Source organism: Labrys sp. KB_33_2, assembly GCF_052114505.1.
GTDB lineage: Bacteria > Pseudomonadota > Alphaproteobacteria > Rhizobiales > Labraceae > Labrys.
The window spans coordinates 1-111,799 of record NZ_JBFREW010000016.1 but is presented as its reverse complement, the minus strand read 5'-3'; the positions used below and the strand labels follow the sequence as shown (position 1 = coordinate 111,799).

Below are 111,799 nucleotides of genomic sequence, written 5' to 3'. Positions count from 1 at the left end.
AGGGGCTCGGCATCGCCCTGGCGCGGCCTCCCCTCTCAGCGGCCGCCCTGGAGGACGGGCGCCTGGTGCAGGTTTCAGACCGAACGATCGATTACCACGTGGCCTTTCATCTCATCCGGTCGGACGAGGCGCTCCGTGGCCCCGCGGCGGAACTGGCCCGGCGCTTTTTGCGTGAAGCCGGCCATGACGAGGCCGATATCGCCGCCTTTACCGCTCCGGGCCGGAAGGGCTGAGCAAGCCCTCCCGATCAATTTTCCTGTTCGCCGAAATGTCGCCGCCAGATCGGCGCAATGGCAGGCCGCTGCGCCACGGTCTCGGCGATCCGGGTCAGCTTCGGGCATTCCCTGGCGCGCCATTCATTGCCGATCGCCCAATTGCTGATGGCGGCGATGGCGAGGTCGATGGCCGAAAACCCCGACAACAGGAAGCTGCCTTCGGCACTGGCGGCCTGCTCCACAAATTGCCAGCGCTCCCGAATGCGCTGGCGCACGCGCGAACGCATCGCGGTCTCGTGCGTTTCGGGCGGAGCGAAACGCAGGGGATAATCGTAGAGTTCGATGAGAGGATAGATCTCGGCCGCCACATGAATCAGCCAACGCAGTGCATGGCGCCGGTCCGGGGCATCCCGAGCCGGCATCAACCGCGCTTCGGGGTGTTCTTCGCTCAGAGCCAGCAGAATGGCGGCCGATTGCACGATCGTGGTTCCGTCGTTGAAGCGTAGCGCCGGAATCTTCCCCAAGGGATTGATCGCCAGATATTGAGCGGTGTGCTGCTCGTCCTTGGTCAGATCGATATCGATCAGGTGAACATCCTGCCCTGCCTCGGCCAAGGCGGCCTCGACCATGAAAGAGCCGGAATCCGGTTCGCCCCAAAGCGTGTAACCCATACAGACCTCTTAGCATCGACCGGCTGCAGAGCCGGTCACCTCCCGACATTATACGGCGATGGGGGAAGACCGCCCCAATCTCTTACTTGTTGGTTTTGTGCAAACCCCTGCCGCTGTTCTTGCTTGTTTCGCCGGCTCGTCGGATCCGACCATAAGCGACTGAGCGGGCGTGTCGCATGATCTTTTTGCAATACGGCCATCCCGATTTGCGGGCCTTCCAGAGTGCACAGCCTGATCAACCAATAAAAAGGGCCGCCAAAATGGCGGCCCTTATAGAAGATCTCAGTTCGTTTCGCTTAGCGCGAATAGAATTCGACGACCAGATTCGGTTCCATCTGGACCGGATAGGGCACATCCTGCAGCGTGGGAACGCGGACATACTTCGCGGTCAGCTTGCCGTGATCGGCCTCGATGTAATCGGGAACGTCACGCTCGCCGGAAGCAACGGCCTCGAGCACCAGCACGAGCTGCTTGGAGGCTTCCTTGACCTCGACGACATCACCCGGCTTGACCTTGTAGGAGGGGATGTTGACGCGGCGGCCATTGACCTTGACGTGGCCATGGCTGACGAACTGACGGGAAGCGAACACCGTCGGCACGAACTTGGCGCGATACACCACCGCATCCAGGCGCTGCTCGAGCAGGCCGATCAGGTTGGCGGAGCTGTCGCCCTTCAAACGGCGGGCTTCTTCATAGATCTTGCGGAACTGCTTTTCCGAGATCGAGCCATAATAGCCCTTCAGCTTCTGCTTGGCGCGGAGCTGGGTGCCGAAATCGGACATCTTGCCCTTACGGCGCTGACCGTGCTGGCCAGGACCATATTCGCGGCGGTTGACGGGGCTCTTCGGGCGACCCCAGATATTTTCGCCAAGGCGGCGATCGATCTTGTACTTAGCGTTATGGCGCTTCGACATTCGCGTCCTCTATGGTTTGCGAAGTTTATGAGGAACGCGCCCTCCTCTCCCGGAAACCGGGCGACAGACAACCGGAGACCGGCCATCACGGGAGCGTAAAACATCACGCGGGACCAAAAGGCCCCGCGTGTGGCGTTCGCTTAGTCGAAAGATTGCTGCATGTCAATTCCAAGACAGGATCCAATAGCCTGTACCCTGGGCAACTCGACAGTAGCATGGCGGATGTCTAGGTTGGGCGCGCTCGGCCCATGTGAGTCTTCATTGATGAAAATCCTTTCCCTCTCCGTCGCCTTTCTGGCGGCCTCCGTAAGCTTTGCCAGTGCAGCGCCGCTTGAAACCTACACGGCCCGCCTCTCCAGCGCGGATCACTTCAACACGAACGGCGAAAGGCTCACCTCCGTCGCCGCGATCATCCGGCAGGATCGTGCCAACTTCTATCTGGGCTACCATCGCGATCGGGAAGACGAATCCGACCGTTTCTTCTCCAGCAAGGAGAACCGCGCCCGCCTGGAGAACATGCTCAATCGCGGCCGCATCAGTGCCTCCGCGGCGGATGCCGTCGTGAACGGGTCACCGCTGATCAATGTCGAGATCTACGAAGATTTCATCGTCGTGACGGTCGACTAGATCGAGCGTGGGCGGATGAGGCGTATCCCCATCCTTGCGCTCCTCATCGCCTGCATCGTGGGTCCGTCTGCCTTGGTACAGGCCGAGCCCGGCCGGCACTGGCAGACCATTCCCAACGAAAGCGGCTGGACCGCTGACACGGCCAAGGCCGTCACGGCCTATGCCGGCACCTACCGCCCGACAGCGCTTGCCGTAATCCGGGACGACCGTATCGTGGCCAGCGCCGGCCATCCCAGCCGGCGCGTCAACGTTGCCTCGGTCCGCAAGAGCCTGCTGAGTGCGCTCTACGGCATTGCCATCGGCGAGAACAGGATCGCTCTCGGCGACAGCCTGGAGAAGCTCGGCATCGATGATATCCCGCCCGCTTTGACCGCCGACGAAAAGCAGGCCGATGTCCGCGACCTCTTAATGGCCCGCTCCGGCGTCTATCATCCCGCCGCCTATGAAACCGCCGATATCCGCAACGAGCGTCCAGCGCGCGGAAGCCATCCCCACGGCACGTTCTGGTTCTACAACAATTGGGATTTCAACGTCCTCGGCACGATCTATCGCCAGGCGAGCGGAGAGGACATCTTCACAAGCTTCGAAAAGCGCATCGCCCATCCGATCGGCATGGAGGATTTCTCGGCAAGGGACGGGCGATACGTCTTGTCTCCCCTCTCGCGCCATCCGGCCTATCCCTTCCGCATGAGCGCGAGGGATCTTGCCCGCTTCGGGCTGCTCTTCCTCAATCAGGGGCGCTGGAACGGCCGCCAGATCGTCCCCGCCGCCTGGGTTCGCCAGTCCACCGCCGCCTATTCCCCCGTCCCCAAACGCAAAAGCGCCTATGGCTATCTATGGTGGTCTCTGCCGGCTGAGACTTGGGGTGAAGGCGCAGCCATGGCTGCAGGCTATGGCGGGCAATTCCTCGCCTATATTCCGACAAAACGCCTCGTCATGGTGCAGACCGTCGATCCGGCACAGAACCCGGCCGGCATCCATATGAGGGATTTCATGGCGCTGATGCAGCAGATCGCCACGGCCGCTCCCTGAGCGATGGCCGTCATCAGCCTTCCGCAAAATCGCGACATGTCCTTCGGCCTGCCGGCGGCGCTGCTTCTGCACGCCATTGCCTTGGCCGTGCTGTTCCTTGCTCCCCGCCCCGCACCGCTGATACCGCCCCCCGAAAACAGCATCGAGGTAGAGTTCGTCGAGGAAATCCCGAAACCGGCCCCGCCGGCGCCAGCGGCCCTCCCGCTGCCAGCCAAACCGCAGGCGCCGGCTCCCTCCCTTGATGTCACTCCGCCGGGAGGGGCGACAGCTCCCAGGCCAAGCGAGGCGCCGGTGCCGCCTCCGGCGATGATCCAGGCCAGGAGAATTCTTTCCGATCTTGCTTTGGCGGATCCACGCAGCCGGCAAGCCAGGAAGATGCTGCCTCTCCTGGGCCGCAACGAGCGCATGGAGCAATTGTGCAACATCGAGGCCATGGCCCAGTTGCGGGCCTGGAATCACGATCTCGAGCCCGATCTCACGATCGCCTATGCGCTGGCTGAAACAAGGATTGCAGATGCAAGCGTAACGGCCGATGGGGCGGCATTCCGGAGCCGGAAGCAGTGGTTCGTCCTGAAATATCGCTGCACCCTCACCGCCGGCCTCACCAGGGTTTCAGCTTTCGAATTCCAGGCCGGCACAACCATACCCAGGAAAGACTGGAGCCGTTTCAACCTGCCCGTGGGCGACAAGCCGCAGGATTGAGGCCGATACGAAACGGCCTGCGATAAACCTATGTCTCGCCACGCCGCAATTCATCGGCCAATTCATAGGTCTGCGCCGATATCGGCGCCAGTCCGGGTCCATCCAGCATCGCGTTGATGACCGCATGGGCATGATCGAGCGCACTGCCGGCGACATAGTCTCCATCGAGCCAGTCGGGCAATTCATTGAGCACATTGGTGAGGCAGGCCAGAAGCAGGGCCTCGCTGTCCGTCAGATTACTTCTGATGCGCTTGAATTCGGCGGCCACGATCGTCGGATGTTCATCGTGAGGCAGAGGCTGGAAGGTCATGGCGTTCTTTCCGAGATCGTCGACGTCCAGCCCACCCATGGGCATCCTGCCGCGACGGGTCTTAGCTGGAGATTAGACAGGAAGTGGCTCCGGAGCGGCGCGGCCTCAGGCCAGTATGTTGACCGCCCGGGCGGCGACCAAGGCAACCGTCAAAAGAGAGATCATTGCCTCGGCGAGCATCAAAAGCTTGGCCCTCGGGGTCAGCGGCATCGTATCCGTCGGCGAAAATGCCGTGGCATTGGTGAAAGCCACAAACAGATAGTCGACGAAGCCGGGCAGCCAGTCACGCAGATGCGGATCGCTCAGGGTCATCTGCGGAAATAGGAAGTCGGAGCGGGCTCGCTCGACCAGGCCGCAGGTCGGCGGGCCGCCGCGGTCCGTGCTCCAGAACCACAGGGCGAACACGATGATGTTGGTGACCCAGATGTTGAGCGCATCGATCAGCAGCGTGGTGCCGCTTCCGGCATGGCCTGCGATCAGCGTTTGAACCAGCAGGAACAACGCCCCGCAATTCATGATGCTGATGACCGCCGTCAAAATGAGAGCCGTCCGGCGGATCATGACGCGGAAACGATTGACCGCCTGCCAATGGTGATCGGCCACTGCGTTGCGGATACCGGCCTGCGTCCACGCCGTCGCGATAGACAGGGGGATCAGCAATATCAGTTCGACAGTCGGGGCCAGCCAGCGAGGCCCGAAGGAAAGCTGATTGATCACCAGCAATTGCAGGCACACGATGATCAGCACGGCGCCGCGCGCCAGCCAGAAATCGAGAGCCCTATGCCGGAAGACAATATGGCGTTCACGCATGGGAACCTCGGAAGGGGGAACGAGCCCGGATGGGGAAAGAACATCAGACATAGGCAAACACGGTGGCCACCATGCCCAACGCGCCAAGGGCCAGGGAGCAGAGCCAGGGCCAGCGCCGGCCGCGGGTGATGATCGACAGGGTCGCCACCGCGATGGAGACATGCAGCAGCGTGACCGCCAGGGTCAGGATATGGTGGCGATGGGCACGCCTGTCGCTGTCGCGCAGTCTTGCGTCGACATGTCCTTCGATTTCGACGGCCTGCGCCTGAATCGCCTTGGCATCGTCGTCATTGTGCTTGGCCTTGGCGAGAAAGTCGTCCTTGGTCGGCCCACCGCCCGCGGCCGCGATTTCATAGGCATTCTTCTTGATGCTCTTGGCTTGGTAGAAGGCCCATTGATCGCTCGCCTTGTTCTGCAGATAGGCCGCCTCGCTCTTGTCGTTGATGGCTTCGGCGGTCTCCAGCGACTCGAAACTGCCGATCGTGGCGGCCAGGACGGCGAGAACGGCAATCGTAACCGACACCGTGATCAGGAAGGGATTGCCGTCATGGGCCGCGCGCTCAGCATGCTCGGCGTGCTCGAGATGTTCCTGCGTTTCGTCTTCCATCGGCATATCCATCGCCATTCAACGGTCGCTCGAGCGTTTACTGGCAAGGAGCGTGCCATGCCCTTGATTGGCGACGGTGGCCGCGGCCTCAGGCCTCCGCGGGCAGACAATTCGAGTAGGAGGCCTGCACGCCGTGGAGGAAACTACAAAACGCGTAAGGCAGGCGTCTCCGCTGCGCCGGGCATATCGCCAGGGACAAGCGCCCTCACCGCAAGGAAAAGGGCATGCGACCCTTCGAGGATCGCATGCCCTTTCTACGGCGCCGTTCCCGGCACGATGTCCTTGGATCGGCGTCAGGCCCGCTTCAGCAGGCGCAGCACAAGAAGCAAGATGACCGCTCCGACGACCGCGAAGACGATCTCATTGACGATCGCGCTGCCAATATGGATGGGAATGTAGGGCTGCACGAAGCCGCCGATGAACGAGCCGACCACGCCGACGATGAGATCGCCGATGAGGCCGAAGCCGCCACCACTGACGAGCAGGCCGGCGAGCCAGCCGGCCACGATACCCACGATCAGGAAAGTGAGCAGATGCATGGCAAACCTCCAACGATGAGGTTAAGCCTCAACCGGCCTTGCCGCCGCTCTTGATGCAGGTTTGGCGGAACTTCTTGCGATCCTTGCCGTGAAGTCCCTTGGCATCGGCCTGGGCGGAGCAGGCCTGTGACGCCGCCGACTGCGGCGCCTTCGTCTTCGCCTTTGCAGGAGCTGTCGTGGCGGCGGGCGGCGTGGCAGGCGCCGGTGTTGCGGTCTGCGCGAAAGCGCCGGTCGTAACAAATCCAGCGACGACGACGGAGGCCAACAGCGTGCTGATCTTCATGATGAGCGTTTCCAGGTTGAGCCCCCAGCCCAACCGCAGGTTGCCACCGTTCCCGCACCAACACAATGACGCTGCGGTACATCCCAAAGTATAGGGTATGGCGGCAACAGACCGCATCAGTCCAGGAAACGCCTTACAGTATCGGCTCCGCCGAAAACCAGCGTCCCCTCTTCGGCTCTATGCTCTAATGCCAACCAGGCGGCAGGGTTTCCACCGCAACCGCAGGAAGGCCACGGGCCGCAAGAACGCTCCGAAGTTCATCGGTCAGGCCGGCGCCACCGGTGAACAGGGCCAGACCGTCCTCCACCACCGTGCGCGGAGGAATTGGGCCCGCGAGATCGGCGGCGCGGCGGGCGATGGCCGGGGCGGGATCGAGCCAGGTGACCGGCCAGGGGGCGACCCGCTTCATCGCGTCCAGCACCAGCGGATAATGCGTGCAGGCCAGCACCACCACATCGGTGCGCTTGCCGTCACGATCGACGAAACAGGGGGCGATTTCACGAGCAATCGCCGCATCCTCGACGGGCTGGCCGCGCAATACGGCCTCCGCCAGGCTGGCCAGCCCCACCGCGCCGACGAGTTCCACCTCGATGGCGGCGGCGAAGGAACGGATCAGCTCGCGCGTATAGTCACGCTTGACGGTACCAGGCGTCGCGAGAATCGCCACCCGCCCCGTCTTCGTCAGCGCGGCGGCCGGCTTGATCGCGGGCACGGTGCCGACGAAGGGCACGGAGAAGCGCCGGCGGAGAATGGGCAGGACGATTGTCGAGATCGTGTTGCAGGCAATGACGACCAAAGACGGCTGATAACGCGGGATCAGCCGCTCCATTACCTCGACGACGCGTTCGACCACGACGTCCTCGGCCAGGCGTCCATAAGGGAAAACGGCATCATCGGCGGCATAGACGAAGCGCGCGCCGGAAAGCGTCACTCGCAATTCGGAAAATACGGTGAGGCCACCGAGGCCGGAATCAAAGACAAGGACAGTTGGAGCGCGGTCAGACATGACCGCAGCTCCATAAACCGTGCCAGCCAGAAGGTCGACCCTCTCCAGAAGACTAACCTTCCTGGGACGCTCTTCGGAATGATCGATACCATCCGGAATCAATCGCTGCATGTCGTGTTGCCCGTACGCACTACCCAACCGGGCGCACGCCTATTCAAACCCAGATGAGTGAATGAAGCGTTTCAATCGTGATCTTTTTTTGATCCCAAAGCGGCACGTCCGGGAATTTCCTCAAAAGACATCGGCAGGCAGCGCCTCTTCACTCCAGCTCGTGAAGGGAAAACGCGCCAGATTCGAATTGCCGTAACGCCGATCCCCCGTCACTTCCTCGCCGACCCAGCCCGGCAATGAAACCGGCTGATCCTCATGCTCGAGCTCCACTTCGGCCAGCACCAAGCCGTCATTGGCTCCGGTGAACACGTCGACGGCCCAGCCCAATCCACCATGGTGGACATCGTGACGCGTCTTGGAAACGAGAGGCTCGATCGAGAAGCGCCTGATGATCTCGACGGCATCGGCCTGGGGGATCTCATACTCGAACTCGTGGCGGGTCCTCGTGCCCGGTTCGCTCTTGAGCGTGATGAAGCCCTTGTCGCCATAGATGCGGATGCGCGCCCGCAGCAGCGGCGTGCGGCAGAAATAACCCTGCCGGATGATGGCGGAACCCCGAACCTGCTGGCGCCAGTCGTCGTTGCGGACGAGAAATTTGCGTTCGATCTCGACAGCCATGAAACACCCATTCCGATGGAAATGGGCGCAGCCTAGCGCCCCCTTATGACAGGGGTTTCGCGTTCGGATTCGCTCAGTCGCGCTTGATACGCGTGCCCTGCCGGCCGCCGATGAGCGAGGTGACCGCTCCGCGCAAGGTCTGGACATCCTGTTCGGTCATCGCCAGCCGATGCCAGATGTTGCGGAAATTGCGCACCATGATTTCGCGCTTTTCAGGCGGATAGAAGAAGGAAACAGCGTCGAGTTCCTTCTCCAGATAGTCGAAGAAGGCGAGCATATGCTCGCGCGTTGCCGGCGGAGAGGTTCGGCTAGGCGCGATCGGCGCCTTGCCGCCAGAGACCAGCTTCCACCACTCATAGCCAACCAGCAGCACTGCCTGGGCGAGATTGATCGAGGTGAAGGCGGGACTGACGGGAAAGGAAATGATGGCATCGGCGAGCACCACGTCGTCGTTGGAAAGCCCCATGCGCTCCGGGCCGAACAGGATGCCACTGCGCGCGCCCTCCCCTGCCAAGGCCTGCATCTTCGTAGCCCCTTCGTCGGCAGCGAACACGTCCTTCATCTGGCCGCGCTCGCGCGCGGTGGTGGCGAAGACGTAATTGAGATCAGCGATCGCCTCTTCGGTGGTCTCGAACAGCCTGGCGTTGTCCAGCACGGCAGAAGCGCCGGATGACGCCTGGCGTGCGCCCTTTTTCGGCCAGCCGTCGCGCGGGGAAACCAGGCGCATCTCACTAAGGCCGAAATTCATCATGGCTCGCGCACACATGCCGATGTTCTCTGCAAGCTGGGGGCGAACCAGGATCACGGCGGGAGGCGTCACGGTATTGCTCGCATTCGACTGGGACATCACGACAGGGGCCTGGAAACAGGAAAAGTCCGGGCTGCATAGACCATTCGGCGGATAATGACAGCTTCTTTGCGCCGTCAGAACCAGGACGGTCCTTGTTCCCACGGATACAGGGCGGCAGCCGGCGTCCGGGTCAATGTGCCCGAACGCACCGCCGGGCCGGATCTGCGTCGCTAGGATGCCTTCATCAACAAGGGCACGAACCCGGCTTTAAAGGACCACGATTATGCGCAAGACCTTTCTCACCCTCGCCTTCGCCGCCACGGCCTTCACCGCCGCCACCGCCGCGTCCTTCGCCGATGACTGCGACAATGGCTATGCGAGCTCCTCCAATTACCCCACTTATTCCAATTCCTACCGCGTGACGCAGACCTATAGCCGCACCACCTATTACGACTGTCGGACGGTGAGCTATCGCGTCTGGGATGATTATGCGCAGAGCTACATCTATCGCACCCGCGAAGTGTGCAACTGACCTCGATAAGCCTGCCCCATCAGCCATAGACGTGTTGCCGACACTCCCGTGAGCCCCGCTCCGGGAGTGTTTTGCCGTGCCGGTTCCTCAGTACTCCCGCATCCATGACATGGCGGAAGCCTGCAGGCACAAATCAGTTGCCGAAGCCCGAAGCAGGTGGCAGTTTCGACCGACAGGTTCCTTTTAATCGTGACATCGGCATGATCGGGAGGAACCTGCAAAGTCTCAAACATTTGCGGCCGGTGCGATCCATCCGCGGGTCTTTCCGGGAAACGCTGCTGAGGTCATCGAGCGGCAAGTCATCGAGGTCATCCCGTTGCTGGAAAGACACGCCCCCTGACCACCCCATTCTGCAATTCACGGAGCACTCAGCGCCGATCCATGCGTCGGCGTGAGCGCTTTTTCTTGCCCTGACTCCGACCCGCCAAGGAAGCCAGCGTATGAGCGCCACACCTCCCACCATCATCTACACGCTGACCGATGAAGCCCCGGCCCTGGCAACGGCCGCTTTCCTGCCCATCGTCCGCACCTTTGCCGCGCCCGCCGGCATCGACGTCACCACCAGCGATATTTCGGTCGCCGGCCGCATCCTGGGCGAGTTCCCGGAATTCCTGACCGACGAGCAGCGTGTTCCCGACAATCTGGCGGAACTCGGCCGACTGACGCTGCTGCCCGACACCAACATCATCAAGCTGCCCAATATTAGCGCCTCAGTGGCGCAATTGGCGGCCGCCATTCGGGAATTGCAGGCCAAGGGCTACAAGATCCCCGACTATCCAGAGAACCCCAAATCGGACGAGGAAAAGGTGATCCGCGCCCGCTACGCCAAATGTATCGGCAGCGCGGTGAACCCGGTGCTGCGCGAGGGCAATTCGGATCGCCGCGCACCGCTGGCGGTGAAGAACTATGCGCGCAAGAACCCACACAGCATGGCTGACTGGAGCCAGGCCTCACGCACGCATGTCTCGCACATGCATGACGGGGACTTCTATCATGGTGAGAAGTCGCTGACGCTCAACAAGGCGCGCGAGGTCAAGATGGAGCTGATCACCAACAGCGGCGAGACCATCGTCCTCAAGCCCAAGATCTCGCTGCAGGATGGCGAGATCATCGATTCGATGTTCATGAGCAAGAAGGCGCTGCTGGATTTCTACGAACAACAGATCGAGGACGCGCACAAGACCGGCGTGATGTTCTCGCTCCACGTGAAGGCGACCATGATGAAGGTGTCGCACCCCATCGTGTTCGGTCACTGCGTGAAGATCTTCTACCGCGACGCCTTCGCCAAGCATGGCAAGCTGTTCGACGAGCTCGGTGTCAACGTCAACAACGGCATGGTCGACCTTTACAACAAGATCGCCACCCTGCCGCAAAGCAAGCAGGACGAGATCAAGCGCGATCTGCATGCCTGCCACGAGCATCGGCCCGAACTGGCGATGGTCGACTCGGCCAGGGGCATCACCAATTTCCACTCGCCCAACGACATCATCGTGGACGCCTCCATGCCAGCCATGATCCGCAATGGCGGCAAGATGTGGGGCGCGGACGGCCGCCTGAAGGACGTCAAGGCCGTGATGCCGGAAAGCACCTTCGCCCGCATCTATCAGGAGATGATCAACTTCTGTAAATGGCACGGCGCTTTCGATCCCCGCACCATGGGCACTGTGCCGAATGTCGGCCTGATGGCGCAGCAGGCCGAGGAATATGGCTCGCACGACAAGACTTTCGAAGTCCCGGAGGACGGTGTGGCCAACATCACCGACCTTGCGACCGGCGAGGTGCTGCTGAGCGAGACTGTCGAGCAAGGCGACATCTGGCGCATGTGCCAGGTCAAGGACATGGCCATTCGCGACTGGGTCAAGCTCGCGGTCACCCGCGCCCGCAATTCGGGCATGCCGGCTTTGTTCTGGCTGGACCCGTATCGCCCGCACGAGGCGCAGTTGATCGCCAAGGTGAAGACCTATTTGCGCGACCACGACACCACCGGTCTCGACATCCAGATCATGAGCCAGGTGCGCGCCATGCGCTACACGCTGGAGCGGGTGATCCGTGGCCTGGACACGATTTCGGTCACCGGCAACATCCTGCGCGATTACCTCACCGACCTGTTCCCCATCATGGAGCTCGGCACCTCGGCCAAGATGCTGTCGATCGTACCCTTGATGGCCGGCGGCGGCATGTATGAAACGGGCGCCGGCGGCTCGGCTCCCAAGCATGTGCAGCAATTGGTGGAGGAAAACCATCTGCGTTGGGATTCGCTGGGCGAATTCCTGGCGCTGGCCGTCTCGCTGGAGGATCTCGGCATCAAGACGGGCAATGCCAAGGCCAAGCTGCTCGCCAAGACGCTGGACGCTGCGACCGGCAGGCTTCTGGACAACAGGAAGTCCCCCTCGCCTCGCACCGGCGAGTTGGACAACCGGGGCAGCCAATTCTATCTGGCGCTGTATTGGGCGCAGGAGCTCGCCGGCCAGACGGACGACCCCGCGTTGCAGGCGCAGTTCAAGCCGCTGGCCGAGACGCTGGCGCGCGACGAAACCAAGATCCTGGCCGAACTCGCGGCCGTGCAAGGCAAGCCCGCGGATATTGGTGGCTATTATCTGCCCGACCGGCAGAAATGCGAAGCCGTGATGCGTCCGAGTGCCACCCTCAACGCCGCGCTGGCGCAGGTGAAACGCGCCTAGAGAGAGCAGAATCAATCGCGACCAGCCTTCTCCACAAGGCGGGGTAAGGCTGGTCGCGCCCTATCGTCCAAGAATGATGCGAAGGCGCGCCCCTGGCCAAATCCGGCCGCATGGCTATGCTCCCGCCACCACCTCCAGGAGGGCAATCCCATGAGCGATGAACTCGTCTTCTACACCAATCCAATGTCGCGCGGCCGCATTGCCCGCTGGATGCTCGAGGAAACCGGCCAGCCCTATCGCACCGAGATCCTCGACTTCGGCACCAGCATGAAGTCCGTCGACTATCTCGCCCTCAACCCGATGGGCAAGGTGCCGGCCATTTCGCATCGGGGCGTGGTCGTCACCGAGGGCGGCGCCGTCTGCGCCTATCTCGCCGATGCCTTTCCGCAGGCCGAACTGGCGCCTCCATCCGGCTCGCCGCAGCGGGGCCTTTATTATCGCTGGATGTTCTTCGCGGCCGGCCCGGTCGAGGCCGCCGTGACCAACAAGGCGCTCAATATCGAGATCCCCGACGAGCGCAAGCGCATGGTCGGCTATGGCTGCTATGCCGACGTGATCGATGCGCTCGACTATGCGGTCTCCCAGAACGAGTTCATCGCAGGAGACCGCTTTTCGGCGGCGGATGTCTATTTCGGTTCGCAGATCGGCTGGGGCCTGATGTTCAAGACGATCGAACCGCGCCCGGCTCTCGCCGCCTATTGGCAGCGAATCGCCAACCGTCCCGCCGCCATCCGGGCCCGCGAAATCGACGACAGGCTGGTCGCCGAGGCCAAGCAGGCCCAGGCCTCGCCATGAAGACCGGGTTTCGCCCGGCAAACAGCCATTGTCCCTGCCTCAAGCTTTTTTGATTTGAATGAGACGCCTCAAATCGCAAAGACGCGTTGAACCGGGGAGTTAGGCCAAAGTGCGTTTTCCCCCAAACGCACTTTGCTCCGGCGAACTTCCCCCGGCCGAAAGGCGGTGCTATAGCGCCGCCGATATTTCCCAATGAATGAGGCTTGTACGATGGCGAAGATCAAGGTGGCCAATCCGGTCGTCGATATGGATGGCGACGAGATGACCCGCATCATCTGGCAGCAGATCAAGGACAAGCTGATCTTCCCCTATCTCGACCTCCAGCTTGACTATTACGACCTCAGCATCGAGAACCGGGACAAGACCCGCGACAAGGTTACCGTCGAGGCGGCCGAGGCCACCAAGCGCCACGGCGTGGCAGTGAAATGCGCCACCATCACGCCGGACGAAGCCCGTGTGAAAGAGTTCAATCTCCAGGAAATGTGGAAGTCGCCCAACGGCACCATCCGCAACATCCTCGGCGGTGTGATCTTCCGCGAGCCCATCATCTGTCGCAACGTACCGCGCCTGGTACCGGGCTGGACTCAGCCGATCGTCGTCGGCCGCCATGCCTTCGGCGACCAGTATCGCGCCACCGATTTCCGCTTCCCCGGCAAGGGTACGCTGACGATCAAGTTCGTCGGCGAGGACGGCACGGTGATCGAGAAGGAAGTGTTCAAGTCGCCGGGCGATGGCGTGGCGCTGGCCATGTACAATCTCGACGAGTCCATCCGGGAGTTTGCGCGCGCCTCGTTCAATTACGGTCTGGCCCGCAATTTCCCGGTCTACCTGTCGACCAAGAACACCATCCTCAAGATCTATGACGGGCGCTTCAAGGACATCTTCGCCGAAGTCTTCGCGAGTGAATTCAAGGCCGAATTCGACAAGCGCAAGCTCACCTATGAGCATCGCCTGATCGACGACATGGTCGCTTCGGCGCTGAAATGGTCCGGCGGCTATGTCTGGGCCTGCAAGAACTATGATGGCGACGTGCAGTCCGACATCGTGGCCCAGGGCTTCGGCTCGCTCGGCCTGATGACCTCCGTGCTGCTCAGCCCCGACGGCAAGACGGTGGAAGCCGAAGCCGCCCACGGTACGGTGACGCGCCATTACCGTGAGCACCAGAAGGGCAAGGAGACCTCGACCAACTCCATCGCCTCGATCTTCGCCTGGACGCGCGGCCTTGCCCATCGCGCCAAGCTCGACGACAATGCCGAACTCGCCAAATTCGCCGCCACGCTGGAGAAGGTCTGCGTTTCCACGGTCGAGACCGGCTTCATGACCAAGGATCTGGCCCTGCTGGTCGGCCCCGATCAGAGTTGGCTGTCGACCACCGGCTTCCTCGACAAGATCGACGAGAACCTCAAGAAGGCCATGGCCTGATTTCTGGAGCGCGGGCTTCCAGCCCGCTCTTCCTTTCATAGTCGCACTGCGTCCAAGAGCGGACGAGATGTCCGCCCTTCCCAATGAGGTCCCTCTATGTCCGCCATCGACGCCCGCCTTGCCGAACTCGGCATCACCCTGCCCACCCCGGCCGCTCCTGTCGCCAACTATGTCGGCACGGTGCGCACCGGCAATCACCTCGTGATCTCGGGCCAACTCTGCTTCAACCATGAGGGTAAGCTGGCCGCGACCGGCAAGCTCGGCACCGGCACGGTCACGGTCGAGGACGCCCGCGTCGCGGCCCGTTACTGCGCCATCAACATTCTGGCGCAGATCAAGGCCGCCGTCGGCTCCCTCGACAATGTGGTGCGCGTGGTCCGCCTCGGCGGCTTCATCGCCGCTGCTCCGGAATTCACCACCCATCCGATGGTGATGAACGGTGCCTCCGACCTGATGGTCGAGGTGTTCGGCGACAAGGGACGCCATGCCCGCTCCACCGTGGGCGTGCCCTCGCTTCCTCTCGACGCCACTGTCGAGGTGGAAGCCCTGATCGAAGTCGCCTAGAGCAAAGCGCATTCAAGCCGAACGCTTCTTTGCTTTAGTTCTTTGTTTCGGCGCGTCCTTGCATTTCCTGGCGTCTCCGCCGAATCGCAAAACGCCCTGAGGTCGAGCTTTGGCAGGGGCATGAGTTTGAACCATGCCCCTTGCATCCGGGACGATTGTGCCCAAATTCCTCTGGCAGGCGTCAGTAGAGGGAATGCGAGCTTGAGCGAACACGGCTTTACGATCAAGGCAGCTTCCTCGATCGAAGCCATTGGACGCCAGGCCTGGGATCGCTGTGCCAATCCCCTCGCCGCAACGCCCCAGCCTTGTTCTTCTAGCCGACGGCTGGGCGCCGAGGACGAAGTGGCGGCTCCAGATCCCTCGGCCGAGCATTTCAATCCCTTCATTTCCTACGATTTCCTGCACGCGCTCGAAGCGAGCGGCTGTGTCGGCGGGCGCTCGGGCTGGACGCCTCTTCATCTCTTCGTCACCCATGAAGACGGTCGCGTCGCCGGCGTCATGCCCGCTTACGGCAAGAACCACAGCCAGGGCGAATATGTCTTCGACTGGGGCTGGGCCGATGCCTATGAGCGCGCCGGCGGGCAGTATTACCCCAAGCTCCAGGTCAGCATCCCCTTCACGCCGGCCACGGGCCGCCGCTTCCTCGTCGCCCCGGACGAGGATCCCGAGCTCGTCTCATCCGCCCTGGTGAGAGGCGCCAAGGCAGCCCTGTCTTCCATCGGCGGCTCCTCGATCCACGCCACCTTCATCGGCCATGGCGACTGGCAATGGCTTGGCGGCCAGGGGTTCCTGCAGCGCACCGACCAGCAGTTCCATTGGCTCAATGAGGGCTATGACGATTTCGAGGCCTTTCTGACCTCTCTTGCTTCACGCAAGCGCAAGACCATCAAGCGCGAGCGGCGCGATGCGCTCGTCAACGGCATCACCATCGAAAGGCTGACCGGAACGGCTATTACGAAGGAGGCCTGGGACGCCTTCTATGGCTTCTATATGGATACAGGCTCCCGCAAATGGGGGCGCCCCTATCTCAACCGCAAATTCTATGCCTTGATCGGCGAGACCATGGCCGAGCATGTCCTGCTGGTGATGGCCAGGCGCGAGGGACGTTACATCGCCGGAGCCATCAACTTCATCGGTTCCGACACGCTTTACGGCCGGAATTGGGGCTGTATCGAGGACCATCCCTTCCTGCATTTCGAGGTGTGCTACCATCAGGCCATCGAGTTCGCCATCGAACGCCGTCTGCGGCGCGTGGAAGCCGGGGCCCAGGGCGAGCACAAGCTCGCTCGTGGCTATCGGCCCGTGACAACCTATTCCGCCCATTATATTGCCGATCCCGGTTTCCGTCGGGCGGTCGACGACTATCTCGCGCATGAACGCGCTGAGATTGCCGCCCATCACGAAGCTCTCGACGAGGCAACGCCCTTCAGGAAAGGATAGCGGCATGACCGCTTATGATCCCGACAACATCTTCGCCAAGCTGCTGCGTGGGGAAATTCCTAACCACACGCTCTACGAGGATGATCGCACCCTCGCCTTTCTCGACATCATGCCTATCGTCGACGGCCACGCCCTGGTGATCCCCAAGAAGCCCGCCCGCAACATCTTCGATGTAGCGCCGGAGGAACTCGGCTATCTCGTTCAGGTCGCCCAGAAGGTCTCCCTGGCCGCTTGTAAAGCGTTCGGCGCGGACGGCCACACGCTGCGCCTGCATTCGGAAGTCTCGGGCGGGCAGGAAGTGCCGCATATCCATTTCCACATCTTGCCAATGAAGACGGGTGTTCCCGTCCGTCCCCGCGCCATGGCCGATCACGCCGTCCTCGCCCAGCATGCCGCGAAGATCCGAGCTTTGCTGTAGGCCTGGAGTGCGGACTTCCAGTCCGCTCCTGGAAACATCGCGCCAACAGAGGGAGAAGAGCGGACATCGCCCCGTGAATTCACGGGGCTGAGAAGTCCGCGCTCCCAGAAAACCCCCTTCACACCGCCTGACAAAACTTACCCCGGTAAAATTTCTTGCGTCTTGATTCGCCTTGGCAAGTTTTTCTTCACCATCCCGCGCAATAGTGATTCTCACTGAGGTCGCGTTGAGTTGGAGTTCGTCATGTTGGTCGCAAGTGCTGTCGATATCACTGTCGGCTGGCTTTGGCACACTGCCTATCGGGCCCGCCATCACTGGAAACTGAAACGAGAAGGTGCCTTGGTTGCCGCTGGTTTTGTGGCTTTCGTCGGCGCCATCGACGCCGCCCGCTCAATCCACGCAACACCGGCCGTATCAGCCGCCGCCGCGGCGGTGACTGTGCCAGCCCCTGTGACGGCACCGGTCATTGCCAACCTCGCTCCGGCGCCGGCTGCACCTCTGCCTGCGGCCAATGCCAATTCGATGCAGGCCGCTGCCGATCCCACCGTCGCGCCGCAATTTCCGATCATTCAGGATCAGACCGGTTCGATCGACCAAGCCGATCCGATCGAGACGATTCTGCCGATGGATCCGGAAGCCCAACGCGATGATCCCATCGCACGCAAGATCAACGAGCGTTTCGGCGACGCCACCGAAGCGCCTGTGGTCAAGAAGCCCAAGCCGCGCCCGGTGAAGACCGCCGAAGCCAAGCCGGCCAAGCCCCCGGTCAAACCCGCCAAGAAGAAGCCTGAAACCGCGGCTCAGTAAGGCCCATTCAACCCCATGCAGAAGAAGGCGGGCCAATGCCCGCCTTCTTGCTTTTGTACCCTTCACCAGCCTCGTTGCGACCAAAACTGACGTAACGGAAGGATCGTCATCCCGCCTGTTTGGGCGTGCCCCCTTGCCGCGTCATCATCGTGGCCATCGCCGAGCAAGCTGCAAATCTGCAGAAAAGGTCTGAGAAACAAGCGGAAATCGTGGCTTTAGCTGGCAAAACCATTGACATTTCCTGGCCTAACCCTATGGTCGCGCCGTCCGGGCCCACCCGATAGGGCCCTGTTCGTCCGTGCGGCGATGCGAGCCGCCCTCTGCCGTCCGATCGGGGCGGCCTCTGTAGGTTCGACATTTCCGCAATGAGCTTCGCTGAACTCGGTCTCTCGTCAAAGGTCCTCGCTGCTGTGGAAGCGGCCGGATACACTACCCCCACGCCCATCCAGGCACAGGCCATTCCGCACGTGCTGCAGCGCCGCGACGTACTCGGCATCGCCCAGACGGGCACCGGCAAGACGGCGGCCTTCACGCTGCCGATGCTGACGCTGCTGGAGAAGGGCCGCGCCCGCGCCCGCATGCCGCGCACGCTGATCCTGGAGCCGACCCGCGAATTGGCGGCACAGGTCCAGGAGAATTTCGACCGCTATGGCAACAAGAGCGGCCTGTCGGTCGCCCTCTTGATCGGCGGCGTTTCCTTCGGTGACCAGGACGCCAAGATCACCCGTGGCGTCGACGTGCTGATCGCCACGCCCGGCCGCCTGCTCGATCATGTCGAGCGTGGCAAGCTGCTGCTCACCGGCGTGGAGCTTCTCGTCATCGACGAAGCCGACCGCATGCTCGACATGGGCTTCATCCCCGACATCGAACGCATCTGCAAACTGGTGCCCTTCACCCGGCAGACCTTGTTCTTCACCGCGACGATGCCGGCCGAGATCAAGCGCATCACCGACCAGTTCCTGCACAATCCGGTACAGGTAGAGGTCGCCCGCCCCGCCACCGCTGCCGCCACGATCACCCAGGCGCTGGTGCACACCAAGTCGACGCCCGCCGAAAAGCGCGTGACCCTGCGTCGGCTGATCCGCTCGGCGGAGAACCTCCAGAACGCCATCGTCTTCTGCAACCGCAAGTCGGAAGTCGCCATCCTGCACCGGTCGCTGGTTCGCCACGGCTTCGGTGCCGTCGCGCTGCATGGCGACATGGATCAGCGCTCCCGGATGGCCGCGCTGGAAAGTTTCCGCAATGGCGAGATGCCGATCCTGGTGGCTTCGGACGTCGCCGCGCGCGGCCTCGATATTCCCGAAGTCAGCCATGTCTTCAATTTCGACGTGCCTGTCCATGCCGACGATTACATTCATCGCATCGGGCGCACCGGCCGCGCGGGCCGCTCCGGCTGGGCCTTCTCGCTGGTTTCCTCGGCTGACGGCAAGCATGTCGCGGCCATCGAGACGTTGACGGGCATCAAGATTCCCTTCACCGGCGATCCGCCTCCGATCGAGGGGGACGACGAGGAAGAGATCCACGCCAAGCCGCGGCGCGGACGTCGCGAGCGCGGCGGCAAAAGCGAGGAGCCTCGGCAGCAGGGCAAGTCTCGCGAGGCCAAATCCCGCGAGGTGGAGCCCCCGCGCGAACGCGAGGCGAAACCAGCGCGCGAACGCGACGAGACGCCCAAAGTGCCGCGCCACGAGCCGCAGCAAACGACTGAACAGCGCCGCCCGCAATCCTCCAGGCCCCATCGGCGCGACGAGGATGACGGTCCGGTTGTGATCGGCATGGGCGACCACGTGCCGTCCTTCCTGCTCACGCCGATCCGGCGCAAGAGCAACGGCTGAGTCGATACCTTTCACTCAAGACGAATGAAGCGCATTTGCTTTCTCCCGCAAGGGGAGAAGGTTGTCGCGCCTCAAACCTGTTCTAGCTCCACCAGCGTTCCCGAGAAATCCTTGGGATGCAGGAACAGGACCGGCTTGCCGTGCGCACCGATCTTCGGTTCGCCATCGCCGAGAACACGCGCTCCAGCCTGTTTCAACTGGTCCCGGGTGGTCAGGATGTCGTCGACCTCGTAGCAGATATGGTGCATACCGCCGTCGGGATTCTTGTCGAGGAAACGGGCGATCGGCGAGTTCTCGCCCAGTGGTTCCAGGAGCTCGATCTTGGTGTTGGGCAATTCGATGAAGACCACGGTGACGCCGTGCTCCGGCAGGGCCTGGGGCTGCGAAACATGCGCGCCGAGCGTATCGCGATAGACGGATGTCGCAGCATCGAGGTTGCGCACGGCTATGGCGACGTGATTGAGGCGACCGATCATGCGCCCACCCGCTTCTGGCCCGGCACAGCAAGAATGCCGCCGGTGAGCGCCTTGCCGACGCCGGTGCTGGATGGAAAGGTCAAGGGTAGCTCCTTCAGGGATCGAGCAGCCAGATAGGCAAAAGCCTGCGCTTCCATCATGGCAGCCGACCAGCCGAACTCGTCAGCCGTACGCACCGGCACGCCGGTCTCGGCGCGCAGGAAATTGAGAATTGCCGGATTGCGGGCACCGCCACCGCAGACGATCCATAATTTCGGCTCGGCAGGCAGCCATTGCCGCGCCGCCGCCGCGCTGCGAGCGGTGAAGGCGGCCAGGGTCGCCACCGCATCCGGCGTGGGCAGATCCGCAACCGCCTCGCGGGAAAAAGCGTTGCGGTCGAGCGATTTGGGTGGTGCCTCACCGAAATAGGGATGCGCCATCAATTGGCCGAGTATGTTCTCGTCGACCTTGCCGGCCAGGGCCTGCCGGCCGTCCTGGTCCAGGGCGACACCGGTGCGCTCCATCATCAGATCGTCGATCAGCGCATTGGCGGGTCCGGTGTCGAAGGCAATCGGATCGCGCCCCTTGGCGACGTAGCTGACATTGCCGACACCGCCGAGATTGAGTACGGCGACGGGACCGGCCAGTTTGGCGGCTTGCACCAGCGCCTGGTGATAGACAGGCACCAGTGGCGCGCCCTGCCCCCCTTCGGCGACATCGGCGGCCCGCATGTCATAGACGGTCCGGATACCGAGACTGTCGGCCAGCGCCTGACCATCGCCGAGTTGCACCGTCAGCCGTTCCTGCGGGCGATGCAGCACCGTCTGGCCATGAAAGCCAATGACATCGATATCGTCAGGACTGAGATCATGCGCCTTCAGGAAATCCGAAACGACGTCGGCATGTTTGCGGGTGATCAGCCGCTCGGCCGCGACCAGAGCGCCGGGGCGCTCGTTACGACTCTTCACCGCCACCGCATCGGCGAGAGCCCGCCGCAGTAAAGTGCGCTCTTCCTCACTATAGGCGAGTTCGACCGTCGGTCCCATCTCGACCGTATCAAGACCATCCGTCTCGATCAGGGCGGCGTCGATACCGTCCATCGAGGTCCCGGACATCAGCCCGAGTGCCGTCATCATCGTCTTCATGCGCAAATCACCCGATTTCTCGGCACCCCTGTACCAAAGCGCCGCCAAACCTGTTAGACGGCGCCTAGAGAAGTTATATGCCGTTTGAGAGCGTTTGCCATGACCGCGTTAAAATCCGATTTCCTGCGTACCCTGACCGAGCGCGGCTATATCCACCAGGTATCGGATCTCGAGGGCCTCGACGAAAAGGCGGCCGCCGGGCGCATCACCGCCTATGTCGGTGTCGATCTCACGGCAAGCTCGCTGCATATCGGCCATCTCGTACCAATCATGATGATGCACTGGCTGCAGCGGACCGGCCATCGCCCGATCACCCTGATGGGCGGCGGCACGACGCGCGTGGGCGATCCGTCGGGACGTGACGAGACCCGCCGTATCCTGCCGCTCGAACAGATCGAGGAAAACAAGCGCAGCATCCAGCGCGTCTTCTCCAAATTCATCAGCTACGAGAACGACAAGGCCATCATGGCCGACAATGCGGAGTGGCTGACCAAGCTCAATTATATCGAGATGCTGCGCGACATCGGTCGCCACTTCTCGGTCAACCGCATGATGTCCTTCGATTCGGTGAAGCTGCGGCTCGACCGCGAGCAGGAGCTCTCCTTCATCGAGTTCAATTACATGATCCTGCAAGCCTATGATTTTGTAGAACTTTCCAGGCGCCATGACTGCGTGTTGCAAATGGGTGGTTCGGATCAGTGGGGCAATATCATCAACGGCATTGATCTCGGCCGCCGCATGGGCACGCCGCAGCTCTACGCCCTTACCTGCCCGCTGCTGACCACCGCTTCGGGCGCCAAGATGGGCAAGACCGCCGCCGGCGCCGTCTGGCTCAACGACGACATGCTCTCGGCCTATGACTACTGGCAGTATTGGCGCAACACCGAGGACGCCGACGTCGAACGCTTCCTCAAGCTGTTCACCACTTTGCCGCTTGACGAGATTGCCCGCCTCGCCGCCCTTGGTGGTTCGGAAATCAACGAAGCCAAGAAGCGCCTGGCCACCGAGGCGACCGCGCTCGTCCATGGCCGCGACAAGGCCGAGGCTGCCGAGGAAACCGCCCGCAAGACCTTCGAGGAAGGCACGCTGGCCGGCGACCTGCCGAGCTTCGAGCTGCCGGGCCTCAGCGAGGGTGTCGGCCTCCTCAATGCCTTCGTGCAGGCAGGCCTGGTGCCGTCCACCAGCGAGGCCCGCCGCCAGGTCGCCAACGGCGGCCTCAGGGTCAACGACGTCGTGGTCAGCGATCCCAAGGCTATGCTGACCAAGGCCGACGTCACCGCCGACGGCGTGATCAAGCTGTCGATGGGCAAGAAGAAGCACGTGCTGGCCAAGCCGGTGTAATTCGGTGTGCCGGTCTTCGGACCGGCATTGATATGTCTTGCTCCCGGAGGGGAGCTGCCGGTCACGCTCCATCTCTTGGTGGAGCTGAGAAGACCGGCTCACCGGCTTACTCGCTCTTCTGCTCCGCCTGTAGCGAGGCCTGATGGGCCTGCGCCTGCTTGCGATAATAGATGACGCCGAATGGAATGGTCGCCAGATAGCCGACGGTTAGCGAAGTCAGCGACTCCCACGGATAGAGCGCCAGCAGCATCACCACCACCACGGCGACGACGAAGATCGGCAGCACCCATTCGCGCGGAATGCGGTTGCCCAGCTTCTTGCCCGAGAAGGTTGGGATGGTGGAGATCATCAGGAAGGCGATGAGCAGCACATAGGCGAGCTCATATTTGGCATGGCTCGGCTCATGCGTGAGGCCGAGGAAATCCAGATAGATCGGCAGCAGCACCGTGCAGGCCCCGGCCGGTGCGGGCATGCCGGTGAAGAAGTTCGCCTGGAAGGCCGGCCGGTTGGGATCGCTGCTCGTCACGTTGAAGCGGGCAAGGCGCAGCACCATGCAGATGGCGAAAACCAGCGAGCCGATCCACCCAATGGATCGCAGATCGTGCAATCCCCAAAAATAGAGGACGATGCCGGGAACCACGCCGAAATTCACGAAATCGGCAAGCGAATCGAGTTCCGCACCGAATTTCGAGGTGCCCTTGAGATAACGCGCCACACGCCCGTCGATACCGTCCAGCAGCGCCGCGACCACGATACAGCCGATGGCGAGGTCGAGCTTGTTCTCGATGGCCAGGCGAATGGCCGTCATGCCCGCACAGAGCGCGAGGAGCGTGATCATGTTGGGAATCAGCACGCGCAGCGGAATGGCACGCCGCTTCGTTCCCTCGGGATCCGGACTTCCAGGCTGAAAAGGCGGGAAGAGCGGGTCCATGATCAGCCGACGCGATGGGTCAAATTCGGCATCGCGGCATTGGCATCCGCCAGGATCGTCTCGCCGGCCACCATCTTCTGGCCGATACCGACCAGGGGGCGCACCCCTTCGGGCAGATAGACGTCGACGCGCGAGCCGAAGCGGATCATGCCCAGGCGCTGGCCGACGGCGACGTGCTCGTTCTCGTTGGTCCAGCAGACGATGCGCCGCGCCACCAGGCCGGCGATCTGCACCACACCGTAGCGGCTGGTTCCAGTGTCGATGATGAAGCTGTTGCGTTCATTGTCCTCGCTGGCCTTGTCGAGATCGGCGTTGAGGAACTTGCCGGGCTTGTAGGCGATCTTGGTGATCGTCCCCGTCACTGGGCTGCGATTCACGTGGCAGTCGAAGACGTTCATGAAAACCGAGACGCGCAACAGTGACTGGTTGGCCAGTCCCAGCTCCGGTGGCGGCAGCACATTGGCGATCTGGCTGACCACGCCATCGGCCGGCGAGACCACCAGGCCCTCGCGCACCGGCGTCACCCGCTGGGGGTCGCGGAAGAAATAGGCGACCCAGGCCGTGATGATCAGCAGCGGCCAGAACAGAACCTTGATCCATACCAGCGCAATCAGCGTGGCCACGCCGGCGATCCCGAGGAAGGGATAGCCCTCGCGATTGATCGGCACCAGGACTTTGCGAATGGAGGCGGCTAGCGACATAGGCAGGGTTCCAGTTTCGCGACCTGCCTATCTCATGCAGCGGATAAAGACCAGAGCATGTCGTTATCGACAAGAGTGGCTGCCCGCACCTTGTGCAAACTGAAATGGCTGATACAGTTCTGGGCAACCGAACGTCAGATGAGGTCGCTTTATGCCAGAGGACGCCCCACAAGCGGGAGCGAGCCGGACACCCGTTGTTCAACTCGACAATATTCACAAGAGTTTCGGCCTCCTGGAAGTCCTCAAAGGCGTTTCCCTTACGGCCCATGAAGGCGATGTCATCGCCCTGATCGGAGCGTCAGGCTCGGGCAAGAGCACGATGCTGCGCTGCACGAATCTGCTGGAGGTTCCCAATTCCGGCCGCATCCTGATCGGGAACGAAGAGATTCGCCTGAAGCCGGACGGCCATGGCGCCATGTCGGTGGCTGACCACAAGCAGCTCCAGCGCATCCGCAGCCGTTTGGGCATGGTGTTCCAGAGTTTCAATCTGTGGGCGCACCGCACCGTGCTCGAAAACGTCATCGAGGCGCCGGTGCATGTCCTTGGCGAAAGCAAGGCCGAGGCGATCGCCCATGCCGAGCAATTGCTGCACAAGGTCGGCCTCTACGCCAAGAAGGACGTCTATCCCGCCTTCCTCTCCGGCGGCCAGCAGCAGCGCGCGGCGATCGCACGCGCCCTTGCCATCCGCCCTAAGGTGATGCTGTTCGACGAGCCGACCTCGGCGCTCGATCCGGAACTGGTCGGCGAGGTGCTCAAGGTCATCCGCGATCTCGCCGCAGAGGGCCGCACCATGTTGCTGGTGACTCACGAAATGGCCTTCGCCCGCGATGTCGCCAACCATGTGATGTATCTCTACAACGGCAATGTCGAGGAGGAAGGCCCGCCACGGAAGGTGTTCGGCAATCCCAACAGCGAGCGTTGCCGTCAATTCGTCACGCCGCGCCAGCACTAACACGACCTGCATGGCAGTCAGGTTCGCTTGACGAAAAAGTTCGGGGGGCAGGAGGGCACCAGAACTCACGCATCAAGTACGAAAACCCAAGAAAACGTTGAAAAAACAGACATCCATCAGGGGACCAAAATGAAACACTTCAACGCCAAGTTCCTCGTGGCGAGCGCCTTCTTTTGTGGTGTGGCCTTCGCCTCAGCCCAGGCCGACACCATCAAGGTCAGCGTCGCGGCCGAACCCTATCCGCCCTTCGCTTCGAAGGACGCCTCCGGCCAGTGGGTCGGCTTCGAAGTCGATCTGGCCAAGGCTGTCTGCAAGGCCGCCAAGCTCGACTGCGAGGTCGTCGCCACCGCCTGGGATGGCATCATCCCCGCCCTGATCGCCAAGAAGATCGACGTGATCTGGGCCTCGATGACGATCACGCCGGAACGCTCGGCCCAGATCGGCTTCACCATCCGCTATTACAACACGCCGCCGGAATTCATCGGCAACAAGGCCGACAAGTTCGACTTCACGCCGGAGGGCATGAAAGGCAAGTCGATCGGCGTGCAGACCAGCACCATTCACGCCCAATATGTCCAGAAGACCTATCCCGATGCCGACATCAAGAGCTACGGTACCCAGGATCAGGCCAATGCCGATCTGGCGGCGGGCCGTCTCGACTTGGTGATGGCCGATGCCGCCGCGCTCGACGACTTCCTGGCCGGCAAGGACGGCCAATGCTGCGAGATGAAGCTTTTCCCCAAGGATCCGGTGTTCGAAGCCGGCGTCGGCGGAGGCCTGCGCAAAGAGGACACCGACCTGAAGGCAAAGCTCGATGCCGGCATCAAGGCCGTCTATGCCGATGGCGAGTTCGATGCGATCCAGAAGAAATACTTCAAGTACGACGTCGGTACGCCGCCGAAATGAGGCAGGCCGCTGGGTTCGCTCCTATTGAGCTGAACCGAGCTTTCTCCAGCCGGCCTGAGAGTTCAGGCCGGCTCCTCTTCTTTCTGCGGGGTCGGGCGTGGAAGCTTTCTGGAATCTGCTGATGACCGGCTGGGGCGTATCGCTGCTCCAGGGCCTGGTCATCACCATCGAAATCTCGGTCGGTGGCTATCTGACCGGCCTGTTGATCGGCGGCCTCGTCGCCTGGGCCAAATTGCGTGGGCCGCGCTGGCTGGTCGCGCTCGCCAATGGCTACTCCACCATCTGCCGCGCCGTGCCCGAGGTGCTGCTGATCCTGATCCTCTATTATGCCGGCCAGCAGGGCCTCAATGCCCTGATGGCCTGGCTGGGTTACGGCACGCTGGGAATCGGCGGTTTCTTCGCCGCCATCACTGTGCTCGGCGTGGTCAACGGTGCCTATACCTCGGAGATTCTGCGCGGTGCCGTGCTCGCCTTGCCGAAAGGCCAGGTCGAGGCGGCCCGCGCCTATGGCATGCATGGCTTCGGCCTGTTCCGGCGCGTCGTCCTGCCCTTGATGATTCCCTTCGCCTTTGCCGGCCTGACCAATCTCTGGATGACCATGCTGAAGGACTCGGCGCTGATTTTCGTGGTCGGCTATAACGAGCTCACCTTCACGGCCGTGCAGGCTGCCGCGTCGACGCGCATGTATTTTCCCTTCCTGCTGCTCTGCGGCGCGATCTATTACGCGCTGACGCAATTCTCCAACATCTTCATCAAAATGTTCGAGCGTCACATCCGGCGCTGGACTCCCAAGCTGGGGTGACCATGGCCGCGGATCTGGCAAGCTGGTTTTTCGACAATTTCGGCTGGATCGGCAAATATTGGCCGGCCATCCTCAGCGGCTTCTTCACCACATTGAAGCTGCTGTTCTTCTCACTGCTCTTCGGTTTTCCCCTGGCCGTTCTGGTCGGCTTCGGCCGGGTTTCCAAGAACAAGCTGGTCTACGCCATCGCCTCCAGCTTCGTGTCCGTCATTCGCGGCACGCCCTTGCTGGTGCAGATGTTCGTCTATTACCAGGGCCTGGGCTCGCTCTTTCCTTCCATCCCCGGCATCCGGCAATCCTTCATCTGGCCGATCCTGAAGGATGGCTATTACTACGTCATCTTCGCCCTGGTGCTGAGTGTCGGCGCCTATGTCGGCGAAGTCGTGCGCGGGGCCCTGCTGTCGGTGCCCCGTGGCGAGTTGGAAGCGGCTCGCGCCTACGGCTTTCGCGGCTTCGCGCTGGTGCGCCGCATCTGGCTGCCCCGCGCCATGCAGGCGATGATGCCGACCTTTGCCGGTGAGACGGTGCTCTGCCTGAAATCGACCGCTCTGGCCTATCTGGTCAGCGTCCAGGACCTTCTGGGCCAGATCAACATCATCCGCTCACGCGAGGCGATCACCTATACGCCACTCCTGGTGGTGGCGGTCGGCTATCTCATCACCACGCTGGTGATCGAAGCTGTCTACAGGCGCCTGGAGGCTGGTTTCGCCAAGACGATGAAACCGCACTGAGAAACGACCGAACCCGAGACGCCGGTCGAGAATCGGTTCCCCGGGCTCAGTCTTCACGAAAGTCTACGGATATTGGCGGCGGAACGCCGCCTCAGGCGTGCCAGCGCAGCGACATGCAGGACAGGCCTGCATCGATCTTGGCGATCTGAGATGTCGGCAGCCGGACGACACTATAGCCTTCAGCTTCGAGCAAGGTTGCCGTGCGGGGATAGTCGATGCCGACGAAAATCCGGTCGTTCACCCGCAACGCGTTGGCACCCGCCTCCTCGCCTTCCGGCGTCAGCAGTACCCGCATGCCCTCGAACACGCCCGAAGCGGCGAGTCGGTCCGTCGACAGCATGGTGGTATCGTCGAGCAACGAACAATCGGACTTGAAATGCAGCACACCCGGCGGCGTGGTGACGACGACGCCCTTGCGGCCGAGTTCAGCCAACAGGCGGATCAGTTCCTCCGCACCTTCCCGCGTGGTGCGGTCGGAGAGGCCGATCATCACCGCCTGGGGCGTCACCAGCACATCACCGCCATCGACAAAACCCGGCCCCTGCAACGCCAGGACCTTGTCGAAGCGGCCGCGCAGCACGGGCGCAATCTCGGCCGTCTCGCCGAAACGGCTCTTGGCGCCGACCCGCAGCAGGATCGCGCCTTCCGGGAACACCAGGGCCGGATCTTCCACGAACAGCGAATCCGGGAAAGTCTCCAGGGCAGGCAGTACCTCGACGGCAACCCCCGCAGCCTGCAAGGCCTCGATATAGAGGCGGTGCTCGGTCGAAACCCCTTCATGGGTCGGCGCACCCCGATCCTCGGCCCGCAGGCCCTGGATCACGCTCGCCGGCGGCAGGCGCACGATGGCATTGTCGAATGCATAGACGGGATAGGTGCTCATACCGGCTCCGTTCGAAGGGGATTGAAGCCCGCCAGCTTCACTCTTCCGGCGGACGATATTGAATGACCTGGGTCCACAGCCCATAGGCGGCGACAGCCGCGAACATCAGGCCCCAGAACTGGTTGCCATTGTAGAGTTCGACCCCGGCCCAGACCGCCGGCAGCACGCAAAGCAGCACGCGAACCCAGAGCGGCCTCATCCAGTCCGGCGTGTTGGGCTGGGCCATCGGCTCAGGCCTCTGCCAGCGCTGCGGCGATGGCGTCGAGGGCAATCTGGGCCTTGGCACCGTCGGGGCCACCGGCCTGGGCCATGTCGGGCCGTCCACCACCACCCTTGCCGCCGAGAGCTTCCGAGCCCTTGCGCACGAGATCGACGGCATTGAAGCTACCGGTGAGGTCCGCCGTCACACCGACGACAAGGCCGGCACGGCCATCCTCGGAGGTCGCCACGATGGCGACGACACCGGAACCGACCTGCTTCTTGCCTTCGTCCGCCAGCGCCTTGAGATCCTTCAACTCGATGCCGGTGACCGCCTTGGCCAGCAGCCGGGTCTTGCCGACCATGCGGATTTCGCTGTCGCCCCCGCCGCCGCCCATGGCGAGCTTCTTGCGCGCCTCGGTCAGTTCACGTTCGAGCTTGCGGTTCTCCTCAACCAGATTGGCAAGGCGGTCCCCGGCTTCGGGCACGGGCGTGCGCAGCACATCGGCCAATCCCTGGAGCAGACGGCTCTCATTGACCAGATGCTTACGGGCTCCCTCCGCCGTCATCGCCTCGATGCGCCGCACGCCGGCTGCGACCGCGCCGTTGGAGACGATCCGGATCAGGCCGATGTCGCCGGTACGCCGCACATGGGTGCCGCCGCACAATTCCACTGACCAGGCCTTGTTCGAGCCGGGCTGGCGCTGCCCCATCGAGACGACCCGGACCTCGTCGCCATATTTCTCGCCGAACAGCGCGCGCGCACCGGAAGCGATCGCATCGTCCACGCTCATGAGATGCGTGGTCACCTCGCTGTTGTCGAGCACGACGGCATTGGCGAGATCCTCGATCTCCTTGAGTTCCTCATCCGAAATGGGCTTGGGATGCGAGAAGTCGAAACGCAGACGGTCCGGCGCCACCAAGGAGCCCTTCTGGGCAACGTGATCGCCCAGCGTCAGGCGCAAGGCCTCATGCAGAAGATGCGTGGCCGAGTGATTGGCACGGATCGCGGAGCGGCGCGCATGATCGACCACGAGTTCGAGCGGCTCCTGCACCTTGAGCGTGCCCTCCTCGACGGTGACGGCATGCACGAAGAGATCGCCGAGCTTCTTCTGGGTATCGGTAACGGTGACCTTCAGGCCACCGGCCTGCACCGTGCCCGCATCGCCCTGCTGGCCGCCAGACTCGCCGTAGAACGGCGTCTGGTTGAGGATCAGGAAGCCCTTCTCGCCCTTGCCGAGGTGATCGACCGGCTTGCCGTCCTTGACCAGGGCCAGGGCAACGCCCTCGGCGGTCTCCGTCTCGTAGCCGAGGAATTCGGTGGCGCCGACCTGCTCGCGCAGGCCGAACCAGACTGTCTCGGTGGCCGCATCGCCGGATCCCGCCCAGGCGGCCCGCGCCTTGGCCTTTTGCTGCTGCATGGCAGCCTGGTAGCCTTCGAGATCGACCGAGATGTTGCGCGCGCGCAGCGCATCCTGTGTCAGGTCGAGCGGGAAGCCATAGGTGTCGTAGAGGGTGAAGGCGACATCACCCGAAAAGACCTGGCCGTCGCCGAGCTTCACGGTCTCGGCGTCGAGTAGGGCAAGGCCGCGCTCCAGCGTACGGCGGAAGCTGGTTTCTTCCAGGCGCAGGGTCTCGCTGATCAGGGCCTCGGCCCGCACGAGTTCGGGGTAGGCGGCGCCCATCTCGCGCACCAGCGCGGGCACCAGCTTCCACATGACGGGATCCTTGGCGCCGAGCAGGGAGATGTGACGCATGGCGCGGCGCATGATGCGGCGCAACACATAGCCCCTGCCCTCGTTCGACGGCAGCACGCCGTCGGCGACCAGGAAGGAGGAAGCCCGCAAATGGTCGGCGATGACGCGATGGCTGGCAAGCGCCGGCCCTTCGGCCGGCACGCCGATCGCCTCCACCGACGCGCGGATCAAGGCCTGGAAGAGGTCGATGTCGTAATTGTTGTGCTTGTGCTGCAGCACGGTGGCGATGCGCTCGAGGCCCATGCCGGTGTCGATCGAGGGGCGCGGCAGGTTGACGCGCTCGCCACCGACCAGTTCCTCGAACTGCATGAAGACGAGGTTCCAGATCTCGATGAAGCGGTCGCCATCCTCATCCGGCGAACCGGGCGGCCCACCCCAGATATGCTCGCCATGATCGTAGAAGATCTCCGAGCAGGGGCCGCAGGGCCCGGTATCGCCCATGCGCCAGAAATTGTCCGAGGTCGGAATGCGGATGATGCGATCGTCCGACAGGCCGGCGATCTTCTTCCACAGCCGATGCGCCTCATCGTCCTCGGAGTAGACGGTCACCAAGAGCTTGGAAGCCGGCAGGCCGAAATCCTTGGTGATCAGGTTCCAGGCGAGCTCGATCGCGCGATCCTTGAAATAATCGCCGAAAGAAAAGTTGCCGAGCATCTCGAAGAAGGTGTGATGCCGTGCCGTGTAGCCGACATTGTCGAGATCATTGTGCTTGCCGCCGGCGCGCACGCATTTCTGCGAGGTCGCGGCACGCGAATAGGAGCGCTTCTCGATGCCGGTGAAGACGTTCTTGAACTGCACCATGCCGGCATTGGTGAACATCAAGGTCGGATCGTTGCGTGGCACCAGCGGCGAAGACGCCACGGCTTCATGGCCGTTCCGCACGAAATAGTCGAGGAAGGTGGATCGGATCTCGTTGACGCCGCTCATGTCCAATTTGCCTATTTGGCCCAAATGCCTGTTTTGGCTGGTCCCTTCCTTTCGGCATGGCCAGCAACATGGTGGTGGGGCGTTGTAGCGGGGCTGTTTCGGCCTGTCGAGGCGCGCATACATGAAAAACCCGACTGCCGGGAGCGACAGACGGGTTATTCGGTGTGAATTGGCTCTGCTTAGGCCAGACGTGAGAAGCCGGTCGAGGCCGACCTCATTCGCCCTCGGCTTCGGACGGGTCGATATTGTCGAGGATACGCTCGGCAATCAGGCCGGCATTCTGGCGAATCTGGCCCTCGATCTTATCCGCCACATCCGGATTGTCCTTGAGGAACTGCTTGGCGTTCTCACGGCCCTGGCCGAGACGCTGGCTCTCATAGCTGAACCAGGCGCCTGATTTTTCGACCACGCCGGCCTTGACGCCGAGGTCGACCAATTCGCCCACCTTCGAGATGCCTTCGCCATACATGATGTCGAATTCGATCTGCTTGAAGGGCGGCGCCACCTTGTTCTTGACGACCTTCACGCGGGTCTGGTTGCCGACCACCTCTTCCCTGTCCTTGATCGCGCCGATACGGCGAATGTCGAGGCGGACCGAGGCATAGAATTTCAGGGCGTTGCCGCCCGTGGTGGTTTCCGGGCTGCCATACATCACGCCGATCTTCATGCGGATCTGGTTGATGAAGATGACCATCGAGTTGGAACGCCCGATCGAGGCCGTCAGCTTGCGCAGCGCCTGGCTCATCAGGCGGGCCTGCAGGCCGGGCTGCACATCGCCCATTTCGCCTTCGATTTCGGCCTTGGGCGTCAGCGCCGCCACGGAATCGATGACGATGACGTCGATCGCCCCCGAGCGCACCAGCGTGTCGCAGATTTCAAGGGCCTGTTCGCCGGTATCGGGCTGCGAGATCAGCAATTCGTCGAGATTGACGCCCAGCTTGCGGGCATAGACCGGATCGAGCGCGTGTTCGGCGTCGATGAAGGCGCAAACGCCGCCTCTCCTCTGGGCCTCGGCGACGCTGTGCAGCGCCAGCGTGGTCTTGCCGGAGGATTCCGGCCCGTAGATCTCGATGACGCGCCCCTTGGGCAGGCCGCCGACACCGAGCGCAATATCGAGACCAAGGGAGCCGGTGGAGATCGCCTCCACCTCCATCGTCTTGGAACCCTTGCCGAGCCGCATGATCGAGCCCTTGCCGAAAGCGCGTTCGATCTGTGATAGGGCGGCGTCGAGCGCCTTCGTCTTGTCCATGGAGCTTCCTTCGACCAAGCGCAGCTGCGTCTGACTCATATGCCCGTTTCCCTATCAAGCACGAACGGATTCGTCATCCGAACCAATCGTTTTCAACACTGGGCTTGCATCTTGTCGCAATTCAAAGCCCCGTGGCGGTATGTACCCATTTTGTTCTCATTCATGCAAGTTCTATTTTTGTTCTCATCGTTCTTATTTAACAGAAGCTGACTGCTCGGTGCAGGCCGACCTTCGATAAATCATCATACCATTGCACCATCGGGCTTGCGCCCGAAGCCCATCCCCGTCCACACTCACCGTCGGCAGGATGCGCCGGCAACCCGCGTCGGAAATGCGGGACAGGAAACGGGACGATTGCAATGACGAATGCGCAGGAAAGCGTCGGCTTCATCGGGGTCGGCTATATGGGCCATGGCATGGCCAAGAACATCGTGGAGAAGGGCTACGCCCTGACGGTGATGGGCCACCGCAACCGGGCGCCGGTGGAGGATCTCGTGGCCCGCGGCGCCAAGGAGGCCAAGACCCCGCGCGAGGTGGGCGCCGCTTCCAGCATCGTCTTCCTCTGCGTCACCGGTTCGCGACAGGTGGAAGCGCTGGTACACGGTCCCGATGGGCTGAAGGCCGGCCTGAAGCCGGGGGCCGTCGTCGTCGACTGCTCGACCTCCGATCCCAATTCCACCCTCGCCCTCGCGGCCGAACTCGCCGAAGCCGGCATCGATTACGCCGATGCGCCGCTCGGCCGCACGCCGAAGGAAGCCTGGGAAGGCACGCTCGATACCATGGTCGGCGCAAGCGACGCCCTGTTCGAGCGCCTCAAGCCGGTGATATCAACCTGGGCCGGACGCATCGTGCATATCGGCGGCACGGGCGACGGTCACCGCATGAAGCTGCTCAATAATTTCCTGTCGTTGGGCTATGCCGCCCTCTATGCCGAGGCCCTCGCTTTGTCGCAGAAGGTCGGCATCACACCCAAGCGCTTCGACAGCGTCATCCGCGGCGGCCGCATGGATTGCGGTTTCTACCAGACCTTTTCGCGCTGGGTCCTGGAGGGCGACAAGGATGCCCACAAATTCACCATCGCCAACGCCTACAAGGATCTAAGCTATCTGGAGGCGATGGCCAGTGCGGCAGGATTGGTCAATCCGATCGGCAATGCCGTGAAGAACTCGTTCGGCGTGGCGATGGCCGCCGGTGGCGCGCAGCGCTACGTGCCGATGCTAACCGACTATATCGGCAGCCTGAACGGCACCGATCTTACCCCGGCCAATCAGAACTGACCGGGCGCCGAATACAGGAACGCCGCGCCCAGGAGAGCGCAGCGTCCATGCTTCTTCCTCTATAGGCCGGATCAGAAGGTGCGGCGCAGACGCACACCTGCACCGACAGCGTCGACCGTCTTGGTGTTCGCGCCCTCCGCGTCCTTGTTCTGGTACCAGACTTCAGCGCCGGCAATGAAGCCCTTGACGATGGTGTAGTTCACCTGGCCGCCGATGACGTAATATTTGAAATTGTCGCTGACGTTGGTCGCCACGCGCGGCGCATCAAAGTCCAGGTAACCACCAAACAGCACGGCCTGCAGTTGCTTGGTAACGTTCAGGCCAGCCTCGGCCTGCACGGCAAAGCCCTTGGCGCTGTCGAGATCATATGGCGCGCCGTTGGTCGGATAGGCATCCCAGCCCCCGATACCCAGAAGCGAGGACCCATTCGGGTTGGAAGCAGCGCCGACACCGAGATAGCGCGTCGCACCATCGGCATAACTGGCTTCGACGGCCACATAGCCGCCTTCCAGAACCGGAATGTTCACATTGCCGCCGAAGCCGATCGAGTAGCCCCATTTGTCACCGTAATTCGACACGGCGGAGCGATTCTGGTGAAGAGCGCCCATGATCTGCAGGCGGCCCCAACCGTTCTTGTTGTCGTCATAGCCGATCACGCCGACGATGTCGGGCACCTGCGAACCGCCGAGGCCGCGAATGTTGGCATTGCCGGTATTGCCGAAGGTTGTGGTGTTGGCACGATGATCGCGGCCATCTTCGATCGACAGGGTGGCGTAGGCCTTGTCGAATTGAGCCGTATAGCTGATCAGGTTACGCCGGCCCTGCTCGCCGAAATAAGGGGCGAAAAACTCGGCCTGATAATTGGGATCGTAGAAGGCGTAAGGCGACCAGGCGTAACCGGCCGTCAATCCGCCAAACTGCAGATAGGCCTGACGCACCTGGAAGGTGTCGTGCGTGGCCGCACCCGCATTCGATTCAGCCTGGAGTTCGAAGAAGGAGCGCAGCATGCCCCAGTCGGTCTGGGTACGGGCATCGAAGCGGATGCGGGCATTGGTTCGAAACTGCGTCTGGCTGATGTTGCGCTTGCCCGTCGCATTGCTGGGCGCCTGCGCATACCAATAGTCGGCCCGGATCTGGCCACTGATCTTGAGGCAGGTATCGGTGCCCGGAATGTAGAAGAAGCCCGGACCGAATGCCGTACAGACCTTCACATATTCAACGGCTTCGCCCTTGCTCATGGGCAAGTCCGCAGCAGAAGCTGCGACGATGCTGAGAAATCCAGCGCCAGCGCCGAGTAAAATTGCACGAATAGACATGGAAATACCCCGATCTTATAAGATAGCCCTCAATCAGGGCCGCTCTCTTCGAAAAGCTGGCAAACCAATATTCAGCCAATCGAAGAGGCGCGGTCGTTGTGCACCGCGATATCGAAGCTTTCCTCCCAGGCGAGACATTACACAATGTTAAGGTAAGTCATCGTTCTGACACAAAAGGGCTTTGTCCATGACAGTTGCGATTTTGCAACAACACGCAGAACGTGCATGAAAAAGGCCCCTCCCTTTTCAGGAAGAGGCCTCGCCGAAAAGCAGGGTGAGCGAACTCAACCCAGATTGAGTTCCTTGAAGAAATCATTGCCCTTGTCGTCGATGACGATAAAGGCCGGGAAGTCCTCGACCTCGATGCGCCAGACCGCTTCCATGCCGAGCTCGGGATATTCGAGCACCTCGACCTTCTTGATGCAGTCCTGGGCGAGGCGCGCGGCGGGGCCACCGATCGAACCGAGATAGAAGCCGCCATGCTTGGCGCAGGCCTCGCGGACCTGGGCGGAACGGTTGCCCTTGGCCAGCATCACCATCGAGCCGCCGGCCGCTTGGAACTGGTCGACATAGGCGTCCATCCGGCCCGCCGTGGTGGGGCCGAAGGAGCCCGAGGCATAGCCGGCGGGTGTCTTGGCCGGGCCGGCATAGTAGACAGGATGGTTCTTGAGATAATCGGGCATCCCCCCACCCGCTTCCAGGCGCTCGCGCAGCTTGGCATGGGCAAGGTCGCGGGCCACGATGATGGTGCCGGTCAGCGACACGCGCGTCTTTACCGGATGGCGCGACAGGGTTTCCAGGATGTCAGACATCGGCTGGTTGAGGTCGATCTTCACCACCGCCCCGCCAAGCTTGCTCTCATCGATCTCCGGCAGGAAGCGCGCCGGATTGTGCTCGAGCTCCTCGAGGAAGACACCCTCGCGGGTGATCTTGCCCATGGCCTGGCGATCGGCCGAGCAGGAAACGCCAAGGCCGATCGGCAGGCTGGCGCCATGGCGCGGCAGGCGGATGACACGGACGTCGTGGCAGAAATACTTGCCGCCGAACTGGGCGCCGACCCCGAGCGACTGGGTGAGCTTGTGCACTTCTTTCTCGAGCTCGAGGTCGCGGAAGGCATGGCCGAGTTCGGAGCCCTCGGTGGGCAGGCTGTCGAGATAGCGCGCCGAAGCGAGTTTCACGGCCTTCAACGTGATTTCGGCAGAGGTACCGCCGATCACCACCGCCAGATGATAAGGCGGGCAGGCTGCCGTACCGAGCGTGAGGATCTTCTCCTTCAGGAAAGCGATCAGGCGGTCCTTGGACAGGATGGAGGGTGTGGCCTGATAAAGGAAGGTCTTGTTGGCCGAGCCGCCGCCCTTGGCAACGAAGAGGAACTTGTAGGCCTCCTCCCCTTCCGCGGAAATGTCGATCTGGGCCGGCAGATTGGTCTTGGTGTTCTTCTCCTCGAACATTGACAGCGGTGCGAGCTGCGAATAGCGCAGATTCTTCTTCTCATAGGCATCGCGGATGCCCTGGGCGATGGCGCCCTCGTCCTCACCTTCCGTCCAGACTTTGCGGCCCTTCTTGGCCATCACGATGGCCGTGCCGGTGTCCTGGCACATCGGCAGCACGCCACCGGCGGCGATGTTGGCGTTCTTGAGGAGGTCATAGGCGACGAAGCGGTCATTGTCCGTCGCCTCGGGATCTTCCAGAATGTTGCGCAATTGCTGGAGATGGCCGGGGCGCAAGAGATGATTGATGTCCATGAAGGCCTGCTCGGCCAGAAGCCGCAACGCCTCGCCATCCACCTGCAGAATCTCGCTGCCTCCGAGCTTTTCGACCCGCACGCCCTCGCTGGTCAGCTTGCGGTAGGGCGTCTCGTCCGCTCCCAGGGGGAACAGGGGAACGTGGGGATAGCGGGAATTGGCAGCGGAATCGGCAGGCATGGAGAGGATCTCCGAACAGAGCGTTTTGCGATTTGACGGCTTCGGCAAGAATCGCAAAGACGCGTCAAAACAAGGAGCTAGAGCAAACAAGCGTTTCCGTCTAAACGCGCTTTGCTCCAGGGCTGGCAGAGGTGGCGCAGGGGTGCCACCGGTTTGGCCCTGATTTAGTCGTTTTTCTCACCGCTGCCTATGATCAATTGGAATCGTTCCATGCTGAAGCCCCCTCGGCCTTTCGTGCACGGCCAGACGAGGCACTCAGGCAGGCGCCGCCATCGACACCGGGCTTGTGGTTGCGATTGAAGCCGAGCAAAGGCCGCCGCGAGGTCGCGATCCAAGGGCAACCTATGATCGCATGGCATGCCTATATAAACATGTCTTTATGTCGACCTTGACTTTCACGACGTCTTGTCGTTTGCTTGCCCAGTCGAGGTTCTTCCATTCTCGCAATGGAAGCTAAGAGGGAAGCCGGTGCGATGCCGGCGCTGCCCCCGCAACTGTAGACGGCGAGAACTTGCCTCATCATGCCACTGCCTGCCCTGCGCAGGTGGGAAGGCAGGCAAGCTCGGTGAGCCGTGAGCCAGGAGACCTGCCCCGACGAATGTAAACGTCCTCGGGCGGGGTGTCCCGGTGGTTGCTTGACCAAGTCAATGTCCTTGGCCGCGTCAGGCGCTCCCGTACGGCCTTTGCCCCCAGTTCTTCATGGGGTCTGCCGATGTTCAAGCTTCAAACTGCCATCATGCGTGAAGGTGCAGTCGATCCGACTGCTCGACGACGAATGCGTTGCGGCGTGCCCTAACGGTACGCCGCTCCCTCCTCGATCCGATCCATTCACCACGAACCGGGACCTATCGGTCACCGGCCGGAGACGCGCATGTCCATTCCCATTTCGACGCTCGGCACGCCACGCATCGGCCCACGTCGCGAACTCAAGACGGCCCTCGAAGCCCACTGGGCCGGAAGGCAGAACGAGACCGCCTTGCTCGCAACGGCAGCCCAGTTGCGCGCGAGCAACTGGGCTCGACAGAGCCTGCTCGGCGTTACCCATATCCCGTCCAATGACTTTTCGCTCTACGATCAGGTTCTCGATATGAGCGCCGTGGTCGGTGCCATCCCCTCTCAATATGGCTGGGAGGGTGGCTCCGTCCCGCTTTCGACCTATTTCGCCATGGCGCGCGGCAGGCGGGGCCATGACGATCGTGGCCATGAGGGCTGCTGCCATGGCGGCGGCGGTGTCCCCGCTCTCGAGATGACCAAATGGTTCGACACCAACTATCACTACATGGTTCCCGAATTTCGCCGCGGCCAGGCCTTCGAACTCGCTTCGGCCAAGCCCATTGACGAATTCAGGGAGGCCGTAGCGCTCGGCTTCCACACGCACCCCGTGCTCATCGGCCCGGTGACCTATCTGCTGCTCGGCAAGAGCAAGGACGAGGGCCTGGATCCGCTCACCCTGCTGCCAGGCCTCTTGCCCGTCTATGCCGAGATCCTGCACAGGTTGGCCGCGGCCGGCGCGGACTGGGTGCAGTTCGACGAACCCTGTCTCGTGCTCGATCTCGACGAGAACGCGCGGGCCGCCCTGCGCCATGCCTATGGCGTCCTTTCCAGCACGGTCTCCGATCTGAAGATCATGATCGCGACCTATTTCGGCGGCCTCGGCTACAATCTCGACCTGGCACTCGACCTGCCCAGCGCCGGCCTGCATCTCGACCTGGTGCGGGCGCCAAGCCAGCTCGGGCAGGCGGTCGCACGAGCCAGCGCCGACAAGGTGCTATCGCTGGGCGTGATCGACGGGCGCAATGTCTGGCGGAGCGACCTGACTGCCCTTCTTGATCGGATCGAGCCGGCGGTTGCAGCCCTCGGCCCCCACCGCGTCGTCCTCGCTCCGAGCTGTTCCCTGTTCCACGTTCCCTACGATGTCGAGGCCGAGAGCGCGTTCGATCCTGAACTCCGGAGCTGGCTGGCCTTTGCGATACAGAAAATCGGGGAACTGAAGACCCTGTCGGCAGCCCTGGTCGACGGGCGGCGGGCCGTCGCTGATGAACTCGCCCAATCGGACGCAGCAGCTGCGGCCCGCCGTGTATCCGCTCGTATACATGATGCCGGCGTCGCCGCCCGCATGGACGGGCTCACGCCGGCCATGAGCGAGCGCCGGCATCCCTACACGCTGCGCCGCCGGGCCCAGGAATGGCTCGGCCTGCCGCAATTTCCCACCACGACCATCGGTTCCTTCCCCCAGACCGACGCCGTGCGCAAAGCACGCGCTGACCACGCAAAGGGCTGGATCGACGACGCCGACTATCAGCGTTTTCTGCGACAGGAAACCACCCAGGCGATCACTTGGCAGGAAGAGATCGGCCTCGACGTTCTCGTGCATGGCGAATTCGAGCGCAACGACATGGTGCAGTATTTCGGCGAGCAACTGGCCGGCTATGCCTTTACCCAGCATGGCTGGGTCCAGAGCTACGGCTCGCGCTGCGTGCGCCCGCCGATCATCTATGGCGATGTCTCGCGTCCCCGGGCCATGACGGTGGAATGGGCACGCTTCGCACAATCCCTGACCAAGCGTCCTGTCAAGGGCATGCTGACCGGACCGGTCACCATGCTGCAATGGTCCTTCGTGCGGGACGACCTCGAGCGCGAGCAGGTCTGCCGGCAGATCGCCCTCGCCTTGCGCGACGAGGTCGGCGATCTGGAACGGGCCGGCATCCGCATCATCCAGATCGACGAGCCGGCCATTCGCGAAGGCCTGCCGCTCAGACACGCCGAAAAGGAGGCCTATCTGACCTGGGCGGTCGCCTGTTTCCGCCTCGCCGCCTCAGGCGTCGACGATGCCACGCAGATCCACACCCATATGTGCTACTCGGAGTTCAACGACATCATCCATGCCGTTGGAGGCCTGGATGCAGACGTGATCTCGATCGAGACTGCTCGGTCCAAAATGGAACTTCTCGATGCGTTCCGGGCCTATCGCTACCCCAACGAGATCGGGCCGGGCGTCTATGACATCCACTCTCCCCGCTGCCCCACCGTGGCGGAGATGCGCGACCTCCTTGCCAAGGCACGCGAGCGGATCGCCGGCGATCAGCTCTGGGTCAACCCCGATTGCGGCCTGAAAACCCGCAGCTGGGACGAGGTCCGCCCGGCCCTCGTCAACATGGTTGCCGCCGCCCGCAAACTTCGTGAAGAGACCGCTCCAGCGAGAGTGGCGGCGTCCGCGTGAAAAACCTGCCGGGGGACAAATTTCGTCCTCCGGCACGCCTTGTCCCCGTTGAAAAAAAGGGCATCATACACCATGTATTGACATAGAGACACCCAGGCATACTAGATGCTGTATCCACAGGTCCTCGGATTCGCTGTCCGAGGCTAAGAGGGAATCCGGTGAGCCCGAGAGCAAAGCGCGTTTGGTGAAAACGCACTTTTCCTCGAACTTTTTGTTCGACGCGTCTTTGCGATTTGAAGCGACGCTTTCAAAACACAAGACGCTCTAGGGCAAAGCCGGGGCTGCCCCCGCAACTGTAAGCGGAGAGCGGGCTGTCGCTGTGCCACTGGCCGGAAGGCGGGTTCAACCCGCCCTTCGCCGGGAAGGCAGACAGTTCGCAACGACCCGCGAGCCAGGAGACCTGCCTGTGGCTGGTTATCGTTTCCTCGGGCGGGGTGCCCCGACGGATCGCTTTGCTCGTGGCGCATATGCCTGCGCCGACGCGGAACGCGTTCCTTCGGCCCAAGCCTCCAACATTTTGGGGTTTGCCGAATGTCTTTCGATCTCGAAACTGCCACGACCACAAAGACGCCTTTTCCGGCTGCCGGCGCCGACAGGGCGAAGCCGGCCTCGGAACCGGGCTATCAGGTCATTCGCCGCAACGGCGCCGTCACGCCTTTCGATGCCTCCAAGATTTCGGTGGCCCTGACCAAGGCCTTTCTCGCCGTCGAGGGCAATTCGGCCGCTGCTTCGCGCCGGGTGCATGACATTGTCGCCGAACTCACGGCCCAGATCGTTGCCGGCCTGACCCGCCGTGCCGATGCGGGCCGAACCTTCCATATCGAGGACATCCAGGACCAGGTGGAACTCGCCTTGATGCGCGGCGAACACCACAAGGTGGCGCGTGCCTATGTGCTCTATCGCGAACAGCACGCCCAAGAGCGCGCCCTGGAACGAGCAACCGAGACAGAGGCACGGACCGCCATCGCCCCTGCCCTGCGGATGAAGACGGCGGAGGGCTCCTTGCTACCGCTCGACCACGCGCGCCTCACCGCCCTGGTGCGCGAAGCCTGCGCAGGTCTTGCCGACACCGATGCAGAGACCGTGCTGAACGAGACGCAACGCAATCTCTATGACGGCATCAGCCAGGACGAACTGGCGATCGCGCCGATCCTTGCCGCCCGCACCCTGATCGAGACCGAACCTGATTACGCCAAGGTCAGCGCCCGGCTGCTCAACGACAAGCTGCGCCGCGAGGCGCTCAGCTTCGTCGGAGGCCGTCCCGACCAGGCGACGCAGGCCGAGATGGCGACCCGCTACGCCGAGTATTTCCATGACTATATCCGCGTCGGCATCGCCAACGAACTGCTCGACCCGGAGCTCGGCCGCTTCGACCTCGCCCGCCTTGCCGCTGCCCTCAAGCCCGAACGCGATCTCAAGTTCGACTATCTCGGCCTGCAGACACTTTATGACCGCTATTTCCTGCATGTGCGCGGCACGCGTTTTGAGCTGTCGCAGGCCTTTTTCATGCGCGTGGCCATGGGCCTGGCCTTGCGCGAGATCGACCGGGAGGCGCGGGCGATCGAATTCTACAATCTTCTCTCCTCCTTCGACTTCATGGCCTCGACGCCGACTTTGTTCAATTCGGGAACGCTGCGCGCCCAGCTCTCCTCCTGCTTCCTGACCACCGTGTCCGACGACCTCGAAGGTATCTTCAAGGCGGTGAAGGACAATGCGCTGCTCGCCAAATATTCCGGTGGCCTCGGCAATGACTGGAGCAATGTGCGTGGGCTCGGCGCCCATATCAAAGGCACCAACGGCGAAAGCCAGGGCGTGGTGCCCTTCCTCAAGGTCGCCAACGATACCGCAATCGCCGTCAATCAGGGCGGCAAGCGCAAGGGCGCGGTCTGCGCCTATCTGGAGACCTGGCATGTCGACATCGAGGAATTCCTCGATCTTCGCAAGAACACCGGTGACGACCGCCGCCGCACCCATGACATGAACACCGCCAACTGGGTGCCGGATCTGTTCATGGAACGTGTGGAACAGGATGGCCCCTGGACCCTGTTCTCACCGGACGAAACGCCGGACCTGCACGACCTCTACGGTCCCGCCTTCAAGGTCGCCTATGAGGCGCATGAGGCACGCGCCGCGCGCGGCGAGCTCCGCGTCTTCAGGCAGATCCGGGCCATCGATCTCTGGCGCAAGATGCTGACCATGCTGTTCGAGACCGGGCATCCCTGGATCACCTTCAAGGACCCCTGCAACATCCGCTCGCCCCAGCGTCACGTCGGCGTGGTACATTCCTCGAACCTGTGCACCGAAATTACGCTGAACACCTCCCATGACGAGGTTGCCGTGTGCAATCTCGGCTCGGTCAACCTCGCTGCCCATGTCGACGCCGACGGCCTGATGTTCGACAAGCTCAAGGCGACGGTGACGACGGCGATGCGCATGCTCGACAACGTCATCGACATCAATTTCTACACCATTCCCGAGGCACGGCGTTCCAACATCAAGCACCGGCCCGTCGGTCTCGGCATCATGGGCTTCCAGGATGCCCTGCAGGCCCTGCGCCTGCCCTATGCCTCCGAAGCCGCCGTGTGCTTTGCCGACGAGAGCATGGAAGCCGTGTCCTTCCATGCCATCTCGGCCTCAACAGACCTGGCGGCCGAGCGCGGTCGCTACCCCAGTTTCGATGGCTCGCTGTGGTCGCAGGGCGTCCTGCCGATCGACTCGGTCGGCCTGCTGGCCGAGACGCGCGACAACGCGGCCTTCGACACCGGCACGACCCTGCCCTGGGACGCCCTGCGCGAGCGGGTGAAGACCGTCGGCATGCGCAATTCCAACACCATGGCGATCGCGCCGACGGCGACGATCTCCAACATCTGCGGCGTGTCCCAGTCAATCGAGCCGGCCTATCAGAACCTCTTCGTGAAATCGAACATGTCGGGCGATTTCACGGTGGTGACCTCGGCCCTGGTCCACGATCTCAAGGCACGGGGCTTGTGGGACGAGGTCATGATCTCCGATCTCAAATATTTCGACGGCTCTCTCGGCCAGATCGATCGCATCCCCGAAGAGCTGAAAGCGCTTTACGCCACCGCTTTCGAGATCGACACCGCCTGGCTGATCGAAGCCGCGGCGCGCCGGCAGAAGTGGATCGACCAGGCCCAGTCGCTCAACCTCTATATCGCCAATCCCTCCGGCAAGAAGCTCGATACGCTCTACCGCCTGGCCTGGAAGCGTGGCCTGAAGACGACCTATTACCTGCGCTCGCAGTCGGCCACCCATGTCGAGAAATCGACGCTGAAGGGCACCGACGGCAAGCTCAACGCCGTCTCTGCCACGGTGCCGCACGCGGCCGCGCCGATCCTGATCGAGACTCAGCCGGAAACACTGCAGTCGGAAGCGTGGGGCAAGGCCTGCTCCATCCACGACCCCGACTGCGAAGCGTGCCAGTGAGCCGAGAACGAGGTGCGATTTTTCCCTTTCGCGCCTTGCTCTCCAACTCTTTGTTTTGACGCGTTTTCTTAAGCGAAAAGTCTATCAACTTTTCTGGAAAACGCTCTGAGGATAAGAAAACGATGACGATGCTCGACTGGTCCGAACCCACCTCGCCCGCAGCCCAGCTTCCCCTGCCACAGAGCACGGCGGATGCGACCGGCCTCGGCGCGATCGACCGCGAGGGCGGCCGTGTCACGGTCGACGAGAAACGGATGATCAATGCCCGCGCCGACGTAAACCAGCTCCTGCCGCTCAAATACAAATGGGCCTGGGAGAAATATCTCGCCGGCTGCAACAACCATTGGATGCCGACCGAGGTATCGATGCAGGCGGACATCGCGCTGTGGAAGTCCAAGGACGGCCTGACGCAGGACGAGCGGCGCATGCTCAAGCGCAATCTCGGCTTCTTCGCCGCCTCCGAGAGCCTGGTCGCCAACAATATCGTCCTGGCGATCTACCGCCACCTCACCAACCCCGAATGCCGGCAATATCTGTTGCGCCAAGCTTTCGAGGAGGCCGTACACACTCACACCTTCCAATATATCGTCGAGAGCCTCGGGCTCGACGAGGGCGAACTCTTCAATATGTATCGCGAGATACCCTCGATCACCGACAAGGCGGCCTGGGCGCTCAAGCATACCCAGCATCTCGACGATCCCGATTTCAAGACCGGCACGCCGGACGCCGACCAGGCCTTCCTGCGCGATCTCGTCGCCTTCTACGTCATCTTCGAGGGCATGTGGTTCTATACCGGCTTTGCCCAGATCCTCTCGCTCGGCCGGCGCAACAAGATGGTGGGGATCGCCGAGCAGTATCAGTACATCCTGCGCGACGAGAGCATCCATCTGAACTTCGGCATCGACGTGATCAACCAGATCAAGATCGAGAACCCGCATCTGTGGACGCTGACCTTCCAAGCCGATCTCCAGCAGATGATCCGCGAAGCCGCTGAACTGGAGGCCGCCTATGGCCGGGACACCATGCCGCGCGGCTTCCTCGGCCTCAACGCGGTGTCCTGCGAACAATACATGCATTTCATCGCCAACAGGCGCTGCGCCCAGCTCGGGCTCATGCCGGTATTCCCGGACGTGGAGAACCCCTTCCCCTGGATGAGTGAGGCGATGGACCTGAAGAAGGAGAAGAACTTCTTCGAGACGCGTGTCATCGAATATCAGAACGGTGGCGCGCTGAGCTGGGATTGAAGGCACGCTTTCGAGGTCTTCGGAACAAATCGGAGGAAAGCTGGGATGGGGAATCATGGCCCCTCATCCAGATTTCAGATCCCAACATCTCGAAAGGAGTGGGACAGGTTGCTCCATCATCCCCCGCCATGCGGGGAATGATGGACATTCAATGTCTCCTTCCCGACCTTCCTTCCTCAAGCTCTCGATGACAATGTCCTGAACACACCATCATCCGTCGCATCGCCTCTAGTCGGTGCGCCGACTCGATGTATTCTAATCCTCATTCGAGGTGCCGGTTCGCCCCCAAGGCGGGCCGGAGAATTGGGAAGCCGGTCCAAATCCGGCGCTGCCCCCGCAACGGTAGAGGAGAAGATCGCGGCAAGTGCCACTGGGTCGGGAAGACCTGGGAAGGCGTCGCGATCGGGCCGGAAGGCCGCTCCTGAGCCCGGAAACCAGCCGCGAAGAAAACCGACGGACGCGGTGGGCGTTCCGGGAGGAGGTTTGGCTGCGCCTTTTCACCGGCGCAGATCGCCGAGCCGCTTTCCCATCCCGCTGCCAAGTCAACGCATTGGTTGTCACGCGGGATTTTGACATGACAGCGCATCAGGACATGTTGGGCCGCCTCCGGACCCATCAACCGGGCACCACGCTCGAGGGCAAATTCTACACAGACCCGGAGTACTTCCGGCTGGATATGGAGAATATCTGGTACCGTGAATGGCTGTTCGCGGGCCATGATTGCGAGCTCGGCAAGCCGGGCAGCTATTTCACTCTCCAGGTCGGCGACTATCCGGTGATCGTGCTGCGCTCCGGTGACGGCGCCATCCGCGCCTTTCACAATTCCTGCCGGCACCGGGGATCACGGCTCTGCGCGGCCGAGCGCGGCAGCGTCGCCAAGCTGGTCTGCCCCTATCATCAGTGGACCTACGAGCTCGACGGGCGCCTGCTGTTCGCCCGCGACATGGGCCCCGGCTTCGACGCCGCGCAATATGGGCTGAAGCCCGTGCATTGCGAGAGCGTGGCCGGCTATATCTGGATCTGCCTTGCCAAGGAGGCACCCGATTTCGAGACCTTCCGCGCCGGCGCCATGCCCTATCTGGCACCGCATGGCCTGAAAAACACCAAGGTGGCCTTCGAGAGCACCATCGTCGAAAAGGGCAATTGGAAGCTGGTGTGGGAGAACAACCGCGAGTGCTACCACTGCGCGGGTAATCATCCCGAGCTTTGCCGTACCTTCCCAGAAGCCCCGACGGTGACGGGTATCCAGGGTGCCGACAAGGATCCGCTCATCGGCCAGCATTGGCGGCGTTGCGAGGAAGCCGGCCTGCCCAGCACCTTCAGCATTTCCGGTGACGGCCAGTTCCGCATGGCCCGCATGCCGCTGCTGCGCAATGCCGCCAGCTATACGATGTCGGGCAAACCGGCGGTGCAACGCCCCCTCAGCCCGACGATCGAAGAAGGCAATATCGGCGCCCTCCTGCTCTTCCACTATCCCACCACCTGGAACCACGTGTTGGGCGACCATGCCGTGAGCTTCCGCGTGCTTCCGATCGGGCCGAAGGAAACCCAGGTCACCACCAAATGGCTGGTGCACAAGGATGCGGTCGAAGGGGTCGACTATAATCTCGATGAACTCACCCATGTCTGGCAGATGACCAACGACCAGGACCGCCAGATCGTCGAGGAAAACCAGCTCGGCGTCTCTTCGCCCGTCTACACGCCCGGACCCTACGCCCCCGAACACGAGGGCGGCGTTATGCAGTTCGTCGAGTGGTATCGCAACGCCATGGAAGCGGCGCTGGGTAACGACGGCGTCCGCCTGCGCAGCGTGGCCTAGCGCCTTTTCACCCTCCCCTGGAGGGGGAGGGTCGGACGAAGTACGGGGTGGGGTGAGAAACACAGCAGCCGGTGAAAATCACCCCACCCCGACGCTTCGCGTCGACCCTCCCCCTCCAGGGGAGGGTGTTAGCGAAACCGACATATACAAGGGCAGACATCATGCCGATCGCCACACAAAAATTCAGGCATATCGACGAAACGCCGCCGTGGAACGATCAGAGCCAGGCGCTCGAATGCGTTTCGATCATCCATGAGGGCCGCGACGTCGCGACCTTCACCTTCCGCGCCGCCGAACAGGGTTGGTTCCGCTACGAACCCGGCCAGTTCATCACGCTGGAGATCCCGGCCGAGGCCGGGCCGGTGCTGCGCACTTATACGCTGTCGTCGAGCCCTTCCCGCCCGCTTTCTATCAGCGTCACCGCCAAGGCGCAGGCCTCCAGCATCGGCACGCGCTGGATGCTGGACAACCTCAAACCCGGCACGCGGTTGAAGGCCTACGGCCCGCTCGGCCAGTTCAGCTTCTCTCGTCATCCGGCGGAAAAATACCTCTTCATCTCGGCCGGATCCGGCATCACGCCGATGATGTCGATGACCCGCTTTGCCGAAGATCACGGCGCCGCCACCGATATCGCTTTCGTCAACTGCGCACGCCGGCCGGGCGAGATCATCTTCCGCCAGGAGTTGGAGCGCATGGCCGGACGCATGCAGCGCCTGCGCCTCGCCTGGATCGTGGAAGAGACCGAGGCCCATGAAACCTGGACCGGCTTCCAGGGTCGGCTCAACGCTCCGGCCCTGCGCTTGATCGCACCGGATTTTCGCGAGCGCGAAGTGTTCTGCTGCGGCCCCGCGCCTTTCATGGCAGCGGTCAAGGACATGCTCGAAGCCAATGGCTACGACATGCGCCGCTATCATGAAGAGAGCTTCCAGCCGGCCGAAACTCCAATGGAGGACATCGGTGCGGACGAAGCCCTTGCCGGCGAAGCCAGCGTGGCCTTCACCAGATCCGGCATCGAGGTGCCGGCCTCCAGCCGCGAGACCATTCTCCAGCTCGCCCGCGGCGCCGGCCTCAACATTCCGACCGGTTGCACAATGGGCCTGTGCGGCACCTGCAAGGTACAATGCCTGTCGGGGGAGACCGCCATGACCCACCAGGGCGGCATCCGCGAGGAGGAAATCGCCGCCGGCCTGGTGCTGGCCTGCTGCACCCGGCCGCTCGGCCGTGTCGAGATCGAGGCTTGAGATGACGATTGCCGCGCAGAACACCGTCGACGTCGACGCCGCCATCGTGCACTCCATCCTGGAGGCTTCTCGGGACGAAGGTCCGACACTGCCAGAAGAGCGAGCCCGCACCTTGATGCTGGCCTGGATCCTCAGCCGCGAAGACGGTGCGGACCTGGCCAGGGAAGCCGTCGATCTGAAAGTCCTGCTGCTCAAGGCCTCGATCCCGGACAATCCGCTGCTGCCGCATCTGAGCAGCCTGCTCGACGAGGTGCGCGATCATGTCGGTCGGCGACCAGGCCGGCGGCGTTTGCGGGCAGATGCCTAAGCCAGCCAGATATAGCAGAAGTTGGAGGGCGGACGACACATCCATAGGCGCGGGATCAAGGCGAAAAGCGCAATAATACCCTCCCCCTCCAGGGGAGGGTAAAGAATTGAGGCCTCGTTGCCTTGACCCAGCGCCTATGGATGTTCCGTCCGCCTCTTCCCTTCTCCACCATCCCCCAGCAATCCCAGACAGAAAACCGGCGCTTCCGGGATAGTTCACCTTGACCTCTCTTTTCTCAGCGCTATCATATAAGGATATCTTGATATCGTAATTCCGTTATAGGAGCTTGTGATGAGCGCTCCGGTCGAAGCCCTGTTCGCCGCGCCTGCCCCAACCGATCGGGGCGCGGAGATCCTCGCCGCCCTTACCGCCGCCGCGCGCGAGCGCATCCTGATCCTGGACGGCGCGATGGGCACGCAGATCCAGGGGCTCGGCTTCGAGGAGGACCATTTCCGGGGTGAGCGCTTCGTCGGCTGCGACTGCCATCTCAAGGGCAACAACGACCTTCTCACCCTCACCCAGCCTGCCGCGATCGAGGCGATTCATTACGCCTATGCCATGGCCGGCGCCGACATATTGGAGACGAACACCTTCTCCTCCACCTCCATCGCCCAGGCCGATTACGGCATGCAGGAGGCGGTCTACGATCTCAATCGCGATGGTGCGCGCCTCGCCCGCCGAGCCGCAATCAAGGCAGAGCAGCAGGACGGGCGCCGGCGCTTCGTCGCCGGCGCGCTTGGCCCAACCAATCGCACCGCCTCCATCTCGCCGGACGTCAACAATCCCGGCTATCGCGCCGTCAGCTTCGATGATCTGCGGATTGCCTATGCCGAGCAGATCCGCGGCCTCATCGACGGCGGCGCCGACATCATCCTGATCGAGACCATTTTCGACACGCTCAACGCCAAGGCCGCCATCTTCGCCTGCGAGGAAGTGTTTGGCGAAAAGGAAGTGCGCCTGCCCGTGATGATCTCGGGCACCATCACGGATCTCTCAGGCCGCACCCTCAGCGGGCAGACGCCGACGGCGTTCTGGCACTCGGTGCGGCATGCCCGTCCCTTCACCATCGGCCTCAATTGCGCGCTCGGTGCCAATGCGATGCGGGCGCATCTCGACGAGATCTCCACGGTCGCGGATACCTTCGTCTGCGCCTATCCCAATGCCGGCCTGCCCAACGAGTTCGGCCAGTATGACGAGAGCCCAGAGGCGATGGCGGCGCAGATCGAGGGCTTTGCCCGCGACGGCCTGGTCAATATCGTCGGCGGCTGCTGCGGCTCGACGCCGGAGCATATCCGCGCCATCGCCGAAGCGGTCGGCCGGCACGCGCCGCGCCCGATTCCCGAGATCGAACCCAAGATGAAGCTGTCGGGGCTCGAGCCCTTCACGCTCGACGCGACCATCCCCTTCGTGAATGTGGGCGAGCGCACCAACGTCACCGGCTCTGCCAAGTTTCGTAAGCTCATCACCGCCGGCGACTATGCGACCGCACTCGACATCGCCCGCGACCAGGTCGCCAATGGCGCCCAGATCATCGACATCAACATGGACGAGGGCCTGATCGATTCCGAAAAGGCCATGGTCGAGTTCCTCAACCTGATCGCCGCCGAGCCGGACATCGCCCGCGTGCCGGTTATGATCGATTCCTCGAAATTCTCAATCATCGAGGCCGGCCTGAAATGCGTGCAGGGCAAACCGCTGGTCAATTCGATCTCCATGAAGGAAGGCGAGGAAGCCTTTCTTCACCATGCCCGCCTGGTGCGGGCCTACGGCGCGGCCGTGGTGGTGATGGCCTTCGACGAACAGGGACAGGCCGATACGCTGGAACGCAAGGTCGCCATTTGCAGCCGAGCCTATAAGCTCTTGACGGAGCAGGCGGGCTTCCCGCCCGAGGATATCGTCTTCGATCCCAACATCTTCGCCGTCGCCACCGGCATCGAGGAACATAACGGCTATGGCGTCGCCTTCATCGAGGCGACGCGGCAGATCAGGACCACCCTGCCCCACGCCCATATTTCGGGCGGGGTATCCAATCTCTCCTTCTCGTTCCGCGGCAATGAGCCGGTGCGAGAGGCCATGCACGCCGTGTTCCTCTACCATGCCATCCAGGCCGGCATGGACATGGGCATCGTCAATGCCGGGCAACTCGCCGTCTATGAATCCATCGATCCGGACTTGCGCGAAGCCTGCGAGGATGTCGTGCTCAACCGGCCCTCGCGCGGGGAGCTGAACCCGACCGAACGCCTGCTCGAACTGGCCGAGCGTTTCCGTGGCGCCGCCGGCAAGGAAGCCAAGGAAAAGGATCTCGCCTGGCGTGAGTGGCCGGTCGAGCAGCGCATATCCCATGCGCTCGTCAATGGCATTACCGAGTTCATCGATGCCGATACCGAGGAGGCGCGTCTTGCGGCCGCACGTCCCCTGCACGTCATTGAAGGGCCACTGATGGCCGGCATGAACGTGGTTGGCGATCTCTTCGGTGCCGGCAAGATGTTCCTGCCGCAAGTGGTGAAGTCGGCTCGTGTGATGAAGCAGGCCGTCGCCAGCCTCCTGCCCTATATGGAGGCCGAGAAGCTTGCCAATGGCGGCACTGGCGAACGCCAGAGCGCCGGCAAGATTTTGATGGCGACCGTGAAGGGCGACGTACACGACATCGGCAAGAACATCGTCGGCGTCGTGCTCGCCTGCAACAATTACGAGATCATCGATCTCGGCGTGATGGTGCCGTCGGCAAAAATCCTCGAGGTGGCGCGTCAGGAGAAGGTCGACATCATCGGGCTGTCCGGCCTGATCACACCCTCGCTCGACGAAATGGTGCATGTCGCCGCCGAGATGGAACGCGAGGGCTTCGACATCCCCTTGCTGATCGGCGGCGCCACTACCAGCCGCGTCCATACTGCCGTGAAGGTGCATCCGCGCTATGACCGTGGCCAGGCCGTCTATGTGACGGATGCGAGCCGCGCCGTCGGCGTCGTCTCCAGCCTGCTGTCCCCCGCGAACAAGGCGGGCTATGTCGAAACCGTCCAGGCCGAATACGCCAAGGTCGCGGCGGCGCATGCCCGCAGCGAGGCCGACAAGCTGCGCCTGCCGCTCGCCAAGGCCAGGGCCAACGCCCACAAGGTGGATTGGACAGGCTTCACGGCACCGAAACCATCCTTCCTGGGAACACGGGTCTTCGAGAACTACGATCTCGCCGAGCTTTCGCGCTACATCGACTGGACGCCGTTCTTCCAGACCTGGGAACTGAAGGGGCGTTATCCCGCCATCCTGTCCGACGAGAAGCAGGGAGCGGCTGCACGCCAGCTTTTCGACGATGCCCAGGCCATGTTGGCACGCATCATCGCGGAGAAATGGTTCCGGCCAAAAGCCATAATCGGCTTCTGGCCGGCGAACGCCGTCAGCGACGATATACATTTGTATACGGATGAGAACCGCAGCCGGAAGCTCGCAAGCCTGCACACCCTGCGCCAGCAGCTCACCAAGCGCGACGGGCGGCCCAATGTAGCCCTCTCCGACTTCGTTGCCCCTGAAACGAGTGGCCAGGGCGACTATCTCGGCGGCTTCGTGGTCACGGCCGGCATGGAAGAGGACGAGATCGCCAAGCGCTTCGAACGCGCCAATGACGACTATGGCTCGATCATGGTCAAGGCTCTGGCCGACCGTTTCGCCGAGGCTTTCGCCGAACGCATGCATGAGCGCGTCCGCAAGGAGTTCTGGGGCTATGCGATCGACGAGAACCTGGCCCCCGACCAACTCATCGGCGAACCCTATCGCGGTATCCGCCCTGCCCCCGGCTATCCCGCCCAGCCCGACCATACCGAGAAGGGCACACTGTTCCACCTGCTCGACGCCGAAGAACGCATCGGCGTACGCCTGACCGAGAGCTATGCGATGTGGCCGGGCGCCTCGGTGTCCGGGCTCTATTTCGCCCATCCCGATGCCTATTACTTCGGGGTGTCGAAGATCGAGCAGGACCAGGTCGAGGATTACGCCGCCCGCAAGGGCATGACGGTGAACGAAGTCGAACGCTGGCTTTCGCCAGTGCTGAACTATGTGCCGCGAACGGCGGAGGCGGCGGAGTAGATTCCCGGGATCGCCGGCTTCCGGTCCGCGGATATGCACGGGGAACATGGAGGGTCGATCTCCAGATCGACCATCTTCCCTCTCCCTCACGTGCGACGCTTCCAAGATGGTCGATCTGGAGATCGACCCTCCAATCCCGCAAGGTGAGAGCCCCTCTGCCCACCGCTCACGCTCCCAGGATTGCCATTGATTTCCATTCACCACAGGATTAACTCTCTCCTCGTGGTGATTTGGCCGGCCGGCTTGCAGCCACGTTAAACAACTCGCTAAAGGGCCGCTGGATGCATTCCATCCGTGGACCTGTCGCATTGCTTTCCGGCTGGCCCAACGTCGATCGAGTGCAACATGCCTATCAAGATTCCGGATACCCTGCCCGCCTTCTCCACCCTGGTCAGCGAAGGGGTGCGGGTGATGACGGAAACTGCCGCCATCCGGCAAGATATCCGTCCGCTGCAGATAGGCCTGCTCAATCTGATGCCCAACAAGATCCGCACCGAGCTGCAGATGGCGCGCCTGGTCGGCGCCACTCCGCTGCAGGTCGAACTCTCGCTGGTGCGCGTCGGCGGCCACCGTGCCAAGAATACCTCCGAGGACCACCTGCTTGCCTTCTACGAAACCTGGGAAGAGGTGCGTGAGCGCAAATTCGACGGCTTCATCATCACCGGCGCGCCGGTGGAGACCCTGCCCTTCGAAGACGTGACCTATTGGAAGGAACTCGAGCAGATCCTCGACTGGACCACGACCAACGTGCATTCCACGCTGAACGTGTGCTGGGGCGCGATGGCGGCCATCTGGCATTTCCACCGCATTCCCAAATATGACCTGACCGAGAAGGCCTTTGGTGTCTACCAGCACCACAACCGCAAGCCTTCCTCGATCTATCTCAACGGCTTTTCAGACGACTTCCACATACCCGTCTCGCGTTGGACGGAGGTCCGCAGCGAAGATGTGCGCAAGAATGCCGAGTTGGAGATCTTGATGGATTCGGACGAAACCGGCGTGTGTCTCATTCACGAGCAAAAGGGCAACCGGCTCTATCTGTTCAACCATGTCGAATATGAATCGACCTCGCTGGCCGATGAGTATTTCCGCGACGTCGACTCGGGCGTGCCGATCAAGCTGCCGAAGAACTACTTCCCCTATGACGATCCATCCTTCCCGCCGCGCAATTTCTGGCGCAGCCACGCCCATCTTCTGTTCGGCAACTGGATCAACGAGATATACCAGACGACATCCTATGACCTGAGCGAAGTCGGCAGGGGGCGCTGAGATTCTCTCGGGTGCACGGGCGCCTAGGCGCGGATTGGAGGGTCGATCTCCAGATCGACCATCTTGGAAGCACCGTCGCGCAGGAAAGGAAGAAGGTCGATCTGCAGATCGACCCTCCAATCCGCGCTTATCCTGCTAAAAAAGTGCCCGCGCCCCCTCGGAAGCCCCTCAATCCTTGGCGCGATCCATGCGCATCAGCAACTGCTCGGTCTTGGCGTCTTCGATGCGGTTGTGCAGCCGGCCGGCCTCCTGCTGGTCCGTGCAAGGTCTTGATCGGCGTCACGCAGGTCTGGATCAGCATCACCGTGCCCATGGCCAGACAGGCCTTGATCCAGGCCGAGGCGGGTGGCAGTCGGCGCACCATCGCCAATCGCACCTTGATCGCGCTCGCCAATGGCTATCTGGATTTCGCCGCCGAGCATGGGGGACGCTGGCACGCCCTCTTCGACTTCCGCCTTCCGGACGGCCAGGACCTGCCGGAAGACCATTTGTGCCAGCAGGATGCACTCTTCCAGCATCTGGAAGCCCCGCTCGCCGTACTCCAGCCGGGTCTGCCTCTTTCCGAAAGATCTCTTCTCGCCCGCTCTCTCTTCTCGGCCGCCCATGGCATGGTGCTGCTCGGACTGGAGGGCAAGCTGGTGCAGTTGCCCCTGCCCTATCTGCGCGAACAGGTCGCCCTGGTGGTCAGCGCCATGGGCCGAGGCCTCGAAACACCTTGATGTGTGTTCGTGGATGCCAGCGCCCCCGGGAACCTTTTAGGGTTCCGCCACCTGTGCCTTGCCGAGAGCCGAGGTAATGGCCCAGCCGAAACCCGCCGGAATGCTATTGCGATGGTTCTTGCCCGGCACCACCAGCGAGCGGATGCTCAGGCCCGGAAAGCCGCGTTCTCGCAGGCGCGCCTCGAACGCCTTCATGCCGCCGACCATATCCTTGGTATAGCCGCGCCGTCCCGCATCGTAGCGGGAGACTTCGTCGCCACCGACATACATCAGGACCTCGGCCTTCAAGTCGCTGTTGGCCTTGGCATAATCGGCTTCGATCGCCAGGATGGCCTGATCGCCGAACCAGAAAGAGGGGCTGCCGAGCATATAGGTCGCGAACAGGTCGGGCTCCGTCAGCAGGATGCGCGTACCGAGCAGGCGCCATAGGAATGGCCCCAGTAAAGGCGCCGGCCGGGATCGGCCCGATACTGCCGCTCGACATAGGGGATCACGGTCTGGCGCAGATAGAGCTGATAAGCGCTCGCCCCGCCATAGGCGGTGTCTCCGGGCTTGAGGGCAACCGGCGTGTAGTCGCGCTTGCGGCTCACCTCCAGATTTTCGCCCTTCGCATAGGAAAGACCGACGATGATGGGATCCTCCCGCAGGCTCCCTTCGCCGTAGAGTGCCCTCACCTCACAGGCCAGCGGCCTGACAGCACGGCCGCCATCGGCCAGATAGAGAACGGGATAGAGCTTGGCCGCGGCCGCGTCATAGCCGGAGGGCAGGCTGACCTCGATGTCATAGGATCGGGCCGAGACGGGATCGGGCACGGATTGGGTGAGGATGCCGCCGGGATCGCATGAGCGCCATTTTCCGGCCTTGCCTTCGGCGGCTTCGATGGGAGCGCTCAGGCAGGCGGCGATGAGGGCGGCCAAAGCGAGCACGAGAGCAAAACGTGATCTTCCTGAATCACATTTTCTCTGCAACCCTTTGTTTTGACGTCGTTTCTCAGCCAAGTCGCCCCTCCGCTCGCCCGCGACGCTCATCCGCCGGCGAGTGCGGCGGTGATGGCCCAGGCAAAGCCCGGGGGAATGGTGGTGCGGTGGTTCTTGCCCGGCACCACCAGAGAGCGGATCGTCAGGCTTCGAAAACCGCGAGATTTCAAGATCTTCTCGAACGTCCTGACATCGCCGACCATATCCTGGGTATCGCCGCGCCGGCCTGGATCGTAGCGGCTGATCTCGTCGCCGCCGACATAGATCAGGACATGGGCCTTCAGGTCGCGGTTCGCCCTGGCGTAGTCGGCCTCCATCGTCAGGATGGCGTGGTCGGCGAACCACAAGGACGGGCTGCCGAGAATATAGGAACGGAAGAGGCCGGGTTCAGTCAGCAGTATCCGGGCTCCGAGAAGCCCGCCATAGGAATGGCCCCAGAACAGGCGTCTTCTGGGGTCGGTCCGATAAAGGCCCTCGATCACGGGCATGACGGTCTTGCCGAGATAGGCCTGAAAGGCCCCGGCTCCGCCATAACCAGGCTTGTCGGCAACCGGCGTGTAGTCGCGAGCCCGGCTTACCGCAAAGCCCTCGCCCTTGGCATAGGACAGGCCGACGAGGATAGGTTCTTCCGCCAGCTTGCCGTCGCGATGGAGCTTTCTGACCAGCCGGAGCGCCTCCTGGCGCCGCGACTCCTTCGACAGGCAGGTTGCGGACGCGGCAAGGTGGCCGCCATCGGCATAATACAGCACCGGATAGCGCTTGGCGGGATTGGCCTGGTAATCCGACGGCAAGGTGACCTCGACATCATAGGATCGGCCCGAGACGGGATCGGCGATGGAACGGATCTGGGTGCCGCCGAGATCGCAGCCCGTCGGGATGCCGTCCCTAGCCTCGGCTGACATCGCGCCGAGCACCACCAGGGCGGCGGCCATCCAAATTCTTGCGTGAAAAAACAATGACGCAATATCCAAAATTACAGTTCAAGCAATTGCTTAAGTCGTCATGAGGAGCTGGCCAGCTCGAACGCCGCGCATCGCCCGAAAACCGTTCCAGCCGCCAATCTACGGCTTCATATTGGACTTCACGGCCTCGACCAACTGCTTCATCGAGAAGGGCTTGGGCAGGAAGGCGAATTCCTCGCCCTCAGGCATGTTCTTGGCGAACGCCTCTTCGGCATAGCCGGAGACGAAGATGATCCGCGTCGTCGAATTGCGCTTGCGCATTTCCTTGAGCAGGGTCGGCCCATCCATTTCGGGCATCACCACGTCGGATACGACGAGATCGATCTCGTTCTCGCCTTCGTCGATGATCTGCAGGGCCTCGATGCCCGAGCCGGCTTCGATGACCTCGAAGCCACGGGCCGTCAGGGTGCGGGCAGAGAGCGCCCGCAGGGCCTCCTCGTCCTCGACCAGCAGGATGCGGCCGCGCCCGGTGAGATCGGGCATGTCCTTGGTCTTGGCCGGTGTCGACCCAGCCTGGCCCGGCGGGGTGTCGGCTTCGACGCTGGCTGCCTTTGCCAACTCGATCATACGCGGCAGGAAGATCTGGAAGATCGTGCCCTTGCCCTCCACCGAGTGGACGAGGATGGAGCCGCCGGTCTGCTTGACGATGCCGTAGACGGTGGAAAGCCCGAGGCCGGTGCCCTTGCCGACATCCTTGGTGGTGAAAAAGGGCTCGAAGATCTTGTCCAGGACGGCCGGCGGAATGCCGCTGCCATTGTCCTCGACCTCGACGGTGACATAGTCGGCCGGCGGCAATTCGCTGCGATCGAGGGCGCTCGCCTCCGAGATCGGCACATTGCGCGTACGGATGATCACCTTGCCGCCATCGGCCATGGCATCGCGCGCATTGACGGTGAGGTTCATCACCACCTGTTCGAACTGGTTGACGTCCACTTTCACCGGCCAGAGATCGCGGCCATGCACGACCTCCAGCGCGACTTTCTCGCCGAGCAGGCGCCGCAGCAGCATCGACAGGTCCGACATCGCGTCATTGAGGTTCAGCACCTGCGGGCGCAGGGTCTGCCGGCGCGAGAACGCAAGCAACTGGCGCACCAGATTGGCGGCGCGGTTGGCGTTGCTCTTGATCGCCATGATGTCCTGGAAAGCGGGATCGCCGGGCTTGTGGCTGCCGAGCAGGGAATCGGCCGCCAGCATGATCACCCCGAGCACATTGTTGAAATCGTGCGCTACGCCGCCGGCAAGCTGGCCGACCGCATTCATCTTCTGGCTCTGGGTGAACTGCTCCTGCAGCGTGCGCTGCTCGGTGGTGTCGATCATGTAGACGATCGCTGCTTCCTTCTCGTTCTCGCCGCGATCGACGGGCGCGAACCAGAAGCGGGCGGAGCGGCTGCCCTGTCCGGCCAGGGAAGCCTCGGCCGGTTCGATGTCGCCGCGGCCGGCCATGGCGAGACGGGTCAGTTTGCTCAGGCCCTCGCGGTCGCGCTCGACCACGGCCTCGAGCAGGGAATGGCCCGGTGCGTCGCCATTGAGGGACTCCTTGAACAGGCGCATGAAGGCCGCGTTGGTACGCACGATCCTGGCGTTTTCGTCAATCGTCGCAATGGCCAAAGGCGAGTTGTTGAAGAAGCGTGCAAAACGAACTTCCGCCGCTCGCAAGCCTTCTGAAACGTCGCCGCCCGGCCCGCGATAGATCACCAGGGTCCGCGAGGGGCCGGGCTGGCCATCGGCGGCGAAGGCGATCTTGTGGAACAGGCGCACGGGCATGATGGTGCCGTTGCGGCGCCTGAGATCGATGTCGAAGATCTCGGTGCGCACGCTGCCCGGCTCGCTGGCCTGCGTCACCACCAAAGCGCCGGCATTGCCGGGCGCGATGTCGGCCAGAGTCAGGCCGCCTGTGCCGAACTGGGCGAGGTCATAGTCGAGCCAGCCGGCGAGCGTGGCGTTGAGATAAACGATCTCGCCCGAAGGATCGGCGGAGAAGAAGCCGGCCGGCGCGTGGTCAAGATAGTCTATGGCGTGCTGCAGTTCCTGGAAGACGTTTTCCTGGCGCTCGCGCTCGCGCGTGATGTCGGCAACGGTCCAGACCGTCTCCCCTGCACCGGAGGGGCGTGCGATCGGACGCACCCGCACGCGATACCAGGAGGCCGTTCCGGAAGGCGGCGCCGAGGCGATGCGAAATTCCTCGGCGAGGCGCTGCCCGGCCCGCGCAGCCTGCGCCAGGCGATACGTCGCCTCCGAAACGTCGGGGTCCCCCGTGAAAGCCCGCTCCACCGTGCGGATGTCCTGCTCGCCCATGGCGCCGGTCAGCGTCAGATACGCTTCGTTGGCATAGATGATACGGCCATCCTTGTTGGTGACGAGGATGCCTTCCGGAGAATCGTCGGCGATCAGCTTGGTGAGGTCGTTGCGGGCGATCGAGCTCTGGCCGAAATGGGCGATTCCCATCGCCCAGGCGAACATCGCAATCATGCCGACGATGGCAAAGACGGCCAGGATGCCGAAACTGGCGACCTTGCCCCAGTCATAGGGCAGCAGCGACACCCCCACGGCGATGAGGATGATCACCGCGGCAAGCGCCAGCACCCAGAAGATGCCGCTGGGCCGCTCGCTGCGATCGACTGCGGCGCCGCGTGCCGCCGCCTCCTCGCCTTCAGCCATGTTCAACCCCACCGCGCATCGTCAAAGGGCGATTCGCTCCGGCGAACCGCATAATGGTCAGTTTGGCTTAGCAGTTCACATTTCAAAATGTGTTAACCTCGTTGACCAAAAATATCGTGGTCCCTTGCAGCGTTTTAGCTCCGTCCAAACGCATGCTCGACCATGGTATATCCTCAGCGAAACGGCTGAGAGGGAAGACAAATCCGCCCCTTTTGCGGCATTTCTCCGAATTTTTGGCCAATTCCAAGGGACAAGCCTTAGTTTTGCGACTTTGCTGTTGATTCTTGCACGTTAACCGTCTTCTAAGAAACCAGCCCGGAAAGAGTACTGGTCGTATCAGGCTGCCATCCCCTATCGGCACCGGACCAGATCTAAGGAAATGTATCGATGGATTCGTTGAACTCTTGGCTGCCCGCGCAGTTGTTCGCCTTGGCTGGCCTGCTGGTGGTGGGAGTCGTCCTGATGTTCATCTGGCGCACGCTCAACCGGCCCCAGCTCGGCGGCGGCGTCAAGGGCGGTCGGCAGTCGCGGCTCGGCGTGGTGGATTCCTATGGCGTCGGCGCCCGTCAGCTCGTGCTGGTTCGGCGTGACAATGTCGAACATCTGATCATGATCGGCGGCCCGAACGACGTGGTCGTCGAATCCAGCATTCTGCGCGCCCGCTCGGCCGGCCAGGCTCAGCGCCCGGCTTCGCCCGGTGCAGCAACGCCGCCGGTGCAGGAGCGTGCGACTGCCGTCGCGGCCCCACCGCGGCAGGTCGAGGAAGACTTCGCCCGTCCGACCCCGGTCGCTCCCCCGCCTGTCGCCAGGATCGATACGCCAACTCCGGCACCGGCCACCACGGCGGCCAGCAGGACACCCACTGCCCCCCCTACCCTGGCCGCTACCACGACCCCGGCGCCTTCGACCACTTCCGCAACCACTTCCGCCGCGCGTTCGGGCGTGGTGCCCCCGCGCGAGCCCGGCTTCTTCCAGCGGGCCACTTCGCGCTTGCCGAATTTCGGCCGGGCCGCCGCTCCTGCAACGACGCCGACCCCGGCCGCACCTGCCGCACCGGTGACCGAAGAGCCGCGCGCCACGATCGATACCGCGCATTTCGAGGAGCTTCTGGCCGACGAGGCGCCTACGACGACGCCGGCGCCCAAGCCAACGGTATCGGCCGCACAAACCACGCCAGCACCCAAGCCCAAGGCTGACCTTGATTTCGAAGTCGCGGAGGGGCTCGATCTCGAACCCGCGCCCGAAACGCAGGAGCCACCGCCTCCGACCACCACCGCACGCCTGACGCTGCCCGAGATCCGTCTGCCGGATCTGCGCTTGCCGGAATGGCGTCGCCCCGAGGCCACACCCGCTCCCACGCCTGCACCGCGCCAGGCGTCGGAGCTTCGGGTCGAACCTCGTTTCTCCGCCGATCCGCGTCCGGCCAGCGAGCCGTCGCACGCTCCCGGTGGCCGTATCGAACCCTCGCTGGGAACGCCGGCGCCACGCGCCCAGGCCGAGCCGACGCGTACGGAACCCTTCCGGGTCGGCGAAAGACTGACGACTCCGACCCGCCCGGCCACCACACCGCCGGCGCCCGCCTCGAGCACCCCGGCCGCACCGACCGCCACTGCGGCACCGACGCCGGCGCCAACACCGGCTCCCACACCAACGCCGCCTCCGGCTCCAACGACCACTCCGGCTCCAGCCGAGGTCGAAGACCCCTTCGCCAGCCTCGAGGAGGAAATGGCGAGTCTCCTGGGGCGAAGCCGAGACGACAGCAAGAAGCCCTGAACGGACAAGCAAGCAACGGGCGGATCTTCCGCCCGTTTTCTTTTGGTGCCCTGAACACGAACCGGACACGCGAAGAGGCTCGTCGATACGCGCGCCAATGGGCGGCCTATCTGGAGGCCGAGATTTGGATGTGCATGCCCGCGGAGAATACGGGCAGATAAATCCTCACCTCCGGCTCAAACCGGCCTGGTTTGATCTCCCAATCCGTCTGACATATGGCTTGCACATTTCGTGTCGGGGCCCGAATAAAGCGGTCTCGTGCTACGTCCGTCTCAATAAATCTGGTTCCCCTCGCCATGCGTTCCTTCTTTGCAGACCTCAACGGCCAGTCGGCCGGCATGGGCGTGCTTACCGCTGTGGTCGGCTATACCAGTTCGGTGGCGGTGGTGATCAACGGCATGAGCGCCGTCGGTGCATCGCCAGGCCAGATCGCCTCGGGCCTTGCCACTTTGTGCGTCACCATGGGCCTGTGCGGTGCCGGCCTGAGCCTCATGACCCGCATGCCGATCTCGACGGCGTGGTCGACGCCCGGCATGGCGCTGCTGGCGAGCCTGACGGCGCCGGCCGGGGGCTATCCCGCGGCCGTGGGCGCCTTTCTGATCGTCGGCGTGCTGATCATGATCGCCGGCTTGTGGGCGCCACTCGGCAAGCTGATCACGCGCATTCCCCGTCCTATCGCGGGCGCGATGCTGGCCGGCATCCTGTTCAAGCTCTGCCTTGCCCCGATCGCCGCCCTTGGTCAGGTGCCCAAATTCGCCATACCCGTGGTGCTGACCTGGCTGGCTGTGGGTCGCTTCTACCGTCTGTGGGCTGCACCCGCGGCGCTTGCTGTCGCCTTGGGCGCCATGGCGTTCGATGGCCAGGCGAGCACGCTGCCCCTGGCTCTGCCGTCGCTTGAATTCGTTGCCCCAAGCTTCGATTGGCAAACACTGATTTCGATCGGCCTACCGCTCTTCGTCGTCACCATGGCCTCCCAGAACATTCCGGGCCTGACCGTGCTGGCGACCTATGGCTATCAACCGCCGACAAGGCCGACCTTCCTCGCGACCGGGGGCGTATCGGCGCTCTCCTCCCTGCTGGGGGCTCCCACCATCAACCTCGCAGCGATTACCGCCGCCCTCTGCGCCGGTCCCGATGCCCACGCCCAGCCCGAACGGCGCTATACCGCCGCGGTGGTGGCTGGGTTGTTCTATGCGGCGATCTTCTCGTTGCTGTCGGCAATCGCCACTGGCCTGGTCACGGCATCCTCGCCGATCCTGATCGAAGCGGCGGCGGGACTAGCCCTGGTGAGCGCTTTCGGTGCTTCCCTGCTCGGCGCCGTGCAGGAGGAAAGCCAGCGCCTACCGGCGCTTGCGACCTTCCTGGTCACCGCATCCGGCTTCAGTCTGTACGGCATCGGTGCCGCCTTCTGGGGCCTTTGTGCGGGGCTTGTCGTGACCATGCTCTATTCCACCGCAAACAGAGGCACGACAAAGGCAAAAAAAAGCGCTACATAGACATGCGATGTTCCACGTATCTCCACAGGGCTGAGAGATGCGGGACGCTAGGGCTCATCTTATATGCAAGCCTCAGCGTGATGAGTTCCGGCCGGCTGACAGGGAAGCCGCCCGACGCTCCAATCGCCGAACATTGAAGCGGTCTGTCCGCATCACACGAGCTGGCCGGCATTTTTATGCCGCACCAGGATTGTGCTTGAGCTGCCATGATCATTGTTGAGATACCCTGGATCGATCCCCTAGAAGCCGCGGCCGCCATGGCCAGCCAGCCGCGACTGGCCCTGCTCGACAGCGCCATGCCGCATGCGACGCTTGGGCGGTGGTCCTATCTGGCTGCCTCCCCCTTCGGCCGGTTCAAGGTCGTCGACGGCGTTGCGCGCTGGAACGATGCCGCGATCGACGGCAAGCCGATGGAGGCCTTACGCCATCTGCTGCGGCAGCATGCCCGCCCCGCTATGCCGGGGGCGCCTCCCTTCACAGGCGGTGCCATCGGCAATTTCGCCTATGAGGCAGGTCATCTGTTCGAGCGCTTCGGATCATCGGTTCCATCCGCCGCTCCGGGCACCCCGCAGATCGACTTGCCCTTCTATGATCGCCTCCTCGCCTTCGACACCATCGAGAAACGCGCTTTCGCCATTGCACCGGACCGGGCTTGCGCCGAACGGCTCGTCGAGGGCCTCCAGGCCCAGCCTCACCGGGCGTCGGCGCCGCGCGCACTGACCTGGCACGACAGCCGCAGCCGGAGCGAGTACGAGGCCGAGGTCGCCCGCGTGGTCGGCTATATCCGCGACGGCGACATATTCCAGGCCAATCTCTCCCATCGCTTCAGCGCAACGCCCCAGCACGGCGCCGACCCGCTGGCGACCTATCTCGCCTTGCGGCGGTCCAATCCGGCACCATTCGCCGCCCTGCTGATCGACGGTATCAACTTCATCGCCTCGACCTCGCCCGAGCGCTTTTTGCGTCTGAACACCGGCCAAGATGAAGGGTTGGTCGAAGCCAGGCCGATCAAGGGCACCAAGCGTCGCTGCACCCATCCCGCCATGGACATCGCCATCGCCCAGTCGCTCTCCCGCAGCGAGAAGGACCGGGCCGAGAACATCATGATCGTCGATCTCCTGCGCAACGACCTGTCACGCGTCTGCGAAGCCGGCAGCGTCGAGGTTCCGATGTTGTGTGGCGTCGAAACCTATGCCTCGGTTCACCACCTGACCTCGGCAGTGACGGGCCGCCTGAAGGCGGGGCTCGACGTCACCGACCTGATCGCGGCCACCTTCCCTGGCGGCTCGATCACAGGGGCGCCGAAGATTCGCGCCATGGAAATCATCGGCGAACTCGAGCGCGAGCCGCGCGGTGCCTATTGCGGTGCCATAGGCTGGATCGGCTTCGACGGCGCCGCCGATCTCAACATCGCCATCCGCACCCTCAGTTATGACGGCAAGGACCTCTCTGTACGGGCGGGCGGCGGCATCACGCTGCTCTCCGACCCCTTTGCCGAGTATGACGAGACGCTGGCCAAGGCCGAGCGGCTCATCGCGGCCTTCGAGGATGCCTCCCGCGCGGAGGAAGCGGCATGATCCTGATCGTCGACAATTACGATTCCTTCGTCTTCAACGTCTCCCGCTATTTCGAGGAGGCCGGTGCCAAGACCCATGTCGCCCGCAACGACGCCGTCTGCGCCGATGACGTCGTCAGCCTGGGTGCCAAGGCGCTGGTGTTCTCGCCGGGTCCCAAGGCACCGCGCGATGCTGGCGCTTCGCTCGACCTGATCAAGCTGTTTTCCGGCAGACTGCCCATTCTCGGCATCTGCCTCGGCCATCAATGCATCGGCGAGGTCTTTGGCGGGCGCACCGCCCATGCTCGCACTCCCATGCATGGCCGCGCCTCGCGCATCGAGCATCAGGGTGGCGGCCTGTTCGCCGGGCTGCCACGCCCCTTCGAGGCCGCGCGCTATCACTCGCTGATCGTCGAGATCGACGAGGACGGCCCGCTGGAGGTCACGGCCCGCAGCGATGAGGGAGAGATCATGGCACTCACCCATCGCCAGCACCCCACTTTCGGCGTGCAATTCCACCCCGAATCGATCCTGACGCCGCAAGGACATCAGATCATCCGCGCGTTCCTGGATCGCGTGCAGTGAGTTTCCTTCTTTATCGTCTCCTGGCGGACGGCACCGCCGACGCCCCCCAAATCGATGCCCGTCAACCCGACATTCCTTGGGTCAACGCCCTCGATCGTGGCTTCCAGCTCGGCGACGGCGTGTTCGACACCATGAGCTGCTTCAGGGGCCGTCCCTTCGCGGAAGAACGACACCGCGCCCGCCTCATCCAGCATGCGGCCGCCATCGGCATCGATGTCGATTCGGCCCGGTTGCAGGAGGCGCTCGCCGGCGTGCTGGATGAGCTGGGCGAACGCCATGCCATCGTGCGCACCACGGTGACGCGAGGACAGGCAGCCCGGGGCTTGTGGCCGCCACCGGGCAATCCACCCACCATCCTGGTGACGGCGCAGCCTTGGGGTCCGAGCCTCGTCGGCCAGCCCGCATGCCTGTGCGAGGCCGGGCTGCCGCGCAACCAGTTCTCGCCGCTAGCCCGCCTGAAATCCCTCAACTACCTCGAAAACATCCTCGCCGCCCGCCGGGCCACCGAGATCGGCGCCGACGATGCCCTGATCCGTAATCTCGACGGCAATGCCGTCTCAACCACCATCGCCAACCTCTTTGCCATCGTCGACGGCCGGTTCGTCACGCCCCCCTGCGCCGATGGCTGCCTCGACGGCGTCATGCGCGCCGTGCTGTTGGAAGAGGCGAAGGCCCTCGGCTTCGATATCAGCGAGACCAGTCTTACACCGCCCCTGCTCGACCAGGCCGAAGCGCTGTTTCTCTCCAATTCCGTGCGCCTGGTCCGGCCCGTCATTGCGCTGGGCAATCGGAGCTTGATCCCGTCCCCCCGCGCCGCCGAATCCATCAATCGCCTCTTCAACGCCCTCCTGGCCCGCATCGAATACGACACCGGCATGCGCCTTGAGGTTGCCCTTCCCATCCAGTGAGCAAAGTTCCATGATCTACGTTGCCCTCGGTGCCAATCTTCCGTCCTCCGAAGGAGCTCCCCGTGAGACCCTTCGCCGGGCAGTCTCTGCCCTGGCCGCCCGCGGATTGACGATTTCGGCGCGTTCACGCCTGTTCCTGACCGAACCCGTGCCCCGCTCGGACCAGCCCTGGTATGCGAACCAGGTCATCGCCGTCGACAGCGCCCTCCCGCCCCATCAGATTCTTTCCCTCTTGCTCGAGGTCGAATTGCAGTTCGGGCGTGAGCGCAGCGAACGTAATGCCGCACGCACGCTGGATCTCGATCTGATCGGCTATGGCAGCGAAGTCATCGACACGCCAGACCTCGTCGTGCCGCACCCGCGCATGCATGAACGCGCCTTCGTGCTCGCGCCGCTCGCCGACATCGCGCCAGGCTGGCGCCATCCCGTCAATGGCGAAACCGTGAGCCTGATGCTGGCGCGCAGCGATCGCGCCCATGTGCGTGCCCTCAGGACGGTGCCGCTGCTGATGGGGATCGTCAACGTCACGCCGGACTCATTCTCCGATGGCGGGCGCTACGACAGCGCCGAGACGGCCATCGATCATGCCCGCCAACTCATGGAGGAAGGTGCCGACATACTCGACATCGGCGGTGAGTCGACCCGTCCGGGCGCCGCCCCCGTCGACATCGAAACCGAGTGGCAGCGCGTTGGCCCGGTGATCTCAGCCCTGGCCGAGGAGGCCAGGCGACGCTACCGCCTGATCTCCGTCGATACCCGTCACGCCGAAATCATGGCCCGGGCGCTCGCAGCCGGCGCCACCATGATCAACGACGTCACCGCCCTGGACGATCCAGCCAGCCGCAGGGCCGTGGCTGGCCATGATGCACCCGTGGTGCTGATGCATATGCAGGGCGATCCGCAAAGCATGCAGGTCAACCCTGTTTATGCCGACGTGGTGAAGGATGTGTGCGCCGAACTGAGCTTCAAATGCGAGCGCGCCATCAAGGATGGCATCGCCGCATCGCGCCTGTGGCTCGACCCCGGCATCGGCTTCGGCAAGACAATGGAACACAATCTGGCCCTGCTCGACGCCACCCCGCAATTGCGTGCGCTCGGCTTCCCCGTGCTGATCGGAGCCTCACGCAAGATCTTCATCCGCGGCGTCGATCGCCATGGTCCGGCTTCGGAACGCGTAGCCGGATCGGTTGCCGCCGCTCTCTCTGCCGCCCAGCGCGGCGCCGACGCCGTACGCGTCCACGATGTCGCACAGACGCGCCAGGCCCTGGCTGTGTGGAGCGCCGTCGAGGGCCAGGCGATGAGCTGATCCGGGTTTCAGACGACCCGCCGCAACCGTGGCTGGCGGTCAAAGAAACGAAAGAGAAGCAGGCCGGCCAGGAAGCCGCCTATGTTGGCCGGCCAACCGGGCATCACCTGCGAAGTGGTTATAATCAGCGGGCTGACGGCGTTCCACGCCGTGATGAAGGCGAAGACGGCGAGCCAGATGCGCACATTCTGGTCCGCCAGAGCGTCCCGCAAGGTCCAGGCCGGCTTGCGAAATGCCGCACCGCCGGCGACCCGAAAAGCCGCCATGGCCGACCCGCCCTTGAACAGGAAATGGATGGAGGCTGCGAACAGGCCCGACAAGCCACCGCCTGCCCCAACCATGGCTGCTGCACTGCCCCAGTAGAACAGCAGGCAGGTGAACGAGCCTGCGACGGTACATAGCGCTGTAAAGGCCAGGAACCGCAAGGCTCCGAAGCGCCAGGCCACTGCTGCCCCAAGGATCAGCATGGCTGCGCCATTGATCATCAGCGTGCCAGGATCGGACTGAAGGAAGAAACAGGTCAGGAAGCCGGCAATATCGGCAAGGTGCCCCCCGGGCCAGGCAATGCTCTCTCCGATCGCGGGGTCGTAGCGCAGGGGGGTGAAGGCAAAGATGCCGACCAGCCAGGCGCTCCAACTGACGGGCATCACGGCCCGTGCAATGTGAACGGCGACGACGAGGCCGGTGAGCAGCAGGACGACCGCCGGCACGTTAAAGGCCGCTGGCGGATCGATATTGCCGCGCGATTTCAATGACAAAGAAGTGTCTCCTAAAGCAAGGAGGAAGCCATGACCATCCACCCCGCCTTTCTTAACATCGATTCGGCACCATTAACCTTTTGTTAACATTAATAATTCGTTTCCAGGCGGTAACCATCCTGCCCTCTGCCCCCCTCTCCCCCGCCAGTGCTATCGTCACCTCCTAGCCCGCCTATGACGGGCGGGAGCGACGTTCGAACGAAGGTCGTTCGCGATGATTGAAGCGAAGGCATGGGCCGATCCCAAATCGGAACATGCCAATAGCGTCCAGTGATCCGCAAGGAACCACAAAGACGCTCTAGCCAATTCGTCGGATTGGCTTGGAAACAAGGCGTCAGAGCAAACAAGCGTTCAGCCTTGAACGCGCTTTGCTCAAAGCGTTTTACGATTTGAAGGCAGTGCCAAAAATCGCAAAGACGCGTCGAAACAAAGAGTTAGAGCAAATAAGCGTTCAGGCATGAACGTGCTTTGCTCAAGGGGCGGCTGACCAATGAAGAATACGGCGACACGCGACCTCTATGGCTATTGGGATCAGTTGCGCGGTCAGCGGCCGGCCCCCGAACGCGTCGACATCGATCCGGCCGCCATCCGCCGGGTTCTCGGCGATACCTTCATCGTAGAGATCGACAAGAGCCGCAGCTTTCCTTTCCGCCTGGCCGGAACTCGCATGTGCGCCCTGCTGGGCCAGGAGTTGCGCGGCGCTTCGTTGCTGGACCGATGGGCCGATCCGGCTGCCTTGGCGGAGTTGGTGACGGCGGTATCCTTCGACCTCACGGCGCGGGTGATCACGCTGAGTGGCAGCACGCTGCAAGGCCATCGTCTCGACTTGGAATTGCTGCTTCTGCCGCTCCATCATCGCGGCAAGGCGAATTCGCGCATCCTCGGCAGCCTTACCCCGGGCGAAACACCCTATTGGATCGGCCTGCATCCCATTTCGCGTTTCGATATCGTCGCGGTGGAAGAAATCCCGGCGGCTTCCCGCGTCCAGCGTCGCTCAGCCTTGCCCAGCGGAGCCCGGCGCTATGGCCATCTCACCTTGGTCGAGGGTGGCAAGGCTACCGCCTGATCAGCAGAATATTTCTTGGTTCCGACGCGTTTTTTTACCGACAAGTCCATCAACTACTCTGGAAAAATGACTTAGTGCAGTCGATGGGCCTGATCGCGCAGGGAACCTGCCCGGCTGCAGCGAAGCAAGGCACCACCCACGCCATCATCGGACAGACGGTCGCGAATGGTGGTAAAACGATCCAGCTCGTGATGATAATCGTCGGCGAGGGCCTGCCAGTCCTCGACCTCTTCAACCTCGTCGAGCCGTGATGCAGCGAAGCGGTCCGCTGCGGCTGCCATATCGGCATAAGCCAAGGCCACAGGCGAAGTGCGGAACAACGTGGTTTCGTTCAGGGAAACTTCACCGGTATCGAGATCGCGAACCTGGACGAGAAAGCCGTCAGACTGCGCGATGACTTCGTAGCACCAGCCCTGCCCTTCTGTACTTGCGATCAACATGGCGTCCTCCATCCACTCAACTTACGGCCATGATGCCAGAGCGGTGAAACTTCGAAGTGCCATCCTGCACACGTCATGGTTAACGCTCGATAACGAATGACGGACAGGTAAGCGGCGATTACGTGCCATAATGACGCATGGTGTGTGACTATAGCGTGAACACGCCTTGCAGCTTTCTTGCAACCGGCCAAGATGGCCTTTCGGCTCACACGAGGCCGATGGTGCGCAGCTCGCGCTGGAGCTCGATGGGCAGGTCGGCATCGGCCGTGCCGGCCTTGGCAAGATCCGGCGGTGCATCGGTCGCGCTGAGATAGCGCCAGCCCTGGAAGGGACCGCGCGGACGGGGATCGACCGCGACGACCACCGGATCGAGCAGGATATCGCAACGCGAGATGCCGTCCTCGTCACGGCGCGCACGCAAATCGGTGATGCGCTGGCGGCAGGAGACGATACCCTTGATCACCCAATAGAGCGAGCCGCCACCGAGGATCGCCTCGCGGTTCTTCGGCATCATCCGGGTGGTGTGGATCTGCTCGCCCGCCAGGCGCAGGCGCAGGGCGATCCACTCCTCGAGGTCGGCGATCGATTCGGCGCCGACGCACAGCTTGATCAGATTAAGGCTCATCACACTGAATCAATATCGACGATCGTTTCGGTTTCTTCGAGCGCGGCCGCTTCCCATTCACGCCACATCGGCGTCGCCATCGCCGCATCCATATAGCGGCGCACCGCGGCCGGCACCTTGACGTCATAGGCGTGCAGGCGGTTCACCACCGGTGCCCACATGGCATCGGCATTGTTGAACTTCGCGCCGAACAGGAAATCGCCGCCACCGCCGAAGCGTGTACGGCAATCGATGATGAGATCGACCACCCTTTCCACACTCGCCTGGGTTTCGTCGTCGAGCGCGATCGCCCTCGGCCGGCGCTTGATATTCATCGGACAGTTGCGGCGCAGCGGCAGGAACCCGGCATGGATCTCAGCGCTGATGGCTCGGGCGTGAGCCCGGCTCTCGCGATCGTCAGGCCAGAGCTCCGGCGCGATCTCGGCCAGATATTCGAGGATGGCAATGGATTCGTGCACCATGATGTCGCCATGGATCAGAATGGGCACCTTGCCGGCTGCCGAGGTCGCCTTGATCATCGCCGACGTTTCGGGATGGCGCAGCCAGATGATCTGTTCCTCGAAGCTCAAACCGGCCGACTTTGCCGCGAGCCAGGGACGCATGGACCAGGAAGAATAATTCTTGTTGCCGATGATCAGTTTCAAGGGGCGTACTCCAGCACCGGCCGCACCATGCCGCCTCCTGCACGGGCGCGCAAACGGAGATTTGCCTCCGTCAACATGCCGTATGACTGCTCAGTTAAACGACCCTGGTGCCAAACATCCGGTTGCAAGCCGGCGGGAGCGCCTTCATTGTTCGATCCACGAACTGCAACGCATCTGAGAGTCGTACCCATGAAGAAAATGCTCGTGCTTGCCGGCCTGCTCACCCTCCCTCTCGCAAGCTGCGTCACGCCGGAGGGCGGTTACGCCGACCGCCCCTATTATAGCGACCCTGGCTATTACGGTGGCGGCTATTATGGCGATCATCGTCGCGACCGTCGCGATCGCTACCCGGGTCGCCCACGCCCCGGTCGGCCGATTCCTGGGGAACCAGGTCCCGGTACAGGCCCCGGCACGGGTCCGGGACCGACTCCAGGCGGTGATTTCAGCTGGCGGAACGCCCCCCCCGGCGGACGACCTCCGATCACCTCGAATGTTGGCGGTTCTCCCGGCTTGTCACGCCCTGGCTGGTCAGCACCCGCCCCTCGGGTCGAGAGCCCATCAGCGGCTCCTAGCGCGCCGCGGGTCGACAGCCCTTCGCCAACTCCCGGTGCGCCAGCCGGTGCTGGTCCAATCCGCAATTGCCCCCCCGGTACAGCCGGCTGTTGAACAAACACCGACCCTGGCAGGGCAAGCCTTCCCGGGTAATCCCAAACCAACGGCCGCTTTGTTCAGCTTAGGCTTGGAATTTCAGGCTCATAGAGCGGTTTCCGTTTCATGGCGACGGAAGCCGCTCAGCAAAACTTCAGTAGGGAAGCGCCGCTTCCGCATCCAGATCGTGAGTTCAATGGTAGACAAGGACGCTCTCGAACAGACGGCGCTGCGCCTGATCGCAACTTTGCCGGTAGGCAAGACCCTCGCCCCCTCTGACATCGCTCAGGAGGTGGGAGGCAAGGCTGCCGATCAATGGGGGCCGCTGATGCAGCCGCTTCGTCGCATCGTCGTGCGTCTGGCCAAGGAGGGCCGGCTGATGATCTATCGCAAGGGTGCTCCAGCCGACCCTGACGACTTCAAGGGCGTTTATCGACTGGGGCCGGTACGGATCGATTAGACATTGCAGAGGGCGCCTGGAAGCTCCCTCTGTCGACATACGCAGCCTCAATTGGCGGCGATGCTGCCTGTGGCGACGTTCTGAGCCAGGAAGTCCTGCCATTGCTGCTCGGACCCTGCGAAGGCGTTGCGGTCCACCTGCCCTTGGACTCCCGGCACCGAACCGGTGGCGGTATATTGCCAGAAGGCCCAGGAACGCTTGCCATAGCGCTCGGAAGGATGGCCCTTCACCGAGCGCACCCAGAAGGGATAGGCCTCCAGTTCACCGGTCAGAATTTCGCGGTGGAAATCCACCGTGGTGTAGATGATCGGCTTCTTACCGTAGAAGCGCTCCATCTCGCGTAGGAACACCGCCATGTCGGCATGGATCTTCGGGGCGGGCGGACGCAGCTTGCAGGTCGGCGAAAGGTGATTCCACTCCATGTCCAGAACCGGCGGCAAGGCGTCGCTTGCCGGTGGCACATGGGTCTTGAACCAGGCGACCTGATCCTCCACCGGCCGGCAGAAATAATAGAAATGATAGGCGCCTGTCGGTATGCCCGCAGCGCGGGCTCCCTCCCAATTCGCCCTGAACTTGTCGTCGACGCGGTCGCCACCTTCCGTCGCCTTCAGATAGGCGAAGCGCACGCCGCCCCGGGCAGCGGCATTCCAATCGATAATGCCCTGATATTTCGAGACGTCGATGCCATGCACCGGAAACTTGTTCGCCTCGGGGTAGGCCTGCTGAACGGTCGAGCAGGCACTGAGCACCAGCACACCTGCTGCAAGAAACCCGTGCTGGATGAAGCGCGACAGCGATCGCATTGTGAAACCCATTATGAACGGCCATTCCGTCTGGCGCAAAGCGCGTCCATGACTGAACGCTTGTTTGCTCCAACTCATCGTTTCCAAGCCAATCCAACGGATTGGCTAGAGCGTCTTTGCGATTCAAGGTGAGTCCGTCGAATCGCAAAACGCTTCGGCACTTCAACGACTGGAAACACAGGATAGAGAGAGAAGCTTAACCGCATCTCACTGTCGACAAAAATCTTTGAAGACTCGCCTCGCAAAGTGCTTATCAGGCGAATCATCCCCCCATTTTCGGTCGTACCCGTCATGAAAGTCTTGGCCCTAAGCAGATGTCTCCTGATCGCGCTCGTGGCGCGATCAGGAGACATCTGCAAGATATCAAGCATTTGCAGAGTATCCCGGCGAGACCCGCGGATGAGCCTCGCCGGGATACTCTGCCTGGCTGCTGCGCTCGCCTGCGCCCTGCCTGCATCCAGCCTCGCGGGTTGCCCGCCGGAGGCGCTGGGCGTGTCGCGTACGCTGCCTGTCGGCACCGTCGGCGGCGGCGCGGTCGGGCTCAAGACCTATCCCCAGACCTTGCTGCTGGCGCCGGGAGAGGTGGTTCTGACATTCGACGACGGTCCCATGCCCGGACGCACGGAAAAGATCCTGGACACGCTTTCGGGCCAATGCGTGAAAGCCACCTTCTTCATGATCGGCCGCAACGCCGCTGCCGCACCCGCCCTCGCCGCCCGGGTCGCGAGGGAAGGACATACCGTCGGCTATCATTCGATGACCCATCCCATCCTGCGCCGCCTGCCCTTCGAACGAGCTCGAGCCGATATCGAGAACGGCTACCGTGCCGTCGACAGGGCCGTCTGGGGTGCGGCGGGAGAGCGTCCACACCAGCCCTTCTTCCGCTTTCCCGGCTTTGCCGACTCCCCAGCCCTCAACCAATGGCTGGCCTCGCTCGACATCGTGGCGTTCGGCGCCGATCTGTGGGCAAGCGATTGGGAGCCCGAAACGCCACAGGAGGAACTCAAGCTGGTGCTCGGGCGGCTCGAGAAGAACAAAGGCGGCATCGTGCTCCTGCACGACATCCAGCCGCGCACCGTGGCGATGCTGCCTCAGTTTCTCCAGGAACTCAAAAGGCGCGGCTTTCGAATCGTGCATATCATGCCCGGCCCCGGTGAACTCGAAACCAAACCTGCTCCCGCCGGCTGGTTCTCCCAGACCGAGCGCATCCTCGCCAACCAGGGCAAGCCTGTTGGCAAGGCCCGCCGCGCCGCGCCGCAATAGACTCCAGCCAAACAAAAAGGCGATCCATCGCTGGATCGCCTTTCCGGAGCCTTGCTCTAATTTGGTGCGGTCAAGAGGACTCGAACCTCCACTGGTCTCCCAACTACCACCTCAAGGTAGCGCGTCTACCAATTCCGCCATGACCGCGGTTGCTGCACAGGGCCGATCCGAAGACCGTGTCGCCATGTGAAGCGGCGCATCGTCTAACAGATCGATCACAGGGCAGCAAGGGCAATTCACGCTTTTCCTGCACTTCGCATGCAAGCCCTTGTCGAAGCCCAAAAATCCGCCGATATGAAGAGGCTGTCCACCCCGATTGGAACCTATCCAGTGACCAGCCGTAATGCCCTCGACCATCATCTCCTGCCCGGCAGCGATTCTCCGCCAGTAGAGTGGCAGGTCATCGCGGGCCTCAGCCCTTATGAGGAAACCGTCGCTGCGATGGAGGCCAGAGCAGCCGCAATTGCGGACGGGGTGGCCGGCGAATGCGTCTGGCTGCTCGAACATCCGCCACTCTATACCGCCGGCACCTCGGCCAGGCACGAGGATCTGGTCGCTCCCGACCGGTTCCCGGTGCACCAGACCGGTCGCGGCGGACAATACACCTATCACGGCCCCGGCCAGCGCGTGGCTTATGTCATGCTCGATCTCAAGCGCCGCCGACAGGACGTCCGGCGGCTGGTGACGGCGCTGGAAGCCTGGCTGATCGAAACGCTTTGGGCCTTTCACGTGCGCGGCGAACGCCGCGAGGACCGGGTCGGCGTCTGGGTTCGGCGCCCCCAGCGCGGCGAAGGTGCCGAGGACAAGATCGCCGCCATCGGCATCCGCCTCAAGCGCTGGGTCTCCTTCCACGGCATCGCTATCAATGTGGAACCCGATCTCGAGCATTTCTCCGGCATTGTACCCTGTGGCGTCCGCGACCACGGCGTGACCAGTCTGGTCGATCTCGGGCTGCCGGTGACGCTGGAGGATGTCGACCTTGCCTTGCGCCAGACCTTCGAACCGATCTTTGGAGAGACGCGCCTGTCGAGGGAAGATATCGAATCGGGAAATGCCGCCAAGGCATTGGTTTGAGCGGACTTTGCGCCTACCAGCTCGTTCTCGCACTGGAGGCGAGTCCGTTGCCCGGTATGATGGCCAGTGCGATCAGCCAGCCGACCATCGGGCCGCTGAACAGGCAGAATGTCGCCAGAGCCTGTTGCCAGGACGCCAGGGCACCCCGGTCGAGAAAGAAGATCGCGATCGCGACGGCCAGCAGATAGAGGCTCAGAAAGGCCGGGATCACCAGGCCGGACCAGCCGAAATCATGCAGGCGCTTGCGTGAAAGGCAAATGGCGGACCAGGCAATGGCCGCAACAAAGGCGAAGGAGCCCAAGCCATAGGGGCCGCTCCAGCCTTGCAGGGCATGGTGACCGCCGACCGCAAGCGCCGCCAGCAGCACGACACCGGCGGTGAAGGCAACGCGATCGATCGCCCCGGAAGGCGATAGCAGCAAACGCAAGATGACGACTGACAGCATTGTCCTGACAACGTACTGAACCCAAGCTGGATATGTCTGTAACATCCGGGGGTTAACGTCGCGTTTCGAAGTTTTGAGTCGACTTGCCGGCATCTTGCCTTGCTACAGCCGCCCCGTTGCCACCCGCATCTTGTCGGCCAGCCCGCCGCCGATTCGCCGATAGAGGGCGTGGGCAATCTGCTCGTCTCGCTTGCACAGCGCCTTGAGCTTGTCCTGGTCGAAGGCCAGCACGCGCACGGCATTTTCCGTGATCACCGTTGCGGTCGCCGGTACGCCGGTGGCAAAGGACACGTCCCCGACGAAAGCCCCGGCACCGACGTGGGCAACGAGTTGTTCGCGCACGCGCACCTCGGTCTGGCCTTCACAGATGAAAGTGAGCTCATGCACCGGATCGGCCTCGGTGGTCACCACCGAGCCCGGTTCCAAAGTGCGCCATTCGGCCGTCCGCAGAAGCTGGGCAATCTGCGCCTTGTCGAGATCGCCGACGATCGGCTTGATGAAAGCCTGTTCGTCGGCGGAGAGCTTGAGACTGAGACGGTCGCGCAGGAGAATGCCGAGCTGCACCAGATTGATCAGGATGAAGGCGCTGTCCCAGGCGATCGACGGCCAGACAGCCGAGCCGCTGAACAGGAAATAGACAACCTCCAGGGCAATGCCGACCACCGCCGCCAGCCGCAGCCAGAAGATGTTGGTCAGGAGATAGGAGATGGCGATGATGGCATAGGCGATGTGGCCAGGGAGCGCGCCCCAGCTGAAGAACTGGTCCCAGACGCTCAAACCCACTCTCCCTCGACCGCAAATGCCGGAATGACATACCAAGTCTCGAAAATGCTGACGCATCCGAGATGCAAACACCTGACGGTTTTCGACACCAAATCAAAGATTTGGCGAAAACCATCAGATAGAACCAAGACGCATTGAAAATGCCTCTCGGTATCAGGCAAAATCCATGATCACCGCATCGACCGCCAGCGTATCACCCGGCTTGACGCGGATCTTCTTGACGGTGGCGTCGCGCTCGGCACGCAGAACGTTCTCCATCTTCATGGCCTCGACGACGCAGAGCGCCTCCCCGGCCTTGACCTCCTGCCCCTCGACGACCTCGATGGCCCGGACCAGTCCGGGCATCGGACACAGCAAGGCCGTCGTAAGCGCCGTGCTGTTCTTGACCGGCATCAGGCGGGCTAGTTCGGCTTCGCGCCGGGTGTAGATGCGGATATCGGCGGCGGTGCCGCGATGGGCCAGCACCACACCGTTGGGAATCGCCCGTACCAGCATGGACACCGGCTCGCCGTGGATGCGGCCCGACCATACTGGCTGGCCGGGCTTCCAGTCCGAGGTGAGTGTCACCAGGCGCTCCGGCGCCCCTTCCGGCGTGAGGAAGGTCACCTGCATCTCCCCGCGCGCCTCGTCCACCTCGACGGTAAAGGCGGTGTCGCCGAGAACCGCCATGCGGCGGCGCTCGAATACCACGGGCTTGCCGACCATCTGCCCACTGATGCTGCGCTTGCGTTGGTTCTGGATATGGTCGATTGCCGTCGCAACCGCCGCCAGCCTGTCAGCAACCGCCCCCTTGGGCGGGCTGACCGAAAATCCGCCGGGGAACTCTTCGGCGATGAAAGCGGTCGACAGCCGTCCTTCCTTCCAGCGTTCATGCTGCATGAGCGCCGAGAGGAAGGGAATATTGTGGCGAATGCCTTCGATGGCAAAGCCGTCGAGCGCATCCGACATGGCGGCGATCGCGCCGGCACGCGTCGGGGCATGCGTGCAGAGCTTGGCGATCATCGGGTCGTAGTGGAGCGAGATCTCGCCTCCCTCGAACACGCCGGTGTCGTTGCGAACCGTCACGCCCTTCTCGCGCCGTTCGGCCGGTGGGCAATACTGGGTCAGGCGGCCGATCGAGGGCAGGAAATTGCGCAGCGGGTCCTCGGCGTAGACGCGTGATTCCACGGCCCACCCGGAGAGCTTGATGTCGGACTGCTTCAGCGCGAGCTTTTCGCCGGCAGCGACGAGGAACATCTGCTCGACCAGATCGATACCCGTCACCAGTTCGGTCACTGGATGCTCAACCTGCAGACGAGTGTTCATCTCCAGGAAGTAGAAGCTCTTGTCCTGCCCGGCCACGAACTCGACGGTGCCGGCGGAATCATAATTGACCGCCTTGGCGAGCGCGACGGCCTGGGCCCCCATCAGTGCCCGCGTCTCTGCATCCAGCAGAGGCGACGGCGCTTCTTCGATCACTTTCTGGTTGCGGCGCTGGATCGAGCATTCACGCTCCCCCAGATGGATGACGTTGCCATGCTTGTCGCCGAGCACCTGGATTTCGATGTGGCGGGGCTCGACGACGAACTTCTCGATGAAGACGCGGTCGTCGCCGAAGCTCGCTTTCGCTTCGGAACGCGCCAGGCGGAAGCCCTCCTCCACCTCCGCGGCCGAATGGGCGATGCGCATGCCCTTACCGCCGCCGCCGGCGGAGGCCTTGATCATCACGGGGTAGCCGATCTCCGTAGCGATGCGGATGGCAGCCGCGCTATCCTCGATGATGCCGAGGTGGCCGGGAACGGTGGAAACGCCCGCCGCCGCCGCGGCCTTCTTGGATTCGATCTTGTCGCCCATCGCCGCGATGGCATGCGGATTGGGACCGACGAAAATGATGCCGGCCTCCTTGAGCGCCGTGGCAAAGGCCTCCCGCTCCGACAGGAAGCCGTAACCAGGATGCACTGCATCGGCGCCGGTCTGGCGGCAGGCCTCAATGATCTTCTCGATCTGGAGATAGGATTGAGCCGCGGCCGGCGGGCCGATATGGACGGCCTCGTCCGCCATCTCGACGTGCAGGGCATCGCGATCGGCATCGGAATAGACGGCGACCGTGGCGATGCCCATCCGGCGTGCCGTCTTGATGATGCGGCAGGCAATTTCTCCGCGATTGGCAATCAGAACTTTGGAAAACATGCCCGCAATCACCCAGGATGGCTCGAATGGGCTCGCTGCCCTTCATTAGGGCGTCTCATAGATTTCGGCCATAGGCAATAAGTCGGCTTGGAGATTCAGGCGACGTACACCGCTGATCGCGGCATCGGGGTGCTTCCGGCCATATCCCTGTTCCCTCCACGCTTTACGCTCCCCGCCCCTTTGCTAAGATCCAGCCCGGCTTCAAGGGTGGTGGGGACCGCATGCATATGAGGATCGTCCTGGCGCTCGCGATATTCGTGGGCACGTGGTGCGCCGCCGGCGCGGCCCATGCCGACAAGCGCGTTGCCCTGCTGATCGGCAATGCTCGCTATCAGAACGCCACGGCACTGATCAATCCGCCCAATGACGTCAGTGGCATGAAGGCGGCGTTGAACCAGGCCGGCTTCACCGTGATCCAGCCCGAAAACGACCTCAGCCGTCAGGGCATGGTGCAGGCGCTGCGAGCGTTCGAAACGCAAGCTGCAACGGCGGACGTGGCCGTGATCTATTACTCGGGCCATGGCATGGAACTCAACGGCATCAATTATCTGCTGCCGGTGGATGCACGCCTTGCTACGGACCGGGACGTCGAGGATGAGGCGGTGACCCTCGACAGGGTGCTGCGCTCGCTCGAAGGAGCCTCCCGCCTCAAGCTGGTGATCCTGGATGCCTGTCGCAACAATCCCTTCCTGCCGCGCATGGGCCGCAGCAACAGCAATCGGGCGGTCTCGCGCGGCCTGGCTCGTGCCGAGCCGGCCAGCACCAACACGCTGATTGCCTATTCGGCAGCAGCCGGCACCGTGGCCGCCGACGGCAATGGCCTGAACAGCCCTTTCACCGCCTCGCTGATCAAGCGCATCATCGAGCCCGGCATCGATGTCCGCATCATGCTCGGCAATGTGCGCGACGATGTCATGGCCGATACCGGGAACCAGCAGCAGCCCTTCGTCAACGGATCGCTCGGCGGCGGCGTCCTGTCCCTGATGGCAGCACCGGCCCAAGCCGGCGCCCCTCCCGCCACGGACGCGCTTTTCGGCGAGGCTTCGCAGATCTGGCCGACGCTGCGGGGCAGCACGGATATGGGCGAGCTCGAAACCTTCCGCAGGCGCTATGCCAACACCTTCTTCGGCGAGTTGGCCGACAAGCGCATTAAGGAACTCTCGGCGCTGGCGACCACCAAGACCGTACCGTCCGTCATCCCACAGACAGCTCCCGATCCCGGCCCCGTGCAGAAGCAGGCGGCGGCCGTCCCCCCGGTGAGACCGGCAGTTCCACCGCCTGAAACCGAATGCGACAGGCTGGCCGCCAGCCCCCTGGATCCGGACCGGGTCGGCGCCGGCGTGCTGTTCGGGCAGATCGATGCCGCCCGGGCCGTCGCGGCCTGCAACGGCGGCCTGCAGCAATATCCCGGGACCAAGCGGCTGCTCTTTCAATATGGACGCACCCTCGATGCCGCCAAGCGCCACGCCGAAGCCTTCGCCACCTATCAGCAGGCCTTTGCGGCCGGCAGTCTCGCCGCGGCCCACAATCTGGCTTTCCTCTATCGCGAGGGCACCGGTGTGCCGCGCGATTATGCCGAAGCCATGCGCTGGTTCCGCAAGGCGGCCGATGGCGGCTATGCGAATTCCTATGTCAGTATCGGCTATCTCTACGAGCTCGGGCTCGGCGTGCCGCGGGACTATGCCGAAGCCATGCGCTGGTATCGCCAGGGCGCCGACCGTGGCGATGTGGAAAGCCACGCCAACATCGCCTTGCTCTATGAGGGCGGCAAAGGCGTGAAACGCGACTTTGCCGAGGCTCTGCGCTGGTACCAGAAGGCTGCCGATCTCGGCGACACCAACAGCTTGGCCAGCCTCGCCTCCTATTACAACAACGGTCGTGGTACCGTGAAGAATCCGGTGGAAGCCGCCAACTACGCCTTCAAGGCCCTGGAGCGCGGTTCCGAGTTCGAGCTCAATGAGCTCTTGACCAACGCCAAGGCGTGGTCGCCGCGCTTCCACTCCGAGATGCTGCTCAAGCTCAAGGCCCGGGGCTATTACAACGGCCCGGTCACCGCCAGCTTCAACGAACAGGCCCGCTCCGCCCTGCGCAAGCTGGCGGGCCGGTGAAGCCTGGAGCGTTTTGCGATTTAGCGGAATCGCCTGGAATCGCAAAGACGCGTCGAAACGAAGCGTTAGAGCAAACGATCGTTCCGTCATGAATGCGCTTTGCTCTAAGGATGAACAGCCTCATATCGAGAGTCATCCCTAAGCAGAGTTTCCTGACGAGGCCCACGGATGGGGCTCGTCAGGAAACTCTGCAAATATCTGAAATCCTGCAGATTCTTCCTGATCGTGCCCGTGGCCCGACCAGGAAGAATCTGCTTGGCAACCAACACCTTGCTGGAAAAGCAGAATGCCGGCCCTGGGGCCGGCATTCGATGACATCGGTTAATGGGCTCGAGCCGGTCAGATCATCTGGCTGATCGGCTTGTCCCAGCTGTTGGTCGCCGCCATCTGGCGCGGATCGACCAGGGCCAGCAGAGCCCGCTCCGCGCGGCTTACCCGGCCATCGTGCTGGATGCGCCGGTTCAGCCAGGCGCTGTCGCGATCGGCCAGAACCACGGGCGTGGTCAGCGAGCGGCCACCCGTATTGCCTGGCTGGTTGGTGGCCAGCAGATGCGCTTGAATGGTTTCGGCAAACAGTCCGTCCCAGGCCGGATCTTCACTGTTGCAGCCTTCGGCCATATCGAACAGCATCTCGGCTTCCTGGCGCGAGATGATACGGCGCTTGGCGCCCTTCTCCACCTGGAAAAGACGAGCCATGCTGGCGATATCCTGCGTGTCGATCACGCGGGAGAAATGGATGCGGCCCTTGGCGGCCGGTCCCTCGCCCGTCATCGCAGCGTGCTGGATTTGGTGCAGCGCGAAGCTGGCCAGTTCGTCGGGCACGCTGTCAGCCTGCTCGACCAGTCGGATCAGCAGACCGAGTTCGGCGGCATTGGCCACCAATCCCTCGCCGCCATCGAGCATCGAAAGGAGCCAGGCTCCCTGCTCCTTGGAAATGCTGCCCTTGGGTTCGTTACGATCCAGGACGAAAGCCGTCAGCATTTCCTCGAAGAGGGCGTTAAAATTCTTGTTGCGTCCTGCCAATACGCCCTGAAGCGCAAAGAGTGCGTCGGCATCGGCGGCCTGGAGCAGCGCGCCGTCCTGCCAACGCTGACGCATTTGCTGAACTTCGGAATCCTCGATCGAACCGCGCTCCAGAGCGGGCTCAACTAGAGTTGCGATAGGTGACGTCACCATGGGGTCGTGCCTTGCCTTGGTTTGCGCCTAACTCGCGGCGCCTCATGAAACCCAATTTGAGCCTGGATCACTCAAACTGGCGTTAATGAGTCTCACCCTAAGGGCCGCACATGGCCAAAGAATGTGCTGTTCGCCACAATCCTGTGGCAATGTCGGGCCGAAATCCGATCATTCACAGCTTTGAGCTTGGCGGCCGCCGAGGGTTCGACGAGAGAGCTGATGTAAAGAGGCCGATCCGATACACCCGATATCTATCTGATATCAAACCCTTTTCAGGGTTCAGCCATGCCGCAGCCGCAGGCCTGCCCTGCGGGGTGCGCCTCGCCCAGCGGACATGCGGGAAACGCCGCTCGCGGGATTCACCATGTTTTGTTATTTTCCCCTACGGCAAGCAAAATAACCGGTGGAGCCATCCCGGTCAGTCTCAAGTTTGAGACTGACCGTTATAGCGGGATGTTGTCATGTTTCTTGCGCGGAGCCTCGACATGCTTGTTGCGCAACATGGCCAAGGCGCGTGCCACGCGTTTGCGCGTCTGCGAGGGCTGGACCACTTCGTCAATATAGCCGCGTTCGGCGGCGACGAAGGGGGAGAGGAATCGGTCCTCATAGCCCTTGACGTGCTTGGCGATCTTTTCCGGATCATCCATGTCCTGGCGGAAGATGATCTCCACGGCTCCCTTGGCGCCCATCACCGCGATCTGGGCGGTCGGCCAGGCATAGTTGACATCGGCCCCGACATGCTTGGAAGCCATGACGTCATAGGCGCCGCCATAGGCCTTGCGGGTGATCACGGTCACCAGTGGCACCGTGGCCTGCGAATAGGCGAACAGGAGCTTGGCACCGTGCTTGATCAACCCGCCATATTCCTGCGCCGTGCCGGGCAGGAAGCCGGGAACGTCGACCAGCGTGACGATCGGGATCTCGAAGGCGTTGCAGAAGCGCACGAAACGAGCAGCCTTGCGGCTGGCGTCGGAATCGAGCACGCCGGCCAGCACCATCGGCTGGTTGGCCACGATGCCGACGGTCCGCCCGGCAATGCGCGCGAAGCCCGTGATGATGTTGCGCGCGAACTTCTCCTGGATCTCGAAGAAGTCCCCCTCGTCCGCCAGCTTGGTGACAAGCTCCTTCATGTCATAGGGTTTGTTGGGATTGTCGGGCACCAGCGTGTCGAGCGAGGGTTCGAGCCGCTCGATATCGTCGAAGGACGGGATCTCCGGCGGCCCCTCGCAATTATTGGCCGGCAGGAAGTCGATCAGTCGTCTCATCTGAAGCAAGGCCTCGACATCGTTCTCATAGGCACCGTCGGCCACGGAGGAGCGTACGGCATGCACCGAAGCGCCGCCGAGTTCCTCGGCCGTCACCGTCTCGTTGGTCACCGTCTTGGTGACGTCGGGGCCGGTGACGAACATGTAGCTGGTGTCCTTCACCATGAAGATGAAGTCGGTCATCGCTGGCGAATAGACGTCGCCGCCGGCGCAAGGACCCATGATCAACGAGATCTGCGGGATCACGCCGGAGGCCAGCACATTGCGCCGGAACACCTCGCCATAACCACCGAGCGCAGCGACGCCCTCCTGGATACGGGCACCACCGGCGTCGAACAGACCGATGATCGGCGCCCGGTTCTTGAGTGCCATATCCTGGATCTTGTTGATCTTGGTGGCGTGGGTCTCCGACAGCGAGCCGCCGAACACCGTGAAGTCCTTGGCGAAGACGAAGACCTTGCGGCCATTCACCGTACCCCAGCCGGTGACGACGCCATCGCCAGAGATATGCGCACGGTCCATGCCGAAATCGACGGCGCGATGCTCGACGAAGGCATCGAATTCCTCGAAGGAACCGGCATCGAGCAGCAATTCCAGGCGCTCGCGTGCGGTAAGCTTGCCCTTGGCGTGCTGTGCTGCGATGCGTTTTTCGCCACCGCCCAGCAGGGCCTGGGTGCGGCGTGACTGGAGTTCGGCCAGGATATGCTTCATGAAGGGCGCTTCCCGCGGCTCTTGTTTGAACCTGCCGCGCCTTGTTCCATACAGCGATATCGCCCGGATTTCATCGTGCTCCGCCATTCCCCGGCGAAATTCCACAGGAACCGGCGCTTGCCGGCGCAAAACGCAGCTTGAGCAGGAAGGCCGCGGCCAGCGTGATGCCGGCCAGCGCCAGGGAGAGGACGAGCGCCCCCTCTTGGCCCCACCATTCGATCACGCGGGCATAGATGACAGGCGCTCCGGCCGAAACGACGAAGCTCGGCGCCAGCAAGCGGCCGGTGATGGCGCCATAGGCGCGATGGTCGAACAGAACGAGCGGGACCGTGCCCCGCGTAATCGTTGCGAGGCCGTTGCCGGCGCCATAGCCAAGGGCGAACAGCATGGCGGCCGCCAACGAGTAGCCACCGGCGAACCCTGCGGCAAAGGAGAGCGGCAGAAGAGAGCAGGCCAGGAGATTGAGCGCGAGCGGATGCAGGCGGGTGCCGAACAAGATCTCGGCAAGCCTCGCGGCGGACTGGCCGATGCCCCGCAGCGTCGCGACCCAGACCGCCGAGGTCTGAGCGAGGCCAAGCCCCGCCAGGATGGCGATCATGTGGGATGACATGCCGGCGTTCAGAAAATTCATGATGGTAGTGATCAGGGCGTAGAGCACGCCGGCAAGAAGGAGGCCGGAACCGGTTCCGCCGAACGTCGGCCGGGAGTCCTCCGCATTGGGTACCGGCCTGTCGCGATGACGAATTGCAGGTAACGCCAAAGCGAGCGGTGCCGTCGCCAGCATCAGGCCGGCATAGACGAGGACGGCTCCCCGCCAGCCTAGACTATCGGCCAGCGCCGTTCCCAACGGCCAGAACGCGGTGGAAGAAAGTCCGCCGGGCAGTGTGATCTGGGCCATCGCGCGGCGCGCATCGGCCCCACCGACGCGCGCCAGGGCGGCGAAGGCGGCATCGTAAAGCGTCAGCCGCATGGCCACGCCCAACACCAGCCAAGCGGCGAAATAAGCCGGCAGGGAATGGCTGGTGGCCAGCCCCAAGCATCCCAAGGCGGCGAGCACCGATCCGGTCGTCATCATGCCGCGGCCGCCGTGACGATCGATCAGCCGCCCGCAGAGCGGCGAAACCAGTCCCATCACCAGCAGAGCCAGGGCAAAGCCGCCATAGACGATGTCGCGCGACCAGCCAAGGTCCTCGGCCATCCGCTCGCCGAAGCCGCCGACCAGATAATAGGTGGCGCCCCAGGCCACGAACTGGAAAAGGCCGAGACAAAGGACGGTACGACGCTCGATCACCGCCCGGCCTCGCTGTCGAGGGGCGGCGCGCCATTCCCGATCCCGAGGGAACGCTGCATCAGCACGGTATCGACCCAACGCCCGAGCTTGAAGCCGACCGATGTCAGCACGCCCGCCTCGGAAAAGCCCAGGCGCCGATGCAAGGCGATCGAACCGGTATTGCCGCTATTGCCGATGACGGCCAGCATCTGACGCCAGGGGCCGGCCTCGCAGCGGGCGATCAGTTCCTCCAACAGGAGGCGGCCGACGCCTCGCCCACCCATGTCCGGGGCGACATAGACGGAATCCTCGACGGTGTAGCGATAGGCCGGGCGTGGCCTGTAGGCCGTGGCGTAGCTGTAGCCCACCACGCGCCCTTCCGCCTCCGCCACGAGATAGGGCAGTCCCTGGGCGAGAACGCCGCGGCGGCGCGAAACCAGCTCATCCAGGCTTGGCGGCACTTCCTCGAAGCTCGCCAGCCCCTGCAGCACGTGGTGGGCATAGATCGGCTGCACCGCCGCCATGTCGCTCTCGCGGGCATCCCGCACGAGGATCGCAGCGGCGTTGGCGGTTGGATCCATCCGATTCGCTGTCATTGCCATCGCCTGATTGCATCCCTTCATAGCAGGATCGCTCCTCGTCGCCACGGGGTGACCGGCCAGCGCTCCCCGCCGGGTGACGCCGATATCGGCCAGCAACCGATCGTCGAGTTCTCGTAATGCCGCCCGCTGATGCAGGCGCGACCGGGGAGACAAAGCGAGATAGCGACCCGTTCCCCTGACAGCTGCCATGAATGCCATCGGCAGCGACAGGTGCTCTGCCATCTCGCGTTCTTCCCGTTTCGTGAAACCGGCCGGATTGTTGCTCCTCACTTGAAATAAATGAAGCTTTGGAAAATCATGCAAAGCATAAGGAAATTTTTGGTACGAGAATAACTCCGATATGAACAACCTCAATCTCGACCACCTCAAAGCCTTCGCCGATGTCGTCGAGCTCGGCAGTTTCTCGGCGGCGGCGGAACGGCTGAACCTGACGCAACCCGCCGTCAGCCTGCAGGTCCGTCAGTTGGAGCGGCGCTTCGGCACCTTGTTGGTCGAGCGCGTTGGCCGCCGGACAAGACCGACGGCGGCCGGCGCAGACCTCCTGCTCCACGTCGCCCAAATCGATGCCGCAGTGCAGGCGGCGCTGGAAGCCGTGGCGCGCCATGACGGAAAGGTCATGGGAAAGGTACGCATCGGTACGGGCGCGACGGCTTGCATCTTCCTGTTGCCACCGGTTCTCAAGAAATTGCGGCAAGCCTTTCCGAACCTGGAAATTATCATCTCCACCGGCAATACGGCTGAGATCGCCAAGGCAGTCGAAGACAATCGCCTCGACATTGGCCTGGTCGCATTGCCGCTCTCCAGCCGTTCCCTGGAGATCGTTCCCGTGCTGGATGACCCCTTCCTGCTGATCGGCCCGCCGGGCATGACGCTCCCGCAGGAGGCGACGGCAGCAGTGGTCGCCGAGTTGCCGCTGCTGCTTTTCGAGCCAGGAGGCAATACCAGGCGCATCGGCGACGAATGGTTTGCTCAGGCAGGATTGTCTCCCAAACCGGTGATGTCGCTGGGCAGCGTCGAAGCGATCAAGGAACTGGTCAAGGCAGGGCTCGGATGCTCTATCCTGCCCGAAATGGCGGTTCGGGCAGAGGTAACGGCTTTCACCGTACGAAGCCTGACTCCCCTCCTGCATCGAACTCTGGCAGTGGTGCTCCGACGCGACAAGCCACTTCATCGCGGCCTGAAAGAAGTCTTTCGAGCCCTGCAGACCTTGGCGTGAGATGAGCGAGGAATTAAAACCAGCGCTTGAACCTTTCGCTGCAGCGCGTTAGTTCGACGTGCTCATCCTCATCGATAGGAAAAACCCATGTCGAGCCTGGCCGAACTGCGCCCCGATGCCCTCGCTGCCCTCCACGGCGAACTGACGCGCGAATATGAGGCCTTGAAAGACCGCAAACTCTCCCTCGACATGACGCGCGGCAAGCCGGCACCCGAACAGCTCGACCTTGCCGAAGGCATGCTCGCTCTGCCCGGCAACCGCGACCATCTCAGCGAAGCCGGTGAGGACACCCGCAACTATGGCGGCCTGCAGGGACTGGCCGAGGTGCGCAACCTGTTTGCGCCGGTGCTCGGCGCGCCCGCCGCCCAGGTCATCGTCGGCAACAATTCCAGTCTGGCATTGATGCATGACGTCCATGTCTATGCATTGCTGCGCGGTGTCCCCGGCGGGCAGAAGCCCTGGAGCAAGGAAGAGGAGATCGCCATCCTCTGCCCGGTGCCGGGCTATGACCGGCATTTCGCCTTGAGCGAATCCTTCGGCATCAAGCTCATCCCGGTGCCGCTCACCGGCGAAGGCCCCGACATGGACGAAGTCGAGCGCCTGGCCGCCGACCCGAAGGTCAAGGCGATCTGGTGCGTACCGCAATATTCCAACCCCAGCGGCGAGACCTATTCGGATGCCGTGGTCGAACGCCTGGCGCGCATGAAGACGGGAGCCGCGGACTTCCGCATCCTATGGGACAACGCCTATGCGCTGCATCATCTCGGTGACACCCGGCCGCATCTCGCCAACATCCTGGAGGCCAGCGCGGCAGCAGGCAATGCCGACAGGGCTGTTGTCTTCGCCTCGACCTCGAAGGTCACCATCGCCGGCGCAGGCCTTGCCTTTATCGCCGCCTCCCCCGCCAATGTGCGCTGGTATCTCGACAATGCGAGCAAGCGCACGATCGGCCCCGACAAGCTCAACCAATTGCGCCATGTCCGCTTCCTGCGCGATCTCGACGGCATCCATGCCCATATGGAAAAGCACCGTTCCTTGATCGCCCCGAAATTCGCGGCAGTCGAAGAAGCCTTCGAACGCCGGCTCGCCAGCCATGGCTTCGCGCGCTGGACCAGGCCTGCCGGCGGCTACTTCATCATTCTGGACGTGCTAGAGGGCACGGGCTCCCGCGTAGTGGCGCTCGCCAAGGCCGCCGGCCTGGCGCTTACCCCGGCCGGTTCCACGCATCCTTACGGCAGGGACCCTGAGGACCGGACCTTGCGCATCGCGCCGACCTATCCGAGCCTCGCCGAGGTAAAGCTGGCCGCCGATGCCGTGGCACTCTGCACCTTGCTGGCGGCGTGTGAAAAGCGCATGGCTGCGTAAAGGATCTGGAGCGCGGACAGGATGTCCGCGCTCCAGATTACCGTCCCAGTGCCAGCAGGCGCGACGCCGCTTCCATCTCGCGCCAGCGCCAGGCGCGGCGTTTCTGAGCCTCTTCGTCCTGGCCCCAGAGCTCGGCCTGATAATCTTCGTCGACATGGGCCGCGGCCCAGGCCGCCTCCGGCTCCAGATAACCGTCTGCAACCGCCAGTGCCAGGATGACGGAACCGGTCAGCGTGGTGACCGCGTGGAGGCTGGCGAGGCCGTATTCGTCATGGCGGGCCACGGCCTCGGCAATGGCGGCCAGGGCTTCCGGGGATTGCTGCTTGTGCTGGATGCCGCGCGTGACGACGAGCTTGGCACCCAGATGACCGGCTGCCCAGGCCAGCACCGGATCCCAGGCTTCGTCCTGGCGCCGAACCAATTCTTCGGGCTGGTCCGCCCTGTAGCAGAGCGAATCCGAGCCGCCATATTTGGCGATCTCGTCGATCACGGCCTGCCGCGACGTGCGCACGCCATCGATCGCCGAGTTGGCGATACGGGTGATCGGCATGGAGAAGGGATCGATATGGCTTCCCTGCCCGTTCCACTCCGCTGCGGCAGCTTCTGCCATTTCAGGCCTGACAAAGGCCAGCAAGGCCTTGGCGGGGGTACGGGCGACCCGTCCGTCCAGTGCCACGGCATGCTGCCCTTCCCGCTCGACCACGCTCGCCTGACTGTAAAAGCGCTTGGGCAGTTCGGGCTTCATGCCCTTCTGGGCGGCATGCATCGGATCGGGCGTGGCGCCGTCGCGGAACCAGTCGCTATAGAAATCGCGGTCGCTCATTGTGGCTGAGGCACCCTGAAAGCTTCGACGAGCGGCAGCAATTGCCCGAAGTCGTCGATGATATGATCGGCCCCCGCCTCGGCGAGCTCAGAAACCGGGTGATTGCCCCAGCTGACGCCGATAGTGCGGGCACCGGCGCTGCGCCCCATCAAGATGTCGAAACTGGTATCGCCGATCATGATGGCATCCTCTGGGCGCAGGCCCACCTCGCCAGCCCCCTGCACGACCATGCCGGGATCGGGCTTGGAGGGCGCGGTATCGGCGGTCTGAATCGTGGCGAACAGCCCCTCCCAGCCGAAACTTTCGAGGATACGATCGACGCCGCGGCGTGACTTGCCGGTCGCCAGGCCCAGGATCACATCATCGCGCCGGCGCAACTCGGCCACCGCCTCCGCCGCACCCGGAAACAGCGGCGGCGCGAAGGCTGGGTCGTTGACGCGGGCGAGAAAGGCTTCGCGATAGAAGCCGGCAGCCTTTTCGATATCGCCGGTGCTGGTGTCGTCGCCGAACAGGCGCTGGATTGCAGGCACCAGCGAGAGCCCGACGATGCTTAGCATCTCCGCGCGCGGCAGCGGCTGGCGCCCCATGCCCTTGAAAGTCTCGACCAGGCAGGCGTGGATCAGGTGCTGGCTGTCGAGCAGCGTGCCGTCGACGTCAAACAGGACAAGTTTCACGTCTCAATCCTCCGGAGCGTCGACGATGGGATCATAGGCCGAGGTGTCGAAGCCCAAAATCTCGAAGCTCTGCTTCATATGCGGCGGCAAGGGTGCGGTGACGTCGAGCGTGCCGCCACGCGGATGTGGCAGGGTGATCCGGCGCGCATGGAGGTGCAGCTTCTTCGGCAGTTCCTCGGGAATGTTTTCCATGGCTTCCCCATATTTGGGGTCGCCGATAATGGGATGGCCGATATGGGCGGTATGGGCGCGCAGCTGATGGGTGCGGCCGGTCACAGGCTTGAGCGAGAGCCAGGACACCGAATTGGCAGCGCGATCGACCAGCGAATAATAGGTGATCGAATGCACGGCTTCTTCATCGCCATGCTTCATCACCCGGACCTTCTCGCCGTCCATGCCGAGCTGCTTGGACAGGAAGAGCGAGATACGGCCCTGCTTGGGCGCAGGCACGCCCTTGACCAGGGCCCAATAGATCTTGCGGGCCGAGCGGGTGCGGAAGATCGCGCCCAGATCGGAGGCCGCCTTGCGCGTCTTGGCCAGCACCAGCACGCCGGAAGTATCGCGATCGAGACGGTGAACGAGACGGGGCTTCTCGCCATCCGGCCCGGCCAGAGCCGCGAGCATGCCGTCGACATGACGCTCGGTGCCGGAACCGCCCTGGACGGACAGGCCATGCGGCTTGTTGATCACCAGGACGTCGCTATCCTCGTGCAGGATCAGGGAGCGGATGAAATCGGCGTCCTTCTGGTTCTGCGACGAGCGCTTGACGCTGGTGATCGCCGGATCGGAACGCGGCAGCGGCGGCACGCGAACAGTTTGATCCTTGCTGAGGCGGTCATTGGTCTTGACGCGCGCGCCGTCGACCCGGATCTGGCCGGAACGCAGCAATTTTTGCAGATGGCCGAAGGCGAGCTCCGGGAAATGCGTCTTGAACCAACGGTCGAGACGCATGCCGTCCTCATCGGCGGTGACAGTACGGGTTTCGACCAGAAAGGACATCAAGGTTCCGACAGTGATTAAGGGATCGCGTCCCTATAAAGCAGCGCGGCGCCGCTGTCTGCCGGAAATCTCCCAAAGGCGCGTCGCCTGCCTGTTGAACCTGCGAATGGGTCGACTTGCTAGGCTCGATGCAGTTCACCCGAGGGAGAAACGCTCCGATTTGTCATAGCCAGGCTCGGCCCAGCTATCCAGAAGCTCCCGCGCAACCGGCCAAGGCTGGATTGCCGGGTCATGCCCGGCAATGACAAGGGCCGCTAAGCCCCGACTTCCAGGCCCTCGATGCCCGGCAGCCCTTCACAGCAGTCGGCCACGAAGAAAGTCACGAAGGCGCTGGCCTTGCCGGCGGCGATGCGGCAGCGCTGTACCCGGCCCTGCCGCTCTTGCGTCATCAGGCCAACGGCCAATAATTGCGCGATATGATGGGCCAGCGTCGATTTGGGAATGCCAAGTTCCCTTTGGATGTCGCCGACAGCCAGGCCATCGTCTCCCGCCTTGATCAGCAGTTGAAAAATCTGAAGCCTGTGCGGGTGGCCGAGCTCAGCCAAACACCGCGCCGCATCGTCAAATGCCATATCCGCCAGCGCCATTGTGTTTTCGTGCGCCTCCAAAATGCTTCAAGATCGTCCAGGAATCGGCCAAGGACCGTCTGCGCCCCTGCCAGAAAGGATCAGCCCGGTCGAAAACTTTTTCAAGTTCGCTTCTCTCAATGCCGATATCACGCAACACCCGATCGCTCAGGCCATCGAAGTACTCGATATTGGCACGGCGCTGGCGCTCCGCAAGCAAATCCCCGAGAATGTCTTTGATCCAGCCAAACATGGTCGCCTCCTGAATAGCACTATAGTTCTAGAAATGTAGTCCTATTTTTCGAGTTTACAAGGGGGCATGCGATGAAGCAGGAGGAGGACAAGCCGATACGGGCCAAGGGCGGCTGCCTGTGCGGATCGGTGCGTTATGTCGTCCGCGGTGCCCTGGCGGACGTGAAGGCTTGCCATTGCCTGATATGCCGGCGTCTGCACGGCTATTGTTGCGCCTACACGGCCTGCGATGCCGCCGATCTCGAGATCCTGCCCTCAACGCGACTGCGTTGGCATCGCGCTTCCCCAATGGCCCGGCGTGGCTTCTGCTCCAAATGCGGAGCACAGCTTTTTTCGATCGGCACCGGCCGCAATCATGTCTCCCTGACGGCCTCGAGCCTTGACGAGCCCACAGGCCTCAAGCTCGCCAAGCATGTCTGCGTGAATCAGAAGGGAGATTATTACGAACTTGCCGACGGCCTACCCCAAGAGGGTGGACGAGACCCGGGAGGTGGGCATTGAAGGGCCGGCCAGTACCCCTCAACCCCATCTCCCCACGACAAGCGACAACAAAGGAAGATTGGTCATGTCCATAGGCCAGGAGCGTCCGATACGGGCGACGGGCGGCTGTCTGTGTGGTTCGGTGCGCTATACCATCCGCGGCGCCGTGCGCGACGTCTGGGCTTGTCACTGCATCTTATGCCGAAGGCTGCACAGCCATTTTGCGGCCTATGCGGCCTGCGATCCCGCCGATCTCGAAATCGCTCCGACGAACAAGCTGCGTTGGTACCGATCTTCGCCAACCGCCCGCCGCGGTTTCTGCTCCAAATGCGGTGCCCAGATCTTCTGGGATGGCAAGGGCAGCGACCACATATCCATTGCGGCCGGAACGCTCAACGAACCGACCGGCCTCAAACTGGTCAAGCATATCTGCGTGAATCAAAAGGGAGACTACTACGAGATTGGCGACGGCCTGCCACAAGAAGGGCAAGAACGCGATTGTCTATGAACGCGCGGGCGTACCGGCTTTCAGAACATCGCCAATACACCTGGCGGCGCTCGCCAGGACGTCCGTCTCAAATCCCGAAAAGCCGAGCACGAGGCCCTGACGGGCTGGGGCGTCCAGATACATGGGTGACAAGGCCCGCGCGCCGACGCCTTCGGCGAACAGCCGTTGGACCATGTCGCGATCACCCGCCGAAGCAGCCAGCGCCGCCACCAGATGGAGCCCATGCTCCGGCACGGCAAAGTCGAGTTCCCCTGCGCAATGAAGGCGCAGGGCGGTGACGAACCCATCCCGCGCGACCTGCACGCGGCGGCGGGCCCGGCGCAGATGGGCTGCGAAATGGCCATCGTTGAGGAAATCGGCGACGGCGCCCTGCACCAGGGTGGGCGGTTGGCGGTCGGACAGGGTTCTCAGGCGCAGCACCCTGTCGAGCAGGGCCGCAGGCAGCACCGCATAGCCGATGCGGATGCCGGGGAACAGGACCTTGGAGAACGTACCAAGATAGGCGACCCGATCGGCGCCGTCCATGCCCTGCAAGGCGGTGAGCGGCGGACCCGAGAACCGGAACTCGCTGTCATAGTCGTCCTCGACGATCCAGGCATCGTTGCGATCAGCCCAGTCGATGAGAGCCAGGCGACGCCGCATGGTCATGGTGACGCCGAGCGGGAACTGGTGGGAGGGCGTGACATAGACGAGACGCCCCCCAGCTTCGAGCGTCTCGCCTCTGGCGGCGTCGACCCCTTCCGCGTCGACGGGAACACCAATCAGCCTGGCGCCCGCTGCCTCCAGCGTGGCCCTGGCCAGAGGGTAGCAAGGATCCTCGATCCAGGCGGCATCGCCCGGCTTGAGAATGGTGCGCACGACAAGATCCAGCCCATGCATGGTCCCGGTGGTGACGACGATCTGCTCGGCATCGCAGCGCACGCCCCGTGCTGCGCGAAGATAGGCCGCGATGGCCTCCCGCAGCTTGCTTCCACCGCGCGGATCGCCATAACGGAAATGCTCCGGCCCCGGCTGGGCGAGGTTTCGCGAGAGCAGCCTGCGAAAGACACGCATGGTCTTGTCGTCGATGGTGGCCACGCCTAGTTCACAGGGGAGTGCCGGCGAGGCCGAGGCCTGCCCAGGCTCGCCGCCGGGCCGCTCCGAGACTGCCGGCACCTGCGCCGCGACGAAGGTGCCCGCCCCGATGCGTGCCTCGGCGAAGCCGTCGGCGACGAGCATCTCGAAGGCGGCGACCGCGGCAGCCCGCGACAGGCCCAGCCGCTTGGCGAGATCGCGCGTGGTCGGCAGTTTGGCGCCCGGCCGTGCCAGGCCCGTCTCGATCAGTCTACGTATGGCGACATAGAGTTCGCGCCTGCGCGGCCCTCGGCCTGGCAACACTGGCATGAGGGTCGACCAATCGGGCAAATTGGTTCGAATATTTTTATCCAAATTGGATCTTTCGTGAACCAATGCGATGACGCACCTTGCGCATATTCATCGTTGAAAGCAAGGCACCATGAAAGAACAGGAAGCCACGCCGGAGCGCTTCGCCGTCAGCGCCCGCAATCGCCTGAAGCGGCGGCACGACCGCGGCCGCTATGATCACGAGGCGGTTTATGCCGTGCTCGATGCCGGCCTTCTGTGCCATGTCGCCTATGTGATCGACGGCCAGCCCTATTGCACGCCGACCATTCACTGGCGCGAGGATGACTGGCTCTATTGGCACGGTTCCTCGGCCAGCCGCATGCTGCGCAACCTCAAGGGCGGCGTCCCGGTCTGTCTCACGGTCTCGCATCTCGACGGGCTGGTGCTGGCGCGTAGCGGCTTCAATCATTCGGCCAATTATCGCTCGGCAATCTGCTTTGGCACCGCTCGTATCATCGACGATCCGGACGAAAAGGCGAAGGCGCTGCTCGGCGTGGTCGATCGCTTCTACCCCGGCCGTGCCGAGGAACTGCGCCAGACGCATGGGCAGGAGAGCAAGGCGACCATGGTGATCGGCATGCGCATCGAGGAGGCCTCGGCCAAAGTGCGCGCCGCCGGCGTCGGTGATGACGAGGAGGATTACGGCCACCCGGTATGGGCCGGCGTCATCCCGATCCAAACGGTGATTGGCGCCACCGAGGCCTGCCCTCGTCTATTGCCCGGCATGGCAAAAGGCGCTGGCCTGGCCGGCTATCGTGCCGGACGGCGGCTCGATGAGGCTTTGCTCGAAGCTCAACAGCTCTATGAAGGGGAAGAAGAGGTGGCAGCCTGACCCGGCGTTCCGGCACCGACTCGGGATCGGAGTGTCAATCTCCAGATTGACACTCTTAGAAACCGTCCCATTGCAGAAAGAGATGTCAATCGGGAGATTGACACTCCTATTTTCCGCGTCTTCGACCGCAAAGCTGACGCTCGCGGAAAGGCTTCCTCCCTGCCTACCCCTCGCCGCGCTCGCGCCGGATCTTGTCCCAATAGTCCAGACGCTTGCGGATCTCGCGCTCGAAGCCGCGCTCCACCGGTTCGTAGAACTGTCGCCGGCCAAGGGCATCCGGGAAGTAGTTCTGGCCGGAGAAGCCGTCCGGCTCGTCGTGATCGTAGCGATAGCCTTGGCCGTAGCTTTCGGCCTGCATCAGCTTGGTCGGCGCGTTGAGGATGATCTTGGGCGGCATCAGCGATCCCGCCTCCTTGGCGAGGCGCATGGCCGCCTTGTAGGCATTGTAGGCCGCGTTCGATTTCGGCGCCGTCGCCACATAGATCACCGCCTGCGCGATGGCGAGTTCTCCCTCCGGGCTGCCGAGGAAGTCATAGGCGTCCTTGGCAGCGTTGGCGACCACCAGGGCCTGCGGATCGGCGAGGCCGATATCCTCCACCGCCATGCGCACCACCCGCCGCGCGATGAACAGCGGATCCTCGCCGGCGTCGAACATCCGGGCGAGATAATAGAGCGCTGCGTCGGGATCGGAGCCGCGCACCGATTTGTGCAAGGCCGAGATCAGGTTGTAATGCCCGTCGGCCGACTTGTCGTAGATCGGCGCACGGCGCTGCAGCACCTGCTGCAGCTTGGCCGCGGTGAAGACCTCACCGGGCTTTGCCGCACGCCAGGCCTCCTCGGCCAGGGTCAGGCTGGCGCGGCCATCGCCATCGGCCATGCGCACCAGCGCCGCCCTCGCCTCATCGTCAACAGGCAGCTTCCTGCCCTCGACTTCCTCGGCATGATCGAGAAGACGCAGGATCGCCATGTCGTCCAGTGCATTGAACACCATGACGCGGGCGCGTGACAACAAGGCCGCGTTGAGCTCGAAAGACGGATTCTCCGTGGTCGCGCCGATCAGCGTCACGGTGCCGTCTTCCATCACCGGCAGAAAGCCATCCTGCTGCGCCCGGTTGAAGCGATGGATCTCGTCGACGAAAAGTAGTGTGCCGCGCCCCATCATGCGCCGCGAGCGCGCCGCCTCGAACACCTTCTTCAGATCGGCGACCCCGGTGAAGATCGCCGAAATCTGCTCGAAGGCGAGATCCGTTTCACCGGCCAGCAGGCGCGCCACCGTGGTCTTGCCGGTACCGGGCGGGCCCCAGAAGATCAGGCTGCCGACAGAGCCCGACGCCAGCAGCCGCGTCAGCGCTCCCTCGGGACCGACGAGATGATCCTGCCCGGCTACTTCTGAGAGGTGCTTGGGGCGCATCCTGTCGGCGAGCGGCCGTGGCGCCTCCTTCTCCAGACCCGCAGCGGAAAACAGATCCGACATCATCCCCCCAGGATCGTCGAAATTTGCTGGCCATCCCTGACGATGGTGATGCGCCACAGCCGGCGCGGTTCCTGCACCAAGGCGTCCAATGCCTTGGCATCATCGACCTTCTGGCCGTTGATGACCTGGATCACGTCCTTCTTCTGAAAGCCGAAATTGGCAGCGGCGCTATCGTCTTCGACATTGGTGATCACCACGCCATTGGTATCGAGCGGCATGCCGAGGGTTTCGGCTGTGGCGGGCGAGAGATTGGCGACCGTGGCACCGCTGAGCGGCGAGCGTCCCTGCAGCACCGTCTCGTCGCGCGGCGTGCTCTCGGGGGCGGCCGCAAGCTTGACCGAAACCTTCAGGCGCTCGCCCTTGCGCAACACCTCGAGCTGGGCTTCCCCCCCCAGGGGCTTGGTGGCGAAGCGATAGCCGAATTCGTCGGGGTCGGAGACCGCCACCCCGTCGACGGCCAGTACCACATCACCCGTCTGTAGCCCGCCTGCAGCCGCCGGCCCGTTCTTGGCGACCTCGGTCACCAGGGCACCAGCCGGCCGTTCCATCGACAGCGACTCGGCGATCTCGGACGAAACGTTCTGCATGCTGGCGCCGATCCAAGGGCGCAGGACCCGATCGGAACCGGCCTGGGCCGAAGCAACCACCACCTTGACCATGGCAGCGGGAATCGCAAAGCCGATACCGATATTACCGCCCGAACGCGAGACGATCGCGGTGTTGATGCCGACCAGCCTGCCGTTGAGATCGACCAAAGCGCCGCCGGAATTGCCCGGATTGATGGCTGCGTCCGTCTGAATGAAGGATTGAAAGTCGGACTGGCCGACCTGGCTGCGCGCCAGCGCCGAGACGATGCCGGAGGTCACCGTCTGCCCGACACCAAAGGGGTCACCGACGGCCAGAACCAGATCCCCCACCTGCACCTTGTCGGAATCGGCGAAATCAAGCGTGGCGAGATCAGCCTTCACGCCCTTGAGGCGGAGCACGGCAAGGTCGGCGCGCTGGTCCTTGAGAATGATATCGGCATCGAATTCCCGCTTGTCGGACAGGGCGACACGGACTTGCGTGGCATTGGCGATCACGTGGTAATTGGTGACGATCATGCCATCCTTGGCGACGATCACGCCCGAGCCGAGCGAGCGCTCCACCCGCTCGCGCGGCGCCGCTCCGCCGCCGAAGAACTGGCGGAAGAAGGGATCGTTGAACATCGGATTGGCCTGCGCCTTCTCGACATGCTGGGCATAGACGTTGACCACCGCGGCAGTCACGCTCTTGACCACTGGAGCAAAGGACAGCTTCACCTGCGCCGCGCTTTCGGGAACTACGCTTTCCTGAGCCTGCGCCGGCACGAGGCCGGCTAAGAGCACGAATGCGGCATAGGACAGTCGACGCATGGATGAACTCCGAGTGGGACAGTTTGATCGGTTTCGCAGATCCTTCTGAACCAGATCATGCGCAAAGCCAATGGTGCAAATGTGGTGATTGTCGCCGCAGATCACAGGTCTGACGCTAGATTTCCACGGCGTTTCAAAACGAAAAAGGGCGGTGCTTGCGCACCGCCCTTCAAATCTTGGATCCTGGATCGAAAGATCAGGCTGCTTCGGCCTGCTCATTGGCAACCGGGCCGGAGTCCTGGCCCTTTGCCGAGACGTCACGATCGACGAACTCGATCACGCCGATCGGCGCGGAATCGCCATGGCGGAAGCCAGCCTTCAGCACGCGGGTGTAGCCACCCTGACGGTCCTTGTAGCGGGTCGCCAGCACGTCGAAGAGCTTCTTGACGATGGTCTCGTCCTGAAGCGTCGCAATGGCCTGGCGGCGGGCATGCAGGTCACCACGCTTGCCGAGCGTGACCAGCTTCTCGACGATCGGACGCAGGTCCTTGGCCTTGGGAAGCGTGGTGACGATCTGCTCATGCTTGATGAGCGAGGCGGCCATGTTCTCGAACATCGCCTTGCGGTGTTCGGCGGTACGATTGAATTTGCGGTGAGCCTTGCCGTGACGCATTGCCCTGTTCCTTCAAGTTTGGCAGCGCGATGCGCCAGATCAATAATGTTCTTCGAAGCGCTTGGCGAGCTCTTCGATGTTTTCCGGCGGCCAGCCGGGCACTTCCATGCCCAGATGAAGACCCATCTGAGCCAGCACTTCCTTGATCTCGTTCAAGGACTTGCGGCCGAAGTTCGGCGTACGGAGCATTTCGGCTTCCGTCTTCTGGATCAGATCGCCGATATAGACGATATTGTCGTTCTTCAGGCAGTTTGCCGAACGGACCGACAGTTCCAGCTCGTCCACCTTCTTGAGCAGTGCCGGGTTGAAGGCGAGTTCCGGAATGGCCGGGGCCTCGGATTCCTTCTTCGGCTCCTCGAAGTTGACGAAGACTTCGAGCTGATCCTGGATGATGCGGGCCGCATAGGCGAGCGCGTCTTCCGGGGTGATCGCACCGTTGGTCTCGACCGTCAGCGTCAGCTTGTCGTAGTCGAGGATCTGGCCTTCACGGGTGTTCTCCACCTTGAAAGCCACCTTCTTCACCGGCGAATAGAGGCTGTCGACCGGGATGAGACCGATCGGAGCATCTTCAGGGCGATTGCGGTCAGCCGCAACATAGCCCTTGCCGGTGTTGATGGTGAATTCCATGCGGATCTCCGCACCCTCGTCCAGCGTGCACAGCACGTGCTCGGGATTGAGGATCTGGATGTCGCCGGTGGTCTGGATATCGCCAGCGAAGACCTGCCCCGGACCCTGCTTCTTCAGCACGATCCGCTTGGGTCCCTCGGCCGCCATCTTGACGGCGATCTCCTTGATGTTGAGGACGATATCGGTCACGTCCTCACGCACGCCGGGGATCGACGAGAACTCGTGCAACACGCCATCGATATGCACCGAGGTCACGGCCGCGCCCTGCAGGGACGACAGCAAGACACGGCGCAGCGCATTACCCAAAGTCACGCCAAAGCCACGCTCCAGCGGCTCGGCAACGGCAGTTGCCTGGCTCTTCGGATCTTCTCCCGGAGTCACTTCGAGCTTTTGGGGCTTGATAAGTTCCTGCCAGTTCTTCTGAATCACGACGACACCCTTCAATCGGTCTCGGTGCGGCCAATAAGCCCGGCACGCTCGAATAGCGGCCGGGCCATCTCAAATCGCGAAATTAGACGCGACGACGCTTGCGCGGGCGGCAACCATTATGCGGAATTGGCGTCACGTCGCGGATCGACGTGATCGTGAAGCCCGACGCCTGCAAGGCGCGCAGAGCCGATTCACGACCCGAACCCGGACCAGAAACTTCAACTTCCAACGTGCGCATGCCATGCTCGCTGGCCTTACGGCCGGCATCTTCGGCGGCCATCTGCGCAGCATAGGGGGTCGACTTACGCGAGCCCTTGAAACCCATCGTTCCCGAGGAGGACCAGGCAATCGTGTTGCCTTGGGCGTCGGTGATGGTGATCATGGTGTTGTTGAAGCTCGAATTGACGTGAGCAACGCCAGAAACGATATTCTTGCGTTCGCGACGGCGAACGCGACCAGCGGCTTCTTTTGCCATAGTATGGATCCTTCAAGCGCGCCCGTTGTACCAGGCGCTCGGGATTGAATAAAAACTTACTTCTTCTTGCCGGCGATCGGCTTTGCCTTGCCCTTGCGGGTACGGGCATTGGTATGGGTGCGCTGGCCACGAACCGGCAGGCTGCGGCGATGACGCAGACCGCGATAGCAGCCCAGATCCATCAGACGCTTGATGTTCATCGCGACGTCACGACGAAGATCACCTTCCACGATGTAATCGCGGTCGATCGCCTCACGGATCTGCAGGACCTCCTGGTCCGACAGCTGGTGGACACGGCGCTCAGGCGCGATGCCGACCTTGGCAACGATCTCCTTGGCCTTGGCGGAGCCAATGCCGTGGATATATTGCAGCGCGATCTCGACGCGCTTGGCGGTGGGAATGTTGACACCAGCGATGCGGGCCAATTTCCGGTCTCCAAATCTTTGATCCGGCGTGAGGCCGAATATCAGTTCAATCATCGCCGGCGAACCGGCAGCGCAAAAACGAGCCGTTCGCTCTAACCGAGCGATCGACCCGCGCGTCTTTGACGTGAGAGCCGTCTTCTAGAGATTCTCTGCGAAGACGTCAACTCGTAAAGACAAACTTCATGCATATCGCCTCACGGCGTATGCGAAACGGCGAATCAGACCGAGACCGCCGACAGGGTAGCGTCGATCTCGCGAGTGACCTCGTCGATCGACTTCATCGCATCGACCGGACGAAGATCGCCGCTCTTGCGATAATAGTCAGACAGCGGCGCCGTCTGGGCACGATAAGCTTCAAGACGAGTCTTGAAAGCTTCCGCATTGTCGTCCGGGCGTACCTTCTCGCCGCGAGCGACCGTCTCGGCAGCCCGCTTTTCGATACGCGACAGCAGCACCGACTCGTCGACCACGAACTCGATCACGGCGTCGAGACGCAAACCCTTCTCCGCCAACATCTTGTCGAGGGCCGAAGCCTGCGCCACGGTGCGCGGGAAACCATCGAGGATGAAGCCATTGGCCGCGTCCTTCTCCTCGATGCGGTCGGCGACGATGCCGACGACGATGTCATCCGACACCAGTCCGCCGGAATCCATGACGGCCTTGGCCTTAAGCCCAACCGGCGTACCGGCCTGCACGGCCGCGCGCAGCATGTCACCCGTCGAAAGCTGCGGAATGCCATGCTTTTCCGACAGTCTGACGGCCTGGGTTCCCTTGCCCGCCCCCGGCGGACCCAGCAGAATGAGCTTCATCAGCGACGGCTCCCCTTCAGCTTGGTCTTGCGTACCAGCCCTTCATACTGATGGGCAAGTAGATGGCCATGAATCTGGGCCAGCGTGTCCATCGAAACACTCACCGTAATGAGCAGCGAGGTACCGCCCAGCACGAAGGGAATCGAGGGGACCAGGTAATTCTGGATCTCCGGCACCATGCAGACCAGCGCAATATAGATCGCGCCGACCACGGTGATACGCGTGAGCACATAGTCGATGAACTTGGCGGTGTTCTCGCCCGGACGGATGCCGGGAATGAAGCCGCCGTGCTTCTTGAGATTGTCGGCCGTCTCGGTCGGGTTGAACACGATGGCCGTATAGAAGAAGCAGAAGAACACGATCAGCAGTGCGTACAGCACCATGAACAGCGGCTTGCCGTGATTGAGATAGATCGAGACATTCGCCAACCAGGAGTTGGGATTGCCCTGTGCCACGAAAGCGGCAGCCGTGGTCGGCAGCAGCAACAGCGACGAAGCGAAGATCGGCGGGATCACGCCCGACGTATTCAGCTTCAGCGGCAGATGCGAGGACTGGCCTTCATAGAGACGATTGCCGACCTGGCGTTTGGGATATTGGATCAGCAGGCGACGCTGTGCCCGCTCGAAGAACACGATGGCCAGCACCACGGCAACCGCGACGACGATCGACATCAGCAGCGTCACCGGCGACATGCCGCCCGTGCGCGCCAGATCGAGCATCTGGCCAAGATGAGCCGGGAACTCGGCGACGATGCCGGCCTGGATGATCAGGGACGTACCGTTGCCGATGCCGCGCGAGGTGATCTGCTCGCCGAGCCACAGCAGGAACATGGTGCCGCCGACCAGCGTGATGGTGGTCGAGATCTTGAAGAACAGCCCGGGCGCGAGCACGATGCCCCCCTGCCCGCCTTCCAGACCGATGGCAATGCCCCAGGCCTGCGCCGTCGCCAGCACCACCGTGAGGTAGCGCGTGTACTGGTTCATGATCTTGCGGCCGGCCTCGCCCTCTTTCTTGAGGGCCTCGAGCTGCGGCACGACAGTGGTCAGCAGCTGGATGATGATCGAGGCGGAAATGTAGGGCATGATCGCGAGCGCGAAGATCGCCATACGCGAAACGGCGCCGCCCGAGAACATGTTGAAGAGGCCGAGAATACCACCGGCCTGACCGTCGAAGGCAGACTTATAGGCATCGGGGTTGATTCCGGGCAGCGGGATATAGGTACCCAGCCTGTAGATGACCAACGCGCCAAGCGTAAACCAGATACGCTTCTTGAGTTCGTCAGCCTTGGAGAACGAACTCCAATTGATGCTCGCAGCAAGCTGCTCGGCCGCCGATGCCATGTGGTGCTCCGCCGTGTCGAAAGCGCGCCAAAAAAGGTGCGGCCCGCCAGACGAGGCGGGCCGCTTTCATATAGGATCAGGCTTCCGCCTTTGCCACAGCCTTCAGCACCTTGACCGAGCCGCCAGCCTTCTCGACCGCAGCCACGGCGCCCTTGGTCGCACCGGCGACTTCGAAGGCGAGCTTGGCCTTGATCTCGCCGCGGCCCAGCAGGCGCACGCCGTCAAGAACACGACGGATCACGCCAGCCTGCACCAGAGCCTCGGCGGTGACCGGAGCCTTGGCGTCGAGCTTGCCGGCGTCGACGGCGACCTGGATACGGTCGAGGTTCACCTCGGCGAAGTCCAGGGCAAAGATGTTGTTGAAGCCACGCTTGGGCAGGCGGCGATGCAGCGGCATCTGACCACCTTCGAAGCCCTTGATGGCGACACCGGTGCGCGAGGTCTGACCCTTGACGCCACGGCCGCCGGTCTTGCCCTTGCCAGAGCCGATACCGCGTCCGACGCGCATACGGGCCTTGGTCGCGCCTTCATTGTCGCGAAGATCGTTGAGTTTCATCGTCGCGTCTCCTTACTCGGCCTCGACCACGCGGACGAGGTGGCCGAGCTTGGCGATCATGCCACGCACGGCCGGCGTATCTTCCAGCGTGCTCTTGCGGCGGATCTTGTTAAGGCCCAGGCCGACGAGGGTCGCGCGCTGGTCCGAGGTGCGGCGGATCGGGCTACCGATCTGCTCGACCGTAACGGTCTTGGTCTTAGCCATCGCTCATCCCTCTCCGATCAGTCCGTCGACTCGGCGTCGATACCCTGACGCCGGTTCTGGATCTGCGACACCTTGAGGCTGCGACGAGCTGCGACCGAACGCGGGCTGTCCTCATGCTTCAGGGCGTCGAAAGTGGCACGCACCAGGTTGTAGGGGTTGGACGACCCCAGCGACTTGGCGACGACGTCATGCATGCCGAGCGATTCGAACACAGCGCGCATCGGGCCGCCGGCGATGATGCCGGTACCGGCCGGTGCAGCGCGCAGAATGACCTTGCCGGCGCCATGACGACCATTGACGTCATGATGCAGGGTACGGCCTTCGCGCAGCGACACACGCACCAAACCACGCTTGGCCTGGTCGGTCGCCTTGCGGATGGCTTCCGGCACTTCGCGAGCCTTGCCATGGCCGAAGCCGACGCGGCCCTTCTGGTCACCAACGACGACGAGCGCCGCAAAACCGAAGCGCTTGCCGCCCTTCACCACCTTGGCAACGCGGTTAATGTGGACTAGGCGGTCCACGAACTCGCTGTCGCGCTCTTCGCGCTGACGATCACGTTCACGTTCACGAGCCATAGAATCCGTTCCTTAGAAGTTGAGGCCGCTTTCGCGGGCCGCATCGGCGAGCGCTTTGACACGCCCGTGGAAGATGTAGCCGCCGCGATCGAAAAAGACGTCCTTGACGCCCTTGGCAACCGCACGCTCACCGAGGAGCTTGCCGATTACCTTCGCGGCCTCGATGTCGGCACCCGTCTTCAAGCTGCCGCGCAGATCCTTTTCAAGCGTCGATGCAGAAACCAGCGTGCTGCCGTTTGCATCGTCGATGACCTGTGCGTAGATGTGCTTGGAAGAGCGGAAAACCGAGAGGCGCGGCCGTCCGTTCGCCACCGAGCGCAGCTGCCGGCGGACACGCGCCTTGCGGCGCTCAAGAGCTTGCCTTGCATTTGCCATTGATTGGCTCCGTTACTTCTTCTTGCCTTCCTTGCGGAAGATGAATTCGCCAGCATACTTGACACCCTTGCCCTTATAGGGCTCGGGGCCGCGATATTCGCGGATCTCAGCCGCGACCTGGCCGACCTTCTGCTTGTCGATACCCGACACGACGATTTCCGTCGGCTTGGGCGTCACCACGGTGATGCCTTCCGGAATCGGATAGTCGACGTCATGCGAATAGCCGAGCGACAGCTTGACGACCTTGCCAGCAACGGCGGCCTTGTAGCCGACGCCGTTGATCTCAAGACGCTTCTCGAAGCCCTGAGTCACGCCCACCAGGATGTTCGACACCATGGTGCGGGACATGCCCCACTGGGAGCGAGCGAGCTTGGAATCGTCCTTCGGGTCGACCTTGAATGCACCGTCCTTGAACTCAACCGAGATGAGATCGGGAACGGTGAAGCTGAGTTCGCCCTTCGGGCCCTTGGCCTTGACGGTCTGACCATCCAGGCTGGGGGTGACGCCGGCGGGAACGGCAACCGGCTTCTTACCGATACGAGACATACTATTTCTCCTCCGGCTCAGAATACGGTGCAGATCACTTCGCCGCCGACATTGGATTCACGGGCCTGATGATCGGCCATGACACCACGCGGGGTCGAAACGATGGACACGCCCAGTCCGTTGGCGACGCGCGGAATGTCCTTGACGGACACGTAGACGCGGCGGCCGGGCTTGGAGACGCGGGCGATCTCACGGATCACCGGTGCGCCATCATAATACTTCAACTCGATCTCGAATTCGCTGCGGCCGTTGCCGAAATCGGTAACGGTGTAGTTGCGGATATAGCCTTCCGCCTGCAGCACATCGAGAACGCGAGCGCGCTGGCCGGAACCGGGCGTCGAAACGCTGGTCTTGCGGCGCATTTGCGCGTTACGGATACGGGTCAGCATATCGCCGACAGGATCATTGATCGCCATGACGATATCTCCTCACCAGCTCGACTTCACGAGGCCGGGAACCAGCCCCTTGGAACCGAGTTCGCGCAAAGCAATACGCGACATCTTCAGCTTACGGTAAACGGCGCGCGGACGGCCGGTCACTTCGCAACGGTTGCGCACGCGTTCCTTGGCGGAGTTGCGCGGCAATTCCGAGAGCTTCAGACGAGCGGTGAAGCGCTCTTCCATCGACAACGATTCATCATTGGCGATGGCCTTCAAGCGGGAGCGACGGCCAGCGTACTGCTTGGCAAGCTTCTCGCGGCGCTTGTTCTTCTCAATCGAACTTTTCTTAGCCATGTAGGTCTCCAACGTTCCGCGTTTGAGGGCGGATCAACCGCCTCACTGCCGGAAGGGGAAGTTCATCAACTTCAGAAGCGCACGCGCCTCGTCATCGCTCTTGGCCGTGGTGCAGACGACGATGTCCATACCCCAAACCTGATCGACCTTGTCGTAGTTGATCTCGGGGAACACGATGTGTTCCTTGAAGCCCATGGCATAGTTGCCACGGCCATCGAAGCTCTTCGGGTTGAGGCCACGGAAGTCGCGAACGCGCGGCAGCGCGATCGTCACCAGGCGATCGAAGAACTCATACATGCGGGTCTTGCGAAGGGTCACCTTCGCGCCGATCGGCATGTTCTCACGCACCTTGAACTGCGAGATCGCCTTGCGAGCCCGCGTGATCACCGGCTTCTGACCCGCGATCAAAGCGAGGTCGGCGGCCGCAACGGTGACCTTCTTGGTATCGGCGGTGGCTTCGCCCACGCCCATGTTCAGCACGATCTTGGAGATCGTGGGAACTTCCATCGGGTTCTTGTAGCCGAACTGCTTGATCAGCTCAGGACGAACCACATCATTGTAATAGGCCTTCAGACGCGGCGAATAGGCATCGCCATTCGCGGTCTCGGCTGCGGCTGGGGACTTAGCCATCGATCTGCTCTCCCGAACGCTTGGCGACACGAACCTTCTTGCCGCCATCGAGAACCTTGAAACCAACGCGGGTCGGCTTGCCATCCTTGGGATCGGCAATGGCAACATTCGACAGGTGGATCGGCGCTTCCTTCGAAATCACGCCGCCTTCCTGGCTCGCAGTCTGGCGCTGATGGCGACGGACGACGTTCACGCCGCGGATGATCGCACGGTTCTCTTCCGGGAAAACCTGGATCACTTCACCGACACGGCCCTTGGAACGGCCGGTCATGACGACGACCTTGTCGCCCTTCTTGATCTTAGCGGCCATGTTACAACACCTCCGGGGCCAAAGAGATGATCTTCATGTGGTTCTTGGCGCGCAGCTCGCGCGGAACCGGCCCGAAGATGCGGGTGCCGATCGGCTCTTTCTGATTGTTGATCAGCACGGCCGCATTGCGGTCGAAACGGATCACGGAGCCATCGGGACGACGGATGTCCTTGGCCGTACGTACGACCACGGCCTTCATCACATCACCCTTCTTGACGCGCCCGCGCGGAATGGCTTCCTTGATCGACACCACGATGATGTCGCCGACGGAGGCATATTTCCGCTTCGAGCCGCCCAAAACCTTGATGCACATCACGCGTCGGGCACCTGAATTGTCCGCGACGTCGAGATTCGATTGCATCTGAATCATGACGTACCCTCTTATTCTTCGCAGGCTGGTATCCGCTCACGGCGGACCCGGCCCAACCTCGGGTTTGGCGGCAGGATCGCAACCCAACCGCCGTGAAGTTCTCCACCTGCTCGGCTTTGAACCCACTTCGCCAACCTCACGGCCGGCAAATCATTTCACAAGCACGAAAGCGCGGCCAAGGCGGTGGAGACCTCCACCCCTTTCGCCAACGCTCCAGGAAAGCCGGTCTTCTAGCGATTCCTTCGTCCAACCACAAGCACAAAGCCGGCTTCCGCCGGCTTTTATTTTCACCGTGGTGGTGCGAAGGCGCAGAAAACGCCCCCCTCCCCGGCCTGACGATCAGGCCTTGGCTGCTTCCGCCGCCTGGTCGACGACGACCCAGCGCTTCAGCTTGGACATCGGGCGACCTTCTTCGATCCACACGATATCACCGACCTTGTGGCCGTTGCCCTCGTCATGAGCATGGTAATTCTTGGTGCGACGCACCGTCTTCTTCAGCAGCGGATGGGTGAAGCGGCGCTCCACCTTCACCACAATCGTCTTATCGTTCTTGTCAGAGACGACGACGCCTTGCAGGACGCGCTTGGGCATAAACTATCTCCTCAAGCCTTGGCTTTGGTCGCGGCCTTCTGGCTCTGAACCGTCTTGATCTTGGCGATGGTGCGACGGACTTTGCGCACTTCTGCCGTGTTTTCGAGCTGACCGGTGGCCTTCTGGAAGCGCATGTTGAACTGCGACTTCTTCTGCTTGGCGAGTTCATCGGCAAGCTGGTCGTCGGACAGCACCCTGATGTCAGTGGTCTTCATGGTGTTTTCCTCACTCGGCGATGCGCTGGACGAAGCGGGTCTTGATCGGCAGCTTGGCGGCAGCGAGCGTCAGGGCGGAGCGAGCGATTTCCTCGCTCACGCCGTCCAGTTCGAACATGATGCGACCCGGCTTGACGCGGGCGACCCAATGATCGGGAGCACCCTTGCCTTTACCCATGCGCACCTCAGCCGGCTTCGCCGAAACCGGCACGTCCGGGAACATGCGGATCCACACGCGACCCTGACGCTTCATTTCGCGGGTGATCGCACGACGAGCGGCTTCGATCTGACGCGCGGTGATACGTTCGGGCTCAAGAGCCTTCAGGCCGAACTGGCCGAAGTTCAGGAGCGCGCCCGAGGAGGCCACACCGTGAATGCGGCCCTTGAACTGCTTACGGAATTTAGTGCGCTTGGGTTGCAACATGGTTCTATTCTCTCAGATCCCCGCAGCCGCTCAAGCAGCTTCGTGACGGGGGCGCGAAGACGAACGGCCGGTGTCGGCCTCCGCCAGGCGCTTGTCCTGGGCCATCGGATCATGCTCGAGGATTTCACCCTTGAAGATCCAGACCTTGATGCCGCACGTACCGAAGGTGGTGAACGCCGTCGCCGTGCCGTAATCGACATCGGCCCGCAGCGTATGCAGCGGCACGCGACCTTCGCGGTACCACTCCAGACGCGCGATTTCGGCGCCACCCAGACGGCCCGAGCAATTGATACGAATGCCCTCGGCGCCCAGACGCATAGCCGACTGAACGGCACGCTTCATGGCACGACGGAACGCAACGCGACGCTCGAGCTGCTGCGCGATGGAGTCGGCAACCAGGGTCGCATCCACTTCCGGCTTGCGCACTTCAACGATGTTGATGTGCACTTCCGAGGTGGTGAGCTTCGACACGGCCTTCTTCAGCTTGTCGATGTCAGCGCCCTTCTTGCCGATCACGATGCCCGGACGAGCCGAGTAGATCGTGACGCGGCACTTGCGGTGCGGACGCTCGATGACGATGCGCGACACCGCGGCCTGCTTCAGGAGCTTCATCAGCGCCTGACGGATCGCAATATCTTCGTGCAGCAGCTTGCCATATTCGCCCTTGTTGGCGAACCAGCGGGAATCCCAGGTCCGGTTGATGCCCAGACGCAGGCCGATCGGATTAACTTTCTGTCCCATCGCTTGCTCCTTACGCCTTGGCTTCGACCTGGCGGACAACGACCGTCAGGTTGGAGAAGGGCTTCTCGATGCGCCCTGCCCGGCCACGGGCACGAGCGTGGAAACGCTTGATGACGAAGGCCTTGCCGACATAGGCTTCGGAGACGATCAGATCGTCTACGTCGAGGCCATGATTGTTCTCGGCATTGGCGATGGCGCTCTGCAGCGTCTTCTTCACGTCGGTGGCGATACGCTTGCGCGAGAAGGTCAGGTCGGCCAGAGCCGAGTCCACCTTCTTGCCGCGGATCAGCGACGCGACGAGATTGAGCTTCTGCGGCGAAACGCGCAGCATGCGCGCAACCGCCTTCGCCTCGTTGTCAGGCAGGGCCCGTTCGGACTTCGGCTTGCCCATCGTTTACTTCCTCTTCGACTTCTTGTCCGCCGCGTGACCATAGAAGGTCCGGGTCGGAGCAAATTCGCCGAGCTTCATGCCAACCATGTCTTCGGTCACCTGAACCGGAACATGCTTCTGGCCGTTGTAGACGCCAAAAGTCACACCGATGAAGTGCGGCAGAATGGTGGAGCGGCGGCTCCAGGTCTTGATGACTTCGCTACGGCCGGAGCCGCGCGCGGCATCCGCCTTTTTCAGGAGGTACCCGTCAACAAACGGGCCTTTCCAGACTGAGCGGGACACGTGTGGTCTCCTTACTTCTTCTTAGCGTGACGGGACGAGACGATGAACTTGTTCGTCGCCTTGTTCGAACGCGTCTTCTTGCCCTTGGTCGGCTTGCCCCAAGGCGTGACGGGGTGACGACCACCGGAGGTACGGCCTTCGCCGCCACCATGGGGATGGTCGATCGGATTCATGGCAACGCCGCGGACGGACGGCTTGATGCCGAGCCAACGCGAACGACCCGCCTTACCGAGCGAGATGTTCATGTGGTCCGGGTTCGACACCGCACCCACCGTGGCAAAGCAGCTCGACAGAACCAGGCGCTGCTCGCCCGAGTTCAGGCGCAGGATGACATAGGCGCCATCGCGGCCGGCGATCTGGGCATAGCTGCCGGCGGAACGAGCCACCGAGCCACCACGGCCGAGCTTGAGCTCGACATTGTGGACGATGGTGCCAACCGGCATCGCAGACATCGGCATGGCATTGCCAGGCTTCACGTCGGCCGAAGCAGCCGCGATCACCTTGTCGCCGACAGCCAGACGCTGCGGAGCCAGGATGTAGGCCTTCTCGCCATCGGTATAGTCGATGAGCGCGATGAAGGCCGTGCGGTTGGGATCATATTCGATCCGCTCGACCGTACCCTCGACATCAAGCTTACGGCGCTTGAAATCGATGATGCGGTAGGCGCGCTTGTGCCCGCCCGACTTGCGGAACGAGGTGATGCGGCCCGTATTGTTGCGGCCACCCGACTTGGTCAGGCCTTCGGTCAAGGTCTTGACCGGTGCGCCCTTGTAGAGGGCGGAACGGTCGACCAGCACGAGCTGGCGCAGGCCCGGCGTAACCGGCTTGTATTTCCTGAGAGCCATTGGTCTCTCTCCCTTTCCGGCCCGCGCCTCAGAGGCCTGTCGTCACGTCGATCGTGTGGCCTTCGGCCAGGGTCACGATCGCACGCTTGACATCGCTCTGAGTGCCCAGAATGCCCTTGAAACGCTTGGTCTTGCCCTTGCGAACGAGCGTGTTGACGCCCATCACCTTGACATTGAACAGCTTTTCGACGGCGGCTTTGATCTGCGGCTTGGTCGCATCCGGAGAAACCCGGAACACCACCTGGTTATGCTCTGAGTGAGCGGTCGCCTTCTCGGTGATCACCGGCGACACGATCACGTCGTAATGCCTGACATCGGTGCTCATTTGAAGCGCGCCTCCAGCGCATCGACAGCCGCCTTGGTCAGCACGAGGCTGTCACGGCGGAGAATGTCGTAGACGTTGATGCCCTGAACCGGCAGCACATCCACGTTTGGAATGTTGCGGGCGGCCAGCGCGAAGTTCTGGTCGAGTTCGGCGCCATCGATGATCAGCACATTGGCCAAGCCACGCTTGCCGAAGGTGTCCTTCAGCGCCTTGGTCTTGATCACTTCGGCGACGGCCTTGTCGACGATGATCAGCTGCTGCGTTTTCGCTTTGGACGAAAGCGCATGCTTGAGGCCGAGAGCGCGAACCTTCTTGGGCAGGTCGTGGGCGTGGGAACGCACGACCGGACCGAAGGCGCGGCCACCGCCACGGAACTGCGGAGCCGAGGCTGCACCGTGACGAGCACCACCGGTGCCCTTCTGCTTGTACAGCTTCTTCTTGGTCCGGTTGATTTCGGACCGGCCCAGCGTCTTGTGCGTACCGGCCTGGCGCTTGGCCAGCTGCCAGCGCACGACGCGCTGCAGGATGTCGGTGCGCGGCTCGAGACCGAAGATCTCGTCCGACAGCGTGACAGAACCGGCTTCGGAGCCTTCGAGAGTGGTAATTGCGAGTTTCATCGGCTCCTCCTCACTCGCCAGCAGCTGCGGCTGCAGCTTCAGGCAAGCGGAATGCGCCGGGCTTCGGCGCTGCTTCCGGCAGCTGCTTCTTCACGGCGTCGCGCACCAGGATCCAGCCGCCCTTGGCGCCGGGAACGGCACCCTCGACCAGGATCAAGCCACGCTCGACGTCGGTGCGCACGACCTTGAGGTTCAAGGTGGTGATGCGCTCGTCACCCATGTGACCCGCCATCTTCTTGCCGGCGAACGTCTTGCCCGGATCCTGCCGCTGACCGGTCGAACCATGGGCACGATGCGTGATCGAGTTACCATGGCTGGCGCGGTGGCCGGCAAAGTTCCAGCGCTTCATCGAACCGGCAAAACCCTTGCCGATCGAAGTACCGGTGACGTCGACGAACTGGCCGGGGACGAAGTGGTCCGCGGTGATCGTTGCGCCAACCGGAATCAGGTCGCTTTCCGGTACGCGGAATTCGACGACCTTACGCTTGGGCTCCACGTTGGCAACAGCGAAGTGGCCGCGCTGCGCCCTGGTCGTGTTCTTGACCTTGGCGAGGCCGGCACCGAGCTGAAGCGCGGTATAGCCGTTCTTATCGTTAGTCCTGTGAGCGACGACCTGGCAATCGTCGATACGGAGAACCGTGACCGGGACATGCTCGCCAGCGTCGTTATAGACGCGGCTCATGCCGATCTTCTGTGCAATGACACCAGAACGCATGGCGTTCGTTCCTAAGCCTAGAGGAGCCTGATCAGAGCTTGATCTCGACGTCCACGCCTGCGGCGAGGTCGAGCTTCATGAGCGCGTCCACGGTCTGCGGGGTGGGGTCTACGATGTCGAGCAGGCGCTTATGGGTGCGCATCTCGAATTGCTCACGCGATTTCTTGTCCACGTGCGGCGAGCGGTTCACCGTGTATTTTTCGATCCGCGTTGGCAGCGGGATCGGTCCGCGGACGGCGGCGCCAGTGCGCTTGGCCGTCGATACGATCTCGCGGGTCGACGTATCGAGAATACGATGGTCGAACGCCTTGAGACGGATGCGGATGTTCTGGCCGTTCATTGCCCTGACTCCGAAAATTAAATGGCGCGCCGCTCAACGGCGCGCCGAAAGACGCGCGTTGATGAGCTCTTATTCGATGATTGCGGCGACGACGCCGGCGCCGACGGTACGACCGCCTTCACGGATGGCGAAGCGCAGCTTCTCTTCCATGGCGATCGGCACGATCAGGTTCACTTCCATGGCGATGTTGTCGCCAGGCATCACCATCTCCGTACC

General features: G+C 62.7%; 115 protein-coding genes, 1 tRNA gene, 1 pseudogene and 4 riboswitches (1 of these 121 cut by a window edge). Of the genes and pseudogenes, 44 read left to right on the top strand and 73 right to left on the bottom strand.

The annotated features are described in order from the left end of the window. Positions 1 to 233, top strand: the 3' end of a protein-coding gene (locus AB4037_RS26145; protein WP_441773463.1) for a LysR family transcriptional regulator. The gene continues 694 nt to the left of window position 1, outside the view; the window shows 233 of its 927 coding nt (coding positions 695-927); its start codon lies beyond the left edge, outside the window; it ends in the stop codon at positions 231 to 233. Between the two features lie 14 nt (positions 234 to 247). On the opposite strand, the gene AB4037_RS26140 is transcribed toward AB4037_RS26145, so the two are convergent. Further along, on the bottom strand, positions 248 to 886 hold the full coding sequence (locus AB4037_RS26140; protein ID WP_434956878.1) for a glutathione S-transferase family protein: 639 nt from the start codon (positions 884 to 886) through the stop codon (positions 248 to 250). A 296-nt stretch (positions 887 to 1,182) separates the two neighbouring features. Next, on the bottom strand, positions 1,183 to 1,800 hold the full coding sequence (gene rpsD, locus AB4037_RS26135) for a 30S ribosomal protein S4 (RefSeq protein WP_149254801.1): 618 nt from the start codon (positions 1,798 to 1,800) through the stop codon (positions 1,183 to 1,185). Between the two features lie 264 nt (positions 1,801 to 2,064). On the opposite strand from rpsD, the gene AB4037_RS26130 reads away from it, so the two are divergent. Genes AB4037_RS26130 through AB4037_RS26120 form a run of 3 tightly spaced genes read left to right on the top strand, consistent with a single transcriptional unit; the run spans position 2,065 to position 4,161 of the window. Continuing rightward, complete coding sequence (locus AB4037_RS26130; protein ID WP_434956879.1) at positions 2,065 to 2,427, top strand: hypothetical protein; 363 nt, start codon at positions 2,065 to 2,067, stop codon at positions 2,425 to 2,427. A gap of 15 nt (positions 2,428 to 2,442) precedes the next feature. Continuing rightward, a complete protein-coding gene (locus tag AB4037_RS26125) occupies positions 2,443 to 3,459 on the top strand; it encodes a serine hydrolase domain-containing protein (protein ID WP_441773462.1) in 1,017 nt (338 codons plus the stop codon). A 36-nt stretch (positions 3,460 to 3,495) separates the two neighbouring features. After that, positions 3,496 to 4,161: a DUF930 domain-containing protein gene (locus AB4037_RS26120; protein ID WP_441773461.1), complete on the top strand. Its 666-nt coding sequence runs from the start codon at positions 3,496 to 3,498 to the stop codon at positions 4,159 to 4,161. 28 nt (positions 4,162 to 4,189) lie between these two features. Here AB4037_RS26120 and AB4037_RS26115 read toward each other — a convergent pair whose 3' ends face one another. The 8 genes from AB4037_RS26115 to AB4037_RS26080 form a co-directional block, all read right to left on the bottom strand. Next, positions 4,190 to 4,510, bottom strand: a complete 321-nt coding sequence (locus AB4037_RS26115) for a hypothetical protein (RefSeq protein ID WP_441773460.1) — start codon at positions 4,508 to 4,510, stop codon at positions 4,190 to 4,192. Positions 4,511 to 4,576: 66 nt separating this feature from the next. Then, the gene (locus AB4037_RS26110) at positions 4,577 to 5,281 is read right to left on the bottom strand and encodes a hypothetical protein (RefSeq protein ID WP_441773459.1); all 705 of its coding nucleotides are present in this window, start codon (positions 5,279 to 5,281) and stop codon (positions 4,577 to 4,579) included. 43 nt (positions 5,282 to 5,324) lie between these two features. After that, positions 5,325 to 5,888: a DUF4337 family protein gene (locus tag AB4037_RS26105; RefSeq protein WP_441773458.1), complete on the bottom strand. Its 564-nt coding sequence runs from the start codon at positions 5,886 to 5,888 to the stop codon at positions 5,325 to 5,327. Positions 5,889 to 6,181: 293 nt separating this feature from the next. After that, positions 6,182 to 6,427, bottom strand: coding sequence for a GlsB/YeaQ/YmgE family stress response membrane protein (locus tag AB4037_RS26100; protein ID WP_434956885.1), 246 nt, complete (start codon positions 6,425 to 6,427; stop codon positions 6,182 to 6,184). A gap of 28 nt (positions 6,428 to 6,455) precedes the next feature. Further along, complete coding sequence (locus AB4037_RS26095; protein WP_434956886.1) at positions 6,456 to 6,710, bottom strand: PsiF family protein; 255 nt, start codon at positions 6,708 to 6,710, stop codon at positions 6,456 to 6,458. A gap of 184 nt (positions 6,711 to 6,894) precedes the next feature. Continuing rightward, positions 6,895 to 7,716: a glutamate racemase gene (gene murI, locus AB4037_RS26090; protein WP_441773457.1), complete on the bottom strand. Its 822-nt coding sequence runs from the start codon at positions 7,714 to 7,716 to the stop codon at positions 6,895 to 6,897. Between the two features lie 231 nt (positions 7,717 to 7,947). Continuing rightward, positions 7,948 to 8,445: a CYTH domain-containing protein gene (locus tag AB4037_RS26085; RefSeq protein WP_434956888.1), complete on the bottom strand. Its 498-nt coding sequence runs from the start codon at positions 8,443 to 8,445 to the stop codon at positions 7,948 to 7,950. A 73-nt stretch (positions 8,446 to 8,518) separates the two neighbouring features. Then, positions 8,519 to 9,292, bottom strand: coding sequence for an RNA methyltransferase (locus AB4037_RS26080; RefSeq protein ID WP_441773456.1), 774 nt, complete (start codon positions 9,290 to 9,292; stop codon positions 8,519 to 8,521). A 226-nt stretch (positions 9,293 to 9,518) separates the two neighbouring features. Between AB4037_RS26080 and AB4037_RS26075 the strand changes: the two genes are divergently transcribed. The 9 genes from AB4037_RS26075 to AB4037_RS26035 all read left to right on the top strand — a co-directional run bounded on the left by AB4037_RS26075 (position 9,519) and on the right by AB4037_RS26035 (position 19,726). After that, positions 9,519 to 9,767, top strand: coding sequence for a hypothetical protein (locus AB4037_RS26075; RefSeq protein ID WP_441773455.1), 249 nt, complete (start codon positions 9,519 to 9,521; stop codon positions 9,765 to 9,767). 440 nt (positions 9,768 to 10,207) lie between these two features. Further along, the gene (locus AB4037_RS26070; RefSeq protein WP_441773454.1) at positions 10,208 to 12,448 is read left to right on the top strand and encodes an NADP-dependent isocitrate dehydrogenase; all 2,241 of its coding nucleotides are present in this window, start codon (positions 10,208 to 10,210) and stop codon (positions 12,446 to 12,448) included. Positions 12,449 to 12,598: 150 nt separating this feature from the next. Continuing rightward, on the top strand, positions 12,599 to 13,243 hold the full coding sequence (locus AB4037_RS26065; protein ID WP_434956892.1) for a glutathione S-transferase family protein: 645 nt from the start codon (positions 12,599 to 12,601) through the stop codon (positions 13,241 to 13,243). Between the two features lie 210 nt (positions 13,244 to 13,453). After that, positions 13,454 to 14,665 (top strand): NADP-dependent isocitrate dehydrogenase, encoded by a 1,212-nt coding sequence (locus AB4037_RS26060; RefSeq protein ID WP_434956893.1) that lies wholly within the window; start codon positions 13,454 to 13,456, stop codon positions 14,663 to 14,665. A 96-nt stretch (positions 14,666 to 14,761) separates the two neighbouring features. Next, positions 14,762 to 15,229, top strand: a complete 468-nt coding sequence (locus tag AB4037_RS26055; protein WP_434956894.1) for a RidA family protein — start codon at positions 14,762 to 14,764, stop codon at positions 15,227 to 15,229. 201 nt (positions 15,230 to 15,430) lie between these two features. Then, positions 15,431 to 16,669: a GNAT family N-acetyltransferase gene (locus tag AB4037_RS26050; RefSeq protein ID WP_441773453.1), complete on the top strand. Its 1,239-nt coding sequence runs from the start codon at positions 15,431 to 15,433 to the stop codon at positions 16,667 to 16,669. Positions 16,670 to 16,673: 4 nt separating this feature from the next. Then, on the top strand, positions 16,674 to 17,087 hold the full coding sequence (locus AB4037_RS26045) for an HIT family protein (RefSeq protein WP_441773452.1): 414 nt from the start codon (positions 16,674 to 16,676) through the stop codon (positions 17,085 to 17,087). Positions 17,088 to 17,330: 243 nt separating this feature from the next. Then, entirely contained in the window at positions 17,331 to 17,894 is a 564-nt protein-coding gene (locus AB4037_RS26040) for a hypothetical protein (RefSeq protein WP_441773451.1), read from the top strand. A 365-nt stretch (positions 17,895 to 18,259) separates the two neighbouring features. Next, the gene (locus AB4037_RS26035; RefSeq protein WP_441773450.1) at positions 18,260 to 19,726 is read left to right on the top strand and encodes a DEAD/DEAH box helicase; all 1,467 of its coding nucleotides are present in this window, start codon (positions 18,260 to 18,262) and stop codon (positions 19,724 to 19,726) included. Between the two features lie 71 nt (positions 19,727 to 19,797). Here AB4037_RS26035 and mce read toward each other — a convergent pair whose 3' ends face one another. After that, a complete protein-coding gene (mce, locus tag AB4037_RS26030; protein WP_441773449.1) occupies positions 19,798 to 20,202 on the bottom strand; it encodes a methylmalonyl-CoA epimerase in 405 nt (134 codons plus the stop codon). Then, a complete protein-coding gene (locus AB4037_RS26025) occupies positions 20,199 to 21,326 on the bottom strand; it encodes an anhydro-N-acetylmuramic acid kinase (RefSeq protein WP_434956900.1) in 1,128 nt (375 codons plus the stop codon). Before AB4037_RS26025 ends, mce begins: the two co-directional genes overlap by 4 nt. Before the next feature lie 99 nt (positions 21,327 to 21,425). Between AB4037_RS26025 and tyrS the strand changes: the two genes are divergently transcribed. Next, positions 21,426 to 22,667 carry a tyrosine--tRNA ligase gene (tyrS, locus tag AB4037_RS26020; RefSeq protein WP_441773448.1) on the top strand — a complete coding sequence of 414 codons (1,242 nt, stop codon included), beginning with the start codon at positions 21,426 to 21,428 and terminating at the stop codon, positions 22,665 to 22,667. Positions 22,668 to 22,773: 106 nt separating this feature from the next. On the opposite strand, the gene pssA is transcribed toward tyrS, so the two are convergent. Together pssA and AB4037_RS26010 are read right to left on the bottom strand one after the other, a co-directional pair. Further along, positions 22,774 to 23,598, bottom strand: a complete 825-nt coding sequence (pssA, locus tag AB4037_RS26015; protein WP_434956902.1) for a CDP-diacylglycerol--serine O-phosphatidyltransferase — start codon at positions 23,596 to 23,598, stop codon at positions 22,774 to 22,776. A 2-nt stretch (positions 23,599 to 23,600) separates the two neighbouring features. Then, entirely contained in the window at positions 23,601 to 24,299 is a 699-nt protein-coding gene (locus tag AB4037_RS26010; protein ID WP_434956903.1) for a phosphatidylserine decarboxylase, read from the bottom strand. 151 nt (positions 24,300 to 24,450) lie between these two features. Between AB4037_RS26010 and AB4037_RS26005 the strand changes: the two genes are divergently transcribed. From AB4037_RS26005 to AB4037_RS25990, 4 genes are all read left to right on the top strand, one after another. Then, a complete protein-coding gene (locus AB4037_RS26005) occupies positions 24,451 to 25,251 on the top strand; it encodes an ABC transporter ATP-binding protein (RefSeq protein WP_441773447.1) in 801 nt (266 codons plus the stop codon). A gap of 129 nt (positions 25,252 to 25,380) precedes the next feature. Beyond that, the gene (locus AB4037_RS26000; protein ID WP_441773446.1) at positions 25,381 to 26,157 is read left to right on the top strand and encodes a transporter substrate-binding domain-containing protein; all 777 of its coding nucleotides are present in this window, start codon (positions 25,381 to 25,383) and stop codon (positions 26,155 to 26,157) included. 121 nt (positions 26,158 to 26,278) lie between these two features. Then, positions 26,279 to 26,959: an ABC transporter permease gene (locus AB4037_RS25995; RefSeq protein WP_434959652.1), complete on the top strand. Its 681-nt coding sequence runs from the start codon at positions 26,279 to 26,281 to the stop codon at positions 26,957 to 26,959. A gap of 2 nt (positions 26,960 to 26,961) precedes the next feature. After that, a complete protein-coding gene (locus AB4037_RS25990; protein ID WP_434956906.1) occupies positions 26,962 to 27,690 on the top strand; it encodes an ABC transporter permease subunit in 729 nt (242 codons plus the stop codon). A 91-nt stretch (positions 27,691 to 27,781) separates the two neighbouring features. Here the strand turns inward: AB4037_RS25990 and AB4037_RS25985 are convergent, their stop codons facing one another. The 4 genes from AB4037_RS25985 to recA form a co-directional block, all read right to left on the bottom strand. Continuing rightward, entirely contained in the window at positions 27,782 to 28,573 is a 792-nt protein-coding gene (locus AB4037_RS25985) for an arginine deiminase family protein (protein ID WP_441773445.1), read from the bottom strand. A gap of 37 nt (positions 28,574 to 28,610) precedes the next feature. Then, entirely contained in the window at positions 28,611 to 28,799 is a 189-nt protein-coding gene (locus AB4037_RS25980; protein WP_434956908.1) for a hypothetical protein, read from the bottom strand. A 4-nt stretch (positions 28,800 to 28,803) separates the two neighbouring features. Further along, positions 28,804 to 31,455 (bottom strand): alanine--tRNA ligase, encoded by a 2,652-nt coding sequence (gene alaS / locus AB4037_RS25975; RefSeq protein WP_441773444.1) that lies wholly within the window; start codon positions 31,453 to 31,455, stop codon positions 28,804 to 28,806. A 214-nt stretch (positions 31,456 to 31,669) separates the two neighbouring features. After that, a complete protein-coding gene (recA, locus tag AB4037_RS25970) occupies positions 31,670 to 32,743 on the bottom strand; it encodes a recombinase RecA (RefSeq protein ID WP_434956910.1) in 1,074 nt (357 codons plus the stop codon). 320 nt (positions 32,744 to 33,063) lie between these two features. Between recA and AB4037_RS25965 the strand changes: the two genes are divergently transcribed. Then, the gene (locus AB4037_RS25965; RefSeq protein ID WP_441773443.1) at positions 33,064 to 33,981 is read left to right on the top strand and encodes an NAD(P)-dependent oxidoreductase; all 918 of its coding nucleotides are present in this window, start codon (positions 33,064 to 33,066) and stop codon (positions 33,979 to 33,981) included. Between the two features lie 71 nt (positions 33,982 to 34,052). Here AB4037_RS25965 and AB4037_RS25960 read toward each other — a convergent pair whose 3' ends face one another. Both AB4037_RS25960 and AB4037_RS25955 read right to left on the bottom strand, forming a co-directional pair. Beyond that, on the bottom strand, positions 34,053 to 35,219 hold the full coding sequence (locus tag AB4037_RS25960) for a porin (protein WP_441773442.1): 1,167 nt from the start codon (positions 35,217 to 35,219) through the stop codon (positions 34,053 to 34,055). Positions 35,220 to 35,581: 362 nt separating this feature from the next. Next, positions 35,582 to 37,222 (bottom strand): fumarate hydratase, encoded by a 1,641-nt coding sequence (locus tag AB4037_RS25955; RefSeq protein ID WP_434956913.1) that lies wholly within the window; start codon positions 37,220 to 37,222, stop codon positions 35,582 to 35,584. Positions 37,223 to 37,632: 410 nt separating this feature from the next. Further along, positions 37,633 to 37,830, top strand: a riboswitch (cobalamin riboswitch). Between the two features lie 263 nt (positions 37,831 to 38,093). Here AB4037_RS25955 and metE point away from each other — a divergent pair. The 9 genes from metE (at position 38,094) to AB4037_RS25910 (ending at position 54,562) form a co-directional block, all read left to right on the top strand. Further along, positions 38,094 to 40,442 carry a 5-methyltetrahydropteroyltriglutamate--homocysteine S-methyltransferase gene (gene metE / locus AB4037_RS25950; protein ID WP_441773441.1) on the top strand — a complete coding sequence of 783 codons (2,349 nt, stop codon included), beginning with the start codon at positions 38,094 to 38,096 and terminating at the stop codon, positions 40,440 to 40,442. A 101-nt stretch (positions 40,443 to 40,543) separates the two neighbouring features. After that, positions 40,544 to 40,864, top strand: a riboswitch (cobalamin riboswitch). A 109-nt stretch (positions 40,865 to 40,973) separates the two neighbouring features. Continuing rightward, the gene (locus AB4037_RS25945) at positions 40,974 to 43,886 is read left to right on the top strand and encodes a ribonucleoside-diphosphate reductase subunit alpha (RefSeq protein ID WP_441773440.1); all 2,913 of its coding nucleotides are present in this window, start codon (positions 40,974 to 40,976) and stop codon (positions 43,884 to 43,886) included. A gap of 128 nt (positions 43,887 to 44,014) precedes the next feature. Then, positions 44,015 to 45,130, top strand: a complete 1,116-nt coding sequence (locus AB4037_RS25940) for a ribonucleotide-diphosphate reductase subunit beta (protein ID WP_441773505.1) — start codon at positions 44,015 to 44,017, stop codon at positions 45,128 to 45,130. 252 nt (positions 45,131 to 45,382) lie between these two features. Continuing rightward, a riboswitch (cobalamin riboswitch) is annotated at positions 45,383 to 45,587 on the top strand. Between the two features lie 117 nt (positions 45,588 to 45,704). Further along, positions 45,705 to 46,949, top strand: coding sequence for an aromatic ring-hydroxylating oxygenase subunit alpha (locus AB4037_RS25935; RefSeq protein ID WP_441773439.1), 1,245 nt, complete (start codon positions 45,705 to 45,707; stop codon positions 46,947 to 46,949). A 161-nt stretch (positions 46,950 to 47,110) separates the two neighbouring features. Beyond that, a complete protein-coding gene (locus AB4037_RS25930) occupies positions 47,111 to 48,190 on the top strand; it encodes a 2Fe-2S iron-sulfur cluster-binding protein (protein ID WP_441773438.1) in 1,080 nt (359 codons plus the stop codon). Between the two features lies 1 nt (position 48,191). After that, the gene (locus tag AB4037_RS25925; protein WP_441773437.1) at positions 48,192 to 48,497 is read left to right on the top strand and encodes a hypothetical protein; all 306 of its coding nucleotides are present in this window, start codon (positions 48,192 to 48,194) and stop codon (positions 48,495 to 48,497) included. A gap of 291 nt (positions 48,498 to 48,788) precedes the next feature. After that, positions 48,789 to 52,574: a methionine synthase gene (metH, locus tag AB4037_RS25920; protein ID WP_441773436.1), complete on the top strand. Its 3,786-nt coding sequence runs from the start codon at positions 48,789 to 48,791 to the stop codon at positions 52,572 to 52,574. A 212-nt stretch (positions 52,575 to 52,786) separates the two neighbouring features. After that, a riboswitch (SAM riboswitch) is annotated at positions 52,787 to 52,864 on the top strand. Between the two features lie 55 nt (positions 52,865 to 52,919). Continuing rightward, positions 52,920 to 53,843 carry a homoserine O-acetyltransferase MetA gene (metA, locus tag AB4037_RS25915; RefSeq protein WP_434956920.1) on the top strand — a complete coding sequence of 308 codons (924 nt, stop codon included), beginning with the start codon at positions 52,920 to 52,922 and terminating at the stop codon, positions 53,841 to 53,843. 269 nt (positions 53,844 to 54,112) lie between these two features. Then, a complete protein-coding gene (locus AB4037_RS25910; RefSeq protein ID WP_441773435.1) occupies positions 54,113 to 54,562 on the top strand; it encodes a TetR-like C-terminal domain-containing protein in 450 nt (149 codons plus the stop codon). A 36-nt stretch (positions 54,563 to 54,598) separates the two neighbouring features. Here AB4037_RS25910 and AB4037_RS25905 read toward each other — a convergent pair whose 3' ends face one another. From AB4037_RS25905 to cckA, 4 genes are all read right to left on the bottom strand, one after another. After that, positions 54,599 to 54,931 carry a hypothetical protein gene (locus AB4037_RS25905; RefSeq protein ID WP_441773434.1) on the bottom strand — a complete coding sequence of 111 codons (333 nt, stop codon included), beginning with the start codon at positions 54,929 to 54,931 and terminating at the stop codon, positions 54,599 to 54,601. A 26-nt stretch (positions 54,932 to 54,957) separates the two neighbouring features. Then, positions 54,958 to 55,488: an alpha/beta hydrolase gene (locus AB4037_RS25900; protein WP_441773433.1), complete on the bottom strand. Its 531-nt coding sequence runs from the start codon at positions 55,486 to 55,488 to the stop codon at positions 54,958 to 54,960. 98 nt (positions 55,489 to 55,586) lie between these two features. Further along, complete coding sequence (locus tag AB4037_RS25895) at positions 55,587 to 56,471, bottom strand: alpha/beta hydrolase (RefSeq protein ID WP_441773432.1); 885 nt, start codon at positions 56,469 to 56,471, stop codon at positions 55,587 to 55,589. Between the two features lie 129 nt (positions 56,472 to 56,600). Then, positions 56,601 to 59,159, bottom strand: a complete 2,559-nt coding sequence (gene cckA / locus AB4037_RS25890) for a cell cycle histidine kinase CckA (protein WP_434956925.1) — start codon at positions 59,157 to 59,159, stop codon at positions 56,601 to 56,603. 387 nt (positions 59,160 to 59,546) lie between these two features. Here cckA and AB4037_RS25885 point away from each other — a divergent pair, with 387 nt between their 5' ends. The 6 genes from AB4037_RS25885 (at position 59,547) to folP (ending at position 66,782) form a co-directional block, all read left to right on the top strand. Then, positions 59,547 to 60,932: a hypothetical protein gene (locus AB4037_RS25885; RefSeq protein WP_441773431.1), complete on the top strand. Its 1,386-nt coding sequence runs from the start codon at positions 59,547 to 59,549 to the stop codon at positions 60,930 to 60,932. Between the two features lie 296 nt (positions 60,933 to 61,228). Beyond that, positions 61,229 to 62,428 carry a benzoate/H(+) symporter BenE family transporter gene (locus tag AB4037_RS25880; RefSeq protein ID WP_441773430.1) on the top strand — a complete coding sequence of 400 codons (1,200 nt, stop codon included), beginning with the start codon at positions 61,229 to 61,231 and terminating at the stop codon, positions 62,426 to 62,428. A gap of 206 nt (positions 62,429 to 62,634) precedes the next feature. Next, the gene (gene pabB / locus AB4037_RS25875; protein WP_441773429.1) at positions 62,635 to 64,005 is read left to right on the top strand and encodes an aminodeoxychorismate synthase component I; all 1,371 of its coding nucleotides are present in this window, start codon (positions 62,635 to 62,637) and stop codon (positions 64,003 to 64,005) included. After that, positions 64,002 to 64,568, top strand: coding sequence for an anthranilate synthase component II (locus AB4037_RS25870; RefSeq protein WP_441773428.1), 567 nt, complete (start codon positions 64,002 to 64,004; stop codon positions 64,566 to 64,568). Before pabB ends, AB4037_RS25870 begins: the two co-directional genes overlap by 4 nt. Further along, positions 64,565 to 65,476, top strand: coding sequence for an aminotransferase class IV (locus AB4037_RS25865; protein ID WP_441773427.1), 912 nt, complete (start codon positions 64,565 to 64,567; stop codon positions 65,474 to 65,476). Before AB4037_RS25870 ends, AB4037_RS25865 begins: the two co-directional genes overlap by 4 nt. A gap of 10 nt (positions 65,477 to 65,486) precedes the next feature. Further along, positions 65,487 to 66,782 (top strand): dihydropteroate synthase, encoded by a 1,296-nt coding sequence (gene folP / locus AB4037_RS25860; protein ID WP_434956931.1) that lies wholly within the window; start codon positions 65,487 to 65,489, stop codon positions 66,780 to 66,782. 8 nt (positions 66,783 to 66,790) lie between these two features. On the opposite strand, the gene AB4037_RS25855 is transcribed toward folP, so the two are convergent. Next, positions 66,791 to 67,540, bottom strand: a complete 750-nt coding sequence (locus tag AB4037_RS25855; protein WP_441773426.1) for a rhomboid family intramembrane serine protease — start codon at positions 67,538 to 67,540, stop codon at positions 66,791 to 66,793. Between the two features lie 490 nt (positions 67,541 to 68,030). Here AB4037_RS25855 and AB4037_RS25850 point away from each other — a divergent pair, with 490 nt between their 5' ends. Further along, positions 68,031 to 68,606: a PAS domain-containing protein gene (locus AB4037_RS25850; protein ID WP_434956933.1), complete on the top strand. Its 576-nt coding sequence runs from the start codon at positions 68,031 to 68,033 to the stop codon at positions 68,604 to 68,606. A gap of 71 nt (positions 68,607 to 68,677) precedes the next feature. Here the strand turns inward: AB4037_RS25850 and AB4037_RS25845 are convergent, their stop codons facing one another. The 3 genes from AB4037_RS25845 to AB4037_RS25835 form a co-directional block, all read right to left on the bottom strand. Further along, positions 68,678 to 69,046, bottom strand: coding sequence for a hypothetical protein (locus AB4037_RS25845; protein ID WP_434956934.1), 369 nt, complete (start codon positions 69,044 to 69,046; stop codon positions 68,678 to 68,680). 205 nt (positions 69,047 to 69,251) lie between these two features. Next, on the bottom strand, positions 69,252 to 69,671 hold the full coding sequence (locus tag AB4037_RS25840) for a DUF1489 family protein (protein WP_434956935.1): 420 nt from the start codon (positions 69,669 to 69,671) through the stop codon (positions 69,252 to 69,254). Beyond that, positions 69,671 to 70,315: a glutathione S-transferase gene (locus tag AB4037_RS25835; protein WP_434956936.1), complete on the bottom strand. Its 645-nt coding sequence runs from the start codon at positions 70,313 to 70,315 to the stop codon at positions 69,671 to 69,673. Before AB4037_RS25835 ends, AB4037_RS25840 begins: the two co-directional genes overlap by 1 nt. A gap of 844 nt (positions 70,316 to 71,159) precedes the next feature. Here AB4037_RS25835 and AB4037_RS25830 point away from each other — a divergent pair. Next, positions 71,160 to 71,423: a DUF3253 domain-containing protein gene (locus AB4037_RS25830; RefSeq protein ID WP_434956937.1), complete on the top strand. Its 264-nt coding sequence runs from the start codon at positions 71,160 to 71,162 to the stop codon at positions 71,421 to 71,423. Between the two features lie 47 nt (positions 71,424 to 71,470). Here the strand turns inward: AB4037_RS25830 and AB4037_RS25825 are convergent, their stop codons facing one another. Further along, positions 71,471 to 72,217 carry a glycoside hydrolase family 25 protein gene (locus AB4037_RS25825; protein WP_434959654.1) on the bottom strand — a complete coding sequence of 249 codons (747 nt, stop codon included), beginning with the start codon at positions 72,215 to 72,217 and terminating at the stop codon, positions 71,471 to 71,473. A 408-nt stretch (positions 72,218 to 72,625) separates the two neighbouring features. On the opposite strand from AB4037_RS25825, the gene AB4037_RS25820 reads away from it, so the two are divergent. Continuing rightward, entirely contained in the window at positions 72,626 to 73,489 is an 864-nt protein-coding gene (locus tag AB4037_RS25820) for a polysaccharide deacetylase family protein (protein WP_441773425.1), read from the top strand. 62 nt (positions 73,490 to 73,551) lie between these two features. Here AB4037_RS25820 and AB4037_RS25815 read toward each other — a convergent pair. Beyond that, a tRNA-Leu gene (locus tag AB4037_RS25815) sits at positions 73,552 to 73,636 on the bottom strand. 147 nt (positions 73,637 to 73,783) lie between these two features. Between AB4037_RS25815 and lipB the strand changes: the two genes are divergently transcribed. Next, a complete protein-coding gene (gene lipB / locus AB4037_RS25810; RefSeq protein WP_441773424.1) occupies positions 73,784 to 74,563 on the top strand; it encodes a lipoyl(octanoyl) transferase LipB in 780 nt (259 codons plus the stop codon). A gap of 13 nt (positions 74,564 to 74,576) precedes the next feature. Here lipB and AB4037_RS25805 read toward each other — a convergent pair whose 3' ends face one another. The 3 genes from AB4037_RS25805 to AB4037_RS25795 all read right to left on the bottom strand — a co-directional run bounded on the left by AB4037_RS25805 (position 74,577) and on the right by AB4037_RS25795 (position 77,960). Further along, positions 74,577 to 75,008 (bottom strand): hypothetical protein, encoded by a 432-nt coding sequence (locus tag AB4037_RS25805; protein WP_441773423.1) that lies wholly within the window; start codon positions 75,006 to 75,008, stop codon positions 74,577 to 74,579. Positions 75,009 to 75,110: 102 nt separating this feature from the next. Beyond that, complete coding sequence (locus AB4037_RS25800) at positions 75,111 to 75,785, bottom strand: Crp/Fnr family transcriptional regulator (protein WP_434956941.1); 675 nt, start codon at positions 75,783 to 75,785, stop codon at positions 75,111 to 75,113. Between the two features lie 159 nt (positions 75,786 to 75,944). Continuing rightward, complete coding sequence (locus tag AB4037_RS25795; RefSeq protein WP_441773422.1) at positions 75,945 to 77,960, bottom strand: acetyl-CoA carboxylase biotin carboxylase subunit; 2,016 nt, start codon at positions 77,958 to 77,960, stop codon at positions 75,945 to 75,947. A 221-nt stretch (positions 77,961 to 78,181) separates the two neighbouring features. Here AB4037_RS25795 and AB4037_RS25790 point away from each other — a divergent pair, with 221 nt between their 5' ends. Beyond that, positions 78,182 to 80,068, top strand: a complete 1,887-nt coding sequence (locus AB4037_RS25790; protein WP_441773421.1) for a caspase family protein — start codon at positions 78,182 to 78,184, stop codon at positions 80,066 to 80,068. A gap of 339 nt (positions 80,069 to 80,407) precedes the next feature. On the opposite strand, the gene AB4037_RS25785 is transcribed toward AB4037_RS25790, so the two are convergent. The 4 genes from AB4037_RS25785 to AB4037_RS25770 all read right to left on the bottom strand — a co-directional run bounded on the left by AB4037_RS25785 (position 80,408) and on the right by AB4037_RS25770 (position 85,314). After that, positions 80,408 to 81,166: a hypothetical protein gene (locus tag AB4037_RS25785; protein WP_441773420.1), complete on the bottom strand. Its 759-nt coding sequence runs from the start codon at positions 81,164 to 81,166 to the stop codon at positions 80,408 to 80,410. A gap of 521 nt (positions 81,167 to 81,687) precedes the next feature. Next, complete coding sequence (locus AB4037_RS25780; protein ID WP_434956945.1) at positions 81,688 to 83,220, bottom strand: acyl-CoA carboxylase subunit beta; 1,533 nt, start codon at positions 83,218 to 83,220, stop codon at positions 81,688 to 81,690. A gap of 70 nt (positions 83,221 to 83,290) precedes the next feature. Beyond that, positions 83,291 to 84,511 carry an MFS transporter gene (locus tag AB4037_RS25775; protein ID WP_441773419.1) on the bottom strand — a complete coding sequence of 407 codons (1,221 nt, stop codon included), beginning with the start codon at positions 84,509 to 84,511 and terminating at the stop codon, positions 83,291 to 83,293. Then, entirely contained in the window at positions 84,508 to 85,314 is an 807-nt protein-coding gene (locus tag AB4037_RS25770) for a GNAT family N-acetyltransferase (protein ID WP_434956947.1), read from the bottom strand. The genes AB4037_RS25775 and AB4037_RS25770 overlap by 4 nt, the downstream gene beginning before the upstream one ends. A 118-nt stretch (positions 85,315 to 85,432) precedes the next feature. Here AB4037_RS25770 and AB4037_RS25765 point away from each other — a divergent pair, with 118 nt between their 5' ends. After that, on the top strand, positions 85,433 to 86,308 hold the full coding sequence (locus AB4037_RS25765; protein ID WP_434956948.1) for a LysR family transcriptional regulator: 876 nt from the start codon (positions 85,433 to 85,435) through the stop codon (positions 86,306 to 86,308). Between the two features lie 87 nt (positions 86,309 to 86,395). Then, positions 86,396 to 87,673, top strand: coding sequence for an aminotransferase (locus AB4037_RS25760; RefSeq protein WP_441773418.1), 1,278 nt, complete (start codon positions 86,396 to 86,398; stop codon positions 87,671 to 87,673). A 37-nt stretch (positions 87,674 to 87,710) separates the two neighbouring features. Here the strand turns inward: AB4037_RS25760 and AB4037_RS25755 are convergent, their stop codons facing one another. The 5 genes from AB4037_RS25755 to AB4037_RS25735 all read right to left on the bottom strand — a co-directional run bounded on the left by AB4037_RS25755 (position 87,711) and on the right by AB4037_RS25735 (position 90,988). Next, positions 87,711 to 88,496, bottom strand: a complete 786-nt coding sequence (locus AB4037_RS25755; RefSeq protein WP_434956950.1) for an ATP12 family chaperone protein — start codon at positions 88,494 to 88,496, stop codon at positions 87,711 to 87,713. Continuing rightward, positions 88,493 to 89,170 carry an HAD-IA family hydrolase gene (locus AB4037_RS25750; protein ID WP_441773417.1) on the bottom strand — a complete coding sequence of 226 codons (678 nt, stop codon included), beginning with the start codon at positions 89,168 to 89,170 and terminating at the stop codon, positions 88,493 to 88,495. Before AB4037_RS25750 ends, AB4037_RS25755 begins: the two co-directional genes overlap by 4 nt. A gap of 3 nt (positions 89,171 to 89,173) precedes the next feature. Beyond that, complete coding sequence (locus tag AB4037_RS25745) at positions 89,174 to 90,169, bottom strand: RluA family pseudouridine synthase (protein WP_434956952.1); 996 nt, start codon at positions 90,167 to 90,169, stop codon at positions 89,174 to 89,176. A 254-nt stretch (positions 90,170 to 90,423) separates the two neighbouring features. Next, positions 90,424 to 90,756, bottom strand: coding sequence for an ArsR/SmtB family transcription factor (locus AB4037_RS25740; protein ID WP_434956953.1), 333 nt, complete (start codon positions 90,754 to 90,756; stop codon positions 90,424 to 90,426). After that, positions 90,731 to 90,988: a DUF1127 domain-containing protein gene (locus AB4037_RS25735; RefSeq protein ID WP_434956954.1), complete on the bottom strand. Its 258-nt coding sequence runs from the start codon at positions 90,986 to 90,988 to the stop codon at positions 90,731 to 90,733. The genes AB4037_RS25740 and AB4037_RS25735 overlap by 26 nt, the downstream gene beginning before the upstream one ends. Before the next feature lie 71 nt (positions 90,989 to 91,059). Between AB4037_RS25735 and AB4037_RS25730 the strand changes: the two genes are divergently transcribed. Together AB4037_RS25730 and AB4037_RS25725 are read left to right on the top strand one after the other, a co-directional pair. Beyond that, entirely contained in the window at positions 91,060 to 91,488 is a 429-nt protein-coding gene (locus AB4037_RS25730; RefSeq protein WP_434956955.1) for a GFA family protein, read from the top strand. Between the two features lie 64 nt (positions 91,489 to 91,552). Then, a complete protein-coding gene (locus AB4037_RS25725; RefSeq protein ID WP_434956956.1) occupies positions 91,553 to 91,975 on the top strand; it encodes a GFA family protein in 423 nt (140 codons plus the stop codon). On the opposite strand, the gene pdxR is transcribed toward AB4037_RS25725, so the two are convergent. Next, positions 91,970 to 93,358, bottom strand: a complete 1,389-nt coding sequence (pdxR, locus tag AB4037_RS25720; protein ID WP_434956957.1) for a MocR-like pyridoxine biosynthesis transcription factor PdxR — start codon at positions 93,356 to 93,358, stop codon at positions 91,970 to 91,972. The two genes, AB4037_RS25725 and pdxR, sit on opposite strands and share 6 nt — an antisense overlap. A gap of 112 nt (positions 93,359 to 93,470) precedes the next feature. Here pdxR and AB4037_RS25715 point away from each other — a divergent pair, with 112 nt between their 5' ends. Next, positions 93,471 to 94,211: a pyridoxamine 5'-phosphate oxidase family protein gene (locus tag AB4037_RS25715; protein WP_441773416.1), complete on the top strand. Its 741-nt coding sequence runs from the start codon at positions 93,471 to 93,473 to the stop codon at positions 94,209 to 94,211. A gap of 163 nt (positions 94,212 to 94,374) precedes the next feature. On the opposite strand, the gene AB4037_RS25710 is transcribed toward AB4037_RS25715, so the two are convergent. From AB4037_RS25710 to tuf, 30 genes and pseudogenes are all read right to left on the bottom strand, one after another. Beyond that, positions 94,375 to 95,685 carry a replication-associated recombination protein A gene (locus AB4037_RS25710; RefSeq protein WP_434959655.1) on the bottom strand — a complete coding sequence of 437 codons (1,311 nt, stop codon included), beginning with the start codon at positions 95,683 to 95,685 and terminating at the stop codon, positions 94,375 to 94,377. Next, positions 95,685 to 97,079, bottom strand: coding sequence for a Do family serine endopeptidase (locus AB4037_RS25705; RefSeq protein WP_441773415.1), 1,395 nt, complete (start codon positions 97,077 to 97,079; stop codon positions 95,685 to 95,687). Before AB4037_RS25705 ends, AB4037_RS25710 begins: the two co-directional genes overlap by 1 nt. A 196-nt stretch (positions 97,080 to 97,275) precedes the next feature. Then, positions 97,276 to 97,692 carry a 50S ribosomal protein L17 gene (rplQ, locus tag AB4037_RS25700; RefSeq protein ID WP_434956960.1) on the bottom strand — a complete coding sequence of 139 codons (417 nt, stop codon included), beginning with the start codon at positions 97,690 to 97,692 and terminating at the stop codon, positions 97,276 to 97,278. A 39-nt stretch (positions 97,693 to 97,731) separates the two neighbouring features. Next, on the bottom strand, positions 97,732 to 98,763 hold the full coding sequence (locus AB4037_RS25695; RefSeq protein WP_434956961.1) for a DNA-directed RNA polymerase subunit alpha: 1,032 nt from the start codon (positions 98,761 to 98,763) through the stop codon (positions 97,732 to 97,734). 67 nt (positions 98,764 to 98,830) lie between these two features. Continuing rightward, positions 98,831 to 99,223, bottom strand: a complete 393-nt coding sequence (gene rpsK, locus AB4037_RS25690; protein WP_068292125.1) for a 30S ribosomal protein S11 — start codon at positions 99,221 to 99,223, stop codon at positions 98,831 to 98,833. Between the two features lie 56 nt (positions 99,224 to 99,279). Further along, positions 99,280 to 99,648, bottom strand: coding sequence for a 30S ribosomal protein S13 (gene rpsM / locus AB4037_RS25685; protein ID WP_434956962.1), 369 nt, complete (start codon positions 99,646 to 99,648; stop codon positions 99,280 to 99,282). A gap of 218 nt (positions 99,649 to 99,866) precedes the next feature. Beyond that, positions 99,867 to 100,457 (bottom strand): adenylate kinase, encoded by a 591-nt coding sequence (locus tag AB4037_RS25680; RefSeq protein WP_434956963.1) that lies wholly within the window; start codon positions 100,455 to 100,457, stop codon positions 99,867 to 99,869. Then, positions 100,457 to 101,797, bottom strand: coding sequence for a preprotein translocase subunit SecY (gene secY, locus AB4037_RS25675; protein ID WP_434956964.1), 1,341 nt, complete (start codon positions 101,795 to 101,797; stop codon positions 100,457 to 100,459). The genes AB4037_RS25680 and secY overlap by 1 nt, the downstream gene beginning before the upstream one ends. Positions 101,798 to 101,873: 76 nt before the next feature. Then, positions 101,874 to 102,353, bottom strand: a complete 480-nt coding sequence (rplO, locus tag AB4037_RS25670; RefSeq protein ID WP_434956965.1) for a 50S ribosomal protein L15 — start codon at positions 102,351 to 102,353, stop codon at positions 101,874 to 101,876. Positions 102,354 to 102,365: 12 nt separating this feature from the next. Continuing rightward, complete coding sequence (gene rpmD / locus AB4037_RS25665) at positions 102,366 to 102,557, bottom strand: 50S ribosomal protein L30 (RefSeq protein ID WP_068292106.1); 192 nt, start codon at positions 102,555 to 102,557, stop codon at positions 102,366 to 102,368. A gap of 17 nt (positions 102,558 to 102,574) precedes the next feature. Then, the gene (gene rpsE, locus AB4037_RS25660) at positions 102,575 to 103,132 is read right to left on the bottom strand and encodes a 30S ribosomal protein S5 (protein ID WP_434956966.1); all 558 of its coding nucleotides are present in this window, start codon (positions 103,130 to 103,132) and stop codon (positions 102,575 to 102,577) included. A gap of 12 nt (positions 103,133 to 103,144) precedes the next feature. Beyond that, the gene (rplR, locus tag AB4037_RS25655) at positions 103,145 to 103,507 is read right to left on the bottom strand and encodes a 50S ribosomal protein L18 (protein ID WP_434956967.1); all 363 of its coding nucleotides are present in this window, start codon (positions 103,505 to 103,507) and stop codon (positions 103,145 to 103,147) included. A 12-nt stretch (positions 103,508 to 103,519) separates the two neighbouring features. Then, positions 103,520 to 104,053, bottom strand: coding sequence for a 50S ribosomal protein L6 (gene rplF, locus AB4037_RS25650; protein ID WP_434956968.1), 534 nt, complete (start codon positions 104,051 to 104,053; stop codon positions 103,520 to 103,522). A 17-nt stretch (positions 104,054 to 104,070) separates the two neighbouring features. Further along, positions 104,071 to 104,469: a 30S ribosomal protein S8 gene (gene rpsH, locus AB4037_RS25645; RefSeq protein WP_068292097.1), complete on the bottom strand. Its 399-nt coding sequence runs from the start codon at positions 104,467 to 104,469 to the stop codon at positions 104,071 to 104,073. Positions 104,470 to 104,481: 12 nt separating this feature from the next. Then, positions 104,482 to 104,787 (bottom strand): 30S ribosomal protein S14, encoded by a 306-nt coding sequence (gene rpsN, locus AB4037_RS25640; RefSeq protein ID WP_068292095.1) that lies wholly within the window; start codon positions 104,785 to 104,787, stop codon positions 104,482 to 104,484. 42 nt (positions 104,788 to 104,829) lie between these two features. Continuing rightward, positions 104,830 to 105,417 carry a 50S ribosomal protein L5 gene (rplE, locus tag AB4037_RS25635; RefSeq protein ID WP_149254719.1) on the bottom strand — a complete coding sequence of 196 codons (588 nt, stop codon included), beginning with the start codon at positions 105,415 to 105,417 and terminating at the stop codon, positions 104,830 to 104,832. Further along, entirely contained in the window at positions 105,410 to 105,727 is a 318-nt protein-coding gene (gene rplX, locus AB4037_RS25630; protein WP_149254718.1) for a 50S ribosomal protein L24, read from the bottom strand. The genes rplE and rplX overlap by 8 nt, the downstream gene beginning before the upstream one ends. 1 nt (position 105,728) lies before the next feature. Beyond that, complete coding sequence (rplN, locus tag AB4037_RS25625; protein WP_149254717.1) at positions 105,729 to 106,097, bottom strand: 50S ribosomal protein L14; 369 nt, start codon at positions 106,095 to 106,097, stop codon at positions 105,729 to 105,731. 339 nt (positions 106,098 to 106,436) lie between these two features. After that, a complete protein-coding gene (rpsQ, locus tag AB4037_RS25620) occupies positions 106,437 to 106,688 on the bottom strand; it encodes a 30S ribosomal protein S17 (protein WP_149254716.1) in 252 nt (83 codons plus the stop codon). Positions 106,689 to 106,699: 11 nt separating this feature from the next. After that, positions 106,700 to 106,903 carry a 50S ribosomal protein L29 gene (rpmC, locus tag AB4037_RS25615; protein WP_149254715.1) on the bottom strand — a complete coding sequence of 68 codons (204 nt, stop codon included), beginning with the start codon at positions 106,901 to 106,903 and terminating at the stop codon, positions 106,700 to 106,702. A 10-nt stretch (positions 106,904 to 106,913) separates the two neighbouring features. Beyond that, on the bottom strand, positions 106,914 to 107,327 hold the full coding sequence (gene rplP / locus AB4037_RS25610) for a 50S ribosomal protein L16 (RefSeq protein WP_149254714.1): 414 nt from the start codon (positions 107,325 to 107,327) through the stop codon (positions 106,914 to 106,916). Between the two features lie 30 nt (positions 107,328 to 107,357). After that, positions 107,358 to 108,068, bottom strand: a complete 711-nt coding sequence (gene rpsC / locus AB4037_RS25605; protein WP_149254713.1) for a 30S ribosomal protein S3 — start codon at positions 108,066 to 108,068, stop codon at positions 107,358 to 107,360. A gap of 10 nt (positions 108,069 to 108,078) precedes the next feature. Next, the gene (gene rplV / locus AB4037_RS25600; protein ID WP_068292065.1) at positions 108,079 to 108,459 is read right to left on the bottom strand and encodes a 50S ribosomal protein L22; all 381 of its coding nucleotides are present in this window, start codon (positions 108,457 to 108,459) and stop codon (positions 108,079 to 108,081) included. A gap of 3 nt (positions 108,460 to 108,462) precedes the next feature. Beyond that, on the bottom strand, positions 108,463 to 108,741 hold the full coding sequence (rpsS, locus tag AB4037_RS25595) for a 30S ribosomal protein S19 (protein WP_068292063.1): 279 nt from the start codon (positions 108,739 to 108,741) through the stop codon (positions 108,463 to 108,465). A gap of 11 nt (positions 108,742 to 108,752) precedes the next feature. After that, complete coding sequence (gene rplB, locus AB4037_RS25590; protein ID WP_149254712.1) at positions 108,753 to 109,586, bottom strand: 50S ribosomal protein L2; 834 nt, start codon at positions 109,584 to 109,586, stop codon at positions 108,753 to 108,755. A 28-nt stretch (positions 109,587 to 109,614) separates the two neighbouring features. Then, positions 109,615 to 109,911: a 50S ribosomal protein L23 gene (locus tag AB4037_RS25585; protein WP_434956969.1), complete on the bottom strand. Its 297-nt coding sequence runs from the start codon at positions 109,909 to 109,911 to the stop codon at positions 109,615 to 109,617. After that, positions 109,908 to 110,528 (bottom strand): 50S ribosomal protein L4, encoded by a 621-nt coding sequence (gene rplD, locus AB4037_RS25580; RefSeq protein WP_149254710.1) that lies wholly within the window; start codon positions 110,526 to 110,528, stop codon positions 109,908 to 109,910. Before rplD ends, AB4037_RS25585 begins: the two co-directional genes overlap by 4 nt. A gap of 10 nt (positions 110,529 to 110,538) precedes the next feature. Beyond that, entirely contained in the window at positions 110,539 to 111,243 is a 705-nt protein-coding gene (gene rplC / locus AB4037_RS25575; RefSeq protein WP_434956970.1) for a 50S ribosomal protein L3, read from the bottom strand. Positions 111,244 to 111,274: 31 nt separating this feature from the next. Next, positions 111,275 to 111,583 carry a 30S ribosomal protein S10 gene (gene rpsJ, locus AB4037_RS25570; protein WP_068292049.1) on the bottom strand — a complete coding sequence of 103 codons (309 nt, stop codon included), beginning with the start codon at positions 111,581 to 111,583 and terminating at the stop codon, positions 111,275 to 111,277. A gap of 69 nt (positions 111,584 to 111,652) precedes the next feature. Next, a pseudogene (gene tuf / locus AB4037_RS25565) lies at positions 111,653 to 111,799 on the bottom strand (elongation factor Tu); the annotation flags it as partial.

Coding starts and splice junctions, on each gene's coding strand:
- AB4037_RS26140 (WP_434956878.1), bottom strand. CDS start 886: ATGGGTTACACGCTTTGGGGCGAACCGGATTCCGGCTCTTTCATGGTC.
- rpsD (WP_149254801.1), bottom strand. CDS start 1,800: ATGTCGAAGCGCCATAACGCTAAGTACAAGATCGATCGCCGCCTTGGC.
- AB4037_RS26130 (WP_434956879.1), top strand. CDS start 2,065: ATGAAAATCCTTTCCCTCTCCGTCGCCTTTCTGGCGGCCTCCGTAAGC.
- AB4037_RS26125 (WP_441773462.1), top strand. CDS start 2,443: ATGAGGCGTATCCCCATCCTTGCGCTCCTCATCGCCTGCATCGTGGGT.
- AB4037_RS26120 (WP_441773461.1), top strand. CDS start 3,496: ATGTCCTTCGGCCTGCCGGCGGCGCTGCTTCTGCACGCCATTGCCTTG.
- AB4037_RS26115 (WP_441773460.1), bottom strand. CDS start 4,510: ATGGGTGGGCTGGACGTCGACGATCTCGGAAAGAACGCCATGACCTTC.
- AB4037_RS26110 (WP_441773459.1), bottom strand. CDS start 5,281: ATGCGTGAACGCCATATTGTCTTCCGGCATAGGGCTCTCGATTTCTGG.
- AB4037_RS26105 (WP_441773458.1), bottom strand. CDS start 5,888: ATGGAAGACGAAACGCAGGAACATCTCGAGCACGCCGAGCATGCTGAG.
- AB4037_RS26100 (WP_434956885.1), bottom strand. CDS start 6,427: ATGCATCTGCTCACTTTCCTGATCGTGGGTATCGTGGCCGGCTGGCTC.
- AB4037_RS26095 (WP_434956886.1), bottom strand. CDS start 6,710: ATGAAGATCAGCACGCTGTTGGCCTCCGTCGTCGTCGCTGGATTTGTT.
- murI (WP_441773457.1), bottom strand. CDS start 7,716: ATGTCTGACCGCGCTCCAACTGTCCTTGTCTTTGATTCCGGCCTCGGT.
- AB4037_RS26085 (WP_434956888.1), bottom strand. CDS start 8,445: ATGGCTGTCGAGATCGAACGCAAATTTCTCGTCCGCAACGACGACTGG.
- AB4037_RS26080 (WP_441773456.1), bottom strand. CDS start 9,292: ATGTCCCAGTCGAATGCGAGCAATACCGTGACGCCTCCCGCCGTGATC.
- AB4037_RS26075 (WP_441773455.1), top strand. CDS start 9,519: ATGCGCAAGACCTTTCTCACCCTCGCCTTCGCCGCCACGGCCTTCACC.
- AB4037_RS26070 (WP_441773454.1), top strand. CDS start 10,208: ATGAGCGCCACACCTCCCACCATCATCTACACGCTGACCGATGAAGCC.
- AB4037_RS26065 (WP_434956892.1), top strand. CDS start 12,599: ATGAGCGATGAACTCGTCTTCTACACCAATCCAATGTCGCGCGGCCGC.
- AB4037_RS26060 (WP_434956893.1), top strand. CDS start 13,454: ATGGCGAAGATCAAGGTGGCCAATCCGGTCGTCGATATGGATGGCGAC.
- AB4037_RS26055 (WP_434956894.1), top strand. CDS start 14,762: ATGTCCGCCATCGACGCCCGCCTTGCCGAACTCGGCATCACCCTGCCC.
- AB4037_RS26045 (WP_441773452.1), top strand. CDS start 16,674: ATGACCGCTTATGATCCCGACAACATCTTCGCCAAGCTGCTGCGTGGG.
- AB4037_RS26040 (WP_441773451.1), top strand. CDS start 17,331: ATGTTGGTCGCAAGTGCTGTCGATATCACTGTCGGCTGGCTTTGGCAC.
- AB4037_RS26035 (WP_441773450.1), top strand. CDS start 18,260: ATGAGCTTCGCTGAACTCGGTCTCTCGTCAAAGGTCCTCGCTGCTGTG.
- mce (WP_441773449.1), bottom strand. CDS start 20,202: ATGATCGGTCGCCTCAATCACGTCGCCATAGCCGTGCGCAACCTCGAT.
- AB4037_RS26025 (WP_434956900.1), bottom strand. CDS start 21,326: ATGAAGACGATGATGACGGCACTCGGGCTGATGTCCGGGACCTCGATG.
- tyrS (WP_441773448.1), top strand. CDS start 21,426: ATGACCGCGTTAAAATCCGATTTCCTGCGTACCCTGACCGAGCGCGGC.
- pssA (WP_434956902.1), bottom strand. CDS start 23,598: ATGGACCCGCTCTTCCCGCCTTTTCAGCCTGGAAGTCCGGATCCCGAG.
- AB4037_RS26010 (WP_434956903.1), bottom strand. CDS start 24,299: ATGTCGCTAGCCGCCTCCATTCGCAAAGTCCTGGTGCCGATCAATCGC.
- AB4037_RS26005 (WP_441773447.1), top strand. CDS start 24,451: ATGCCAGAGGACGCCCCACAAGCGGGAGCGAGCCGGACACCCGTTGTT.
- AB4037_RS26000 (WP_441773446.1), top strand. CDS start 25,381: ATGAAACACTTCAACGCCAAGTTCCTCGTGGCGAGCGCCTTCTTTTGT.
- AB4037_RS25995 (WP_434959652.1), top strand. CDS start 26,279: ATGACCGGCTGGGGCGTATCGCTGCTCCAGGGCCTGGTCATCACCATC.
- AB4037_RS25990 (WP_434956906.1), top strand. CDS start 26,962: ATGGCCGCGGATCTGGCAAGCTGGTTTTTCGACAATTTCGGCTGGATC.
- AB4037_RS25985 (WP_441773445.1), bottom strand. CDS start 28,573: ATGAGCACCTATCCCGTCTATGCATTCGACAATGCCATCGTGCGCCTG.
- AB4037_RS25980 (WP_434956908.1), bottom strand. CDS start 28,799: ATGGCCCAGCCCAACACGCCGGACTGGATGAGGCCGCTCTGGGTTCGC.
- alaS (WP_441773444.1), bottom strand. CDS start 31,455: ATGAGCGGCGTCAACGAGATCCGATCCACCTTCCTCGACTATTTCGTG.
- recA (WP_434956910.1), bottom strand. CDS start 32,743: ATGAGTCAGACGCAGCTGCGCTTGGTCGAAGGAAGCTCCATGGACAAG.
- AB4037_RS25965 (WP_441773443.1), top strand. CDS start 33,064: ATGACGAATGCGCAGGAAAGCGTCGGCTTCATCGGGGTCGGCTATATG.
- AB4037_RS25960 (WP_441773442.1), bottom strand. CDS start 35,219: ATGAGCAAGGGCGAAGCCGTTGAATATGTGAAGGTCTGTACGGCATTC.
- AB4037_RS25955 (WP_434956913.1), bottom strand. CDS start 37,222: ATGCCTGCCGATTCCGCTGCCAATTCCCGCTATCCCCACGTTCCCCTG.
- metE (WP_441773441.1), top strand. CDS start 38,094: ATGTCCATTCCCATTTCGACGCTCGGCACGCCACGCATCGGCCCACGT.
- AB4037_RS25945 (WP_441773440.1), top strand. CDS start 40,974: ATGTCTTTCGATCTCGAAACTGCCACGACCACAAAGACGCCTTTTCCG.
- AB4037_RS25940 (WP_441773505.1), top strand. CDS start 44,015: ATGCTCGACTGGTCCGAACCCACCTCGCCCGCAGCCCAGCTTCCCCTG.
- AB4037_RS25935 (WP_441773439.1), top strand. CDS start 45,705: ATGACAGCGCATCAGGACATGTTGGGCCGCCTCCGGACCCATCAACCG.
- AB4037_RS25930 (WP_441773438.1), top strand. CDS start 47,111: ATGCCGATCGCCACACAAAAATTCAGGCATATCGACGAAACGCCGCCG.
- AB4037_RS25925 (WP_441773437.1), top strand. CDS start 48,192: ATGACGATTGCCGCGCAGAACACCGTCGACGTCGACGCCGCCATCGTG.
- metH (WP_441773436.1), top strand. CDS start 48,789: ATGAGCGCTCCGGTCGAAGCCCTGTTCGCCGCGCCTGCCCCAACCGAT.
- metA (WP_434956920.1), top strand. CDS start 52,920: ATGCCTATCAAGATTCCGGATACCCTGCCCGCCTTCTCCACCCTGGTC.
- AB4037_RS25905 (WP_441773434.1), bottom strand. CDS start 54,931: ATGCTCGGCAGCCCCTCTTTCTGGTTCGGCGATCAGGCCATCCTGGCG.
- AB4037_RS25895 (WP_441773432.1), bottom strand. CDS start 56,471: ATGGCCGCCGCCCTGGTGGTGCTCGGCGCGATGTCAGCCGAGGCTAGG.
- cckA (WP_434956925.1), bottom strand. CDS start 59,159: ATGGCTGAAGGCGAGGAGGCGGCGGCACGCGGCGCCGCAGTCGATCGC.
- AB4037_RS25885 (WP_441773431.1), top strand. CDS start 59,547: ATGGATTCGTTGAACTCTTGGCTGCCCGCGCAGTTGTTCGCCTTGGCT.
- AB4037_RS25880 (WP_441773430.1), top strand. CDS start 61,229: ATGCGTTCCTTCTTTGCAGACCTCAACGGCCAGTCGGCCGGCATGGGC.
- pabB (WP_441773429.1), top strand. CDS start 62,635: ATGATCATTGTTGAGATACCCTGGATCGATCCCCTAGAAGCCGCGGCC.
- AB4037_RS25870 (WP_441773428.1), top strand. CDS start 64,002: ATGATCCTGATCGTCGACAATTACGATTCCTTCGTCTTCAACGTCTCC.
- folP (WP_434956931.1), top strand. CDS start 65,487: ATGATCTACGTTGCCCTCGGTGCCAATCTTCCGTCCTCCGAAGGAGCT.
- AB4037_RS25850 (WP_434956933.1), top strand. CDS start 68,031: ATGAAGAATACGGCGACACGCGACCTCTATGGCTATTGGGATCAGTTG.
- AB4037_RS25845 (WP_434956934.1), bottom strand. CDS start 69,046: ATGTTGATCGCAAGTACAGAAGGGCAGGGCTGGTGCTACGAAGTCATC.
- AB4037_RS25840 (WP_434956935.1), bottom strand. CDS start 69,671: ATGAGCCTTAATCTGATCAAGCTGTGCGTCGGCGCCGAATCGATCGCC.
- AB4037_RS25830 (WP_434956937.1), top strand. CDS start 71,160: ATGGTAGACAAGGACGCTCTCGAACAGACGGCGCTGCGCCTGATCGCA.
- AB4037_RS25820 (WP_441773425.1), top strand. CDS start 72,626: ATGAGCCTCGCCGGGATACTCTGCCTGGCTGCTGCGCTCGCCTGCGCC.
- lipB (WP_441773424.1), top strand. CDS start 73,784: ATGAAGAGGCTGTCCACCCCGATTGGAACCTATCCAGTGACCAGCCGT.
- AB4037_RS25805 (WP_441773423.1), bottom strand. CDS start 75,008: ATGCTGTCAGTCGTCATCTTGCGTTTGCTGCTATCGCCTTCCGGGGCG.
- AB4037_RS25795 (WP_441773422.1), bottom strand. CDS start 77,960: ATGTTTTCCAAAGTTCTGATTGCCAATCGCGGAGAAATTGCCTGCCGC.
- AB4037_RS25790 (WP_441773421.1), top strand. CDS start 78,182: ATGCATATGAGGATCGTCCTGGCGCTCGCGATATTCGTGGGCACGTGG.
- AB4037_RS25785 (WP_441773420.1), bottom strand. CDS start 81,166: ATGCGTCAGCGTTGGCAGGACGGCGCGCTGCTCCAGGCCGCCGATGCC.
- AB4037_RS25780 (WP_434956945.1), bottom strand. CDS start 83,220: ATGAAGCATATCCTGGCCGAACTCCAGTCACGCCGCACCCAGGCCCTG.
- AB4037_RS25770 (WP_434956947.1), bottom strand. CDS start 85,314: ATGGCAGAGCACCTGTCGCTGCCGATGGCATTCATGGCAGCTGTCAGG.
- AB4037_RS25765 (WP_434956948.1), top strand. CDS start 85,433: ATGAACAACCTCAATCTCGACCACCTCAAAGCCTTCGCCGATGTCGTC.
- AB4037_RS25760 (WP_441773418.1), top strand. CDS start 86,396: ATGTCGAGCCTGGCCGAACTGCGCCCCGATGCCCTCGCTGCCCTCCAC.
- AB4037_RS25755 (WP_434956950.1), bottom strand. CDS start 88,496: ATGAGCGACCGCGATTTCTATAGCGACTGGTTCCGCGACGGCGCCACG.
- AB4037_RS25745 (WP_434956952.1), bottom strand. CDS start 90,169: ATGTCCTTTCTGGTCGAAACCCGTACTGTCACCGCCGATGAGGACGGC.
- AB4037_RS25740 (WP_434956953.1), bottom strand. CDS start 90,756: ATGGCGCTGGCGGATATGGCATTTGACGATGCGGCGCGGTGTTTGGCT.
- AB4037_RS25735 (WP_434956954.1), bottom strand. CDS start 90,988: ATGTTTGGCTGGATCAAAGACATTCTCGGGGATTTGCTTGCGGAGCGC.
- AB4037_RS25730 (WP_434956955.1), top strand. CDS start 91,060: ATGAAGCAGGAGGAGGACAAGCCGATACGGGCCAAGGGCGGCTGCCTG.
- AB4037_RS25725 (WP_434956956.1), top strand. CDS start 91,553: ATGTCCATAGGCCAGGAGCGTCCGATACGGGCGACGGGCGGCTGTCTG.
- pdxR (WP_434956957.1), bottom strand. CDS start 93,358: ATGCCAGTGTTGCCAGGCCGAGGGCCGCGCAGGCGCGAACTCTATGTC.
- AB4037_RS25715 (WP_441773416.1), top strand. CDS start 93,471: ATGAAAGAACAGGAAGCCACGCCGGAGCGCTTCGCCGTCAGCGCCCGC.
- AB4037_RS25710 (WP_434959655.1), bottom strand. CDS start 95,685: ATGTCGGATCTGTTTTCCGCTGCGGGTCTGGAGAAGGAGGCGCCACGG.
- AB4037_RS25705 (WP_441773415.1), bottom strand. CDS start 97,079: ATGCGTCGACTGTCCTATGCCGCATTCGTGCTCTTAGCCGGCCTCGTG.
- rplQ (WP_434956960.1), bottom strand. CDS start 97,692: ATGCGTCACGGCAAGGCTCACCGCAAATTCAATCGTACCGCCGAACAC.
- rpsK (WP_068292125.1), bottom strand. CDS start 99,223: ATGGCAAAAGAAGCCGCTGGTCGCGTTCGCCGTCGCGAACGCAAGAAT.
- AB4037_RS25680 (WP_434956963.1), bottom strand. CDS start 100,457: ATGAAGCTCATTCTGCTGGGTCCGCCGGGGGCGGGCAAGGGAACCCAG.
- secY (WP_434956964.1), bottom strand. CDS start 101,797: ATGGCATCGGCGGCCGAGCAGCTTGCTGCGAGCATCAATTGGAGTTCG.
- rplO (WP_434956965.1), bottom strand. CDS start 102,353: ATGAAACTCAACGATCTTCGCGACAATGAAGGCGCGACCAAGGCCCGT.
- rpmD (WP_068292106.1), bottom strand. CDS start 102,557: ATGGCTAAGACCAAGACCGTTACGGTCGAGCAGATCGGTAGCCCGATC.
- rpsE (WP_434956966.1), bottom strand. CDS start 103,132: ATGGCTCGTGAACGTGAACGTGATCGTCAGCGCGAAGAGCGCGACAGC.
- rplR (WP_434956967.1), bottom strand. CDS start 103,507: ATGGCAAATGCAAGGCAAGCTCTTGAGCGCCGCAAGGCGCGTGTCCGC.
- rplF (WP_434956968.1), bottom strand. CDS start 104,053: ATGTCTCGTATCGGTAAGAAGCCGGTTGCCGTTCCCGCCGGCGTCACC.
- rpsH (WP_068292097.1), bottom strand. CDS start 104,469: ATGGCGATCAATGATCCTGTCGGCGATATGCTGACCCGTATCCGTAAC.
- rpsN (WP_068292095.1), bottom strand. CDS start 104,787: ATGGCTAAGAAAAGTTCGATTGAGAAGAACAAGCGCCGCGAGAAGCTT.
- rplE (WP_149254719.1), bottom strand. CDS start 105,417: ATGGCTAAGTCCCCAGCCGCAGCCGAGACCGCGAATGGCGATGCCTAT.
- rplX (WP_149254718.1), bottom strand. CDS start 105,727: ATGGCCGCTAAGATCAAGAAGGGCGACAAGGTCGTCGTCATGACCGGC.
- rplN (WP_149254717.1), bottom strand. CDS start 106,097: ATGATTCAGATGCAATCGAATCTCGACGTCGCGGACAATTCAGGTGCC.
- rpsQ (WP_149254716.1), bottom strand. CDS start 106,688: ATGCCCAAGCGCGTCCTGCAAGGCGTCGTCGTCTCTGACAAGAACGAT.
- rpmC (WP_149254715.1), bottom strand. CDS start 106,903: ATGAAGACCACTGACATCAGGGTGCTGTCCGACGACCAGCTTGCCGAT.
- rplP (WP_149254714.1), bottom strand. CDS start 107,327: ATGTTGCAACCCAAGCGCACTAAATTCCGTAAGCAGTTCAAGGGCCGC.
- rpsC (WP_149254713.1), bottom strand. CDS start 108,068: ATGGGACAGAAAGTTAATCCGATCGGCCTGCGTCTGGGCATCAACCGG.
- rplV (WP_068292065.1), bottom strand. CDS start 108,459: ATGGGCAAGCCGAAGTCCGAACGGGCCCTGCCTGACAACGAGGCGAAG.
- rplB (WP_149254712.1), bottom strand. CDS start 109,586: ATGGCTCTCAGGAAATACAAGCCGGTTACGCCGGGCCTGCGCCAGCTC.
- AB4037_RS25585 (WP_434956969.1), bottom strand. CDS start 109,911: ATGAGCACCGATGTCAGGCATTACGACGTGATCGTGTCGCCGGTGATC.
- rplD (WP_149254710.1), bottom strand. CDS start 110,528: ATGAAACTCGCAATTACCACTCTCGAAGGCTCCGAAGCCGGTTCTGTC.
- rplC (WP_434956970.1), bottom strand. CDS start 111,243: ATGCGTTCTGGTGTCATTGCACAGAAGATCGGCATGAGCCGCGTCTAT.
- rpsJ (WP_068292049.1), bottom strand. CDS start 111,583: ATGAACGGCCAGAACATCCGCATCCGTCTCAAGGCGTTCGACCATCGT.